Source organism: Corynebacterium sp. HMSC072D12, assembly GCF_001813925.1.
In the GTDB taxonomy this organism is placed as follows: domain Bacteria; phylum Actinomycetota; class Actinomycetes; order Mycobacteriales; family Mycobacteriaceae; genus Corynebacterium; species Corynebacterium aurimucosum.
In genome coordinates, this window is sequence record NZ_KV814384.1 from 1 (window position 1) to 115,343 (window position 115,343).

The 115,343-nt window shown below is 60.5% G+C and carries 104 protein-coding genes and 3 tRNA genes (1 of these 107 running past the window's edge); 73 read left to right on the forward strand and 34 right to left on the reverse strand.

Annotation, left to right across the window (positions count from 1 at the left end; translation table 11 throughout):
- Positions 1–366: 366 nt before the first annotated feature.
- Positions 367–690: a hypothetical protein gene (locus HMPREF2943_RS00940; protein WP_070447677.1), complete on the reverse strand. Its 324-nt coding sequence runs from the start codon at positions 688–690 to the stop codon at positions 367–369.
- Between the two features lie 48 nt (positions 691–738).
- Between HMPREF2943_RS00940 and HMPREF2943_RS00945 the strand changes: the two genes are divergently transcribed.
- The 6 genes from HMPREF2943_RS00945 (at position 739) to HMPREF2943_RS00970 (ending at position 9,074) form a co-directional block, all read left to right on the forward strand.
- The gene (locus HMPREF2943_RS00945) at positions 739–2,115 is read left to right on the forward strand and encodes an MFS transporter (RefSeq protein ID WP_070710562.1); all 1,377 of its coding nucleotides are present in this window, start codon (positions 739–741) and stop codon (positions 2,113–2,115) included.
- Positions 2,116–2,137: 22 nt separating this feature from the next.
- Entirely contained in the window at positions 2,138–3,169 is a 1,032-nt protein-coding gene (locus tag HMPREF2943_RS00950; RefSeq protein WP_070447671.1) for an ATP-dependent 6-phosphofructokinase, read from the forward strand.
- 36 nt (positions 3,170–3,205) lie between these two features.
- The gene (locus HMPREF2943_RS00955; RefSeq protein ID WP_070447667.1) at positions 3,206–4,804 is read left to right on the forward strand and encodes an aspartate:alanine exchanger family transporter; all 1,599 of its coding nucleotides are present in this window, start codon (positions 3,206–3,208) and stop codon (positions 4,802–4,804) included.
- Between the two features lie 43 nt (positions 4,805–4,847).
- Entirely contained in the window at positions 4,848–6,353 is a 1,506-nt protein-coding gene (gene gatB / locus HMPREF2943_RS00960; RefSeq protein ID WP_070447664.1) for an Asp-tRNA(Asn)/Glu-tRNA(Gln) amidotransferase subunit GatB, read from the forward strand.
- A 55-nt stretch (positions 6,354–6,408) separates the two neighbouring features.
- Positions 6,409–7,464: an NAD(P)-dependent alcohol dehydrogenase gene (locus tag HMPREF2943_RS00965; RefSeq protein ID WP_070710563.1), complete on the forward strand. Its 1,056-nt coding sequence runs from the start codon at positions 6,409–6,411 to the stop codon at positions 7,462–7,464.
- Between the two features lie 185 nt (positions 7,465–7,649).
- Positions 7,650–9,074: a YkvI family membrane protein gene (locus HMPREF2943_RS00970; protein ID WP_070710564.1), complete on the forward strand. Its 1,425-nt coding sequence runs from the start codon at positions 7,650–7,652 to the stop codon at positions 9,072–9,074.
- Here HMPREF2943_RS00970 and HMPREF2943_RS00975 read toward each other — a convergent pair.
- The gene (locus HMPREF2943_RS00975) at positions 9,071–9,760 is read right to left on the reverse strand and encodes a LysE/ArgO family amino acid transporter (RefSeq protein ID WP_070710565.1); all 690 of its coding nucleotides are present in this window, start codon (positions 9,758–9,760) and stop codon (positions 9,071–9,073) included. The genes HMPREF2943_RS00970 and HMPREF2943_RS00975 overlap by 4 nt on opposite strands.
- A gap of 70 nt (positions 9,761–9,830) precedes the next feature.
- Here HMPREF2943_RS00975 and HMPREF2943_RS00980 point away from each other — a divergent pair, with 70 nt between their 5' ends.
- The 6 genes from HMPREF2943_RS00980 (at position 9,831) to HMPREF2943_RS01005 (ending at position 16,133) form a co-directional block, all read left to right on the forward strand.
- The gene (locus tag HMPREF2943_RS00980; RefSeq protein WP_070710566.1) at positions 9,831–10,715 is read left to right on the forward strand and encodes a LysR family transcriptional regulator ArgP; all 885 of its coding nucleotides are present in this window, start codon (positions 9,831–9,833) and stop codon (positions 10,713–10,715) included.
- Between the two features lie 28 nt (positions 10,716–10,743).
- Positions 10,744–11,745: a DoxX family protein gene (locus tag HMPREF2943_RS00985; RefSeq protein ID WP_070710567.1), complete on the forward strand. Its 1,002-nt coding sequence runs from the start codon at positions 10,744–10,746 to the stop codon at positions 11,743–11,745.
- A 133-nt stretch (positions 11,746–11,878) separates the two neighbouring features.
- Complete coding sequence (locus HMPREF2943_RS00990; protein ID WP_070447645.1) at positions 11,879–12,316, forward strand: hypothetical protein; 438 nt, start codon at positions 11,879–11,881, stop codon at positions 12,314–12,316.
- Positions 12,313–12,627 carry a transcriptional regulator gene (locus HMPREF2943_RS00995; RefSeq protein ID WP_070447642.1) on the forward strand — a complete coding sequence of 105 codons (315 nt, stop codon included), beginning with the start codon at positions 12,313–12,315 and terminating at the stop codon, positions 12,625–12,627. The genes HMPREF2943_RS00990 and HMPREF2943_RS00995 overlap by 4 nt, the downstream gene beginning before the upstream one ends.
- An 88-nt stretch (positions 12,628–12,715) precedes the next feature.
- Positions 12,716–14,923 carry an acyltransferase family protein gene (locus tag HMPREF2943_RS01000; protein ID WP_070710568.1) on the forward strand — a complete coding sequence of 736 codons (2,208 nt, stop codon included), beginning with the start codon at positions 12,716–12,718 and terminating at the stop codon, positions 14,921–14,923.
- A complete protein-coding gene (locus HMPREF2943_RS01005) occupies positions 14,886–16,133 on the forward strand; it encodes a glycosyltransferase family 87 protein (RefSeq protein WP_070710569.1) in 1,248 nt (415 codons plus the stop codon). Before HMPREF2943_RS01000 ends, HMPREF2943_RS01005 begins: the two co-directional genes overlap by 38 nt.
- Here the strand turns inward: HMPREF2943_RS01005 and ilvD are convergent.
- Together ilvD and HMPREF2943_RS01015 are read right to left on the reverse strand one after the other, a co-directional pair.
- Positions 16,067–17,920, reverse strand: coding sequence for a dihydroxy-acid dehydratase (gene ilvD / locus HMPREF2943_RS01010; protein WP_070447634.1), 1,854 nt, complete (start codon positions 17,918–17,920; stop codon positions 16,067–16,069). The two genes, HMPREF2943_RS01005 and ilvD, sit on opposite strands and share 67 nt — an antisense overlap.
- A gap of 2 nt (positions 17,921–17,922) precedes the next feature.
- Entirely contained in the window at positions 17,923–18,456 is a 534-nt protein-coding gene (locus tag HMPREF2943_RS01015; protein WP_010186912.1) for a PH domain-containing protein, read from the reverse strand.
- Positions 18,457–18,771: 315 nt separating this feature from the next.
- Here HMPREF2943_RS01015 and HMPREF2943_RS01020 point away from each other — a divergent pair, with 315 nt between their 5' ends.
- The 10 genes from HMPREF2943_RS01020 (at position 18,772) to HMPREF2943_RS01065 (ending at position 31,281) form a co-directional block, all read left to right on the forward strand.
- Positions 18,772–20,592, forward strand: coding sequence for an acetolactate synthase large subunit (locus tag HMPREF2943_RS01020; protein WP_070710570.1), 1,821 nt, complete (start codon positions 18,772–18,774; stop codon positions 20,590–20,592).
- A 5-nt stretch (positions 20,593–20,597) separates the two neighbouring features.
- Entirely contained in the window at positions 20,598–21,113 is a 516-nt protein-coding gene (gene ilvN / locus HMPREF2943_RS01025) for an acetolactate synthase small subunit (RefSeq protein ID WP_010186907.1), read from the forward strand.
- A gap of 111 nt (positions 21,114–21,224) precedes the next feature.
- Positions 21,225–22,238 (forward strand): ketol-acid reductoisomerase, encoded by a 1,014-nt coding sequence (gene ilvC, locus HMPREF2943_RS01030; RefSeq protein ID WP_070643330.1) that lies wholly within the window; start codon positions 21,225–21,227, stop codon positions 22,236–22,238.
- A 118-nt stretch (positions 22,239–22,356) separates the two neighbouring features.
- Positions 22,357–24,150 (forward strand): GmrSD restriction endonuclease domain-containing protein, encoded by a 1,794-nt coding sequence (locus HMPREF2943_RS01035; protein WP_070710571.1) that lies wholly within the window; start codon positions 22,357–22,359, stop codon positions 24,148–24,150.
- Positions 24,151–24,256: 106 nt separating this feature from the next.
- Complete coding sequence (locus HMPREF2943_RS01040; RefSeq protein ID WP_246817243.1) at positions 24,257–25,063, forward strand: hypothetical protein; 807 nt, start codon at positions 24,257–24,259, stop codon at positions 25,061–25,063.
- 44 nt (positions 25,064–25,107) lie between these two features.
- Positions 25,108–26,694 (forward strand): phosphoglycerate dehydrogenase, encoded by a 1,587-nt coding sequence (serA, locus tag HMPREF2943_RS01045; RefSeq protein ID WP_070710572.1) that lies wholly within the window; start codon positions 25,108–25,110, stop codon positions 26,692–26,694.
- A gap of 135 nt (positions 26,695–26,829) precedes the next feature.
- Positions 26,830–27,849, forward strand: coding sequence for a 3-isopropylmalate dehydrogenase (locus HMPREF2943_RS01050; RefSeq protein ID WP_070710573.1), 1,020 nt, complete (start codon positions 26,830–26,832; stop codon positions 27,847–27,849).
- 17 nt (positions 27,850–27,866) lie between these two features.
- Positions 27,867–29,735, forward strand: a complete 1,869-nt coding sequence (locus HMPREF2943_RS01055; protein ID WP_070710574.1) for a DUF294 nucleotidyltransferase-like domain-containing protein — start codon at positions 27,867–27,869, stop codon at positions 29,733–29,735.
- Positions 29,736–30,353, forward strand: a complete 618-nt coding sequence (locus HMPREF2943_RS01060; RefSeq protein ID WP_070710575.1) for an exonuclease domain-containing protein — start codon at positions 29,736–29,738, stop codon at positions 30,351–30,353.
- Positions 30,354–30,471: 118 nt separating this feature from the next.
- Complete coding sequence (locus tag HMPREF2943_RS01065) at positions 30,472–31,281, forward strand: fumarylacetoacetate hydrolase family protein (RefSeq protein ID WP_201828322.1); 810 nt, start codon at positions 30,472–30,474, stop codon at positions 31,279–31,281.
- 8 nt (positions 31,282–31,289) lie between these two features.
- Here HMPREF2943_RS01065 and HMPREF2943_RS01070 read toward each other — a convergent pair whose 3' ends face one another.
- The 8 genes from HMPREF2943_RS01070 to HMPREF2943_RS01105 all read right to left on the reverse strand — a co-directional run bounded on the left by HMPREF2943_RS01070 (position 31,290) and on the right by HMPREF2943_RS01105 (position 41,325).
- Positions 31,290–32,393, reverse strand: coding sequence for an isochorismate synthase (locus HMPREF2943_RS01070; RefSeq protein ID WP_070447609.1), 1,104 nt, complete (start codon positions 32,391–32,393; stop codon positions 31,290–31,292).
- Positions 32,394–32,473: 80 nt separating this feature from the next.
- Positions 32,474–33,817, reverse strand: a complete 1,344-nt coding sequence (locus HMPREF2943_RS01075) for a choice-of-anchor M domain-containing protein (protein WP_070710577.1) — start codon at positions 33,815–33,817, stop codon at positions 32,474–32,476.
- Complete coding sequence (locus HMPREF2943_RS01080; RefSeq protein WP_070447604.1) at positions 33,814–34,710, reverse strand: anchored repeat-type ABC transporter permease subunit; 897 nt, start codon at positions 34,708–34,710, stop codon at positions 33,814–33,816. Before HMPREF2943_RS01080 ends, HMPREF2943_RS01075 begins: the two co-directional genes overlap by 4 nt.
- On the reverse strand, positions 34,707–35,435 hold the full coding sequence (locus tag HMPREF2943_RS01085; RefSeq protein WP_070447601.1) for an anchored repeat-type ABC transporter ATP-binding subunit: 729 nt from the start codon (positions 35,433–35,435) through the stop codon (positions 34,707–34,709). The genes HMPREF2943_RS01080 and HMPREF2943_RS01085 overlap by 4 nt, the downstream gene beginning before the upstream one ends.
- Complete coding sequence (locus HMPREF2943_RS01090; protein WP_010186880.1) at positions 35,428–36,327, reverse strand: choice-of-anchor M domain-containing protein; 900 nt, start codon at positions 36,325–36,327, stop codon at positions 35,428–35,430. The genes HMPREF2943_RS01085 and HMPREF2943_RS01090 overlap by 8 nt, the downstream gene beginning before the upstream one ends.
- Entirely contained in the window at positions 36,320–37,819 is a 1,500-nt protein-coding gene (locus HMPREF2943_RS01095; RefSeq protein WP_070710578.1) for an anchored repeat ABC transporter, substrate-binding protein, read from the reverse strand. The genes HMPREF2943_RS01090 and HMPREF2943_RS01095 overlap by 8 nt, the downstream gene beginning before the upstream one ends.
- Entirely contained in the window at positions 37,819–38,940 is a 1,122-nt protein-coding gene (locus HMPREF2943_RS01100) for a choice-of-anchor M domain-containing protein (protein ID WP_070710579.1), read from the reverse strand. Before HMPREF2943_RS01100 ends, HMPREF2943_RS01095 begins: the two co-directional genes overlap by 1 nt.
- A gap of 15 nt (positions 38,941–38,955) precedes the next feature.
- Positions 38,956–41,325 carry a choice-of-anchor M domain-containing protein gene (locus HMPREF2943_RS01105; RefSeq protein ID WP_070710580.1) on the reverse strand — a complete coding sequence of 790 codons (2,370 nt, stop codon included), beginning with the start codon at positions 41,323–41,325 and terminating at the stop codon, positions 38,956–38,958.
- Positions 41,326–41,487: 162 nt separating this feature from the next.
- Here HMPREF2943_RS01105 and gltX point away from each other — a divergent pair, with 162 nt between their 5' ends.
- The 4 genes from gltX to HMPREF2943_RS01125 all read left to right on the forward strand — a co-directional run bounded on the left by gltX (position 41,488) and on the right by HMPREF2943_RS01125 (position 43,984).
- Positions 41,488–42,987: a glutamate--tRNA ligase gene (gene gltX / locus HMPREF2943_RS01110; protein WP_083315631.1), complete on the forward strand. Its 1,500-nt coding sequence runs from the start codon at positions 41,488–41,490 to the stop codon at positions 42,985–42,987.
- Between the two features lie 173 nt (positions 42,988–43,160).
- Positions 43,161–43,232 (forward strand) — tRNA-Gln (locus tag HMPREF2943_RS01115).
- 56 nt (positions 43,233–43,288) lie between these two features.
- Positions 43,289–43,364 (forward strand) — tRNA-Glu (locus tag HMPREF2943_RS01120).
- A gap of 56 nt (positions 43,365–43,420) precedes the next feature.
- Entirely contained in the window at positions 43,421–43,984 is a 564-nt protein-coding gene (locus HMPREF2943_RS01125; protein WP_070710581.1) for an RBBP9/YdeN family alpha/beta hydrolase, read from the forward strand.
- Here HMPREF2943_RS01125 and HMPREF2943_RS01130 read toward each other — a convergent pair.
- Both HMPREF2943_RS01130 and HMPREF2943_RS01135 read right to left on the reverse strand, forming a co-directional pair.
- Positions 43,979–44,308, reverse strand: a complete 330-nt coding sequence (locus HMPREF2943_RS01130) for a transcriptional regulator (RefSeq protein WP_070710582.1) — start codon at positions 44,306–44,308, stop codon at positions 43,979–43,981. The genes HMPREF2943_RS01125 and HMPREF2943_RS01130 overlap by 6 nt on opposite strands.
- Positions 44,301–44,705 (reverse strand): hypothetical protein, encoded by a 405-nt coding sequence (locus HMPREF2943_RS01135; protein WP_070710583.1) that lies wholly within the window; start codon positions 44,703–44,705, stop codon positions 44,301–44,303. Before HMPREF2943_RS01135 ends, HMPREF2943_RS01130 begins: the two co-directional genes overlap by 8 nt.
- Positions 44,706–45,342: 637 nt before the next feature.
- On the opposite strand from HMPREF2943_RS01135, the gene HMPREF2943_RS01140 reads away from it, so the two are divergent.
- Positions 45,343–45,415 (forward strand) — tRNA-Glu (locus HMPREF2943_RS01140).
- A gap of 75 nt (positions 45,416–45,490) precedes the next feature.
- On the opposite strand, the gene HMPREF2943_RS01145 is transcribed toward HMPREF2943_RS01140, so the two are convergent.
- Positions 45,491–46,198, reverse strand: coding sequence for a hypothetical protein (locus tag HMPREF2943_RS01145; RefSeq protein WP_246817244.1), 708 nt, complete (start codon positions 46,196–46,198; stop codon positions 45,491–45,493).
- A gap of 116 nt (positions 46,199–46,314) precedes the next feature.
- Positions 46,315–46,458, reverse strand: coding sequence for a hypothetical protein (locus HMPREF2943_RS12450; protein ID WP_168166174.1), 144 nt, complete (start codon positions 46,456–46,458; stop codon positions 46,315–46,317).
- Positions 46,459–46,625: 167 nt separating this feature from the next.
- Between HMPREF2943_RS12450 and HMPREF2943_RS12080 the strand changes: the two genes are divergently transcribed.
- Positions 46,626–47,429, forward strand: coding sequence for a chymotrypsin family serine protease (locus tag HMPREF2943_RS12080; protein ID WP_083315632.1), 804 nt, complete (start codon positions 46,626–46,628; stop codon positions 47,427–47,429).
- Positions 47,430–47,472: 43 nt separating this feature from the next.
- Here HMPREF2943_RS12080 and HMPREF2943_RS01155 read toward each other — a convergent pair whose 3' ends face one another.
- The gene (locus HMPREF2943_RS01155; RefSeq protein ID WP_070445015.1) at positions 47,473–48,186 is read right to left on the reverse strand and encodes an IclR family transcriptional regulator; all 714 of its coding nucleotides are present in this window, start codon (positions 48,184–48,186) and stop codon (positions 47,473–47,475) included.
- 48 nt (positions 48,187–48,234) lie between these two features.
- Here HMPREF2943_RS01155 and leuC point away from each other — a divergent pair, with 48 nt between their 5' ends.
- From leuC to HMPREF2943_RS01170, 3 genes are all read left to right on the forward strand, one after another.
- Positions 48,235–49,677, forward strand: a complete 1,443-nt coding sequence (leuC, locus tag HMPREF2943_RS01160; protein WP_070710586.1) for a 3-isopropylmalate dehydratase large subunit — start codon at positions 48,235–48,237, stop codon at positions 49,675–49,677.
- Positions 49,678–49,693: 16 nt separating this feature from the next.
- A complete protein-coding gene (gene leuD, locus HMPREF2943_RS01165) occupies positions 49,694–50,284 on the forward strand; it encodes a 3-isopropylmalate dehydratase small subunit (RefSeq protein WP_070710587.1) in 591 nt (196 codons plus the stop codon).
- Positions 50,285–50,359: 75 nt separating this feature from the next.
- A complete protein-coding gene (locus tag HMPREF2943_RS01170; RefSeq protein WP_070710588.1) occupies positions 50,360–51,259 on the forward strand; it encodes an EI24 domain-containing protein in 900 nt (299 codons plus the stop codon).
- A 49-nt stretch (positions 51,260–51,308) separates the two neighbouring features.
- Here the strand turns inward: HMPREF2943_RS01170 and HMPREF2943_RS01175 are convergent, their stop codons facing one another.
- Positions 51,309–52,307 carry an NUDIX hydrolase gene (locus HMPREF2943_RS01175; protein ID WP_070710589.1) on the reverse strand — a complete coding sequence of 333 codons (999 nt, stop codon included), beginning with the start codon at positions 52,305–52,307 and terminating at the stop codon, positions 51,309–51,311.
- 148 nt (positions 52,308–52,455) lie between these two features.
- On the opposite strand from HMPREF2943_RS01175, the gene HMPREF2943_RS01180 reads away from it, so the two are divergent.
- Positions 52,456–53,454, forward strand: coding sequence for an NAD(P)H-dependent glycerol-3-phosphate dehydrogenase (locus tag HMPREF2943_RS01180; RefSeq protein WP_070643396.1), 999 nt, complete (start codon positions 52,456–52,458; stop codon positions 53,452–53,454).
- Positions 53,455–53,475: 21 nt separating this feature from the next.
- Positions 53,476–54,546, forward strand: coding sequence for a D-alanine--D-alanine ligase family protein (locus tag HMPREF2943_RS01185; protein ID WP_070710590.1), 1,071 nt, complete (start codon positions 53,476–53,478; stop codon positions 54,544–54,546).
- A 29-nt stretch (positions 54,547–54,575) separates the two neighbouring features.
- Here the strand turns inward: HMPREF2943_RS01185 and HMPREF2943_RS01190 are convergent, their stop codons facing one another.
- The gene (locus HMPREF2943_RS01190) at positions 54,576–55,490 is read right to left on the reverse strand and encodes a DUF3515 domain-containing protein (protein ID WP_070643399.1); all 915 of its coding nucleotides are present in this window, start codon (positions 55,488–55,490) and stop codon (positions 54,576–54,578) included.
- A gap of 90 nt (positions 55,491–55,580) precedes the next feature.
- On the opposite strand from HMPREF2943_RS01190, the gene HMPREF2943_RS01195 reads away from it, so the two are divergent.
- Genes HMPREF2943_RS01195 through HMPREF2943_RS01230 form a run of 8 tightly spaced genes read left to right on the forward strand, consistent with a single transcriptional unit; the run spans position 55,581 to position 63,485 of the window.
- A complete protein-coding gene (locus tag HMPREF2943_RS01195; RefSeq protein ID WP_141756071.1) occupies positions 55,581–56,546 on the forward strand; it encodes a thiamine-phosphate kinase in 966 nt (321 codons plus the stop codon).
- A gap of 35 nt (positions 56,547–56,581) precedes the next feature.
- Positions 56,582–57,190 (forward strand): uracil-DNA glycosylase, encoded by a 609-nt coding sequence (locus HMPREF2943_RS01200; RefSeq protein WP_201829587.1) that lies wholly within the window; start codon positions 56,582–56,584, stop codon positions 57,188–57,190.
- A 10-nt stretch (positions 57,191–57,200) separates the two neighbouring features.
- A complete protein-coding gene (locus tag HMPREF2943_RS01205) occupies positions 57,201–58,619 on the forward strand; it encodes a DAK2 domain-containing protein (RefSeq protein WP_070710592.1) in 1,419 nt (472 codons plus the stop codon).
- Positions 58,620–58,622: 3 nt separating this feature from the next.
- The gene (locus tag HMPREF2943_RS01210) at positions 58,623–60,719 is read left to right on the forward strand and encodes an ATP-dependent DNA helicase RecG (RefSeq protein ID WP_070710593.1); all 2,097 of its coding nucleotides are present in this window, start codon (positions 58,623–58,625) and stop codon (positions 60,717–60,719) included.
- A gap of 42 nt (positions 60,720–60,761) precedes the next feature.
- Positions 60,762–61,364, forward strand: coding sequence for a 16S rRNA (guanine(966)-N(2))-methyltransferase RsmD (rsmD, locus tag HMPREF2943_RS01215; protein ID WP_070710594.1), 603 nt, complete (start codon positions 60,762–60,764; stop codon positions 61,362–61,364).
- A gap of 2 nt (positions 61,365–61,366) precedes the next feature.
- Positions 61,367–61,843, forward strand: coding sequence for a pantetheine-phosphate adenylyltransferase (coaD, locus tag HMPREF2943_RS01220; protein WP_070444976.1), 477 nt, complete (start codon positions 61,367–61,369; stop codon positions 61,841–61,843).
- A gap of 6 nt (positions 61,844–61,849) precedes the next feature.
- Positions 61,850–62,605: a sulfite exporter TauE/SafE family protein gene (locus tag HMPREF2943_RS01225; RefSeq protein WP_070444973.1), complete on the forward strand. Its 756-nt coding sequence runs from the start codon at positions 61,850–61,852 to the stop codon at positions 62,603–62,605.
- A 25-nt stretch (positions 62,606–62,630) separates the two neighbouring features.
- Positions 62,631–63,485, forward strand: a complete 855-nt coding sequence (locus HMPREF2943_RS01230; protein WP_210399707.1) for a PPK2 family polyphosphate kinase — start codon at positions 62,631–62,633, stop codon at positions 63,483–63,485.
- A gap of 3 nt (positions 63,486–63,488) precedes the next feature.
- Here HMPREF2943_RS01230 and HMPREF2943_RS01235 read toward each other — a convergent pair whose 3' ends face one another.
- From HMPREF2943_RS01235 to HMPREF2943_RS01255, 5 genes are read right to left on the reverse strand one after another with little or no spacing between them, the layout of a single operon-like run.
- Positions 63,489–64,019: a hypothetical protein gene (locus HMPREF2943_RS01235; protein ID WP_070444967.1), complete on the reverse strand. Its 531-nt coding sequence runs from the start codon at positions 64,017–64,019 to the stop codon at positions 63,489–63,491.
- On the reverse strand, positions 64,016–64,540 hold the full coding sequence (locus tag HMPREF2943_RS01240; protein WP_070444964.1) for a hypothetical protein: 525 nt from the start codon (positions 64,538–64,540) through the stop codon (positions 64,016–64,018). The genes HMPREF2943_RS01235 and HMPREF2943_RS01240 overlap by 4 nt, the downstream gene beginning before the upstream one ends.
- Complete coding sequence (locus HMPREF2943_RS01245; protein WP_070710596.1) at positions 64,537–65,058, reverse strand: YbjN domain-containing protein; 522 nt, start codon at positions 65,056–65,058, stop codon at positions 64,537–64,539. The genes HMPREF2943_RS01240 and HMPREF2943_RS01245 overlap by 4 nt, the downstream gene beginning before the upstream one ends.
- Positions 65,051–65,566: a YbjN domain-containing protein gene (locus HMPREF2943_RS01250; RefSeq protein ID WP_070444958.1), complete on the reverse strand. Its 516-nt coding sequence runs from the start codon at positions 65,564–65,566 to the stop codon at positions 65,051–65,053. The genes HMPREF2943_RS01245 and HMPREF2943_RS01250 overlap by 8 nt, the downstream gene beginning before the upstream one ends.
- Positions 65,567–65,594: 28 nt before the next feature.
- Complete coding sequence (locus HMPREF2943_RS01255; protein ID WP_070444955.1) at positions 65,595–66,992, reverse strand: TIGR01777 family oxidoreductase; 1,398 nt, start codon at positions 66,990–66,992, stop codon at positions 65,595–65,597.
- Between the two features lie 160 nt (positions 66,993–67,152).
- Between HMPREF2943_RS01255 and pyrR the strand changes: the two genes are divergently transcribed.
- The 29 genes from pyrR (at position 67,153) to secG (ending at position 99,644) form a co-directional block, all read left to right on the forward strand.
- Positions 67,153–67,743 (forward strand): bifunctional pyr operon transcriptional regulator/uracil phosphoribosyltransferase PyrR, encoded by a 591-nt coding sequence (gene pyrR, locus HMPREF2943_RS01260; RefSeq protein ID WP_070444952.1) that lies wholly within the window; start codon positions 67,153–67,155, stop codon positions 67,741–67,743.
- Positions 67,744–68,715: an aspartate carbamoyltransferase catalytic subunit gene (locus HMPREF2943_RS01265; RefSeq protein ID WP_070710597.1), complete on the forward strand. Its 972-nt coding sequence runs from the start codon at positions 67,744–67,746 to the stop codon at positions 68,713–68,715. It begins immediately after the preceding gene.
- A 44-nt stretch (positions 68,716–68,759) separates the two neighbouring features.
- Positions 68,760–70,148 (forward strand): dihydroorotase, encoded by a 1,389-nt coding sequence (locus HMPREF2943_RS01270; RefSeq protein WP_070710598.1) that lies wholly within the window; start codon positions 68,760–68,762, stop codon positions 70,146–70,148.
- 106 nt (positions 70,149–70,254) lie between these two features.
- Entirely contained in the window at positions 70,255–71,418 is a 1,164-nt protein-coding gene (gene carA, locus HMPREF2943_RS01275; RefSeq protein WP_070710599.1) for a glutamine-hydrolyzing carbamoyl-phosphate synthase small subunit, read from the forward strand.
- Positions 71,419–71,448: 30 nt separating this feature from the next.
- Positions 71,449–74,790 carry a carbamoyl-phosphate synthase large subunit gene (gene carB, locus HMPREF2943_RS01280; protein ID WP_070710600.1) on the forward strand — a complete coding sequence of 1,114 codons (3,342 nt, stop codon included), beginning with the start codon at positions 71,449–71,451 and terminating at the stop codon, positions 74,788–74,790.
- Positions 74,774–75,622 (forward strand): orotidine-5'-phosphate decarboxylase, encoded by an 849-nt coding sequence (pyrF, locus tag HMPREF2943_RS01285; RefSeq protein ID WP_070643437.1) that lies wholly within the window; start codon positions 74,774–74,776, stop codon positions 75,620–75,622. The genes carB and pyrF overlap by 17 nt, the downstream gene beginning before the upstream one ends.
- A 270-nt stretch (positions 75,623–75,892) precedes the next feature.
- Positions 75,893–76,213 carry an integration host factor, actinobacterial type gene (mihF, locus tag HMPREF2943_RS01290; protein WP_010186801.1) on the forward strand — a complete coding sequence of 107 codons (321 nt, stop codon included), beginning with the start codon at positions 75,893–75,895 and terminating at the stop codon, positions 76,211–76,213.
- A gap of 8 nt (positions 76,214–76,221) precedes the next feature.
- Positions 76,222–76,791, forward strand: coding sequence for a guanylate kinase (gmk, locus tag HMPREF2943_RS01295; protein ID WP_070444933.1), 570 nt, complete (start codon positions 76,222–76,224; stop codon positions 76,789–76,791).
- 38 nt (positions 76,792–76,829) lie between these two features.
- Positions 76,830–77,132 (forward strand): DNA-directed RNA polymerase subunit omega, encoded by a 303-nt coding sequence (gene rpoZ, locus HMPREF2943_RS01300; protein ID WP_010186799.1) that lies wholly within the window; start codon positions 76,830–76,832, stop codon positions 77,130–77,132.
- 163 nt (positions 77,133–77,295) lie between these two features.
- The gene (gene coaBC / locus HMPREF2943_RS01305) at positions 77,296–78,555 is read left to right on the forward strand and encodes a bifunctional phosphopantothenoylcysteine decarboxylase/phosphopantothenate--cysteine ligase CoaBC (protein WP_070710601.1); all 1,260 of its coding nucleotides are present in this window, start codon (positions 77,296–77,298) and stop codon (positions 78,553–78,555) included.
- A 115-nt stretch (positions 78,556–78,670) separates the two neighbouring features.
- Complete coding sequence (gene metK, locus HMPREF2943_RS01310) at positions 78,671–79,894, forward strand: methionine adenosyltransferase (protein WP_070444927.1); 1,224 nt, start codon at positions 78,671–78,673, stop codon at positions 79,892–79,894.
- 11 nt (positions 79,895–79,905) lie between these two features.
- Entirely contained in the window at positions 79,906–81,948 is a 2,043-nt protein-coding gene (locus tag HMPREF2943_RS01315; protein WP_070710602.1) for a primosomal protein N', read from the forward strand.
- Between the two features lie 95 nt (positions 81,949–82,043).
- Positions 82,044–82,553: a peptide deformylase gene (gene def / locus HMPREF2943_RS01320; protein ID WP_070643449.1), complete on the forward strand. Its 510-nt coding sequence runs from the start codon at positions 82,044–82,046 to the stop codon at positions 82,551–82,553.
- Between the two features lie 89 nt (positions 82,554–82,642).
- A complete protein-coding gene (gene fmt, locus HMPREF2943_RS01325) occupies positions 82,643–83,641 on the forward strand; it encodes a methionyl-tRNA formyltransferase (RefSeq protein ID WP_070710603.1) in 999 nt (332 codons plus the stop codon).
- The gene (locus HMPREF2943_RS01330; protein ID WP_070444916.1) at positions 83,638–85,236 is read left to right on the forward strand and encodes an RsmB/NOP family class I SAM-dependent RNA methyltransferase; all 1,599 of its coding nucleotides are present in this window, start codon (positions 83,638–83,640) and stop codon (positions 85,234–85,236) included. The genes fmt and HMPREF2943_RS01330 overlap by 4 nt, the downstream gene beginning before the upstream one ends.
- Positions 85,237–85,264: 28 nt before the next feature.
- The gene (gene rpe, locus HMPREF2943_RS01335; protein WP_070444913.1) at positions 85,265–85,942 is read left to right on the forward strand and encodes a ribulose-phosphate 3-epimerase; all 678 of its coding nucleotides are present in this window, start codon (positions 85,265–85,267) and stop codon (positions 85,940–85,942) included.
- The gene (gene ribD, locus HMPREF2943_RS01340; RefSeq protein ID WP_083315633.1) at positions 85,939–86,967 is read left to right on the forward strand and encodes a bifunctional diaminohydroxyphosphoribosylaminopyrimidine deaminase/5-amino-6-(5-phosphoribosylamino)uracil reductase RibD; all 1,029 of its coding nucleotides are present in this window, start codon (positions 85,939–85,941) and stop codon (positions 86,965–86,967) included. Before rpe ends, ribD begins: the two co-directional genes overlap by 4 nt.
- A 96-nt stretch (positions 86,968–87,063) precedes the next feature.
- The gene (locus HMPREF2943_RS01345; protein ID WP_070710604.1) at positions 87,064–87,702 is read left to right on the forward strand and encodes a riboflavin synthase; all 639 of its coding nucleotides are present in this window, start codon (positions 87,064–87,066) and stop codon (positions 87,700–87,702) included.
- Positions 87,703–87,713: 11 nt separating this feature from the next.
- Positions 87,714–88,976 (forward strand): bifunctional 3,4-dihydroxy-2-butanone-4-phosphate synthase/GTP cyclohydrolase II, encoded by a 1,263-nt coding sequence (locus HMPREF2943_RS01350; RefSeq protein WP_070444907.1) that lies wholly within the window; start codon positions 87,714–87,716, stop codon positions 88,974–88,976.
- A gap of 49 nt (positions 88,977–89,025) precedes the next feature.
- Positions 89,026–89,508, forward strand: a complete 483-nt coding sequence (gene ribH, locus HMPREF2943_RS01355; protein WP_070444904.1) for a 6,7-dimethyl-8-ribityllumazine synthase — start codon at positions 89,026–89,028, stop codon at positions 89,506–89,508.
- Between the two features lie 202 nt (positions 89,509–89,710).
- The gene (locus HMPREF2943_RS01360; protein WP_236659274.1) at positions 89,711–90,217 is read left to right on the forward strand and encodes a PH domain-containing protein; all 507 of its coding nucleotides are present in this window, start codon (positions 89,711–89,713) and stop codon (positions 90,215–90,217) included.
- Entirely contained in the window at positions 90,217–92,271 is a 2,055-nt protein-coding gene (gene uvrC / locus HMPREF2943_RS01365; RefSeq protein WP_070710605.1) for an excinuclease ABC subunit UvrC, read from the forward strand. Before HMPREF2943_RS01360 ends, uvrC begins: the two co-directional genes overlap by 1 nt.
- A gap of 54 nt (positions 92,272–92,325) precedes the next feature.
- A complete protein-coding gene (gene rapZ / locus HMPREF2943_RS01370) occupies positions 92,326–93,207 on the forward strand; it encodes an RNase adapter RapZ (RefSeq protein ID WP_070643459.1) in 882 nt (293 codons plus the stop codon).
- 78 nt (positions 93,208–93,285) lie between these two features.
- Positions 93,286–94,284 carry a gluconeogenesis factor YvcK family protein gene (gene yvcK, locus HMPREF2943_RS01375; protein WP_070643462.1) on the forward strand — a complete coding sequence of 333 codons (999 nt, stop codon included), beginning with the start codon at positions 93,286–93,288 and terminating at the stop codon, positions 94,282–94,284.
- A gap of 168 nt (positions 94,285–94,452) precedes the next feature.
- A complete protein-coding gene (gene whiA / locus HMPREF2943_RS01380; protein WP_070444889.1) occupies positions 94,453–95,442 on the forward strand; it encodes a DNA-binding protein WhiA in 990 nt (329 codons plus the stop codon).
- A 491-nt stretch (positions 95,443–95,933) separates the two neighbouring features.
- Positions 95,934–96,941, forward strand: a complete 1,008-nt coding sequence (gene gap / locus HMPREF2943_RS01385) for a type I glyceraldehyde-3-phosphate dehydrogenase (protein WP_070444886.1) — start codon at positions 95,934–95,936, stop codon at positions 96,939–96,941.
- A 243-nt stretch (positions 96,942–97,184) separates the two neighbouring features.
- Positions 97,185–98,402 (forward strand): phosphoglycerate kinase, encoded by a 1,218-nt coding sequence (pgk, locus tag HMPREF2943_RS01390; RefSeq protein ID WP_070643464.1) that lies wholly within the window; start codon positions 97,185–97,187, stop codon positions 98,400–98,402.
- Between the two features lie 42 nt (positions 98,403–98,444).
- Positions 98,445–99,224: a triose-phosphate isomerase gene (gene tpiA, locus HMPREF2943_RS01395; protein WP_070444881.1), complete on the forward strand. Its 780-nt coding sequence runs from the start codon at positions 98,445–98,447 to the stop codon at positions 99,222–99,224.
- Between the two features lie 183 nt (positions 99,225–99,407).
- The gene (secG, locus tag HMPREF2943_RS01400) at positions 99,408–99,644 is read left to right on the forward strand and encodes a preprotein translocase subunit SecG (protein ID WP_070643470.1); all 237 of its coding nucleotides are present in this window, start codon (positions 99,408–99,410) and stop codon (positions 99,642–99,644) included.
- 115 nt (positions 99,645–99,759) lie between these two features.
- Here secG and pgl read toward each other — a convergent pair whose 3' ends face one another.
- The 5 genes from pgl to tkt form a co-directional block, all read right to left on the reverse strand.
- On the reverse strand, positions 99,760–100,521 hold the full coding sequence (gene pgl / locus HMPREF2943_RS01405; protein ID WP_070643473.1) for a 6-phosphogluconolactonase: 762 nt from the start codon (positions 100,519–100,521) through the stop codon (positions 99,760–99,762).
- Between the two features lie 56 nt (positions 100,522–100,577).
- On the reverse strand, positions 100,578–101,510 hold the full coding sequence (locus HMPREF2943_RS01410; protein ID WP_070643476.1) for a glucose-6-phosphate dehydrogenase assembly protein OpcA: 933 nt from the start codon (positions 101,508–101,510) through the stop codon (positions 100,578–100,580).
- 22 nt (positions 101,511–101,532) lie between these two features.
- Positions 101,533–103,065, reverse strand: a complete 1,533-nt coding sequence (gene zwf, locus HMPREF2943_RS01415; protein ID WP_070643478.1) for a glucose-6-phosphate dehydrogenase — start codon at positions 103,063–103,065, stop codon at positions 101,533–101,535.
- Positions 103,066–103,194: 129 nt separating this feature from the next.
- On the reverse strand, positions 103,195–104,283 hold the full coding sequence (tal, locus tag HMPREF2943_RS01420; RefSeq protein WP_070643481.1) for a transaldolase: 1,089 nt from the start codon (positions 104,281–104,283) through the stop codon (positions 103,195–103,197).
- A gap of 44 nt (positions 104,284–104,327) precedes the next feature.
- The gene (gene tkt / locus HMPREF2943_RS01425; protein ID WP_210399708.1) at positions 104,328–106,403 is read right to left on the reverse strand and encodes a transketolase; all 2,076 of its coding nucleotides are present in this window, start codon (positions 106,401–106,403) and stop codon (positions 104,328–104,330) included.
- A gap of 325 nt (positions 106,404–106,728) precedes the next feature.
- Here tkt and HMPREF2943_RS01430 point away from each other — a divergent pair, with 325 nt between their 5' ends.
- Positions 106,729–107,673, forward strand: a complete 945-nt coding sequence (locus HMPREF2943_RS01430) for a heme o synthase (RefSeq protein WP_010186753.1) — start codon at positions 106,729–106,731, stop codon at positions 107,671–107,673.
- A gap of 71 nt (positions 107,674–107,744) precedes the next feature.
- Here the strand turns inward: HMPREF2943_RS01430 and HMPREF2943_RS01435 are convergent, their stop codons facing one another.
- From HMPREF2943_RS01435 to mptB, 5 genes are all read right to left on the reverse strand, one after another.
- The gene (locus HMPREF2943_RS01435) at positions 107,745–108,713 is read right to left on the reverse strand and encodes a quinone oxidoreductase family protein (RefSeq protein WP_070444867.1); all 969 of its coding nucleotides are present in this window, start codon (positions 108,711–108,713) and stop codon (positions 107,745–107,747) included.
- Positions 108,714–108,830: 117 nt separating this feature from the next.
- Entirely contained in the window at positions 108,831–109,841 is a 1,011-nt protein-coding gene (locus HMPREF2943_RS01440) for a COX15/CtaA family protein (protein ID WP_070710607.1), read from the reverse strand.
- Between the two features lie 82 nt (positions 109,842–109,923).
- Positions 109,924–110,685, reverse strand: coding sequence for an ABC transporter permease (locus HMPREF2943_RS01445; protein ID WP_070710608.1), 762 nt, complete (start codon positions 110,683–110,685; stop codon positions 109,924–109,926).
- Positions 110,686–110,744: 59 nt separating this feature from the next.
- Positions 110,745–111,659: an ABC transporter ATP-binding protein gene (locus HMPREF2943_RS01450; protein WP_070710609.1), complete on the reverse strand. Its 915-nt coding sequence runs from the start codon at positions 111,657–111,659 to the stop codon at positions 110,745–110,747.
- Between the two features lie 6 nt (positions 111,660–111,665).
- Positions 111,666–113,432, reverse strand: a complete 1,767-nt coding sequence (gene mptB / locus HMPREF2943_RS01455; protein ID WP_070710610.1) for a polyprenol phosphomannose-dependent alpha 1,6 mannosyltransferase MptB — start codon at positions 113,430–113,432, stop codon at positions 111,666–111,668.
- A gap of 138 nt (positions 113,433–113,570) precedes the next feature.
- On the opposite strand from mptB, the gene HMPREF2943_RS01460 reads away from it, so the two are divergent.
- Both HMPREF2943_RS01460 and sufB read left to right on the forward strand, forming a co-directional pair.
- Positions 113,571–114,281, forward strand: a complete 711-nt coding sequence (locus HMPREF2943_RS01460) for a helix-turn-helix transcriptional regulator (RefSeq protein WP_070444851.1) — start codon at positions 113,571–113,573, stop codon at positions 114,279–114,281.
- 61 nt (positions 114,282–114,342) lie between these two features.
- A protein-coding gene (gene sufB / locus HMPREF2943_RS01465; RefSeq protein ID WP_201829579.1) for a Fe-S cluster assembly protein SufB crosses the window boundary here: on the forward strand, positions 114,343–115,343 show its 5' portion. It continues 406 nt past the right edge of the window; 1,001 of the gene's 1,407 nt are visible here — the first part of the coding sequence; its start codon is at positions 114,343–114,345; its stop codon lies off the right edge, out of view.

Below are 115,343 nucleotides of genomic sequence, written 5' to 3' on the forward strand. Positions count from 1 at the left end.
CATGGCCCCGACCCAGGTTTTATAGGTGGCTCTCCGGGCTTGAGCACGAGCCATCGCGTGTGGGTTATTAGGGTTGGTGGTGGAAAAGAAGAAGGTAGGCGGGCGTGTAGCAGTGGTGGTCATGGTATCTCCCCCGAGATCAACATGAGTTAGAAGAAGTGTTCTAAACATAATCCTAGCGGCCACCGCCACACATGGCTATAGCTAGTGGTGAATTCCCGTCAAGTCGTCACTATAAACGGGGGTAGCGGCTGAGCATTTCGCCTAGATATTCGATACTTAACGGATGTGGGTGGCGGCGCTTTTGTGAAACGTGAAACGCCCCTCCGGCCGTCAAGGGCAGCGCGAAGGGGCGTGGGTGGGGGTCTACTGGGCGTCGGAAAGCGCGTAGGCAGCGCCGGCACTTGCGGCGGTGACGGTCAGCACGGCCGGCCAGGAGCCCATCTTCTTAGCCAGCGGGTGGGAGAGGCCGAAAGCGCCGGTGTATAGAGCTGCCAAGCCAGCGGTAGTGGCTGGGTTCGTTTTCGCCCACCAGCTGCGGCCCGCCCAGACGCCAGCGGCGGCAAGCACCACGCCGCCAAGCGGGCGAATGCCTGTCTCCCGGGCGGTGAGCCACCCGCCGATAAGGCCTAGCGTGACGGTCGCCGCCGTTGATACATCCTGCGGTTTCTTGATATCAATCATTCCCATGTGCCTCAGTTTAGGCTGTGTGAGCGCGTTGTGGCTAGACTTCGCTCCATGAAACTCGCAGCAACCCCGACCTCGGAAAAGCAGGCTTGGCTCGCCATGGCCGCGCTGTCACTGGGCTTCTTCATGTCGTTGCTCGACCAATCGATGATTGCCGTTGCGCTTCCCGACGTCCGCCGCGAGTTCAACGCCGACGTCAACCAGGTGCTGTGGGTCTCCGCGATCTATCTGCTCGCCGTGGTCGTGCCGCTGTTGTTTACCGGCCGCCTCGGCGATATTTACGGTCAGAAGAACATGTTCCAGTTGGGCGTCGGGCTCTTTGGTATCGGCGCGCTGCTGTGCGCGCTAGCGCCCTCGGTGGAGTTTCTTATCGCAGCAAGAGCCCTGCAAGGTTTCGGCGCGTCGATTCAAATGCCGCAGACTATGGCCGTCATCAACCGTATCTTTGCCCGCGAGCGGCGCGGCCGTGCGCTCGGCGTTTGGGGAGTGGTTGGGTCTTTGGCCACGCTTGCCGGACCGCTCTTGGGTGGCTTCGTTGTCGCCGCCTTCGGGTGGCAGGCGGTGTTTTGGATCCATATACCTTTCGTCGTCGCTGCAATCGTCTTATCCGGTCTGTGGGTTCCTTCCTTGCCGACGGCGACGGGGAAGATTGACTTTGTGTCGGTGGGGGCGTCGTTTATCGCGTTAACGTGCTTTGTGTTCGCAGTGCAGCAGGGCCCAGAGACGGGCTGGCCGTGGTGGATTTGGGCCCTGCTCCTTGCTGGTGTGGTGGGCATCTACGTCTTCGTGCGCTTGCAATCATCGCGGGGGAAGGCGGCGCTCGTCCCGCTCGTGCTGTTTAATGACCGCAACTACTCCGCAGGTTCAGTGGCCATCGTGTCCATGGGCTTTATGGCGGCGTCGATGATGATTCCAATCATGATGTGGCTGCAGGTCGAGCAGGACATGTCGGCGCGGGATGCTGGGCTCATCGTTACACCTATGGCGCTGGTCTCTCTGTGCGTGTCGCCCTTGGCGGGCATTCTGGCGGATAAGCTGCACCCACGGCGTCTGGCGGTCGCGGGATTCGGCATCCTGATTGCAACCTTCCTCGCGCTGTGGTTCCTCATGCACGCCGAAGTGTCGGCCTGGTGGTTGTGCCTGCCCTGCGCGGCGCTGGGGGCGGGGCAGTCCTTCATCTGGGGTTCCAACGCCGCGACGACGATGCGCGATATTGACGCAGATCTCATGGGCGCGGCATCCGGCGTCTATAACACTTCTCGGCAGGTTGGTTCGGTCATCGGCGTGGCCGCTGTTTCCGCGGTTATGCAGGTAGCGGGGGCCGCGGATTCCCTCGTGGTCATCGTTGCGATGCTATCGGCGGGGTGTGTGGCTTCGCTCTTCTTCCGCGACACCCTGCATGCGGTAGCGGAAACTGCGAGCCTATAGGGAAGCGAGTAGATTGGATGTCATGCGTCTTGCTGTACTGACATCCGGTGGTGATTGCCCCGGTCTGAATGCTGTTATCCGCGCGGTCGTTCGCACCGCATCCAACGAGTTCGGCGATACGGTCGTCGGCTACGAGGACGGCTGGGTTGGTCTGATGGAAGACCGCCGCCGTGACCTTTATGACGACGCTGAGATTGACCGCATCCTTCTGCGCGGCGGAACCATCCTTGGCACCGGCCGCCTCCACCCAGATAAATTCAAGGCTGGGTTGGATACCATCAAAGCCAACATGGCTGATGCTGAGGTCGATGCGCTCATCGCCATTGGCGGTGAGGGAACGCTGAAGGGCGCCAAGTGGCTGTCTGATAATGGCATTCCAGTCGTCGGCGTGCCGAAGACAATTGACAATGACGTCAATGCAACGGACTACACCTTCGGTTTCGACACCGCAGTCTCCGTCGCAACCGATGCGATCGATCGCCTCCACACCACCGCCGAATCCCACGACCGCATCCTCATCGTGGAGGTCATGGGCCGCCACGTCGGTTGGATCGCACTGCATGCTGGCATGGCTGGTGGTGCGCACTACACGGTGATCCCTGAGGTTCCATTCGATATCGCAGATATCACCAAGGCAATGGAGCGCCGCTTCCAGATGGGTGAGAAGTACGGCATCGTCTGCGTTGCCGAGGGCGCTCTGCCCAAGGAAGGCACCATGGACTTCGAAGAAGGCGGCGTGGACCAGTTCGGCCACCAGACCTTCAACGGAATTGGCCAGGTCATCGGTGATGAGATCAAGAAGCGCACCGGCTACGACGTGCGCACTACCGTCCTCGGCCACATCCAGCGTGGTGGTACGCCAACTGCCTATGACCGCGTGCTGGCAACCCGTTATGGCACCCATGCTGCCCGCGCCGCGCACAATGGACAGTCCGGAATGTGCGTGGCCTTGCACGGCGAAAACATCGACCTCGTGCCGCTCGAGGAGGCCGTGGGCAAGCTGAAGGTGGTTCCTGCCAAGCGTTATGCCAACGCTCAAGCCCTCTTTGGTTAAACACCACTAGGACTCACCCTTAGTTAATAAAGGATTATGACAAGCGTATTAGCTTTCCTGGCTGATCAGCCGGTTCTCTTGGTGTTCCTGCTGATTGGCCTCGGCATGGCCCTCGGCGGTATTAAGACACGGGGCATCAGCTTGGGCGCGGCAGCCGTGCTCTTCTTGGGCATCGCTTTCTCGGCCGCTGCCTCCGCCGTCGGCGTCGAAGCTTCCGTTCCTCCCATTTTGGGTATGTTTGGCTTGGTGCTCTTTGCCTTTGGCATTGGCAACAACTCCGGCGTGTCCTTCTTCAAGTCGCTGAAAACTGCGACTGGCCCCGTGCTTTCCATGATCGCGGTCTTTATCGTCGCCGCCCTCGCTGCTTGGGGGCTGGGGACCTATGTCTTTGGGTTGTCGAGTGCCACTATCGCCGGTACCTTCGCTGGCGCGGTGACAAATACCCCTGCTTTGGCGGCGGCCTCGGAGGCTACGGGCGATCCGGGCTCAGCAACGGTGGGTTATGCGGTGTCTTATCTGTTTGGCGTCATCGGTATGCTCGCGGCGACTGTGCTGGTGCTTCGCGACGCCGGTAATGACGACGACACCCTGTCACCCGTCACGCGCCAGCACATGCAGATTCTGCGTGAGACCTCCGTTGCAGAGCTCGCGGACATTGGCAATGGGGAAGTGCAGGTCACCCGTTTACGCCGAGTAGGCAGCAACGTGATCGTCCTGCCGAAGTTTTTTGATGTGCTACACCCGGGGGATGTCGTCACGCTTGTCGGCGCCCCCGAGGACCTCGACAACATTATTGAGGACGCTGGGCGTGAGTCGCCACAGATTCTCAACGATGACCGCCACGAGCTAGATTTTCGCCGCATCACTGTGTCGGAGCACAACTTGGCCGGTCTGACCATCGCAGAGCTGAATAACCAATTGGCGGATCGTTGGGGCGCACGAATCTCGCGTGTTCGGCGGGCCGATAACGACCAGGTCGCAATCCCCGAACACATCGTAGAGCTGGGGGACCGCGTGCGCGTCGTCGGTTCAAAGAAGTCTCTGCGGGAGATTTCTGCTTTTCTCGGTGATTCCTCCCAAGGCCTGACGGATATCAACCCGGTCTCCCTCGGCTTAGGCATGGCTCTCGGCGTTTTCGTGGGCCACCTCGAGATCCCTCTACCGGGAGGTTCTTCCTTTAGCCTCGGCGCTGCCGCGGGCGTCCTCATCGTGGCGCTGATCATGGCGCGCATCGGGCGCATTGGCAACACGGTCACCGCATTGCCGCACTCGGCCAACACGATTCTTTCCGAGTTAGGCCTGCTGCTCTTCTTGGCGCAGGCCGGAACGAATGCGGGTGGGGAGATTGCCGGCGCCTTTACGGGTGGTTCGTGGTGGAAAATTCTCCTGCTCGGTGCAATCATCACCACGCTGGTAGCCACCGGGTTCGCCTTTGTGATGCGGCGCTTCCTGCATGTTGGTGCAACAAAGACCGCGGGGGCCATGGCTGGCGCACAAACGCAGCCGGCGGTGTTGGCTTTCGTTAACAATCGCACCAATACTGACCAGCGAGTTTCTTTGGGCTATGCCATGGTCTATCCGGCGGCGATGATTGCCAAAATTCTCATTACCCACGGCATCACCTTGTTGGGTTAGGCGGTTGCGCACGGTGTCGCGCTGACATACTAAGATGGCACGCATGACTGCTGCGATGTATGACCTGATGGACTATGATGAGGTCCTTGAAAAGTTCGATCCCGTTATGGGCATGGAAGTTCACGTGGAGCTCAATACGGAGACCAAGATGTTCTCCACCTCACCCACGAACTTCAACGCAGCCCCCAACTCCAACGTGGACCCGGTGTCGCTGGGCCTGCCAGGCGCTTTGCCCGTAGTGAACTCCAAGGGCGTGGAAGGCGCCATCAAGATTGGCCTGGCGCTGAACTGCAAGATTGCGGAGTCTTCGCGCTTTGCCCGCAAAAATTACTTCTACCCGGACCAGCCGAAGAACTACCAGATCTCTCAGTACGATGAGCCGATTGCCTACGACGGCTACCTCGACGTCGTCCTCGACGACGGCACCGAGTGGCGCGTAGAGATTGAACGTGCCCACATGGAGGAGGACACCGGCAAGCTCACCCACTTGGGTGGCGCCGATGGCCGTATCCACGGCGCAACCTCCTCGCTGGTGGATTGTAACCGCGCGGGCATTCCCCTCATTGAGATTGTGACCAAGCCAATTATGGGTGCCGGCGAGCGTGCTCCCGAGGTAGCGCGCGCCTACGTGACGGCGCTGCGTGAGCTCGTCGCCGCTCTCGGCGTTTCTGATGCCCGCATGGATCAGGGCTCGATGCGCGTTGACTCCAACGTCTCGCTGCGCCCGGTGGGCCAGGAGGAGTTCGGCACCCGTACCGAAACCAAGAACATCAACTCCTTGCGCTCGGTTGAGCAGGCGGTGCGCTTTGAGATGCAGCGCCAGGCGCAGGTGCTTGTCGACGGTGGCGAGATCATCCAGGAAACCCGCCACTACCAGGAAACGGATGGCTCCACCTCGAAGGGCCGCCCGAAGGAGACCGCGGAGGACTACCGCTACTTCAATGACCCGGATCTGCCTCCGGTGATTGTTTCCCGCGAGTGGGTCGAAGAAATCCGCCAGACCCTGCCGGAGATGCCGTGGATTCGCCGCGCCCGTATCCAAGAGGAGTGGGGCCTCAAGGATGAGGAGATGCGTGACTTGGTCAACGCTGGCGCGCTTGATCTCATCATCGAAACCGTGGAAGCCGGAACCACCCCGGATGAGGCGCGCTCCTGGTGGGTTTCTTACCTGACTGGTAAGGCCAATGAGGCCGGCGTTGAGCTGAGTGCTCTCGACATCACCCCGGCGCAGGTTGCTCGCGTTGTCGAGTTGGTTAAGGAAGGCAAACTGACCACCAAGCTGGCTCGCCAGGCGGTCGACGGCGTGCTGGCCGGTGAGGGGGACGTCGACGAGGTTGTCGCCAAGCGCGGGCTCGAGGTCGTGCGCGATGACGGCGCGATTGAGAAGGCCGTCGACGATGCCCTGGCCGCTAACCCGGACATCGTGGAGAAATACAAGGCCGGCAACAAGAAGGTCACCGGCGCTATCGTGGGCGCGGTCATGAAGGCCACCCAAGGTAAGGCTGACCCGGGACAGGTCAACAAGCTGATTGCGAAGAAGCTCTCCTAGCCGGTAGAGATTTCCATTAGGCGAGGTCAGGCGGCTGCGGGGTACCGTGGTCGCCATGACTATTTCTACTAAAGCCCTGCAGAAGACCGGCCCGAACGAGCCCTTCGAGGTCGTGACCATCCAGCGCCGCGAGCCGCGCGCCGATGACGTCGTCATCGACATTAAGGCCGCAGGAATCTGCCACTCGGATATCCACACCATCCGCAACGAGTGGGGCGAAGCGCATTTTCCGCTGACCGTCGGCCATGAGATCGCTGGTGTGGTCTCCGCCGTGGGGGAGGAGGTCACCAAATTTAAGGTGGGGGACCGCGTCGGCGTGGGCTGTCTGGTGAACTCCTGCGGCGAATGTGAACAGTGCCAAGCCGGAATGGAGCAAAACTGCCTCAATGGTGGCGTGGGGACCTATAATTCCACCGACGTTGATGACACCATCACCCAAGGCGGCTACGCCGAAAAAATCGTGGTGAACCAAGACTTCGTTTTGCGCATCCCCGATGCACTCGACTTCGACGTAGCGGCGCCCCTGCTCTGCGCCGGTATCACCACGTACTCTCCGTTGGCACGCTGGGATGTGAAGGAAGGTCAAAAGGTGGCCGTCGTAGGCCTGGGCGGCCTGGGGCACATGGGCGTGCAGATCGCTGCCGCGAAGGGCGCGGATGTCACGGTCATCTCGCGCACTTCTCGCAAGGCTGAAGAAGCTGCAGAGCTTGGAGCGAGCCGTACCTTGGCCACCACCGAAGAAGAGGACTTCTTCAGGAAGCATCGCGGGGAGTTCGATTTTATTCTCTCGACCATTTCCGCAGAGTACAGCCTCGAGGACTACCTGCGGATGCTCAAACCCCGCGGCATCATGTCGGTGGTGGGTCTGCCGCCAGAGGCCTTACCACTGCGCCTCAACCGCTTAGTCGGCGGCGGCAAGGTGCTCACGGGTAACAATATCGGCGGCATCGCGGAAACCCAGGAGATGCTGGACTTTTGTGCTGAGCACGGCTTGGGCGCGGTGATCGAGAAGGTGGGCGTCGACGAGGTGGACGCGGCCTACGACCGGGTCGTGGTGGGTGACGTTAAGTTCCGCTTCGTCATCGATACGACGACGTTTGCCGAGCACTAAGAGGTGAGCCGTCTCATGCTTTAGCGGTTGTTGGAGCAAGCTCTCTACAGCCGCACACATGTTTTCCTATCAGCGTGGCGTAAGGTAGAGACCATGTACCGCCATACTTATGTCAAAGTATGGCGCGTTTTTATGCACTAGTCATTAAGCATAAGAAGAAGAAAATAGAAAGCAGATAGGAAAACGTGTCTTATAAAAACGTTATGGGCCTCGCTTTGTCCTTTATTGGCTTGCTCGTTGGTGCGGGCTTTGCCACGGGGCAGGAAGTTGTCCAGTACTTTACGTCCTTCGGTATTCCTGGCATGTGGGGAATCTTGGTTGCCGGCTTGGTCATGACCCTTGCCGGCACGGTCTTCCTCCAGCTGGGAAGCTATTTCCACGCCAGCGAGCACAACCAAGTGTTTCGGAACATCACCCACCCGATCATTTCGCGCATTCTGGATGTCGCAGTGATCCTTACGCTCTTTGCGGTGGGCTTTGTCATGCTGGCCGGTGCCGGTTCCAACATGCAGCAACAGTTCGGCTGGCCTGCCTGGGTTGGTTCCTTGCTCATGCTCGTCCTGGTTCTGATCACGGGCATGTTCGATGTTGATAAGGTTTCCCAGGTCATTGGCCTTCTTACGCCGACCATCATCATCGCGGTGCTCTTCGCCGGCGCTTATACACTGCTGCATATGCCGGACAGTGTCGACGCTGCAATTACTGCATCCGAAGCGATTGAATCCCCAATCCCGCACTGGCTTATCTCCGCGCTGAACTACAACGGCCTAGCCCTCATCCTGGCTGTATCGATGTCCCTGGTGATCGGCGGCGATAATATCAGCCCGCGCGAGGCGGGCGTCGGCGGCATCGTGGGCGGCGCGGTTTACGCGGTACTCATGGCCATCGCCGGTTTCTCGCTGCTCATGAACGCAGAGAGCGTGGGCGATTCCGATATTCCGATGCTGACCCTGGTAGACAATATCCACCCAACACTCGGCGTCATTATGGCCATCATCATTTACCTGATGATTTTCAACACGGCCATCGGTATGTTTTACGCGCTGGGTAAGCGTTTGTCCTCTGGCAAGGAATCGAAGTACCGCATCATCTTCATCGTAGGCTGCCTCGCTGGCTTCGCCGTGTCCTTTGCCGGTTTCAAGGCACTGATGCAGTATGTCTACCCAGTACTGGGTTACATGGGCATCGTCCTCGTGGCCATCCTGGTTATTGGCTGGCTGCGCTCCCTGGGCAAGATCAAGGACGAGGGGCTGCGCCGTGAGCGCATCCGCGCCCTGTTGCACCTCAAGCTGCACCCCGATTCGGAGTACGACGCAGCTCGTTACGACGACGAGATCGGCCAGCAGATCGCTGATTCCAACATGGATGATGAAGCCCTCTACGAGGACCTCGTCTCCGATGTGGTTGACGAATTAGACTCGGATGAAGACCTAGACTTCGACAGGGAAGGCTGGGAGGAAAACCGCAACGATCACTCCTACTACACTGAGCGCGAGGGCGTGGAGCAGGACCGCAGCGACGAAGAAATTAAGGCCTGGGTCGAGGAGACCGGCGCGGTGGGAGACCCTGCCGAAGACGAAGAGCTCCCAGAAGAATCAAAGAAAGATTAGAAGAGCAGGAGCTTTGCCGTCAGCGCAAGCATGACACAGCCGATGACGATGTTGACTACGCGCCACGTCGTCGGCTTGGCCAGCACGTGGGAAAGTTTCCAGGCACCAAAGCCCAGGGAGGGGAACCAGACGGAGCTGGCCAAAATCGCACCGCCTGCGAAGACCCAGCGCTGGTCGCCATATTGGTTCGCAATGGAGCCCAGCATGACCAGCGCGTCGACGTAGGCCAAGGGATTAAGCCACGTGAGCGCCAACGCACCAAGGACGGGCTTGATCCAGGACTTAGAGCGCATGCGGGGGCGAATTTTGGTGAGTACGGAGGTTCCTGAAGCTCCCGAATTGCCCGAGTTGTCTTCAACGACCTGCGCCACTGGTGCGGTTTCCTCAATGACCAGTGAGTCCTGTTCCTTCTTAAACGCGTCGCGGAAGCACGTGAACCCAAAGTAGATGAGGTAGGCCGCGCCTAAATACTTGACCACGACGAGCGCGGTGGGGAAGCGCTCGACGAGGACGCCGACTCCGGCGGTGCCGCCGGTGATGAGGATGACGTCGGAAAGCAAGCAAGCCAACAGGATGGCGCCGACATGATCGCGTTTAATGCCCATCTTGATGATGTAGGCATTCTGCGGTCCGATGGCGATGATGAGGGATAGACCTAGCGCAAATCCTGCAAGCAATACTGACATGGCTTCTAGTCTGCGCATAGCGCCATATGAAGTCTAGTTAAATGTTCTACAGCTGGTTTAATATAGCTTCATGAATCCGCTCCATACCGAAACGTTGCTGGCCATCATCGATGAAGGATCCTTCGAGGGGGCTGCGGCTGTGTTGGGAATCACTCCTTCGGCCGTCAGTCAGCGCATCAAAGCGCTGGAAGTTTCGACCGGCCGCATCCTTCTGCGCCGCGGCACTCCGGTCACCGTGACTGAAGCAGGGGAGATCGTCGCCCAAGCAGCACGGCGCATGGCGCTGGTCCAAGCTGAGGCGGATGCGCGGCTGACCGAGCGCCTGTCCCGCGTTCCACTCACCGTTGCTATCAACTCGGATTCCCTGGCCACGTGGTTCCGCCCTGTAATCCAGAGCACCGCCGAGCGCGGTGAGGCGGCGCTGCGCATCCGCATCGAAGATGAAGCCCGTACACTCGCCATGTTGCGCCGGGGTGATGTGCTGGGCGCGGTTACGCGCGAGCAAACCCCGGTCTCAGGTTGTGAATCCACGTACCTCGGTACCATGCGCTACTTTGCCGTCGCCGCGCCCGCTCTGGCGGAGACTTTCGAGGACTGGGAGACCCTGCCCATCGTGGGCTTCGGTCCGAACGACGCCACCTTGGATGACGCCATGCGCGAGCGCTTCATTGATTCCCATGTTCTGCGTGCGCGGGTGTCCCAGATTCCTTCTTCGGAGAGTTATGTCGAAGCAGTGCGCTATGGCCTGGGATGGGGCTTAGTGCCGCGCCTGCAGGCACAGCCCTTGCTGGAGACCGGGGAGCTGGTGCTTCTCGACGACTTCCCGCTTGACATTGACCTCTACTGGCAGCGCTGGCGGTTGGAGTCGGAGTTGCTTGCGGACCTCACGGCGGATGTCTTAGACGCAGGCCGTGCAGTTTTAGCTTCGCGCCGCGCCGATAAAGATGCACCATAAGGGGGCTGTGCTGCCTTAAGTTGGAGGTATGAGCGATAAAACTCCTGATAAAGCCACCGACTTTGATGACGATATTCCGACCTACACGGGGAAAGACTCTGTGAAGGACAGCACGTCTAAAGAAGAAGCTACCGATAAGCCGAAGAAGAGCAGCCTCTTCCAGCGTCCCGGACGTGCCGAGCCGCAAGTGATTAAGCCCAAGAAGGCCGAGGAGTCTGCCGTTGAAGCAGAGCCTGAAGCCAAGACCGAAACCTTTGAGAGCGCCTCCCGTGGCTCCCTGTCTTTCGACAGTGCTGCAGCAGAAACCGAGACCACCGCCTTCCCGCGCGCTGAGGCGACGACAGAGTCCGAAGCGGAGACAACTGCTATGCCGGTATCGGCAACCGCTGCCGCTGATACCACAACTGAACCTGTGGCAACTGAGAGCTATGAAGAGGTACCAAGCACGGTTGCTGTTGCCGACCCCGCCGTGGACTCCGAGGCAGCAGCGGTGGAGGAGAAGCCGGAGCCGGCACGTCGCGGCACCATCGACTTCGGTCTGCTCTTCGTGCGCCTAGCGCTCAGCGTTTACCTGCTCGTGGCGGGTGCTTCGACCTTCTTTAAGCTCGGCGGTAACGAGGGACTGTCCGGCTTGGAGAAGGAGTTCGGCGAGTACACCATGGCTGCAGCCTTGGCCATCGGTGTGCCGACTGTTCAGCTCATTGCCGGAGCCTTCCTGCTTCTCGGCCTGGTGACACCGCTGGCCGCTATGTTCGGCCTTATCGTCACGGGCTTCTCCGCTATCCACGGCCTCAACGCCTCCGGTGCCGGGTTGGATGTCTTCGCGTGGAATGAGAGTGTCTGGCTGGGTCTCGTCCTCTTCGTTATCGCGGTGGCCCTGCAGTTCACCGGCCCGGGATTCATCTCCTTGGACTTCAATCGCTCCTGGACTCGCCGCCCGCTGGCAACGTCCTGGATTTTCGTCGTCATTGGCGTGGCCGCGCTGGTCGCTATCTGGTGGTTTGGCGCTGGCGTTAACCCGATAAACTAGGCGTTGTTAGCGCGTTTCTACGCTCCCAGCCTGCAGCTATATACAAGTTCTTGTTGTTTTCCATTGCGTAAAGTAAGTTGTTTTCTGTAATGGAAAACAATGACTTTGGTGCCGCAGGAGGGGAGCTTTAGTTTTGTCTGATCAGGATGTTCGGGACGCACTTGCATTTGAGGAGCAACAACGGCTGGCCGCAGCCAAGCGGCCGCCCATCTGGTTGAGCCTGCTCGCAGCGGTGGTGTACGGTGCGTGGTTTGCCTACATGTGGATCAAGGATGACGTCCATCCTCTCGTTCTTGTTGGTGGACTGCTTCTTGTACTCGCGCTCTTGGTGAGTCTCGCCTTCTTTTATCGCACGGGGGTGAGGGATTCGATGCGACAGAAGGTGGATCCGCATGCGTCACGGAGTGTCACCTGGCGGTATTTTGCGGGTTTGGGTTTCATGATTCTGCCGGCACTGTTCAATCCTTTTGTTGAAGGGCACGTTATTGCCTCGTGCATCGCAGGTGTGCTGTGCAGCTTGGCGGTCTTTTGGACGTTGCACACGGGTGCGCTGGATAGGATGCCGCGATGAATGGGCTCGATCCGGTAATTCACCCGCTCAATCGCTTTAAGATTTGCGCCACACTCAATGCTTTCGGTGCCACGCAGGGTGGGGAAGTAAACCGTGAGATGAAGTTCGCTATGTTGCGTGACCGCACGGAGCTTTCCGACGCCTCCCTGTCCAAGCAGCTTGGTGCATTAGAGAAAGCTGGCTACGTCACGCGCTTCCGCGAGTACGGCACCAGCCGCGCTAAAGATTCGGTATGGGTCGCTCTGACGGAGGAAGGTAAAACAGCTTTCGATGGTCATTTGGCGGCGCTTAAGGCTTTGGCCGGAGATTGATCGTGGGCACAGTTCACAAGGCATCAGCGTTCCGACGCATCATGCCGATGACGGTTTTAGAGCCCGAATGTCCTAGGATTTAGGGGCTATGGCGAAATCATCGACGTATCGTACAGACATTGACGGCCTGCGCGGCTTGGCCATCGCGCTGGTCGTGTTCTTCCACGTCTTCGTGGGCAAGGTCTCAGCGGGCGTGGATGTCTTCCTGCTCATCGGCGGTGTTTTCTTTTTCGGGCCCCAAATTCGCAACGCCCTCAACCCTCGGGGGCTAACCCCAGTCCAAGTGGTTATCAGGATGCTGCGTCGACTCTTTCCGGCGCTCGTGGTTACGGTCACTGTCACGCTGGCCCTAGCCCTAATAGTCTTTCCCCCGACGCGGTGGGGAAGAGAAGGCCGAGAAGCGCTGAGCTCGTTAGCCTATGTCCAAAACTTCGCTTTATCGGCTGCCGGACAGGACTACGCTGCCATTGGTCAAGATGTGAGTACGTATCAACACCTGTGGTCCATGTCAGCCCAGCTGCAAATCTATCTAGGATCCCTACTGGTCATCTTCCTGTGTGCAGGTGTGTACCGGCTCTGTGGACGCCGTGAAGGTAAGGCCCAGGTCAGTGGTATAAACATGGCCCCTTGGGGGCTCGGCATTGCTACGCTGGCCAGCTTCCTTTATGCGATGTATCTGCATGGTGTTGACCAAGGTACAAATTATTACTCACCGCTCAGCCGTTTCTGGGAGATTGGCCTCGGCGGGCTGCTGGGGCTGTGGCTGACACAACCGGGAACCCACCGCATGTCTGGAACTGCTGGGGCCGGTCATCGGAAGACTGACTGGAGTCTTGTTGGCCTAGCGCTCATCCTGGCCACCGGAGTAGTCATGGACGGCGCCCAGCAGTTCCCCGGCCCTGCGACGCTGATGCCGCTTGCGGGCGCGGCTCTCATTATCGTCGCGGGACCTTCCTCGCGTCTCGGTCGGCTTCTGACCACCGCACCATTCCAATTCTTAGGTCGAATTTCTTACAGTCTTTACTTGTGGCACTGGCCATTGTTGGTGTTGGTTACCTATCTACTCAGTGGGGGAGAGTCCAACCGCGATGGTATGGGCATTCTCGCTGCTGTTGGCACTACCCGTGGACTTGCGGCGGGTGCCGGCGTCATTGCCCTCTCGGTGGTGCTTGCCTGGCTCACGCTGAGCTACGTGGAGGTGCCGACTCGGCAGAAAACTAAACCCGGAGAGCGCTCTTGGGCGCCAGGGAGGTTAGTCGGTGTAGAAAAGGGTGTGACGGCAGGTATCGCGGCGCTAACCGTCTCAGCTATAGCACTGGCCGCGTGGGCGCAGCCTCCTGCGGTTTCGGATTCAACCGCGAGCATTAGCGAGAGCGACACTATTGACTATCCCGGCCCCGATGCTCTCCTAAACGGTGTTGAGGTGCCGCCGCGTGACCCGGTGCCGAATGCTCTCAACCCTATTGAGTCTTTCTACCCGGCCTCGCACGCCGATGGCTGCACGGCACTTTTTGAACATGAAGAGCCGATTCTGACGCATCAGCGAAACACTGAGGATATACCGTGCGCATACGGTGACCTGGAATCCGCTCGTACGATGTACCTGTTTGGAAATTCACATGCGGACCATATATTGACGACCTTGGATATCGTGGGTCGTGACCAGGGGATTCGAATTGTTCCGCTGCTGAAGATGGGCTGCTTCCCAGGCGGTGAGCCTAAGCGCTCCGACGGACACGACTACCCGGAGTGCGCCGCCTGGACCGAGGCTGCTTTGGAATACATGGAGGCCAATCCAGCTACGGAAGGCACCTTTCTCATTTCTACCCAGCCAGCGCCAGGAACCATGGGGCCCGAGCAGACTCCCGAGGGACTCCGCACGGTGGTCGAACGCCTCAACAGTGCGGGCATGCGAGTGTGGGGTTTGCGCGACACGCCCTGGCCGCACACCTCGGCAGGCCCCTTAGATGTGCGTGACTGCGTGGCTGCGGGTGGATACGTTGCAGGCGATCCCCTGCTTGATTGCGGCGTGGAGCGAGACGACTCACTGTTGGCTGAGAACCCTGCCGTGAGCGCACTGGCTGGGTTGGATGTCACTCACCTTGACCTGACAAACGCCATGTGTGGTCCAGAGCGTTGCCCTGGCGTGATCGGCAACGTGATGGTTTACCGCGATTCTTCGCATCTCACCAACACGTTCGCCGCCATGTTGAGTGACGGGCTAGAGCGACAGATGTACGGTGGTACGCTACCTAGCGATGAATTTGCTGAAGAACCTGCTGCCCCCAGCCTCTGATCCGGACTGGCGGACTCCGGCTATCCGCTTGCTTTACCTTGTCGCCGGCGTTATGGCGTTTGGTGCTGTCGTGTGGTCCCCAGCTGGGACCACAGGCTCGGACTTTGATCCCATTTGGAACGCCGTCGACAAATACGTACACGGTCGGCCGGTCTATGATGAGGACTATTCCACCCTCGATCCCCATTACCTGTATTCACCAGGGGCGACATTCCTGCTCGGGCCCATTGGCTGGTTGCCCGGCCGTGACATCGCCCGCACCATCATGATGTGGCTGGGCGCGGCCTCTATCTTCTCCGCTCTGTGGCTGCTTGCGGCCTCCGTTGCCGCGCGTTATAGGGGGCAGGTGTTCGCCGTGCTGGTTATCGTTGCGTGCACCTTCAATGAGCCGGTGCGCAGCACGCTGAGTCTAACCAATATCAATGGCTTTCTTTTCTTGCTGCAGGTTCTTTTTGCGCTGTTGACCATCAAGATGCTGCGTCGCGGTTGGCGTGCTTCATTGAAGTCCTGGGTGGCGGTTGCGGCTGGAATCATCCTGGGGGTGGCCATGACCATCAAGCCCCAGTTCCTCGCGCTGGCTGTGGTTTCATTGTTGTCTGGACACATAACGGTGTTGGTCGTGGCCGGCGTGTTCATGGCGGTAGTTTTTCTCGCTGGGTGGCTCACCATGGCTCGTCCACAGGACTACGTTGATCGCCTCCTGCCATATTTGGGACAGGCTCGCGACTACAACAATGGCTCCATTGAGGGGGTAGGCAGGCAGCTTGGCTGGTCTGAGGCTGCCATCACCGGATCGACCGTGGCGTTCCTCGTTGTGGTCGCTCTATCCTTAGTAGCGCTGTGGCGTTATAAGAGCGAGCAGCCAGTGGTGTGGGTGTACTGCTCACTCGGTGTTCTTTTTGCCGGAGTGCTAATGACTACTGGTCTCATGCAGGGCTACTACTGCATCTGGCTGCTACCAGTGATTGCGACGGTGGTGATCCCCGGCAGTCCCGCGCGAACCTTACTCATCGTAGTGGTCTGGTGGTGCCTAGTTTCCAGCGCTGCGCCGCCCGAGGGCCTGTGGGCACCAGCGGAAGCTATTATCCGCTGGCGCTCGTCCTTGGCCTGGGTGGCACTGCCGCTCATTATGGCCGGGATGGCCTACTGGACGTGGCCATCCACCACGCGCACCGCACCACGGTCAGCGGACGTGGCCATGTTGGCGTAGGCGCGCAGGGCCTTGGTGACCGGGCGGTTGCGGTGCTTCGGGGTCCAGGGCTTCTCGCGCTGCTCCTCAGTGGCGCGGCGGCGTTCGAGAACTTCCTCGTCGACGTCGAGGGAGAGCTGGCGCTCGCGGATGTTGATGGTGATGGGGTCACCGTTTTCCACTAGGCCGATGAGGCCGCCGTGGGCTGCCTCGGGAGAGATGTGGCCGATGGAAAGGCCGGAAGTGCCGCCGGAGAAACGGCCATCTGTAATCAAAGCGCAGGCCTTGCCCAAACCGGAACCCTTGAGGAAGGAAGTCGGGTGCAGCATCTCCTGCATGCCGGGACCACCTGCGGGCCCCTCGTAGCGAATGACGATGACATCGCCCGGCTGGACCTCTTTCTTGAGGATGATGGACACGGCCTCCTCCTGGGACTCCACCACGCGGGCCGGGCCAGTGAAGGTCCACAGCTCTTCCTCCACGCCGGCGGCCTTGACGATGGCCCCGTTGGGGGCGAGGTTGCCCCGCAGGACGACCAGGCCACCGTCCGAGGAAAAAGCGTGCTCGGCGTCGTGGATACAGCCATTGGCAGCGTCAGTATCCAGCTCATCCCAACGGTTGGACTGGCTAAATGGCTCGGTGGTGCGTACACCGCCGGGTGCGGCGTGGAAAAGCTCGAGAGCGGCTTCCGTGGCCTTGCCGCCGCGGATATCCCAATCATCGAGCCACTCCTCGGCGTTGTCGTAGAGGGCGGTGTGGACCTTGAGGTTCACGTGGCCGGCGCGGCGCAGCTCGCCCAAGATGGCGGGGATGCCGCCGGCGCGGTGCACGTCTTCGATGTGGTAAGTGCCGTTGGGGGCCACCTTGGACAGGCACGGTACGCGGTAGGAGATCTCGTTGATGTCCTCGAGGGTGAAGTCCACCTCGCCCTCCTGTGCGGCGGCCAGCGTGTGGAGGATGGTGTTGGTGGAACCACCCATAGCCATATCCAGAGCCATGGCATTGCTGAAGGCTTCCTTGGTGGCGATGGAGCGCGGGAGAACGGCGTCGTCTTCTTCGCCGTAGTAGCGTCGGCACATCTCCACGATGGTGCGGCCAGCTTGCTCGAAGAGATCTCGGCGGGCGCTGTGGGTAGCCAGCGTGGTGCCATTGCCCGGCAGGGCCAAGCCGAGCGCCTCGGTGAGGCAGTTCATGGAGTTGGCGGTGAACATGCCGGAGCAGGAACCACAGGTAGGGCAGGCGGATTCCTCCACGCGGGTCAAGCCCTCGTCGGAGACGGCATCGCTGGCCGAGGCCGTGATCGCCGTAATCAGATCCGTCGGTGCATGCGCCACGCCGTCAACGACGACGGCCTTGCCGGCTTCCATCGGGCCGCCGGAGACGAAGATGGTGGGAATGTTGAGGCGCAGTGCAGCATTCAACATACCCGGGGTGATCTTGTCGCAGTTCGAAATGCACACCAGGGCGTCGGCAGTGTGGGCATTGACCATGTACTCGATGGAATCGGAGATGATCTCCCGCGAAGGCAGGGAGTAGAGCATGCCGCTGTGGCCCATGGCGATGCCGTCGTCAACAGCAATGGTGTTGAACTCCTTCGGCACGCCGCCGGCTTCGCGGACGGCATCGGCCACGATGTCGCCGACGTTTTTGAGGTGGACGTGGCCGGGGACGAACTGGGTAAAGGAGTTGGCGATGGCGACGATCGGCTTGCCAAAGTCACTCTCCTTGGAGCCGGTAGCGCGCCACAGTGCGCGGGCACCGGATGCCTGGCGGCCAACGGTGGTGACTTTAGAGCGGAGAGGGTACATGGTTAATCCTTCAGTTCGGGGTGTTTCTCGAGGTACTCGGCGTATTCCTCCTTGGTGAGGAGGATCTGTTGGCCATCGCGGTGGACGATGACCACCTTGTCATCGGCGGCGTCACGGCCAGCGCTCAGGGCGTCGGGGATGCGCCCATTGGAAGCGGCAGCGAGGCGGGGGAGGGAGTTGAAAGTCACTCCCGGCAGGTTGAAGTTATCGCCCTTCGTGGTGCGGGCATAGGCTTTCGAGCGCTGGAAACCGATTCCTTGGAAGTCTTTCCACTCGATGTGCTTGGGGCCGCGGAAGCCATAGGTGATGTGGATGCCCGTGCTGTCCACGGTGGTGCGGGCCCGCAGGACCCACCAGATGGCCAGCACGGGGAAGATGAGAATCCAGAAGAGGTACTTCGGGGCCCAGCCAATGCTGAGGAAAGCGATGGCGGCGAGGATGCCGATGCCGAGGAGGTGTTCGCGAGTGGGCTTGAACGTTTCGGCCGTGGGGTGTTCGGCGCGAGAAGATGCGTTCTGCGGGTGTGAGGACGTCATAGTGGGTCATCGTAATTGACAATATGGCGCGGTGGCGAACCGCCCCACCTGTGGAATCTCGCTAAATGAGAAATAAATCCCAAAAATGGGGGTAAAGGCCTGCGGTGGCGTTTCTATCAGTGTACAGTTTATCCCATGATCATTATTCGACTTCACCTCGTAGTAGTACCCGGGCGGCGCGAGCCGTAGCGAGTCCGCTAGTGACGTCGACCAGCATGCGCCCCCGTTACCTTCACACCCAGGAAGGAAAGACGGGGGCGTTATTCGTTGGATGATCTCTCCGATATCCACCCCCACTAAAGGAGCACACCAACCGTGACAGCTTCCACACCGCCACAGCGGGCGCCCGAGCGCATCACGGGCGCACACGCCATTGTCCGTACCCTCGAAGATTTGGGCACCGAGCTGGTCTTCGGCATTCCGGGCGGCGCCGTGCTTCCGCTGTACGACGCCCTGTTTGAATCCACGAAGCTGCGCCACGTGCTCACCCGCCACGAGCAGGGAGCTGGCCATGCAGCAGAAGGCTATGCGCAGGCATCCGGAAAGGTCGGCGTCATGATTGCTACCTCCGGTCCAGGTGCCACCAACCTGGTGACCCCGCTGGCGGATGCAAACCTGGACTCCGTGCCCGTCGTGGCTATTACCGGACAGGTCGGCAGTTCGTTGTTGGGCACCGACGCCTTCCAAGAGGCTGATATCCGCGGTGTGACCATGCCGATTACGAAGCATAACTTCATCGTCACCAAGGCAGAGGACATCCCGGGGGCTATTGCTGCCGCCTTCCACCTGGCTTCCACCGGACGGCCGGGCCCAGTTCTCGTGGATATCCCGAAGGATGTCCAGAACGCCCTGATGGAGTACTCCGGCCCTGTGATGCCGGACCTGCCGGGTTATAAACCCACCACGACCCCGCACCCGCGCCAGATTACGCAGGCTGTTCAGCGCATTGCTCGCGCAGAGCGTCCGGTGCTCTATGTCGGTGGCGGCGTCATCAAGGCAGGTGCCTCCCGCGAGCTGCGCGAGTTTGCTGAGCTGACCGGCATCCCGGTGGTGACCACCCTCATGGCGCTCGGTGCTTTTCCGGATAACCACCCGCAACACATGGGTATGCCCGGCATGCACGGAACGGTACCGGCCGTCGCCGCGCTCCAGCGCGCTGACCTCATTATCGCCGTGGGCGCGCGCTTCGATGACCGCGTGACCGGTGATACCGACACCTTCGCTCCCCATGCCGAGGTTATTCACGCAGATATCGACCCGGCCGAGATTGGCAAGATCCGTGAGGTAGCTGTCCCCATCGTGGGCGATGCCCGCGAGGTGCTTCTGCGCCTGACAAAGGCTTATGCCAATGATGCGGAGCTGGATGCCCCGCGAATTGGCCCGTGGATGGAGTACCTGGGAGACCTGCAGAGCCGCTTCCCGCGCGGTTTCGAGCCGACAGCAGACGGCCTGCTCAATCCGCAAGAGGTTATTCAGCAACTCAGCGCAATCGTGGGCCCGGAGGCGATCTACTGCGCGGGTGTGGGCCAGCACCAGATGTGGTCGGCCCAGTTCCTTGATTTCGAGCACCCACGAAGCTGGATCAACTCCGGTGGCGCCGGCACGATGGGCTACGCAGTGCCCGCAGCGCTCGGCGCCAAGGCTGCCTGCCCGGAGCGTGAAGTCTGGGCAATTGACGGTGATGGCTGCTTCCAGATGACCAACCAGGAGCTCACCACCGCTGCGGTGGAAGGGTTCCCCATCAAGGTGGCTGTCATCAACAACGGCAACTTGGGCATGGTGCGCCAGTGGCAGACGCTCTTCTATGAGAACAAGTACTCCCATACCAAGTTGCGTGAGCACGATGAGTACGTCCCGGACTTCGTCAAACTCAGCGAGGCCTTGGGCTGCGAATCTATTCGCGTCACCACCGTGGAAGAGATTGGCCCGGCGATTGAACGAGCGCGCTCAATCAATGACCGCCCAGTGGTCATCGACTTCATTGTGGGCCAAGACGCCCAGGTGTGGCCGATGATTGGCGGCGGCGCCTCCAATGAGGAAATCCAATACGCCCTTGGTCTGCGCCCGCTGTTTGATGAAAATGAGTCCGCGGCCGAGGAACCGGCCGACATCCACGAATCCCTCGAGGAGGCCTAAGAGTAATGGCTAAAGACGATATCACTCGCCACATCCTGTCCGTGCGCGTCCAGGATATTGAGGGCATCATTTCCCGTGTGACCGGTATGTTCACCCGCCGTGGTTATAACCTCATCTCGCTGGTCTCCGCGCGAACTGAAACCGAGGGAATCAACCGCCTGACCATCGTTGTGGACGCCTCCGAGGTTGTCATCGAGCAGGTGACGAAGCAGCTCAACAAGATTGTTCCGGTGCTCAAGGTGGTGGAGCTGGAAGAGGAAAACACCATTGCCCGCGCCATCATGCTGGTCAAGGTGGCTGCGGATAACTCGAACCGCCCCCAGGTGGTCGACGCGGTGAACATCTTCCGTGCTCGCATCGTGGATGTATCGCCGGAGTCCGTGGTGGTGGAGGCCACCGGCACGCCCGGCAAGCTGCAGGCGCTTCTCGACGTCCTCGAGCCCTTCGGCATCCGCGAACTGGTGCAGTCCGGAAACGTCGCGCTGGGGCGTGGCCCGAAGGCGATGGCACCGAGCAAATAAAAAATCTCACAATGTGGGCGGACTGTCCCAAAGTGTGATACAAATTCAATAGGCAGAGTTACTACTGGATGAGTAGTGCTCACGAACCCAAAGAGAAAAGGAACATCAAACATGGCTATTGAGACTCTGTACGATTCCGATGCAGACCTGACCATCATCCAGGGCCGCAAGGTCGCCATCATTGGCTATGGCTCCCAGGGCCACGCCCACGCAATGAACCTGCGTGACTCCGGCGTTGAGGTCGCCATCGGCCTGCGCGAAGGCTCCAAGTCTCGCGAGAAGGCAGAGGAGGCTGGCTTCAAGGTTCTCACCAATGCTGAGGCTGCCAAGTGGGCTGATGTCATCATGCTGCTGGCGCCGGATACCTCTCAGGCTGCCATCTTCACCGAGGACATCGAGCCGAACCTGGAGGACGGCAACGCACTGTTCTTCGGCCACGGCCTCAACATCCACTTCGGTCTGATCAAGCCGGCGGAGAACATCACCATCGGTATGGTCGCTCCGAAGGGGCCGGGCCACCTGGTTCGCCGCCAGTTCGTTGACGGAAAGGGCGTTCCTTGCCTGATTGCCACCGAACAGGATCCGAAGGGCGAGGGACGCGAACTGACCCTGTCCTACGCCGCAGCCATCGGCGGTGCCCGCGCCGGCGTTATCCCGACCACCTTCAAGGATGAGACTGAGACCGACCTCTTTGGTGAGCAGGCCGTCCTGTGTGGCGGCGTGGAGTACCTGATCATGAACGGCTTCGAGGTCCTTACCGAGGCTGGCTACGAGCCGGAGATGGCCTACTTTGAGGTCTGCCACGAGCTGAAGCTCATTGTTGATCTCATCGTTGAGGGTGGCATCAAGAACATGAACTACTCCTGTTCTGACACCGCGGAGTTCGGCGGCTACCTTTCTGGACCGCGTGTCATCGACTCTTCCGTGAAGGAGCGTATGAAGGATGTCCTGACCGATATTCAGGACGGCACCTTTGTCAAGCGCCTCGTTGCCAACGTTGAGGGTGGCAACAAGGAGCTCGAGGATCTGCGCGCCAAGGTGAACTCCCACCCGATCGAGCAGACTGGCTCCCAGCTGCGCGATCTCATGAGCTGGGTAAAGAATCCGCTGGACGCAACTGCCTAAACCGCGTTTATCTGAAGATTCCCGTTGGCCTGTGTGCAGTGGTCAACGGGAATCTTTTGTTTTGTGATGTTCGCGCACAAACGGGCACATTCCCACATCCGAGAGTAGGGTTGAGGCCATGGGTTTCTCTACGCCAAGCTATGACCTTAATGACCTCTTCGCCCGCATCGATCGCGGTGATATTCAGCTTCCCGATTTCCAGCGCTCCTATTCCTGGGACGAGGACCGCATCCGATCGTTGATCGTCACTGTCCTGCGCGGCTACCCGCTCGGCGCATTTATGGCCTTGGATACCCGCAACGAGGCTATGCGCTTTCGGCCGCGGCCGCTCGCAGGCGCGCCCAATACCGGGGTAAACCCCGGTCTGCTTCTGCTCGATGGTCAGCAGAGGTTGACCACTCTGTACCACTGCTTCCGTGGCGAGGGTTTTGTCGATACCACTGATTTTCGTTCCAAGAAGGTTTCCCGCAAGTACTTTGTAGACTTGCATAAGGCGACCTCCGAGGACATCATGCCGGATGAGGCCGTCTTCGCTATCAACCAACACGGCGAGCTGCGCTCCCACTTCGCGCCAGAGCTCGAGTCTTCTTTGAACAGCCGTGAGGCCGCCGTGGAAGCATGCTGCATTCCCGTCTCCGCGCTCCTGAGCGAGGAGGGCACTAGCATGCTCTTCGAGCTCGCGGCAGCTAATGACGGCGCCAATCGCGATGTTGTTGCTGCCTTCAACAACCGGATTCTGCGCCCCCTGTCCGGCTACACTGTGCCGATGATCCGTCTTTCTCGTGAGACTGCGAGCGCTGGCATTGGCTCCATCTTCGCGCAGGTGAACTCGGCTGGTTTGCAGATGGATGTCTTCGATCTCCTCACCGCAGTCTTTGCCTCCGAGGACCCGGACTTTCACCTGGCGGAGGATTGGGCGGCCGTCGAGAAGCAGCTGCGTGCCTTCCGAGCGCTCGACGGAATTGGCCGTAATGAGTTCTTGTCGGCAGTGTCTTTGCTGGTGTCGGGGGAGAAGGGCAACGCTGGCGGCCAGCGCGAGGATATCCTGCAGCTCTCGTTGTCGGAGTACCGCAAGGCTTCGCAAACCCTAGTGATTACTTTCCGTGAGGTGGCTGAATTCTTAGCTGAGCGCTGCATCCTATCTTTGGAGCAGGTGCCCTATTCCGAGCAGATCATTCCGCTGGCGGTGATCTTGGCACGTCTGGCGGAGAAGAAGGGCGTGCTGTCGAGCCAGGAATCCTGGGACCGCCTCAACCAGTGGTTCTGGAGCGGCGTCTTTGGTGAGCTCTACGGCTCGTCGGCCGTGAAGCTACGTGCCGCACGCGATGTCGACGAGGTCACCGCATGGGTTGCAGGCGACACCGAGGATATTCCGAAGACCGTCCGTGATGCCTCCTTCCGCGAGTCCCGCCTGTTGTCGGTAGGAGAGCACGACGGAGTGTGGCACGGCCTGTACGCCCTGCTCATGGCTCGTGGCGCAAAGGACTGGCGTACGGGCCGTCCGTTTAGTCGCCATAGCTTTGAGGAACTGCAGCCGGGCTTCTTTCCCGTCTTCCCACTTCGCTGGTGCGAGCGCCACGGCGTCAGCGGCGTGCTGGCAAACTCCGTGCTGAACCGCACTCCGATGGGCAAACGCACCGAGGTTGTCATCGATGGGCATTCGCCCGAGCGCTACCTGCCGCGCGTGCAGTCGAAATCGATCATGGAGGATGCTGAGTTCGATAGCGTGCTGGCCTCCCACGAACTGGAACCAGAGCTGCTGACCGCAAAGACTGTGCACCAGTTCTTTGCTGACCGCCGCGAGCGCTTCGTTGGCATCGTTGAATACGCGCTGAACAAAAAGGTAGTGCGTGACGTGGACGAGGCGAATCTCTCTGGTGGCGAGGAGGGGCCGCAGGCCTTTGCTCGTTAAGGTTCCATTTCTACGTGGGCTAAAGGCCGTCTCCGCGGCGCTACTGCTGGGCATGACCGCTCTGGGAGCCGTAGGGTGCTCATCGCTGGGACGCGGTGAGCCCCTCTTGACTCAAGACATCACCGCTCTCCCTGAGTCTGAGATTGATCTGGCTCGCGCGAGCGAGGAAAACCGCCTGCGGCTCATTGATCCTCAATTCGCCGATGAAGTCACCGTTGTTGGGGACCGTTGGGGAATCGATTCGGCACGTTTATTTTTCAAGGAGAGCAATTCGCTGATCCTCGCCGAGGAGACGGATGCTGCGGCCTTGCGCGCAGCGACGTTGAGCGTGTCGCAGCGCGTTCCCATGGTGACCTACGACGATTCGATTCGCCCGCAGATTTCACAACTGCTCAATGACCTTGATGTTGACCGAATCCTGGTTATCGGCAACGTCCCGTGGGCTAGCCAGAGCGGGCAACTCGAGGTCATCCACGACCCAGGAAACACCAAGGCGTTGGGGGAGTACACCGCTTTTCGTTTTGATTCCAAAGTAGTGATGAACCGTGAGCGCATGGTTGATAACATCGCGCGCTTGGATTCCTCTACGAAAACGGAGCTCAAGGCCGCGTGGGAGCCGCTGCCGCAGCATCTTACCAAGGAGAAGATGCCGGCGATTCCCGCGCAAGCGCGCCGTGATGCGCAGATGGCACCGGTAATAGTGGCGACGAAAGATAGCCCCTTAGCCAATGTGGTGAATGCCACCGCATATGGCGGTACGGTGTTTGTGATGGAGGACCCGGATCCGACGGCGACGAAGGCCGGCGCGGCGATTACAGCTGGACTATCAGACGGGCCGATCGTGGCCCTTGGTCCGGAATTCGGTTCAGTGACAGAATTCACGCATAAAATCACTCAGGGCTGGAAAGAATAAACTACACTTCTCGGCATCTCCAATTCTGACTAGTAAAGGAAGTTATGTCGAAGCCGGTCGTTCTTATCGCCGATAAGCTTGCAGAATCCACCGTCGATGCTCTCGGGGACACCGTCGAGGTCCGCTGGGTAGATGGTCCAAATCGTGCGGAGCTGCTCGCCGCGGTGCCGGAGGCTGACGCCCTCCTCGTCCGCTCCGCCACGACTGTGGATGCGGAGGTGCTGGCCGCTGCGGAGAACCTCAAGATTGTGGGCCGCGCTGGTGTCGGTTTGGACAATGTTGATATCCCCGCTGCCACCGAGCGCGGCGTCATGGTTGTCAACGCGCCGACCTCCAACATTCACTCCGCGTGTGAGCAGGCCATCGCACTGCTTCTAGCCACCGCCCGCCAGGTGCCGGCAGCAGATCAGTCTCTGCGTCAGGGGGAGTGGAAGCGTTCCTCCTTCAAGGGTGTCGAGATCTATGGCAAGACCATCGGCATCGTCGGCTTCGGCCACATCGGCCAGCTCTTCGCACAGCGTTTGCTGGCTTTTGAAACCACCGTCATTGCCTATGACCCTTATGCCAACCCGGCTCGCGCAGCAGCGCTGGGTGTAGAGCTGGTGAGCCTTGAGGATCTCATGTCCCGCTCTGATTTCGTGACCATTCACCTGCCTAAGACGCCGGAGACCGCCGGCATGTTTGATGCTGAGCTCTTGGCTAAGGCCAAGAAGGGGCAGATCATCATCAACGCCGCCCGCGGCGGCCTGGTGGATGAGGCAGCGCTGGCTGAGTCCATCAAGTCGGGCCACCACCGCGGTGCCGGTTTCGATGTTTATGCTTCCGAGCCCTGCACCGATTCCCCGCTCTTCGAGCTGCCGCAGGTAACCGTGTCTCCGCACCTTGGTGCTTCCACGGTAGAGGCGCAGGACCGTGCGGGTACCGACGTCGCCGCATCCGTGTTGAAGGCTCTGGCCGGTGAGTTCGTGGCCGACGCCGTCAATGTTGAAGGCGGCAAGGTCGGCGAAGAGGTATCCGGCTGGCTTGACCTGACGCGCAAGCTTGGTCTCGTTGCCGGAAACCTGTTGGGTGCAGCGCCCGTCGCCATCGAGGTGGAGGCGTGTGGTGAGCTGGCCAATGAAGAAGTCTCAGCGCTTGGTTTGTCTGCCGTTCGCGGCGTGTTCTCCGGCGTGGTTTCGGAAACCGTTACTTTTGTCAACGCCATGAAGATCGCCGAAAGCCGCGGCGTGACCGTGGATGTTAAGACCAACGTGGAGTCGAAGGGCCACCGCTCTTCGGTGCGCGTGAAGGTCATCGGCCCGAACGGTCTGGTTTCCCAGCTCACCGGTGCCTTGACTGGTATCGATGGTGTGGAGAAGATTGTCCGCATCAACGGCCGCGGCGTCGACATGCGCGCTACCGGCCGCAACCTCTTCTTCTCCTACAAGGATGCCCCGGGCGCACTGGGAACCGTGGGCACCAAGCTGGGCGCTGCTGGAATCAACATCGTGGCTGCCGCCCTGACCCAGGGTAAGGAAGCCTCCGATGCTGTGCTCATCCTGCGCGTCGAACGTGAGGTGGCGGAGGAGCTGGTCGAGGACATCAACGCGGCGCTGGGTGCTACCTGCCGCCAGCTCGACTTGGACGCATAGCCCACAGCGCTAAGCTTTTCGCAACAGCCCCCGTGAAGGATCCACCGTGGTTCTTCACGGGGGTTTCTCCGTCGCCGAAGTGGGGAGAGTGGTACGCTCACATGTATCTAATATGTGAGAAAGGAATCCCACAAAATGAAACTAGCAGTGATTGGTGGCGACGGCATTGGTCCTGAGGTAACCGCGGAGGCATTGAAGGTCCTGCGCGCGGTTCGCCAGGATATCGAGGTCACTGACTATGACCTCGGTGCTAGGCGCTACCTGCGCAACGGGGAGCTGCTTACCGACGCCGACCTGGCATCCCTGCGCGAGCACGACGCCATCCTGCTCGGTGCGATTGGCGCACCCGGTGAGGTTCCGCCTGGTGTCTTGGAGCGCGGCCTGCTGCTGAAGATGCGTTTCGCCCTCGACCATCACGTTAACCTGCGCCCCTCCAAGCTGTACCCAACGTCCACCTCGCCGCTGGCGAACCCGGGTGATATTGATTTCGTCGTCGTGCGCGAAGGTACCGAAGGTCTGTACTGCGGTAACGGCGGCACGCTGCGCGAGGGAACCGAACACGAGGTGGCCTCAGAGGTTTCGCAGAACACGCGCTTCGGCGTTGAACGCGTGGTGCGTGATGCCTTCCAGCGCGCAATGGGCCGCCGCAAGCACGTGACTTTGGTGCACAAGACCAATGTCCTTGTTAATGCCGGCGGACTCTGGCAGCGTACGGTGGACGAGGTGGCGCAGGAATTCCCTGAGGTTAGCGTGGACTACAACCACATCGATGCCGCAACCATCTACATGGTCACCGACCCAGCGCGCTATGACGTCATCGTTACTGACAACCTCTTTGGTGACATCCTGACTGACTTGGCGGGCGCGGTCACCGGAGGTATCGGCTTGGCCGCCTCCGGCAATATTGATGCCTCCGGCGCTAATCCCTCCATGTTTGAGCCGGTCCACGGTTCTGCACCGGACATTGCGGGCAAGGGGATTGCGGATCCCACAGCGGCGATCTTGTCCGCGGCGATGCTGCTGCGCCACCTCGGAGACGAGGACAACGCCGTGCGCATCGAAGAGGCCGTGGCGGCCGATGTTTCCGCCCGCGGAGGAGCACAGGCGCATACCACTGAAATTGGTGATCGAATCGCCGCCGCGCTCAGTGCCTAGCGCTGTATGGTTGGCGCATGAGCGTCGAAATAGACGAGGTCACTAGCTTCCTCGCCCAGCATGAGCCTTTCTCCCGTCTGCCGGAGGAAGAGCTCACCGCCCTGTCCTCACAGCTGAGCATGATCTACCTGCGCCGCGGGGATATTCCCATAAAGATGGGGGAAGAGAATGCTCATCTCCACATCATCCGCACCGGTGCGATTGATGTGGTGGGAGAGGAAGGCGTGTTACTGGACCGCCGCGAATCTGGCCTTACCTTTGGCTACTCCACACTGCAGGGAGAGCCGGTCTCTGCCTATGAGATAGTCGCGGTGGAAGACAGCCTTGTCTTCACCCTCCCGCAGGAGGCCTTTAGCCAACTCGCGGAGCGCAACCCTGACATCGCGCGTTTCTTTTCAGCGCAGTCCCGCCAGATCCGAGCAGCAGCGCGGGAGCTCACCGAATCCGCACCAACAGACGTGCTCCGCACGCCGCTGAGGGAGCTCATTCGGACTGACGTGTTGACGGCGCCAGCCGCAACTACCATCCGCGAAGCTGCTCTGCTGATGACAGAGCATGGCGTTTCTTCGTTACTCGTCGTGAAAGCGGGCCCGGAGTCAGACAAGCGTCTCACCGGAATCCTTACCGACCGCGATTTGCGAACCCGGGTGCTCGCCGCCCAGCGCGACCCTGCCGAGCCGGTAGGGGAGATCATGACGCCGCAGCCCCTCACAGTATCGGCAGATGCCCCGGCCATGGAAGCCCTGCTGCACATGGCCGAGCGCCGAATCCACCATTTGCCGGTGGTCAAAGAAGGCACCCTGCAGGGGATAGTGACACAGTCGGACGTTACCCGGCTGCTGCACAATGATCCGGTCTACCTCGCTGCAGATCTTTCACGGCGCTCCAGTGTCGCAGAGCTGAATGGTGCCTTCAATGAGGCCACGCGCCTAGCCGGGCGCTTCGTGGATCGCGGCTCCACACCGGCGGAAGCCTCGAGCCTGGTCACGCTTGCCGCCGATGCTATGGCACGACGCTTGTGCACGCTGGCGGAGGAGGAGCTCGGTCCTCCGCCTGTGGAGTATGCCTTCGTGGCCGTGGGCTCGCAGGGAAGGCGAGAGATGGCGCTGGCCTCGGACCAGGATAATGCGCTTGTCCTCGCGGATGATTTCGATGCCGCTGCGCATGGGGAGTACTTTGCGCGGCTTAGTTCCTTTGTGTGCCAGGGCTTAGCCGACGCCGGGCAGATCCTGTGTCCTGGGGACATGATGGCCATGACCAATCAGTGGCGGATGACGCGCTCCCAATGGATCGATACCTTCCGTCGGTGGATTCGAGACCCTCAACCAGAGGCGCTGCTCAACGCGCAAATCTTCTTCGACTTCCGGGTTCTCTATGGAAGCGAGGCGTTGGGCCGGGAAGTTCACACTGCGGCCGTGGAAATGGGTCAAGGGGCAACGCGCTTGCACGCCCACCTAGCTAGCTTGGCCGCGCGCCGTGAGCCACCGCTGACCTTCTTCCGGGGGCTTGTGGTGGAGCGCGATGGCGACTACGCAAACACCCTCGATATCAAAAAGGGCGGAACAGCGGGCATCGTGCAGATGGCCCGTCTCTTCGCCCTGGCCTCCGGTTCCACCGTGGTGGACACGCGCCAACGGCTCAAGGAAGCAGCGGGTAGTACGGTGAGCCGACAGGGCGCACAGGAGCTTCTCGACGCCTTCGACTACCTGCGTTCCCTGTCCTTCCAGCATCAAGCTCGCCAGCTGCGGGAGGGCCAGCAGCCGGACTATCACATCGACCCCAAGAGCCTCGGCCGCATGGAGCGAGAGCACCTGCGCGATGCTTTCCGTGCCATCAAGTCGATGCAGAATGCGTTGGCCACGAAGTATCCGGTGAGGAATATCTAGATGTGGAGCCCCTGGAGTCGGCGCGCGGATTGGGGCGCGCCAGGACGAAGCACCCTGCTCGATGAGCTGGATGTGCTTGCCGTGGACATGGAGACCACGAGCCTAGACCCGCGAAAAGGAAAGATTGTCTCCATTGGCTGGGTGCCGGTCAACGGGGGAGTCATCGACTTATCTGGTGCCGGCTATACCGTGGTGCGCGGCGCGCAGGTGGCCGAGGATGCACATGTCCACCTGCTGACGCAGGAGGTCATTGATGCTGGCGAGGAGCTAAGTATCGCGGTGACGCAATTGCGCCAAGCTTTGCAAGGACGCGCGCTACTCGCGCATTTCGCGGCCTTGGAGGTGGGGTTCATTGAAGCTGCCTCCCGTGAGGTCTTTGGGGAGCGCCCGCGACTGAGCGTGGTTGATACCTTTGCGCTCGAGCGGCGCCACATGGAGCGCATGGGAACCTACCCGCGCGGCGAGGATCTACGCCTGCCCCGCGTGCGCGCGCGTTATGGCCTACCGCGTTATGGAAGCCACAATGCGCTCAGTGATGCCTTGGCCTGTGCTGAGCTATACCTTGCGCAGCGGGGACACACGCGGGCGGTGACCTTAGGGGACGTCGCCCAGCGCTAGGCCTGTGCGAAGGTGCTCGCCGCGGAACTTGATGCCAGTAGAAGCATTGCAATCTTTGCAACCTTTACTCAAGACCCCTGATCGCGAGTTAAAAATCCTTGCGAGTAGTATGGCCGTTATGCGTTTAGGACGAATTGCTCACACCGAAGGTATCTGTTTCGCCATCATTGATGGCCCCGCCGACGCCCCGCTTGACCAGCTGGTGGCGAAGGAAATTTCCGGCACACCGTTTACCCCACCGGAGCCGACTGGCCGTGAGTGGCCGCTGAGTGAAGTACGCCTGCTGGCGCCGACCCTGCCCACCAAGGTCGTAGCTCTGGGCCGCAACTACGCCGACCACGTGGCGGAAGTCTTCAAGGAATCCGCGGAGCACCTGCCGCCGACGATCTTTATCAAGCCCTCCACCTCGGTCATCGGCCCCGGTGCACCCATCAAGATTCCGGAGTTCGCTACCAACGTTGAGTTCGAGGGCGAGCTCGCCGTGGTGATCTCCAAGGTGTCAAAGAATATTGATCCAGCGAAGTGGCGCGATCACGTCGTCGGCTACACGATCTGTAACGATGTTTCTTCGCGTGACCTGCAGTTCCAGGATGGCCAGTGGGCACGTGCGAAGGGCATCGATACCTTCTGCCCGCTGGGCCCGTGGATTGAGACGGACTTGGACTGCATCAATCTCGATAATCAGAAGATTAACGCCTACCTCACCCACGAGGGCAAGCGAGAGCAGAAGCAGGATTCCAATACGGATCAGATGATTGTGAAGATGGGTGACATCATCGCTGAGATCTCGCAGTCCTACACGCTGCTGCCGGGTGATGTCATCACGACGGGTTCCCCGGCTGGCACGGCGCCGATGGTGCCGGGCGATACCATCGAAGTTGAGATCCCCGGCGTGGGTAGCCTGAAGAACCCGATCGAGCGAGCCTAAAAGCTGCTTTAGAGGTTGAGCGCGCGCAAAATGGTGCGCAGCTTAGCCGTGGTTTCCTGAAGCTCGGCCGTCGGGTCGGAATCCACGACGATTCCTCCGCCAGCCCACGCGCGGGCGGAGAGGCCATCGCCGGCCACCTCGGCGCAGCGGATGGCTACCATGTATTCGCCGTCGCCGGAATCATCGCACCAGCCGACCGCGCCGGCGTAGAAGCCGCGGTCGGTTTCAGCGGTTTCGATCAGCGCTTGTGCGGCCTCAGTGGGGGTGCCACAAATAGCAGGGGTGGGGTAGACCAGCTCGGCCAACTCGAGGGCAGTAATGCTCGAATCCTTAAGGGTTCCCGCGATCGGCGTTCCCAGATGCCACATCTCATTGGTGGAGGTCAGCTGCGGAGACGTGGGGGCATCGAGGGTCTCGCACAGAGGCTGCAGAATCCGGCGGATATGGTCCACCACGAAGGCGTGTTCGCGCAGGTCCTTTGCTGAGTTGTGGAGGTCTTGGCCCGCTTTGATATCGCGTGCCTTATCAGCCTGGCGGGGTGCGGAGCCGGCTAGGGGGAAAGCTGTAACCGTTGATCCCTGCTTCTTGACCAGCACTTCTGGGGAGGATCCGACGAACATTGCGCCAGGGCGTCCAGCCGGAGTGAGGTCGGCGATAAAGCCATCGCGGTGGGAAGATAAATCAATGAGTCGCGCGGCGACGAGGAGCGGATCCACAGGGGCATTGAACTCGATGTCGACGGCGCGTGCAAGCACCACCTTATCCAGTTTGGAGGCCTCGATCGTGGCAATGGCCGCCTCGATGCGGCGCAGGTGCTCCTCCGGCTCTGGGTCAAACCCAGTCACCCGCGCGTTGAGCGTACCGCTGCGGTAATAGGCGTGTGGTTCGAGTGGCCCGTCCTCGCGGATGATGCTGCGCGGCACGGTCAGTGCCGCTGGGTCACCCTTGTGGAAGGGCAGCGCGCCGACAACCATGGGTGCCGTGCCGGCACGCAGAGCAGCTACGGCAGCGTCAACATCGCTGAAGGTGGCCACTGATCCTTGGGTACGCACAGACCCCGTCGCGCGGGACAGGAGGAAGTCAGGGGCGGTAGAGGGTCTGTTTTCACACATAAGGAATAACTCTAGTTGTTTGCTGCGCTAGTGCCGAAACCAGATCCCCCTCCTTACAGGCTGTGCGCATGGCGGTAGTGTTAGCCGCGCTTGCGCGGGCGGAAGAATTGCACGGCGATGAAAAGCCCAATTCCTAGCAGCAGGGCCAGCGAACCCATGCCCGCCAGAAAGCCCGCCCAGAAGCCCACCATCGGGGCTCCATAGCTCGTAGCCTGGATGTTTCTGCCGTCAGCATACTGTTCTGGCGCATCAGATGCCGGGCGTTGTGCCGCTGCTTCTTTCCTGGCATTCCTTTCGCGATTGGACGCGGCGCTGCGCGTCTTGTCCTTGGCGTCGGCGGAAGACGTGCTGCGCGAGGACCCACGCTGTGCCGAATCTCTCTGTTCTTGTGCAGTGTGGGCTGTAGCGTTGGGGGCCGGGTTGCGGCCTTGCGCGGTCGCCGAGCTGGGAGCGCTTGGCTCTTTCGACCCTGTTTCTTTCTGTGGTTTCGTGTCCTTCCGCGCGCTGGCCCGTGTGGATCGCTCTGAGCTCTTTTCCTCCTTCGCATTCTTCGCATCGGAGGGTTTCCCGCCGTTGAAGAAGGTATCGGCCTCTTTGAAGGTCTTGTCCATCGTTTTATCTAATTGCGCAATGGACTTGGAAGTGTCATTAATATCCTTGGCCAGCTGCTGGGGGCGGTTTTTCGGGCTTCCCGATCCACCGCTGCCACCTTCGCCTGAGCCCCACTCCAGCTGGCAAAGCTCAGAGGCGTCCGCGCCACCTACCAAGAAAGGCACATCAATAGAGTGCTCGGAGCCATCGTTGAGGGTGAAGGTAAAAGTGGCAGCATAGGCGCCCGGCTCGCTAAAGATGATCCCGGTGTGACTGTGGAAATGATCAGGATAGTCCCACGTGATATCCGGGTTCTCGGAGTCAAAGAGCACGGTCGGGTCAGCACCCACGGAGTTCTGGAAGCCCACCATACGTCCGCCTTCCGGGCCGCTGTGTAGCGTTAAGGATAAAGTGGCATCGGCCGCAGTGGCCTCGTCGAGGTAGCTGGTGTTGAACCCCACCCAGGGGATATTCGGATCTTGGGTTTGGGGGATTTGCCAACCACTCGATGGAATATCGCTGCCCGCTGATTCATCGAAAGCGGCGTTGCTGCCCACTTCTACGTAGAACTCCCCAGAGGCATAGTCCTCACCAGATTCATCATCGCGGGCTATAAAGGACAGGTCCCCGGAGTCACCGACCAAAGCGAGGTCTTGGTGTCCGCGGCTGAAGGCGTGGAGGGAGTCAGCATCACAGGAAGTGTCGCTCGCTTGCTCGGCCGCGAGGGCGGGCGGTGCAGCGTGAACGAGCATCGGGGAGCTCAGCGCTAGAGCAGCGGTTGCGGTCAAGGCGAGGGGACGGTAGATCATGCGTGTCATTGGGAGAATGTTCATGCGGACAAGGTCTCCTTTGGGGTGTGTGATGTCGAGGTGGATGCGGAAGCGCGGCGGGAGTGCATGAGAGGGGAGAGCACCCAGGCCACGAGGAAACAGGCGGTAAGGAGTAGAACGATGGTGGCACCCGCGGGAAGGTCAATGGCCCATGCCAGGTAGATTCCGAAGAAGCTACCCAAGGAGCCGATCGCCGCGGCTGCGAACATCATCGAGCCCAGCGAGTCACAGAGCAGGCGGGCGGTCGCGGCCGGGGTGATAAGCAGCGCGAGGACGAGGACGTTGCCGATGGTGCCTACGGATATAACCACTGCGCCCGTAACACAGAGGTAGAGCACGATGTCCAGAGCAAAGACAGGAAGACCCATTGCGCGGGCGGTTTCCTTGTCCAAGCAGGTGGCGGTGAGCTGGGGGCCAAGGAGAAGAACCGTGGCCACGATGAGCACCGTGACGGTGAACGCGGTGTAGAGGTCCGCGCGGGAGACACCCGTGAGCGAGCCAAAGAGAAAGCTGGTGAGCGAGGCTGTATAGCCGTCTACTCGGGAGATGATCACCATGCCGAGGGCGAAGGCGGCGGCAAAGAAGATTCCGATGACGGAATCCTCGCGCACCGTGCGCCGCTGGGAGAAGCATGCGATGAGCACCGCGACGGTGCAGCCCGCCACGGCGCCGCCCAGCAAGACTGAGCCTTGGAGCACGAAGGCAATGGCCAGCCCCGGGAAGACCGCGTGGGAAACAGCATCACCGATGAAAGACATGCCGCGCAGCACGACATAGCATCCCACCACGCCGCACACGATGGCAGCGAGGATAGAAATTCCCACCGCACGCGCCAGGAAGTCCAAGTGTGGGTTGGTGAGATCCTGGAAGAACTCGATGAGTGAAATGTCGATCATGCTGCCACCCCAATCGCAGAAAGCAATGGAGAAGAAGCTGAGACCCCGAATGTGTCGCTCCAGGGCTGCGAGGTCATGCGCAGTGTTTCCGCTGGACCATCCGCGATGATTCCCCGGTTAAACAGCACGAGCCGCGAGCAGGAATGCGCGGCCTCCGAGAGGTTGTGCGTGGACATGACAACGCTGGTGCCATCGGCGGTGAGTTTGTCAAAGAGAAGTAGGAGCTCTTCAGTGTTGGGAGCGTCGAGGCCGGTAAATGGTTCGTCGAGAAGCAGCACCTCAGGCTCGCAGGCTAAGGCCCGGGCGATGAGTACACGCTGACGTTGGCCACCGGACAACTGCGCGATGGGGCGTCGTGCGAATTCCTCCAAGTTGGTGAGCTCGATGGCCCGGCGGGCGGCCTGTTTATCAGCACGTCCCGGACGACGGAACCAACCCACAAGTCCGGTGCGTCCGCTCAGCACAGCGTTGGACACGCTGATGGGGAAGTCCCATTCCACGTCGTGGCGCTGCGGGACATACCCCAGGGAAGTGGTGACATCGATGCTCCCGGTGAAGGGGATAAGCCCCAAGATCGCACGCATCAGCGTGGTTTTGCCCGCCCCGTTCGGTCCTAGCAGCCCGATGAACTCGCCGGGGCGAACAGTCAGGTTAGCAGCGTCGATGACGCGACGGCCGGAGAGGGAAACGGAGAGGTCTGTGACTGAAATGAAAGGACTAGTCACGCTGGCCACCTTTCGCACGCACGACGGCGATGATGGCACCGATAAGGACTAGGACGCCCACGCCGGCCAGCGCCCAGATCCATACCGGCACGGATGCCGATGCAGAAGCTGAATCGGCAGAGGAATCAGCGTTCGGATCCCATTCTGTTGCCTGAGCTTGTGCGACATCCGTGTCATCGCCTACAGCAAAGGTCAACGTAGCCTCAGCGGCGACCTCGGTTCCGGCGCTGTCACCCGCACCTTCACCGCTCATGCGGACCCGCACCTGGTGGATGCCGGGCTCGGTGAACACCCAATTGGCGTGGGTATGCGTGCCCAAGTCGACCCAGAAGCCTTCTGAGTCCCCGGTGGCGGTGGACCATAGCAACTGTGGTTCCTCGAAGCCGCCGTTCTGCAGGAAGAGGGAGAATTCACCCGGGCCTTGGTGTCCCAGGAACTCCATAGTTACTCCTCTCTCAACGTTCTCCTCGAGGGAAGGAGCCTGGGTATTCCAACCTAGCCACGGCACATCAGCCTGTTCCGTTTGTGGAACGACCCATACTTGCGAACCGGGCTCGGCACCGACGAAGGAGAAGGCCTTGTCCTCAGGCAGGGTTAACAGGGCGTTGTCGCCCACCTGGAATACCACATCGTCGGGTTGACGCCACACGGGGGTTTCAGCTGAATCATCACGAGCGAGGAATTCTGCTTGCCCTTCATTAAGCAGCAGGCCCAGGTCGACGTGACCGTGATCGATAGCAGCAGCAGTGCCTGGTGCCGCCACTTCTTCGTCGGAGCTGACAACCTGTGCCAGATCCCCGGCCCAGGCGGCAGAGGGTGCAAAGGCCAGCGCCGCGGCGCTCAGTGCTGCCGCAAGCGGCATAGTGAAAATTCGGAGGGTGCGATTAGACATGAGATTCCTTTGTTGTGCTGCCAAGGCAGCGGTTGAGTGAGTGTGCGTTGAAACGCATGAGATCGAGATACGTCGGTACGGCGTCATCGAGGGTGTCGCCGTAAATGGGACAGACCGCCACCCCGAGGGAATCGGCGGCTTCCCTAATGACGTCTGCGCTGGCTTGTTGGGTCGGTTCCACGAACACCGCGGGAAGCTGGAGGTTTTCCAAGGTGCGGCGCAGCGCGATGACATCGCGCGGCGAGGGCTCGATGGCCGGGTTGGGGCTAACGAAACCCGCGATATCAATGCCGTAGCCTTGCTCCAGGTAGGCGTATCCGTGGTGGGGTGTGACGAGGTGGCGGTTGTGCTCAGTAATGGCAGAGATGAGCTGACGAACCTCTGCATCGACGTCTCGCAGTTGTGCGATGTAGTCCTGTGCGCGGGCACGGTAGTCCGCGCCGTGCGAGGGATCCGTTTGCGCAAGTTGCTCAGCGATAACCTCGGTAAAGCTGATGACATTGGCGGCGTTATGCCACAGATGTGGGTCTACTTCGCCGTGAATGTGCTTGCCCAAGACAGCTTGGGGCAGGAGATAGGTCTCATCGCCGGGCCGGCCCAAGAAACGGTAGGAGGGATCCGGCGGTATCTGTTGGAGAGCGGAATTCGGGATGCTGAGCACCGTGGTGTTCGGATCAAAACGCTCGCCTTGATCCTCCAAGTCGAGTTTTCCTGTAGCCATGTCCGCGGTGATATCCACGTGACCTGCATCGAGCGCGCGCATTCCCGCAGGTGCGCTAACGCCCACCGCCACCGTGAACTCCTGCGGGGTGCTGTTGGTAGCACCAAAGCTCAGCCGGTAAATTCCGGGCTTGTTGAAAGCCCACGAGACGTGCGTGTGAGCATTAGCCGGCAGCGTCGTGGAATCGTTGTGCTGGTCAATCCCGTCGGCGCTGTTAAAGAGCGGCTCAGGTGTACCGAACGTAGAGACCACGTAGGCCGCGACATCACCGGGGCCTTCCACATCGAGCAGACGCATGTCGACGCTCGTGGTACCTGGGGCTGCGTTGCGCACACGCAGTCCCAGCCACACCGCATCGAGGGCAACGTTTTCTACCAAGGGGACGAGCTTCGCGCCGCGGGTGGATGCTTGGTCCGCCACTTCAGTGACGGGCACATCCGATGACTCCTGCAAGGACTTCAGCAGGTTTTGCGGCTCGAGGAGAAAACCATTGGACAGCAATACGTCGGCGTTAGCGATATCGCGCACCGAGCGCAGGCTCGGCTCAAAGGTATGTGGATCCTTTCCCGCAGGAATCAGCGTGGTCACTGTGGCATCCTCACCTGCTACGTGCTTGGCGACGTCCCCCAGAATCGGCGTCGTCGCCACCACCTTCACCTTCCCATCGTCTCCGCTGGCGGAGCTCGCGCAGCCACTCACCATGGACGCGCCGAGAAAGATGGCGGAAAGAAGCGCGGTGTACTGCGTCCGAGTGCGAACCTTCCGTGGCATTAGTCGCGGCCCTTCATGAGCGCGAGGCGCGCCAGCGCCAACCCCAGCACAAGCATGCCCAGGCCGAGGATTCCGATGCCCCACGGCAGCAGGTTTTGCCCGCTGTCGTAGTAGCCGGCCGCAGCGACGGTGTCCACATTCTCCCCGTCCGCGGCTTCGGCGGATCGGTGAGAAGGCTTGCGCTCCTTCCTATCTCCGCGCTCTTTACGCTCCTTGCTGCTTGCCTGTTGCTTCGCGTTCCTGGTTCCGCCTGCGGATGCCGCACGGCGGGTACCGCCTCCAGCGTTTCCACCTCCCGGGCGTGTTCCGGAGGAAGAGGATGCCGGTTGCTCAGGGGAGGCGTCGCTCAGCTCTGCCTCGTGGTTGTCTTCGGTACCGTCATCCCCATGATCGGTGCTGGTTTCCCCGTCCCCGGACTCCTGGGGTGCTGAGTCACCATCACCGACATCCCAGGTATAGGTGACCTGATTACTCGTATCGCCGTTGGATTCCGCTTGGACAGTCATGGTGTAGATACCAGGTTCACTAAAAGCCCAGTTAACGTGGCGATGCGCCGGGTACGCCTGGTTGATGACGTCACCAGAAACGAGATCGAGCTCACCGGCATCGGTGACCGGTTGGATATCGCCGAAGCCAGCCGTTTCGAAGATAAAGACGTCACCAGGCCCAGTGACCTCGACGAATTCGAAGTTAACGTCTTTGTAGCCAGCAGATTGTGCCGCTTGGGTATCCCAACCCGGCCAGAGCAGCGAGCTGTCTTGGGTTTGGGGGAGGTAATACGTGGGTATACCAATGCCGTCGATGCGCTCGGTCGCCTCGCTCCATGCTTCTTCTGCGACTTTGAGGATGACATCGTTGCCGGGCCGGAGAACACCACTGCCGGTGACATCCTCCTTCATCGACAAGGTCAGTTCACCGCCCGGCGCGGAGACATAAAAGGCATCGACATGTCCGGAATCGATGAGCTCGCTGTCGGCGCGGGCTGGCGCAGGATAGCCAAGGACGGCCACAAGCATCGCCACGGCAACGGTGAACGTGAACACGGCGGCGCTGGTTTTCTGCAGTGCACTGCTCTGGCGCACGTTCAGGCCCTGAGCAGCGCGTGGTGGTGTGGAGTGCAATCCAGTGTGTCCTTTCTAGCGGGGAAGCAGGCCAGTGAACCGCGCCGCAATCTGGTCACGGTGATCGTTGTAGAAGTTGAGGAAGCCTTGGAAGATGATGGCCAAGACAACTGGGAGTACCAGGCCCCACAGGCTCTCGAGTTTGGGCAGAGAGGATGTCTTGTCTTTCTGGCCACCAGGCTGGTTATCGTCTGGCTTCTTATCGCCTGGTTTATCTCCGGGTTTCTTGCCACCAGGCTTCGGGGTGTCTTCGCCTTCGTTTCCGTCCTTCGAGTTCGCACAGTCTTTGATTGCGGCATCGCCCGCTGCGACGGTGAGCGTTTGGGGAGCAGAGGAGATGTCCTTGCCCTCTGTGGTGGTGGCCGAATAGGTGACCTCAAGCTTGTACATGCCTGGCTTGGTAAACGCCCAATTGGTGTGGGTGTGCGAAGCAAAAGTGGTCTCGATGGAGTAGTCACCCTCGGCGGAATTGATCAGCGGGGTGAAAACCTTGCCCAAGCCTTCGGCAGTGAAAAGGCCTACCTGCGCACCCTCTGGCATCTCCACGGGCTTGATGTTGAGCGTGACTTTGCCGTCTTTATAGTCCTTGTAGTTGAGGGCCTGGGTGTTATAGCCCGGCCAGATGATGCTCTGCTCCTGGGTCTGTGGGAGGAGGAAGAACTTTTCCTTGCCTAGGTAATCGAAGTCCTTGCCCTTAAGTGCGGCGGGGCGGGAGCGCAGGGCGTTGTCGTGCACCGCGAGGACCACGTCATCGAGCGGACGCTCGACGGCCTTCTTGTCCACGAGGGCCGTTTCATCCTTCAAGCGGGTGAGGAACTCATCACCCTCACGGGTGACCGCAATGTCGACGTGGCCGCGGTCAAGTACCACCTTGTCAGCACAGGTACCAGTGTGTTCTCCTGCGTCCGGTTTCGGGCTGTTATCCGGGGCTGGCGCAGGAGCCTGAGCCCCAGCGCCGAGTTTGCCCGCTCCCTCGTACTTTTGCCCGAAGGCGAAATTGTCGGTCAGTGTGATGCTGCCGGACTCTTGCGTGATGCTCGGGTGCGGAAGAATATCGAGGCGTACGGTATTGCCGTTGAAGTTTGCATCGGCGGCGACGACAAATTCCGCGCGGCCGCGGGTGATCGTGCCGTCGAAATCGATGTCGGGAAGCGAACTTCCCTTGCTAAAGAAGCCGCCGTGCACGTAGCCTTCCAGGTTCTTATCGGCTGCCTCCAGGATGATGCGGGTGGCGTCTTCGCCCTCCGGAACAGCGCGTGCGGACAGCCCCGTGTCAGATAGCGAAACCTCTTCTTCGGAGAAGAGCTGGCGGGGGTTAGTGGTTTCGGTCCAGGAGTCCGCAGACGTCTTCGAGGTGGTGGAAAGCTCTGCGTTTGCAGAGTAGGCGAGCTCCTCGCTCACCCAGCGCGGGCTGCCGTCCTCCGGGGTGTACACAGCTTGGATTGTTGAAGCCTCGGGTCCTAAGAATTCATCGAAGTGTGCTTTGCCATCTTTCACGGCTAGATCGGTGAGGAAGTAGCCGTCGATCAGCAGCGTGAGCGTACCGTCGCTGCCGCCGGAGAAATCGATGGAGGAAAGGTGCTCATCTCCGTCCTTGTCCCCAGATTTCTTGGGCGTGATGCTCAGGCGGTAATCCTTCTGGCTGGCATCACCAGAGGAAGCCTGGTCAAAGCGCTCTTTGAGGGAAGCCGTTTTCTCATCAGCGGGACGCTGCCCGCCGACTTGGATCGAGGTGGTCGTGGGCTTGGAGGTAATCAACGAGCCATCCTTGCCCCGCGCGCTCGTTTGATAGGTGAGCTCATAGCGTCCAGGCTTGGAAAAGACGGTGTAGTTGTGGGTATGCGTGCCGCTGGTCAGCCATGCGGAATGCGGAGCGCCCTCGGTGGTTCCGAAGAAACGCTGCAGGCCGCCGGGTCCGGGGTAGTAGCCAAACATCTCGACATCGCCGGGGCCGTCAACGCTTAAGAGGTCCAGGGAAGCGATGTTGTCACGGAAGTCGTCGACAGGCAGCTCTGTGTCCGCGCCGAAGCCCATCCACACCGGGTCCAAGCTGCCTTGGACACTGGCAGGCGCCATGTAATACGTCTCGCCCGGTTTTCCCACAAAAGCGAGCGCGGGGTCCTCAGGCACTGTGAACTGGTATTGGTTGGTGCCGTTCTGGTTCCAGCCTTTACCTACCCAGGTGACTGTATCGGCTAGGTCGTGGTCGGAGCTTGCAGAATGGCTCTTGAGGTTGAGAGCATTGCCCTCCCAGAAAGCCTTGGGAGAATCAATATGTGTCTGAGTGGCTACGTGTTTGCCGTCGTCGGGACCAGCGACGGCGGTAGCGGGGGAGAAGAGAAGCGTGGCGCAGGTTAAAAGCGCCACATAGCGAGTTCGAGCCACAGTCTGGGACCTTTCTTCAGTTCTTTGGCGAGAGTTTCACTATAGGTAATGGAATTCAGTCCCGTTAAGCTTGCGCAGAAAGCCCAGTTCACGCTTAGTGGAAACGGGGTTCAATTACCCCCAAGTGGGGCGGCCAGTGCAGTGGGGAGGCGCTGAACTACGATGGGGGACATGACTAAACCGACATCCGACGTCCGCGTCCGTTTCTGCCCTTCGCCTACCGGCACGCCCCACGTGGGCATGGTCCGCACGGCTCTGTTCAACTGGGCCTATGCCCGTCACACTGGCGGTACGCTCATCTTCCGCATCGAGGACACCGATGCTGCCCGTGACTCTGAGGAGTCCTACCAGGCCATCATCGACTCCCTGAACTGGCTCGGGTTGGGCTGGGATGAAGGTGTTAACGTCGGTGGCCCGGATGAGCCTTACCGTCAGTCGCAGCGCATGGACATCTACGCAGATGTCCTGCAGAAGCTCAAGGATGGCGGCTATGTCTATCCGGCCTACTCCACCAACGAAGAGGTTCAGGAGCGCCATAAGGCGGCCGGCCGCGACCCGCAGCTGGGCTACGACAATTTCGACCGCGACCTCACTCAAGAGCAGATCGACGCCTTCGAGGCAGAAGGCCGTAAGCCGGTTTGGCGCCTGCGCATGCCGGACAAGGATTGGTCCTGGAATGACCTGGTGCGCGGCGAGATGACTTTCAAGTCGGAGACCCAGCCGGACTATGTCGTGGCGCGCTCGAACGGTGCGCCGCTCTACACGCTGGTTAACCCGGTCGACGATGCCCTCATGGGAGTTACTCACGTCCTGCGCGGAGAGGACCTCCTGTCTTCCACGCCGCGCCAGCTCGCTCTCTATGAGGCGCTCGTGGAGCTTGGTATTGCCAAGCAGACTCCCGAGTTTGGGCACCTGCCCTTCGTGATGGGTGAAGGCAATAAGAAACTGTCCAAGCGTGACCCACAGTCCAACCTGTTCAACCACCGCGACAACGGCATTATCCCGGAGGGCATGCTCAACTACCTGTCGCTTTTGGGTTGGTCCCTGTCTGCCGACCAGGACATCTTCTCCGTTGACGAGCTCATCGCCAACTTCGACGTTCACGACGTGTTGGGTAACCCAGCTCGCTTCGACCAGAAGAAGCTCGAGGCCATTAATGCCGACCACATCCGTCTGCTGGAGCCAGCAGACTTTGCGCAGCGCCTGCGCGACTACCTGACTGAGTACACCGACTTCCCGGCCGACTATCCGGAAGAGAAGTTCGCTTTCGCTGCGGATCTGGTGCAGACCCGCATCAAGACGCTGTCTGACGCCTATGGGCTCATGTCCTTCCTCACCACGCCGGATGCCGATCTGGAACTGGATGAGAAGGCAGCACGCAAGAACCTCAAGGAAGAAGCAGTGCAGCCGCTGGAGGTTTCCATCGCCAAGCTGGAGGAGCTCGGGGAGTGGAAGACGGAGGAGATTGAGAAGGTTCTCTCCGCCGCGCTTATCGACGACCTCGGCCTCAAGCCACGCAAGGCCTACGGCGCCCTGCGTGTAGCAATCTCTGGCCAGCAGGTCTCCCCGCCGCTGTTTGAGTCCATGGAGTTGCTGGGCAAGGAGTCCACGCTGACCCGACTCAAGGCTGCGCAGGCGCTCACGCCGTGGAGCGCTGAGTAGATCCATTAAGTAGTCTCACATGGCTGTCATTTCGGGGCGTTAGGTTTCATTCCTAACGCCCCGAAAATGCTTTCTGAACTGGCGATTTGTGTGTATCGTTAGTGCTGGATATAGTTATAAACCGTTGCAGCGAGCGGCGAGGGGTTAAAGCCTCGGCCAGTTCAAAGCAATAATGGCCTATGGTGTAATTGGCAACACAACGGTTTCTGGTACCGTCATTCTAGGTTCGAGTCCTGGTAGGCCAGCAGTGATAGCGATGTAACGTGGCACTGCACGTTACAGTACGTCGTCACAGTTCTAAGCCCCGTTCGTCTAGCGGCCTAGGACGCCGGCCTCTCACGCCGGTAACACGGGTTCAAATCCCGTACGGGGTACCACTTAAAGAGTGGCAAGCACGATGAGCTTGCCACTCTTTTTCTTATAATTGGCGACCATGCACTTCTACATTGTTCATGGATACCAAGCCAGCCCTGACAGTCACTGGTTCCCGTGGCTAGAGAGCCTGCTGACCGCCGATGGCCACACCGTTCACACCATCGCGCTGCCGGAACCGAACGCTCCGAAGCTCGATGAGTGGGTAGAGGCGATTCGCAACGATATTGAGCGTCCAAACGCTAATACTTGCATCATCACGCATAGCCTGGGCGGCACCGCGGTGCTGCACTATCTCACGGCATTGGAGGGCGAGTGGGAGCTTCCTGGGCTCTTCATTGTCTCTGGGTTTATGGAGAAGCTTCGTGTCATCCCAGAGCTTGACGAATTTATTGGCCAGGCCCACGTCGACGTGCCTGCTGTCAAAGCCCACATCGCTCACATAGAGGTCTTCGTGTCTACGGACGATTTCCTGGTGGACCCTTCCCTCACGCAGCAGCTTGCCGACGCCCTCTCGGCCGCACCCATCACCATCCACGACGCTGGACACTTCCTTGAGAGCGACGGCTATACCGAGTTTCCACAGCTGGGGAATCGCATAGCGCAATGGCTGCGCAACCTATAAGCCCCCAGTCATGGCTTTGAGCGCCTCCACGTGCTGCACGTAAGCTTGTGTGCCTGCCTCAGTAAGCGTGACCCACACAGTGTCCTTAGCGCGGGTAGAACCGTACTCTCGGGCGCGGCTAATATAGCCGCGGTCTTCGAGGTGCTTTAACTGCTTGGAAAGTGTATCGGCGGGTAGCTCGGTCAACTCGGCGAGCGTGCTGTACTTCATTTGCCGACCGTCGGTGGCACCGGCGGAGTAGAGCGTGGCACAGATTCTGAGGCGGTTAATCGGGTGGATAACTGGATCCAGCTCAGGGGATTGGTTGGGCGCTTCCCTAGACACTGGCGCCCTTTATTGCCGCGTTGCGGTTCTCGTACAGCATCCAAGCCGTCGCTGCTGAAACGACGACCCCGCTGGTGATCATCCATGGCCATGTATCAGGTGTCGGCGTGGTGGAGAAAATCATTGCGGCGGGAAGCAGTACGCGTGACCACGTGGCGCGATCGTTCCTTGGCCCCTTGTTGGGATTGGGGCGAACAAAAGGGTTCGCGATTTTGTCCTTGAGGAGGTAGCCGAGAATGAAGGTCGGTATGAGGATTGCGAGGGTGTACCACCACGACAGCTTAGAGAATGCGAGGCTACTGCCGATGCCGAGCGCTACAAGTGCTACCGCCCACCAGCTCTGCTTCCAAGCTGTGCGTTGGTGAACCTCTCCAATGACTTTGAGTTCGTCGCTCATAACTTGCCTTCCTTGTTTGCAATTAGTGCAAGTGTAACGCTTGCACTAGTGGCAAGTAAAGGGGCGTGGCTTCTCGTGTCATCTGAGTGGTCTGGTTTTACCCCATACCGGTGTGCATCTTCGGCGAGGTGGACGGGAGGGGCGGTGGAGTACCAGGGGGTGGACCAGTGGCCAATTGGTCTAAGTCCTACCGGTATGCCTTTTCTGGCCATACACTGCAGGTACAACGCATTCCCGACAGAAAGGAGAGCGGATGGCGGAAGTTGAAAATCATCACTATCGCCGACGCGACTCTAGCAGATAATACAAGGCGGCATCGCCATAATCCACAACTTCTTAAAGCCAACACTCGAGCGAAGTAGGAGCCTTGCATCGCATGCTGTTAGCGCACGTGTCCTCCCGAACCTCCAGCGATGACTAACTAGTGCTCCGGCCCCAGCAGCCAACGGCACGCCAGCGGAATAACCACTGATTCGATCCGCACCTAGGCCTTGAGAGTCGAAGTTTACATCGCAGCCATAAGTGGCAACGAGGTTCGGGATTTTATCTGTGTAAAAAGGGTCCGTTACCTGCCGATTTGTGCAATCTTTCGGGGATCCTATAGTGTTTAGCAAGTCCGAAACGGACAGCTAAGCGAGCCCCGTTCGTCTAGCGGCCTAGGACGCCGGCCTCTCACGCCGGTAACACGGGTTCAAATCCCGTACGGGGTACAAATAAAGAGGGCGACAAGCGATATAGCTTGTCGCCCTCTTTCCTGATCGGGTTATGGGTTAGCGGTCTGGAGTCTAGACAATGAGGACTTCAGCGTTATTACCGCCCGTGCAGCGAATCACCTCGTGCTCATCAATGTTGCACGTCAATGAGTAGTTCTGCTGTGTGACCGAGCTGTTGACGGTTACCTGTGCGGGGATATAGGCGCGGAGGTCATCCTGGGAGCTTGGGGCTAAGGTCATCAAGCGGCCGGCTGTGGAGCGCGCAAAATCGCAACTAGTGTTTGCGCCGGCCATGACGAAGGCGATGTTATAGCCATCGCCCATCTGGCACACCGTGGCGGGTGTGCCGTGAACGTTGACTGCTGCACCGTTGGCTTCGCCTTGGGGAAGCTGTTCGGAGAGGCTATTGTAGGTGGACATCTTTGCAGCCTGAGCGGTCTGGTGCTGGCCTGCGCCTGGTTGGGCTCCTTGCACACTCTGCGCTTGAGTATCCGGCTGTTGAGGCTGGCCCCCAGGCTGATCGGCTGCGGTGCCGGGCAATGTCGGTTCGGGGCCGGATGGGGCTCCTTCGTCGGCAGAGTCGGGAACGTGAAGTTCAGCGTCATCATTGAGCGGCTGAAAGGCTGGGTATGTGTTCTCGAAAGTTGGCTCACCCGATACTTCGCCCGGGCCTGACGATGCTGCCATGTCGGATGACGTGGAGCATCCAACCGTTAAAACACCAGCGGTGGCTATGGCTGCAAAAGCTGCGACGGGTCGGAGGGTGCGCGTGGAAGTCATAAGTTCCACCCTAACGGGATGTGCCGAGATGCGCTGGAGAAAACGGGGAGAGCTGCCCAAGCCCGGCATCGTGGGCGCGGGCTAGGCAGCTCGGAAAAACGGAATCCGGAGTGCTCTTAGTGGCAATCCCAGTGGCCATCATGCGCTGTGTGGCGGTGGCCATCGTGCAGGTAGTCCACGTGATCGCCGTGCGGGACGGTTACGTGGCCACAGCCTTCGCCGTGGGTGTGCGTGTGCTCGTCGTGAATGGTGTGGGTCATGACTCCTCCTTGAAAGGCTGGGGATTTTCAATCAGTTTTCAGTAGCTGCCACTGTCAGTAAAGCGTGTTTTCAACTCAGTTTCAATAGTGGGGGTGCTAGGGGGTGTTAGTAGAGTGACGTGCGGGGCGTGAGGTGTATGTGGGGTGAAACAGGCTAGAGTGAAAGTATGATGAATAAGTCTCCTCAGCGTCGCCTTTCGCTTTTTGCTTCCGGCCTTGGTTCTGTGGTTGGTGCATGCTCGCTAGCCATTGCTCTTGCTACTCCCGCAACGGCTGCCGAGGGTGTGCCGGTGAGGCAGGGGCAAAAGGTTGCTGCTGCTGATGGCACCTTGTGCAGTGTCGGTTATGTTGAGGCTAGCCGGGCGTGGACTTCGGCCCACTGCGGTCTCAACGGGGAGCAGATGTATAACGAAGCGGGCCAGCACGTAGGAACCTTGCGTTGGTTCAAGCCTTCTGGGGCGGCAGGGCATGACTTGGCCTATATTCAGTTCGCCGGCGGAACGTACTCGGCCGGAAACCCCCTGACAGGGGATGGCATGGCGCCGGTCCCAGGCGAAGGAGCAGCTGTGTGCTTCGACGGGCAGGCCACGTCGCGTCAATGCGGTACTGCGGTGCGGGGGCCAGGCCTCTTTCCTGGAATGAACTATGCGGTCGACGTGTCGCTGGCACCAGGGGATAGCGGTGGAGCAGTCTCCGTTCCAGGGCGGCCAGGTGTGGTGGGTATTTACCAGGGGATTACCCAGACCAATCGAGAAGGCCGGACGGTAATTTTCTCAAACTATGCACGGATGCCACACGCGGATGAACTGGCGCGCTTGCCGCACCAAGGTTGGGTACCGCGACGTCCCAACCGGGAACCAGGAAATCCAATCCGGGTGGCGCAGGAAAAGGGTGAGGCGTTGTCCTCGACAAGCAGCGCGGGCCCAGAAGGACTGCGTGGCCTCGCAATGTATTTTGGTTTGAGTATTTAGAGGTATCTGGGGGCGGAGTTTGCAGGCCTAGCCGTCGGCGGTCTTAGCGGTTGCCATTGTTCGGTGCGCTGTTGGAAAGGGCGGCGCTCAGCCGGTTGGAAGCGCTGACCAGTACATCCGCAAATTTCTCCGCTGGGGAGGGACGGAAGCGCTCGGCCGAACCAGAAATGGAGAGCGCGGCGATGAAGTTTCCGGCGCCGTCGAAAACTGGTGCGGAGATGGAGGCGAGGTTGGACTCGCGTTCCTCGATGGATTCGGAATAACCGTTGGTGCGTGCGAGTTCGACATCGTGCTCGCTGAAAATGGCATCCTCAACGTGTACATCGGCAAAAGCTGCGAAGATTCTAGCGGCGGAGCCAGAGGTGAGCGGGAGCTGGCGGCCTACAGGGACCACGTTGTGTAGTCCAATTTCTGGCTCGCGCGTGGCAATGCAGGTGCGGGTGGTTCCCGAGAGCTCGTATAGCTGGACGGATTCGCCAGTGGCGTCGAGAAGCTCCTCCATGATGGGGCCGGCGGTCTCGATGATTCGATCCCGGTTGCCGGGAAGGGCGGGACCCGCACCCCACTTACCGTCGGGCGTGCGGGTAAGGATCCGGTGTGCCTCGAGCGCTGTGGCGAGACGGTGTGCGGTTGCCCGGGGTAGGCCGGTGGTCTCACACAGCTCATTGAGCGTGGAGGGGCGGTTGGTCGCGGCCATCATGATGGCTACTGCGCGATCCAATACCTTAATTCCTGATACTGCGCTATACTCTCCCATATAATGAAATCTACGTCCCATTAATTGAGATTTCAAGTGGAGAGATACATGACTGAGAAACTGACACTCGCAGAGAAGGTATGGCGCGACCACGTTGTGCGCAAGGGCGAGGGCGGCGAGCCCGATCTTATCTATATTGACTTTCAGCTCCTGCACGAAGTTACCAGCCCCCAGGCTTTCGACGGTCTTCGCTTGGCCGGTCGCACTATGCGTCACCCTGAGCTGCACCTGGCCACTGAAGACCATAACGTGCCCACCGTCGGAATTAAGACCGGCAACCTTTTAGAAATTAAAGATGAGGTCTCCCGCACGCAGGTATCTACCCTGCGCAAGAACTGTGAAGAGTTCGGTGTGCGCTTGCATTCGATGGGTGATGCTCAGCAAGGCATCGTTCACACCGTAGGCCCCCAGCTGGGAATTACCCAGCCCGGCATGACCATTGTGTGTGGTGACTCGCACACCTCGACGCATGGCGCCTTCGGCTCCATTGCCATGGGCATCGGTACCTCCGAGGTTGAGCACGTCATGGCCACCCAGACGCTTTCGCTCAAGCCTTTCAAGACGATGGCTATCGAGGTTAGCGGAGAGCTGGCGGAAGGCGTTTCGGCCAAGGACTTGATTCTGGCTATCATCGCCAAGATTGGCACCGGCGGCGGCCAGGGCCACATTATCGAGTACCGCGGCGAGGCCATTCGCAAAATGTCGATGGAAGCGCGCATGACGATCTGCAACATGTCCATCGAGGCTGGTGCCCGCGCTGGCATGGTGGCTCCGGATGAAACCACCTTTGAGTACGTCAAGGGCCGCGAGTTCGCCCCGCAGGGCGAAGACTGGGACGCAGCGGTTGACTACTGGAAGACGCTGCCGACCGATGAGGGCGCCGAGTTCGATACCGTCGTGGAGATCGACGGCTCTGCCCTCACCCCGTTTGTCACTTGGGGAACGAACCCGGGACAGGGCCTGCCGCTGAGCGCTGTGGTGCCCGACCCAGAGGAGTGCGGTGACGACGGTGAGAAGGCTGCAGTCGAGAAGGCCTTGGCGTACATGGACCTGGAGCCTGGCACGCCGCTTCGCGATATCCAGATCGACACTGTCTTCCTGGGATCCTGCACGAACGCTCGCATCGAAGACCTGCGCGCAGCCGCTGAGGTAGTCAAAGGGCGCAGTATCGCGGCTGATACCCGCATGATGGTGGTTCCCTCTTCCGCCGTGGTGAAGGCGCAGGCCGAAGAAGAAGGCCTGGATAAGATTTTCACTGATTTTGGCGCTGAATGGCGCACCGCTGGTTGCTCGATGTGCCTGGGTATGAACCCAGACCAGCTGAAGCCGGGGGAGCGCTCGGCGTCGACAAGCAACCGCAACTTTGAGGGCCGCCAGGGCCCCGGTGGCCGTACCCACCTAGTGTCCCCGGCCGTTGCCGCGGCGACAGCAGTCTTGGGTCACCTGGCCGCACCAGCAGATATCGACGATGCCGCCGTGGCCGGCGCTTAAGGAAAGGGAGAAGACAATGGAGAAATTCGTTACTCATACTGGCATCGGCGTTCCGCTGCGAGTATCCAATGTGGACACTGACCAGATTATTCCGGCGCGCTACCTGAAGTCCGTTAAACGCACCGGCTTTGCCGACGGTCTGTTTTCTAACTGGCGCAGCGACGAGCACTTCATTCTCAACGAGGAACCGTTCAGGGAAGGCTCTGTGCTTTTCGCGGGGCCGGACTTTGGTACCGGGTCCTCCCGTGAGCACGCAGTATGGGCGCTTGCCGAGTATGGATTCAAGGCGGTGTTTTCTTCACGCTTCGCCGATATTTTCCGCGGCAATTCCGGAAAGGCTGGCCTGCTGACGGGGCTCATGGAACAAGAAGACATCGAGCTCATCTGGAAACAGTTGGAGGCCGGCGAGACCGAGACCACCGTGGATCTGGAAGCGCGCACGGTTAGCGTCGGCGGCAACAGCTACACCTTTGAGATCGATGATTACACTCGCTGGCGCCTTATGGAGGGGCTCGATGATATTGGCCTGACCCTGCGCAATGAGGCCGATATCGAGGCTTTCGAATCCGCGCGCCCCGCGTTCAAGCCCCGCGTCGTAGCATCTTAACGTGAGCAATGGAGGCGTGGGAGCATTCCCCGCCTCCTGTGGCGCCGGACACATATCGGCGTTAACATCCTCGGCATGAGCAATCCTTATCAAAGCTCTAGCGGGGACAGCGGCAATCAGTTCGGCGGCGCCGGCGGGTATGGCAGCTATGACAATCACGACACCGCGGGGTATGGCTATCAGGGGTATGGCTATCAACAGCCAGGGAACTACGGTTACCAGCAGTCCGGCAGCTACGGGGCGCGCCAGCCTGGTGCCTGGGCTGGAAATCCACCAGGCGGGGCGCCCGCCCAACCCATCGACGCCATGGATATTGTGGGCCAATCATTCAAGGGCTACCTGAAGCAGCCTGTGCCAGGGATGTTGGCCATGCTGGTGCATTTCATCATCACTTTTGCTCTTCTTCTTGTTCCGAGTACCGCTGTAGGCGGCATCTTCGCAGTAATGGAAGAAAACGGCACGGACATTGAGCCTTTGGTGCCTACCGTCGGGATCCCTCTCATGGTTGTCATGGGGCTAGTCGCCTTCGCTTATCTTTTCTGGCTAATGGCGAACCTCTTTAATGGTTCCCGGAAGATCGCTGATGGGGAGCAGGTCACCTTCCGCGACTACTTTAGGTTTGCCCAGCTGAGTGGTTGCGCCGGCGTCTATGCCTGCTTCTTTACTTTGGTAATGCTCGGATCTATTGCGGGCGGCTTCCCTGGTCTGATTCTCTTTGCGCTCCTGTGGCCAGCGCCCGTGATTAAGGCGGATAACCCTGATAAGCCTCTCATGGACTGCTTCCGAGAGGCCCTCAACCTGGTCATGGAGAATCTAGGGCAGTCGCTGCTCTTTATCTTGGTCTGCTCCCTCATCGCGAGCTTGCTTGTCTTTATTCCCATAGTCGGCTTCCTTGCCGCCTATCCGATCTGGGCGCTCGGGATGGTCCTTTTCACTCGCGCTATGCAGCGCCGCCCTGCAGCGCGGTGGGAATAAGACAGAAGGGCAGCACTGAAGTTCCTGAGAGACGGCGGCGATGCCGTACTTAGCGCACAGGAAGCGGGCTAGCCAAGTAGTCCGCCCCGGTAAGCTCACCGTCGTTGAAGGAAAGAACCCATACCGAAGCCTTCTTGAACTTGAGCTCATCGATCGACTTTTTAAGGAACTTCGGCGCGTAGGACTCGATGATGCCGGGGATGGTCAGCCCTTGGCTGACGATAACCGGAACACCGCCGCCGTCGACCACGCGCTGGAAGGCGGCGCGTGCGTCGTCGGGCGATTCAGCAAAGACATCATCGCCGAATGCTTTATTCACGGCGATGTCCATGCCGAGTTCATCGGCCAGCGGGGCAGCGGTGTACTGGCAACGCTGCGGCGGAGCGCTATAAATGGCGGTCGGATGAAATGGCGTGAGCATCGGCACGAGCATCTCCGCCTGGCGGCGCCCCTTTTTATCCAGCGGGCGCAGGTCATCATCGCCTTCCCACGAGCGGCGCTGGTGTGCGCGTGCATGGCGCACATAAAGAACGCGGGTCGTAGGCGCAAGGCGCAGACGCTTGTGTGCCTTGCCTAGCACCTGGGCATCAACGTCGTAGGAGAGTAATGAGCTGGCCTCGTCGATCTTCATCCAACGCAGCTCATCGGTCTCTTCATTCGGGGTGTACTCACCGTCGAGTACACGGGCCAGCCAGTAGTAGACCACCTTCGTGCGGCCTTGCACCGGGTAGGCCACCTTGCCGATGAGCTTGCCTAGGCGCACGGAGTAACCGGTTTCCTCGAAGATCTCGCGCGCGGCGGTCGCGGGGAGCGATTCGCCCGGATCGACCTTGCCCTTGGGCAGCGACCAATCGTCATAGTGGGGGCGGTGGATAAGTGCAACCTCCGGATCGTGCGGGTCGCCACGCCAGAGAACCGCGCCGGCGGCAAGCGTCGTGCGCTTGAATTCTTCTGCCGGATCGACGGGGATCTCCTGGTGGCGTCCGGAAATGAAGACTTCCGAGCGAATGTCTTTGTCCGTCTCGTGCATGTTCTTTGCCTTGGGCATGCTGCTCCTTTTGCGCCGGTAGCTTTCAACCTTCTCTATCTTCCTCCACTCGCCGTCGCGATGCAGCCTTACGCGCCGAGCGTGCAGGAATGCCAGGCGTGCTTTAATGGGAAAAGCCAATGCAGAGGAATCTAGAGTGAGGTGGCACATGGCAAACGTGGCAGTAATGGGGGCAGGCTCGTGGGGAACCACGCTGGCAAAAGTCTTTGCTGACGCCGGCAACGACGTCCGCTTGTGGGCGCGCCGCGAGGAATTGGCGAATGCCATCAACACGCGCCACGAGAATCCGGATTACCTCCCAGAACTCCCGCTTCCTGAGTCGATTAAGGCCTCCACAGAGCCGGCAACAACGCTGCAGGCCGCGGATATTGTGATCTTCGGCGTTCCCTCCCAGACGCTGCGCGGAAACCTGGAAAAGTGGGCGCCGCTCTTGCCTGAGGACGCGACCTTGGTGTCGATCTCTAAAGGCGTGGAGAAGGCCACACTCAACCTAATGAGCGAAGTTATCGCAGACGCCGCTGGTGTCTCCTCCGACCGTATCGCGGTCCTCTCTGGGCCCAACCTAGCCAAGGAGGTGGCCCAGGAGCAACCAGCAGCCACGGTGATTGCCTGCAGCGATGCTGCCCGTGCCGAGGCCGTGCAACATGCCGCCGCAGCACCGTATTTTCGGCCCTATACCAACACCGATGTCATCGGCGCGGAGATCGGCGGCGCCTGCAAAAACGTGATTGCACTTGCCTGCGGCATGGCGGCGGGTAAGGGGTTAGGCAACAACACCATGGCCACCATCATCACGCGCGGGCTCGCGGAGATTACTCGCCTAGGAGTGAAGCTGGGAGCGGACCCGTTCACCTTCTCTGGTCTAGCAGGCATGGGAGACCTCGTGGCGACGTGCAGTTCGACGTTGTCGCGTAACCGCACCTTTGGGTATCGCCTCGGCCAGGGTGGCACGCTGGAGGAAGCAACTGCCGCCACCAACGGGCAGGTTGCGGAAGGTGTTATCTCATCTGATTCCATCTTTCGGTTGGCGCAGCGCGCAGACGTAGAGATGCCGATTACCCAAGCGGTCTACGGTGTGTGCCACCGCGGGGTGACTGTCGACGACATGATTGTTGCTCTGATGGGTCGCACCAAGAAAGCTGAGTAAAGCCGAGTAAAGTTGCTCGGTATGACTGAAGCGAAACCTGTGCGCGTTGCCGTTGTGTACGGCGGTCGCAGCTCCGAGCATTCGGTGTCGTGCATTTCCGCCGGCGCAATCATGGAGCACCTTGATCCGGAAAAGTATGAAGTCGTGCCCATTGGCATCACGCGGGAAGGCACCTGGACGCAGGGCAACCGCGCGGGACTCGACATTGTTGACGGGCGGCTGCCCGAAGTAGAACTGCACGATGAGCTGGCGTTATCCCTCAACCCTGCCACGCGTGGGCGCATCCACAATGTCACCCGCCACGAGCACTACACAGAGGTCGATGTCATCGTCCCAGTTCTGCACGGCCCCTATGGGGAAGACGGCACAGTGCAGGGCCTCTTTGAACTTTCCGGGATTCCCTACGTCGGCGCAGGCGTATTGGCTTCGGCTGTGGGAATGGACAAGGAGTTCACCAAGAAGCTTCTGGTCGCGGAAAGCCTTCCGGTAGCGCCGCAAGAAGTACTCACAGGGGAAGCCACGCTTAATGACGCCCAAAAGGAACGCCTTGGCCTGCCCGTCTTTGTGAAGCCGGCGCGGGGTGGATCCTCCATCGGTGTGTCCAAGGTCTCCGCGTGGGAAGACCTTGAAGCAGCACTAACCCTGGCCTATGAATCCGATGACAAGGTTCTCATCGAGCCAGAAATCAGCGGCGCCGAGGTGGAGGTGGGAGTTCTTGAACGCCCCGACGGCAGCCTCCAGGCCTCTGTCCCCGCCAAGCTCTTGGGCACCACGGAGTCTGAGGAAGGCTTTTATGATTTCGATGCCAAGTACATCGACGAGGGCGTCTCGGCAGCAATTCCTGCTCCGTTGAGTGAGGAGCTGACCGCCGAACTTCGTCAGCGCGCTATTGAGGCTTTCCGGGCGCTGGGTGCCTCGGGCCTATCGCGCGTGGATTTCTTCGTCAGTGATGATTCCTACTGCATCAACGAAGTGAATACCTTCCCCGGCTTCACCCCGATTTCTATGTACCCGCAGGTCTTTGCTGCGGAAGGGGTAGGTTATGCCGAGCTGCTCGACACCCTTATTCAGACGGCCCTCGCGCGTTTCTAGGGTGACGATGTAGGCCGCGCCTCTCACACCTACTGGGAGGGAGTGGCTGCCACGAGGGCGTCGCTAAGCCGCACCAGCGCGGAATTCGCAGCATCCTGTGGGGCAGACAACGCGAGGTCCTCCGCCCGGCCGAGCGCGAACCATGTGCCGGCCGTGGTGCCCTCCGCCAGCGTGGTGTCTTCGAACCACGGGACGTCGTTGACCTGCTGGAGCTGAACACCTGCTCGGTAGTTCTCCGGAGAGGCCACGCCGCAGCGCACGACAATCTCTTCCTGACCCGGTGCGCTATAAACCCAGGTGTTCTTATCTCCCACATCCGCGCGGCGCGTATAGCCCTCTGCAAGTGTTTCCGGCAGGGCCTCTTCTAGAGCGGGACACATGGAATCCGGTCCAGCCTTGAGCTGCGATAGCGGCGCTGGGTTGGCCTTCTGTGCCTTTTTTTCTAGTTGCTTGAAGGCTGCTTCTAGCCCCTCTGGAGCGTCATCGTGGGCCTCCTCCGAGGAGGTTGTCACCGCGATGGCGGGGGTGTGCTTGGTGCTGTACCACGTCGTGAGGGTGGAGCCGGGGGTGGCGTCGAGGACCTGTAGCCACGATTCGCCGTCGGACTCGACGGTGTGGGAGTAGTCGGTAAACTGCTGCGGCAGGTCAACACCACAGCGCAGCGTTACTTTGTCCTCCGAGTTCTTTGCCCACGCGGCGGCGCCCGCCGGGGCAGGATCGACCAAGTCGACGCGCGGGTAACCCATGAGCTTGTCCGGCAGCGCATCGACGACAGCGGCACACTCGGGGGAGTCCGCTGCCTCAGAGGGAGTGGGAGGCAGCGCCACTGGCTGTTGCGCGGCGCTGGTGAATACGTATTTGGCACCAAAAATCACCGCGAAGACCATCGCGATGGAGATCCCGAGTGAGATGTAAATAGCGGTGCGGTTAAATTGGGTATCCATAGGGGCTTATCCTATCGCTGATAGCCCGAGAAGAACGAACGTGGACGGCGCGCACGAGTGGCGTGTAGCCCGCGCAAGGAAAAGGAGTCCGTGACGGTGGGTTTGTCCCATACCCTCGATCAAGCCGGTGAACGGCACGTTATCCATGAGATTGTCACTGCAGCCCCGAGCGCGCTCAACGGCGACGATGCGGCAGTGCTGTACCCGGCAGCACCCAATTCGCGCACGGTGGCCGCGACAGACATGATGGTGGAAGGTCGGCACTTCCGGCGGGACTGGTCCACCGCCGCGGAGATCGGACAGAAAGCTATTGTGCGCAACTTCGCGGATATTGAGGCGATGGGGGCGCGCCCCACAGCGGCATTGCTGGCGATTGCCGCCCCGGGAGATACCTCGGTGGACTTCGTGCGGGGGATTGCGCAGGGTATCGCTGAGCGCTGCGCGGTATATAACGCGGAGCTCGTAGGCGGAGATCTGACCCGCAGTGAGAGCTTGGTCATCAACGTCACGGCGTTAGGCTCCCTGGGTGGAAGTGGTGCAGCGCTGACTCTGGATGGTGCCCGGGCGGGCCAGAAGTTGGTAGCACACGGCAAGATTGGGTATTCCGGGGCGGGCCTGGCGCTGTTGCAACGCTATGGCCGCGCATTGCCGCCGGAGTTAGAAGAATTCTGGCCTTTGGTCGACGCCCACTGCGCTCCCTCCCTCACCTCGGGGCGTGGTGTCATCGCGCGGGCAACCGGTTCGACCTCGATGACGGATAACTCGGATGGCCTCGTGCGCGATATAGGACACTTAGCTGGGCGTTCCGGGGTGCACATCGACCTTGACCGTGGAGCGATTGCCCCTGACCCGCTGCTGGCTGCCGCCGGCGCGGTGCTCGATATCGATCCTTGGGAATGGGTCTTAACCGGCGGCGAGGACCACACGCTGTTGGCTACCACGTACAAGGCCCCTCCCTCCGGTTTCCGGGAAATTGGTCGGGTGATGCGCGGTAGCGGCGTGACCATTGACGGAGAGGAGCCGCGCTATAGCGAGGGCTGGGAGGGATTCGCGTGAGCCACATTGATACCTCTCACATTCACTACTCGTGGATGCCTTACATCCGGCAGGCACTGGAGGAAAACCTTCCACGCATTGAGCGCGAGATTGGCGCAGAGTTCCTGCCGCCCGCCGAGAATGTATTCGCCGCCCTGTCTATGCCGCTCGAGGACGTGCGGGTGCTCATCGTGGGCCAGGACCCCTATCCCACGCCGGGGCATGCCATGGGTTTGTCCTTCTCCACGCGATCGGGCGTGCCGGCCCCGCGTTCGTTGAAGAATATCTACGCCGAGCTTGGCGACGACCTCGGCATCCCCGGCCGCGCTGATGGTGATCTACGGGCCTGGTTTGAGCAAGGAGTGCTGCTGCTCAACCGAGTGCTTACCGTGGCCCCGGGCCAGGCCGGTTCACACCGCAGGCTCGGGTGGGAAGCGATTACCGAGGCCGCCATCAGAGCACTGGCGGGGCGCGATATCGTGGCCATTCTATGGGGCCGCGATGCCCAAGCCTGCCAAGCTTTCCTGCCCGGTACAGAGTGCATTACCTCCCCGCATCCTTCGCCGCTGTCAGCGCGGCGTGGATTCTTCGGGTCGCGTCCCTTTTCCCGGGCCAATGCGGCTTTAGAGGCCCGTGGCGTCCCCGCGGTGGACTGGCGCTTGTAGACTAGCCAGCATGTCATATCCCGCTGAGTTGGATGCTCGTGGCCTCCACGAGTGGGCCGCCCGAACCGTGGAGGAGCTGCAGCGCCGCCGCGCCGAGATCAATGCCCTCAACGTTTTCCCAGTGCCCGATTCCGACACGGGATCCAACATGGCGCACACCATGGAGTCCGCATTGGCGGAGGCCAATAAGGGCGAGGTGGACGTGGCCGAAGCCCTGGCCATCGGCTCAGTGCGCGGTGCCCGCGGCAATTCGGGGATGGTGCTCTCCCAAGTGCTGCGGGGGGTTGCCGATGCCACGACGGATTCGCGCGTGGACGGTGCGGTACTCGCCGATGCTTTGACCTTGGCTGTCACTTTGGTGGACCGCGCGCTTGCCGCACCGGTGGAAGGAACGATTATTACCGTGTTGCGAGCCGCGGCCATCGCCGCCAATCAGGCTGCCGAGCAGCCTGGGGCCGAGCTTCACGGCATCTTGCTCGCAGCGGTCGAGGCCGCACGGAAGGCCCTTGCTGAGACCCCCTCGCAGCTATCGGCCCTGCGCGAAGCCGGCGTTGTGGATGCCGGTGGAACCGGCTTCGTAATTTTGCTCGAGTGCTTGCTCACTCAGGTCACAGGGCACGATCCCGCCAGCCAACCCCTGACGGAGTCGGTGCTACTTCACTCCGAGGAGCCTGCCGTGCGGGAGCCACAGGCAGGAGAAGAGCTCGCAGAGATCGAAACCATCTTCTTCTTTGAGGGCAACCTGGGCGACATCGAAGAGACCTTGGCTCCGCTGGGCAATAGTCTCGTCATTGCACGGGCGACGGAAACCTCCGCCAGCGTGCACATCCATAGCGCTGAGGCGGGGACCGTGATCGAAAAGGCCTATTCCCTGGGAAAGGTCAGCAACCTGCGGCTCGAAGCGCTACCGCAGACGGGTCAGGCAGCCAGCTGCCAAGATTCTGGTGGTGGCGGGGGAGCACAGCGGCGTATCTTTGCCGCGGTGCCTGAAGAGGCAGCGCGGGAGCTTTTTGAGAAGGCGGGGGCGGACGTCGTCAAGCCCGGCGAAGAACTGCAAAGCGCCGGGGAGGGAGATCTTTTCTTGCCCAATGGCTGCGGTGGTGACCCGGGCAAGGCTACTGTCATTCCGACCGATTCCCTGGTAGCCGGGCTGGCGGCGCTCTCGGTTTATGCGCCGAGTTCCGCGCACACCGACGACGTGCTCGCCGCGATGAAGGACGCTGCCCGTTCCATGCGGGTAGCCTACCCAGATAGAGAAAACGTGGCTGGGATTCTAGCGGCATGTCGTACTCAGCTGGGCTATGGCGGCGAGCAGATCACGGTGCTGACTGGCCTTGAGCTAGAGGAAGACGAGTTAGCCCGAGAGTTGGGGGTTGATGTCGTGGTTCTGCACGTGCCTGGACTGCGCACTGAGATTGGGGTGGAGTAGACCATGCTGGGCTGGCAGGATGACCGCGCACTGACGGATATCTTGGCAAAGAAGGATGCCGCGGCTTTCAAGCGCGCCTTCGGATACACCACGTGCGGGGAGCTGCTCAGCCACTATCCGCGCGACTACATCCGCCACAATAAGGACGTGGGCCTCGGCGGTGCTGAGGATGGTGATCACGTCACCATCACTGGCGTTATCGAAGAACTCCGCGTTAAACACACATCTAAAGCCGTGGTGTTTATCCTCTACATGGATAGCGGAGTCCAGGCCTCCTTTTTCAATGCGCACTACGTGCAGCGCGTGCTGGGGCGCGGCATGCGCGTCATGCTCTCCGGCAAGCTGAAATACTTCCGGGGATACCCCAGCTTGCAGCACCCCGATTTTCTCATCCTCGACCCCGGCCGCTATCAGGAGTCCCTGCTGGATAGCACTACTGGGCAGGGGACAGGTTCGCTGAAGAAGCTCTCCCAGTTCGGCTCGCTGGAGACCTTCCTGCAGCGCGAATGGATTCCCGTGTACCCGGCTAGCGGAAAGGTGACGTCGTGGTACATCATGGGCGCTATCCATAAAGTGCTCGAGCACACCCCACCGATCCCGGAGCCGCTGGACTATCGGATGATGGTGACGCTGGATCACGCCGTGCGCGAGATCCACGAACCGGGTGATAATGGCCCGGAGCGCGCTATCCAGCGCCTCAAGTACAACGAGGCCCTATCGGTGGGCCTAGTTATGGCCTTGCGTCAGCGCGATGTCAAGGCGCGCACGGCAACCCCGATGCCGGCAATTCTGGAAGGTTACCGCGATGAGCTGCTCAGCGAGCTACCCTTCGCGCTGACTGACGGTCAACGACGTGTCATCGGCGAGATCGACGCAGATCTGTGTGGCACCGCGCCCATGATGCGGCTGTTGCAAGGTGAGGTCGGTTCAGGCAAAACGCTCGTTGCCACCTGTGCCATGCTGCAGGCGGTTGATGCTGGAAAACAAGCTGCACTGCTTGCCCCGACGGAGGTACTGGCGGCGCAGCATGGGGCGTCGATTAGCGCCAGCGTTCCCGAAGGTGTCACCGTCACGGTCCTAACGGGTTCGATGAAGACGGCGGAGAAACGCAAAGCTTTGTTGGAGATTGTCTCTGGCGAGGCCGATATCGTGATTGGCACCCACGCCATCATCCAGGACAGCGTTGAATTCTTCGATTTGGGCCTCGTCATCGTGGATGAGCAGCACCGCTTTGGCGTCGAACAGCGCGATAGCCTGCGCACCAAAACTCGGGAGGGGAGCAGCCCGCACCTGTTGGTGATGACTGCGACACCTATCCCGCGCACGATTGCCATGACGGTGTTCGGTGATCTAGCGGTATCGACGCTCAAGGAGCTACCCGGTGGACGCAAACCTATCTTGTCCGCGGTGGTTCCCGAATGGAAGCCGGAGTGGGTACGCCGCGCCATCGAGCGCATCCGTGAAGAGGTAGGCAAGGGTCACCAGGCCTATATCGTTTGCCCACGGATTGAAGGAGAGGGCGGTGTGGAAACCATGTCGGTCCAACTGCGCAACCTTCCCTTGCGCGGACTGCGGGTGGAGATGCTCCACGGCAAAATGCCCGATAAGGACCAAGTAATGGAGAGCTTCGCGCGCGGGGAGATTGATGTCCTCGTGGCGACCACGGTCATTGAAGTCGGCGTCGATGTTCCCAATGCCACCGTCATGCTGATCCGGGAATCGGAGAACTTTGGAGTCTCGCAGCTGCACCAGTTGCGCGGGCGCGTGGGACGCGGCGGCAATGAATCGGTGTGCCTGCTGCACACGACGGCTGAGCCTAATAGCAAGTCTTTCCGGCGTATCAAAGCTATCGCGGATACGCCATCTGGTTTTGACCTAGCTGAGCTCGACCTACAGCAACGCCACGAAGGCGATATCTTGGGAACACTGCAATCCGGTACGAAGCGCACGCTGAAGTTGCTGAACCTCATCAATGACCGGGACATCGTTGAGCGCACGCATGCTGATGCCGCCGCGTTGGTCGAGCGTAACCCTGAATTAGCGGAGGAACTGACGCACAACCTAAGCGCAGATGAACAGGGATTTTTGGAGAAAAACTAGGCTTGTCACCGCGGGAAACTGAGGGGAGATAGGGTAGAAGCCATGACCAGAATCATCGCCGGAGAAGCCCGCGGGCGCACCATCAAGGTGCCCGAAGCTGGGACGAGGCCCACGTCCGACCGTGCCCGCGAGGGCCTTTTCTCATCGTTGAATGTGCGCTGGGGGTTCATTGATTCCCGCGTGTTGGATCTCTTTGCTGGTTCCGGCGCCTTAGGCCTTGAGGCAGCTAGCCGTGGCGCTGAGGAAGTCGTCCTCGTGGAGAATAATGCTGCGGCCGTGAAGGTCATTCGCCACAATATTGGGGTGGTGAAGCACCCGCTCGTGGAGGTACGAGAAATGAAAGCCTCGTCATACCTGGCCACCGCACCGCGCGGCTACTTCGACATGGTGCTCGCGGATCCGCCCTATGACTTCGATGATGTTGATGGTCTTCTCGCCGCCATCGAGCCGGTGCTGGATGATGCCGCGATAGTTGTCATCGAGCGCCACGTGGACTCGCCGCACACACAGTGGCCAGATGGCTTTGAGCCCACCGGTCAGAAGCTTAAGAAGCGGACCTTTGGCATCGCGCGTTTTGATATGGCGATCTATCACCGCAGTGCGGATAGCTCGAAGATCGATACCACCGGAACCCAGGAGGACTAGCCATGCCGACTCACGCCGTATGCCCCGGTTCTTTCGATCCCATCACGCTGGGGCACGTCGACGTTTTTAATCGTGCCAGCGAGCTTTTTGACAAGGTCACGGTGCTGGTGACGGGAAACCCCGACAAGCCTTCTGGGCTGTTTAGCGTGGAGGAGCGCGTGGACCTTATTCGCCGTACCGTTTCCCCGGAGATCGAGGTGGACTGGTGGGGCGGATTGTTGGTGGATTACACCAGCGCCCATGGCATAGACACGATTGTGAAGGGCTTGCGCTCCTCCTTGGATTATGAGTATGAGCTGCCGATGGCGCAGATGAACCGGCGCCTTTCCGGAATCGATACCGTCTTTTTGCTCACGGATGAGAAATACGGATATATCTCTTCTTCGCTGTGCAAGCAGGTGGCGCAGTACGGCGGTGATGTTACGGGTATGTTCCCGGATCATGTGGCTGCCGCAGTGATGGAACGCTACCGAGGCTAAAGGGATATGTCTGTACTGGCAATACCCCTCGTTGTCCTCCTTACCGTCATCGCTGGCTCGTGCTTGCAGCGAGTCTCCGGCATGGGCCTGGGCCTCATTGGTGGGCCCATCCTGACGCTTTTCCTCGGCCCCGTCGAAGGCATCATGGTCATCAACGTCTTGGCCTGCCTCAATGCCATCCTCACGACCTATTCGATGCGTGAGAATGTGGACTGGGGAAAGTGGCTGCGCATCGGTCCTTTCATGGTCCTCGGCTCAATTCCGGCGGCGCTGCTCATCGCCCGTATTGATACTGCGGCGTTGTTGGTTCTGGTTGGTGCCGCCTTATTGATTGCGCTGGCCGTGGTGGTCTTTGGGCGCAAGTTCGTCCCGGAGATGAGTGGCACGGGCCCGGCCATCTCCGCGGGTATTTTGGGCGGGTTCACCAATACCCTGGCCGGCGTGGCTGGCCCGGTCATCACGGTCTATGCCCAGGCCGCGCGGTGGCCCAAGGAGGTTCTCGCGCCGACCCTGCAACCCTGCTTTGTCATCGGCGGATTGTCCTCTGTTCTGACGAAGTACTTCTTGGGCTCCGGCGGCTTTGACGGTTTGCACTGGCTGGTGTGGCCCTGCGGGGTGATTGGAATGTGCGTTGGCATTCTCTTAGGAAAGAAGATTGCTGGGCGCGTCTCTCGGGACAAGGCCCATAAGCTATCACTGTGGCTGGCCAGCCTAGGAGCGCTCAGCGCATTGCTGCGAGGCCTTTTTACTCTGGGTGCTTAAACAGCGTCTCGGTATGGTGGAGTCCATGGCGAAATTCAAGATTGAGGACGCGCTCGCCCTGCGAGCTGGCAAAAATTTTCAGATTGACTCGGTTGATGCCTCGGCAACGCCTGGCTTCGACGGCGATAAAGCGGCGCTCGACGCCCGCTTCTCCAAGTATGACGATGAGCTCTATGAGCTGCAGGAGCGGCTTTTTGCCAACGGCCGCAGCTACGGTGAGGACGCCCCGGCGGTGCTCATCGTCCTGCAGGGCATGGATACCTCGGGCAAGGGCGGTGCTATCCGCCACGTGTTGAGCACCTTCGACCCGCAAGGAACCACGACCGTCGGCTTCGGTAAACCCACCGAAGAGGAGCTAGAGCATGACTTCCTGTGGCGCATCCGCAAACATGACCCGCAGCCGGGACAAATCGTGGCCTTTGACCGCTCCCACTACGAGGATGTCCTCATTCAGCGCGTGCACGAGTGGGTGGATGAAGAAGAGGTGGATCGGCGCATCGAGGCCATCCGTGACTATGAGCTGGAATTAACGGCCAGGGGAGTCAAGGTCATTAAAATCTTCCTTCACTTGTCCAAGGAAGCCCAGAAGGAAAATCTGCTGGACCGCACGGAGCGGGAAGATAAGTTCTGGAAATACGACCCGGCTGATGTGGAGGAGCGCGCCTATTGGGATGAGTACATGTCGGCCTACGAGGATGCTATTCAGCGCACGGATGAAAACTACGCGCCCTGGTACGTCATTCCTACCGATAACAAGAAGTATGCCCGGATGGCGCTGAAGTTTCTCATCGTGGATCTCCTGCGCCACCTAGATCTGGAATGGCCGGCGCCCGACTTTGATCCGGAAGTCGAGCGCCAGCGTATTAAGGACGCTGACTAAGAGCTAGTCGCTCTCTGTGCCATCGACGTCGCTGGCCAGCTCGCGGGCGGCGGCGTTAAACGCATCCAGAACAGACAGCAGCGCTTCTTGCGCGTTGATGATGCCGAGGTTGAGCGCGTGAAAGAGCTGGTCCTCGTTCAGACCAGCGGTGGTGACGAAGCACGCATCACCGCGCAGCTCAACCTCATCCTCAGCTAAACCAACGAGCGCGCGCCCATCGAAAGCACCGGAATTGAACTCGTTGCAGAGCACATGGAAGATGGGGAGCATCTCCGCATTGAGCTGTGTGGACAGCACGCTCTCGATGCGCACGAGGCCCTCTTCCACGGTGATGACCCAGTCAAGGTCGTTGAGGCGGGCAACTGCGGTTGTCGCATCTTCTGGGTGCGCGGTGGCTGCCATATCCAGCTCGGCGCCGTTGAGCACGCTCAACACGCGGTCCCGGCCGACGGCGGCCAGCGGTGACCCGGAGAGAATGTCGAAAGGATCGGAACTGCCGGATGCATTCTGGTTCTGATGTGGGTCCTGGCTCATGCTTGCTCCTCCTTATCCCAGGTGACAGCCTGCGGGAAGCGCTGTGCCACGACGTCGAAGATCTCAGCGAAGCTGGCCAGTGAACTCAGCAGGAAATGGCCGAGCTGAGCCAAGGAGAGGCCTTCGCCCACGCCCATGGCGCGGTTGGCGCCTAGGTGGATCTCCGCGTTACCCTTCGCATCCTCTTCTACGAGGAAGTTCAGGGTGGGCGCAACGCTGGCCCAGTTCAGCTCCGCCACCACGGCGGCTACCTCCGGTTCGAGGTGTGCTGGAAGAGTGCCCTCCCACGAGGCGAAGGCACTGAGTACCTCGCCTTCAGCGTCGAGCTCACAGTGCACTGCGATATGGGGGACACCGGTCTGCAGCACGCGGCGCGCGGAATCGGCACTGTCGGCGCCAGTGTCAGCGTCGTCTTCTGGCTCTGGGGTTGCCTCGATGAGTGCATAGTCGGCGGCGATAAGCTCGCACAACTGCGCCAACCGGTCGATGGTGACCGGCTCAACCACGTGGAGATCGGTCACTGCTGCTCACCCTGAGCGCCCTCGGCCCCCTCGCCCGCCTGCGCGGCTGACTCGGAACCGAGCTTGGCCATTTCTTCGGCAGCGGCGACCATGGCGTTCTGGGCGTTGATGACGCCGTCCACAGAGGCGCGCAGTGCGGCCGCGAGTTGTTCATCGGTCATTCCGGCCGCGCAAGGAATGTCAGCCTCGGTGCGTACGAGCAGCATGCCATCGAAGTCACCAATGACGGCGCGTGCCCCCATAGCCACGGAGTTGATCTGGTTAGCGGCCAAGAAAAGACCTGCGTCTGCCTTGGCATAGTTGACGTCCGTCGGAACATCGCAGCGCACGATAGCAACGCTCTCCAGGACGGCGAACATGCACGGCAGACCGTTGAGATTAGCGGTCGCGGCGTCGTCGCGACCGGTGACCGGCTCGAGTACGATGTCGAAGGTCTTCATTGCCTCGATAATGCGGTCAAGGGTGACATCCGGCAGTGCGTGCGGATCCTCGGCGGTAGGCGTTGTCGGATTAGTCATGGTTGTGCTCCTTCCAGGTGACAAGCTGCGGGTACTGCTGTTCCATCCACTCGAAGGATTGCAACACAGCATCCAGGGTGGACATGACGAACGCGCCGAGCTGGTTGCGGGATGCACCATGGGTCACGTCCAGATCGCGTGCACCAGAGACCGCCAAAGCGTTGTCTGGCGCTTCGAAGAAGCGGAACGTCGGCGTGAAGTGGTCCTGGTTCCATGCGTTGATGTGCATGAGCAACGCAGGGCCTTCGGAGGCGGGGACAGAGCCGCGCCATACGGAATCGACGATGAGAGAGGAGCCAACGAGCTGGAAGGCGATGGCGGCGTTGGAGAAGCCGGTGCGCAAGAGGTTGACCGTTTGGCCGTCTTGAGTCTTCTGCTCTTCGATGCGGTATTCCAAGCCTTCTGACTCAAAGATTTCCGCTATGCGCTCGAGGCTGACTTCTTCGATGGGTGTGTCAGGCTGCAGCTGGCGCTGCTGTGCGTGGTCATGGTTAGTGGTGTCCGTCAATTCTTCTACTCACTTCGCTACATTTTTCTTAATCTTTTCCGGCCCCGACACTACCGGAGCCGTCTTCCCCGGGTGCGCAGGTGGGGGCCTCGACGAGTTTTTCGCCACCGAGCTCGTGGGCGAGCGCTGGAGCGATGTCGGGGTAGCGGAAGGTGTGGCCCAGCGCTTCCGCGCGCGTGGGAAGGACCTTTTGGTTGGCCAGTGCCAGCTCACGCGCACCTTCCTTACCCAGCAGTAGCGCTGGACCAACGCTGGGAATGGGGATGACGGTCGGCCGGTGAAGGAGTGAGCCGAGGGCATCCACATAATCGCGATTGAGCACCGGGGTGGGAGAGACCGCGTTGATGGCACCGCTCCAGGCAGGGTCGAGGGCGGCGCGGACGAACATATCTGAGAGATCATCCTGCGCAACCCAGCTATTCCACATGCTGCCCTTGCCAAATGCACCGCCTAGGCCAGTAGAAAACAGCGCCCGCAGCAGCGGCAGGATTCCCGCGTTGGCAGATTGCACGATGCCGGTGCGCAGGTTCACTACTCGTTTCCCGGCCTCACGTGCCGGCGCGCAAGCATCCTCCCACGCCGTCACGACATCGGCCAAAAAGCCCTCACCGCGCTCCGAGCCTTCGGTCAGTTCTTCATCGCCCCGGTCCGGGCCGTAGATACCGATAGCGGAAGAACAGACCATCGCAGTCACGGAGGGAGTCTCGGCCGCCAGCTGCGCCAGCAGGTGAGTAGGGCCTACACGTGAATCCCGAATAGCTTCCTTGTGCGCGGTATTAAAGCGCCCGAAAATCGGCTCGCCGGCCAGGTGGATGAGGATATCAACGCCGTCCAGCAAATCTTTGGCGGGCACAGTAGGCCGCCACAGGCGCTCGCCGGCACCTGGTTTAGAGCGCACGAGCGGAATGACGGTGTGGCCCAAGGTGCCGAGCTGTGCGGCCACAGCAGTGCCTACCGTGCCGTGCGTACCAGTTATTGCTATTGTGCGGGGCTCGGCGTTGAGAGCACCCAGCCGCTGAGCAAAGCGAAAATCCTCAATGAGCTGCTGCTGCCGGTAGGCAAAAATCGATTCCACTGCCCCCGTGGGGATGCGGGTGTCCACCTTGTCGGTGATGAGCGTGCCTTCTGGGTGGTCTTCAAAGACGTGTTCGTGGCGCCAATTGGCCAGCGAACGGAAGGGGGCATTGATGCAGACATCAGCGAAAGAACGCCGCGGCTGGTACCTACTCAAATCATGCCGGGCGACCCATTTCAAACCACCAGGAAACCCCAAGATAGAAGTCCCATCAGCTAATGACTCAGCCTGCTGCAGGGGAGTCATGAAACCGAAAGGCGCGGTGAGGCGCGCGAGCGCTCCCGGGCGGGTGTGCCATTGCCAAACCTCTTCGCGCGGGGCTGGAACAACGTGCTGGGTAGTAAAACTCACTGTCTAGGGACCTGCCTCAAAAGATTCGGGGTGCGAGGGCGTACACAGCACGCCTGAAGAGTGCTATGGTTAGTGCTGGCTTTCAAGCATAGACAAGTCCTTTTAACCATTGTCCGACATCCTTTAAAGACCGCACCGTGAGGCGGGGAAGGAGGTCACGATGAGTGAAACCGGCACCCACGCGGAGTCCAACGAGCTGTTGAGCTCGAAAGACGTCGCGCGCACTGTCGCACGCATCGCGCACCAGATCATTGAAAAGACAGCGCTAGATTCGAGTGATTCCGCTCGAGTCCTGCTCTTAGGCATTCCCTCTGGTGGCGTGCCGTTGGCGCAGCGCCTTGCCGAAAAAATTGAGGAATTCTCCGGGGTGGAGGTTCCTTGGGGCTCCCTAGACATCACGCTGTACCGCGATGATCTCTATGCCCGCCCGCACCGTGCATTGCAGCCTACGACGGTGCCCGACGGCGGCATCAACGGCGCCACCGTGATTCTTGTCGACGACGTCTTATACTCCGGCCGCACTATCCGTGCCGCACTCGATGCCCTCGCGGACATCGGCCGTCCCGACATCATCCAACTCGCAGTCCTCGTGGACCGTGGACACCGCCAGGTCCCCATCCGTGCTGATTACGTGGGCAAGAACATTCCCACCGCGCGCGACGAGGACGTCACCGTGTACAACGCTGATATCGATGGCCGCGATGCCGTCGTTCTCACCCGCTTCACTGCACAGCCCGGCAAGGAGGCATAAATGAAGCACCTCATTAATATCGCCGACCACAGCGCCGAGGAGATCCTTGGGCTGATGGATGAGGCCGACCGTTTCCGGGAAGCCCTCGAAGGCCGCGAAGTCAAGAAGCTGCCCACGCTGCGCGGGCGCACCGTTTTCACCTTGTTCTATGAAAACTCCACCCGCACCCGTTCTTCTTTCGAAACGGCGGGTAAGTGGATGTCGGCTGATGTCATCAACCTCTCCGCGTCGACGTCTTCGGTCAAGAAGGGCGAGTCCCTCAAGGACACCGGGTTGACTTTGACGTCGATCGGCGCAGATGCCATCATCATGCGCCACCCTTCCTCGGGTGCGGCGCAGCAGCTCGCCGGCTGGGTGGCACCTGAAGGGCAGGGGCCGAGCGTCATCAACGCCGGCGATGGCTCTCACCAGCACCCCACGCAGTCGCTTCTCGACGCCGTCACGATGCGCCAGCGCCTGCACCTAGGAGCGGATCGCTCCGCTGCAGGCACCGGCTTCGAGGGACTGAAAGTCACCATCGTTGGTGATTGCCTGCACTCCCGCGTCGTGCGCTCCAACGTGGACCTGTTGTCCACCCTGGGAGCCGAGGTCACGCTCGTCGCTCCGCCGACACTGTTGCCCTTCGGCGTGGACACTTGGCCGGTGCGGGTCTCCCATGACTTCGACGCCGAGGTGCCGGAGGCGGACGTCGTCATGATGCTGCGCGTTCAGGCAGAGCGCATGAACGGCGGCTTTTTCCCCTCGCACCGCGAATACGCCGCCCTCTACGGGCTGTCCAAGGACCGCGCCGCGGCCATGAAGAAGGATGCCATCATCATGCACCCAGGCCCCATGGTTCGTGGCATGGAGATCAACTATGCCGTGGCTGACTTTGACAACACCGCAGTGCTCCAGCAGGTCAACAACGGTGTCCATGTGCGCATGGCCACCCTCTTTACGCTGCTGACGAACGGCGAGAACGCCGGTATCTAAATCGAGTTATCTCACATACCAACGAGGAGAGCTTTTCAGAAACCATGACTAATTATCCAGACACCGGCGTGCTCTCTGCTCCCGCGGCCGGCACTCTACTCATCACCAACGTTCGCCCCTATGGCGAGGGCGAACCCACCAGCATCCTGATCAAGGATGGCGTTATCGAGGCCATCGGCACTGCCGCCGATGCCGGGGACGCCAGGGACGCCGGGGCCGTGACCCCGGCAGTTGAGGTGGACCGCACTATCGACGGTGGCGGCAACGTGCTGCTGCCGGGGTTGGTGGACATGCACGTTCACCTGCGTGAGCCGGGCCGCGAGGACACCGAGACCATCGAAACCGGCTCGCGCGCTGCCGCCAAGGGCGGCTTTACCGCCGTGTTCACCATGGCCAACACCTCACCGGTGACGGACCAGCCCATCATCGCCGAGTCCGTCTGGGCCAAGGGCCAGGCACGTGGTCTGTGCGACGTCCATCCGGTCGGCTCCATCACGAAGGGCCTCGAGGGCAAGACCCTGACCGAGTTTGGCATGATGGCCCGCTCGGACGCCAAGGTGCGTATGTTCTCCGACGACGGCAAGTGCGTCCAGGACCCACAGCTCATGCGCCGTGCCCTGGAATATGCGAAGGGACTTGACGTCCTGCTGGCGCAGCACGCAGAAGACCACCGCATGACCGAAGGCGCTAGCGCCCACGAGGGCGAGGTCGCCGCCCGCCTGGGCTTGCGCGGCTGGCCGCGCGTCGCTGAGGAATCCATCGTCGCCCGCGACGCCCTACTCGCGCGTGATTACGGCAACCGCATGCACATCTGCCACGCTTCGACGAAGGGCACCGTGGAGCTGCTCAAGTGGGCCAAGGAACAGGGCATTCCGCTGACCGCCGAGGTGACCCCGCACCACCTGCTGCTGACCGATGACAAGCTGGTGACCTACGACGGCGTCTACCGCGTCAACCCACCGTTGCGCGAGGAATCCGACGCCCTGGCCCTGCGCCAGGCCTTGCTTGACGGGCTTATCGACGTCGTGGCCACAGACCACGCTCCGCACGGCAGCGAAGACAAGTGTGTCGAGTTCGAGCACGCTAAGCCAGGCATGCTGGGACTGGAATCCTCCCTGGCAGTCATCGCCAAGCTCTTCGTCGCCACCGGCCTGGCCGACTGGCGCTTCGTCGCCCGCGTCATGTCGGAGCGTCCGGCAGAGATTACTCGCCTGCCTGGTCATGGCCGCCCGATTGCGGTGGGCGAGCCAGCCAACCTCACCATCGTCGATCCCAAGCACAAGTGGGTATCGGATTCCACGCGTCTGGCTTCGAAGTCGGAGAACAACCCCTATGAGGGGGAGGAATTCGGTGCACGCGTGGCCTACACCATCCTGCGTGGCGCGGTGACCTACGACCTAGCGGCTGAAAGCGCCAGCGAGGCGGCCAAGTAATCGGGATAATCGACAATCAGAGTTGCTCGACACTTAAGTAACCAACGCACGTCCCCAACACAACCAACCCTTCACCGAGAAAATTCACTGAAAGGTTCAACACACAGTGACTTCCACTACCACCACCCCCGCCATCCTGGTCCTCGCTGATGGCCGCACCTTCCGAGGCTTCGGCTTCGGCGCCACCGGTACGACTCTGGGCGAGGCCGTCTTCACCACCGCCATGACGGGCTACCAGGAGACCATGACGGACCCGTCTTACCACCGCCAGATCGTCGTCGCCTCTGCGCCGCAGATTGGCAATACGGGCTGGAACGATGAGGACAACGAGTCCCATGACGACAAGATCTGGGTTGCCGGCCTAGTTATCCGTGATCTGGCCCGCCGCGTTTCCAACTGGCGTGCCGCCCGCTCCCTGCCGGAGGAGATGGAGAAGCAGGGAATCATTGGTATTGGGGGAATCGATACCCGCACTTTGGTGCGCCACCTGCGCAATCACGGCTCCATCAAGGCCGGTATTTTTTCGGGCGAGGCGACTGAGCGGGACGTCGAGGAACTCATCTCTGAGGTCAAGAACCAACCTTCCATGGCCGGCCTTGACCTGTCCGAAGAAGTCTCGACCGATGAGGTCTATACCTTCCCAGCCGTAGGGGAGAAGCGCTTTACCGTCGTGGCCTATGACATGGGAGTCAAGACCGCCACCCCGAAGCACTTTGCCGAGCGCGGCATCGAGACCATCGTGGTTCCCGCCAACACCCCGTTCGAGACGATCAAGCAGTACAACCCAGACGGCGTGTTTGTCTCCAACGGTCCGGGCGACCCGGCTACCGCTGACACCATGGTCGGCATCGTGCGCGACATCCTTGCTGCCAAGTACCCCTTCTTCGGCATCTGCTTTGGCAACCAGATCCTCGGCCGTGCGCTGGGTATGGACACCTACAAGCTGAAGTTCGGCCACCGCGGCATCAACGTTCCGGTGCGCAACCAGCTGACCGGAAAGATCGATATCACCTCCCAGAACCACGGGTTTGCTTTGGCCAGCCCCTCGGGCAAGGAAGACCCGGCCGGCGAGGAATTCGATACCGACTTCGGCCCGGCAGTGGTCTCCCACACCTGCCTCAACGACAACACCATCGAAGGTGTTGCGCTCAAGGATGGCATGGCGTACTCCGTGCAGTACCACCCTGAGTCCGCCGCCGGCCCACACGATGCCAACCCGCTCTTTGACCAGTTCATCGAGCTCATGACTGAAAAGTCCCCGAACAAGTAGAACGCAACCAGGAAAAGGAAGAAGAAACACATGCCAAAGCGCAACGACATCAATCACGTCCTGGTTATCGGCTCCGGTCCGATTGTTATTGGTCAGGCCTGCGAGTTCGACTACTCCGGCACCCAAGCCTGCCGCGTGCTCAAGGAGGAAGGCCTGCGCGTCACGCTGGTTAACTCCAACCCGGCAACGATCATGACGGACCCGGAGTTCGCCGACCACACCTATGTGGAGCCCATCGAGCCCGAGTTCATCGAGAAGATCTTCCAGAAGGAAAAGGAAGAGGGCAACCCCATCGACGCCGTGCTGGCAACCCTGGGCGGCCAGACCGCTCTGAACGCCGCGGTACAGTTGGACCGGCTGGGCATCCTCAAGAAGTACGATATCGAGCTCATCGGTGCTGATATCGACGCCATTGAGCGCGGCGAGGATCGTCAGAAATTCAAGGACATCGTGGCCTCCATCGGTGGCGAATCCGCGCGCTCCCGTGTTTGCCACACGATGGAGGAGGTCCACGAGACCGTTTCCGAGCTTGGCCTCCCGGTCGTTGTACGCCCATCGTTTACCATGGGCGGCTTGGGCTCCGGCCTGGCCTTTAACGAAGAGGACCTTGAGCGCATTGCCGGCGGTGGCTTGGCTGCCTCACCGGAGGCGAACGTCCTCATCGAGGAGTCCATCCTGGGCTGGAAGGAGTTCGAGCTCGAGCTCATGCGTGACGGCGACGATAACGTTGTGGTCATCGCTTCCATCGAGAACGTCGACGCCCTCGGCGTCCACACCGGTGACTCCGTGACCGTGGCCCCGGCATTGACCCTCACTGACCGCGAGTACCAGAAGATGCGCGACCAGGGTATCGCCATCATCCGCGAGGTCGGCGTCGACACCGGCGGCTGCAATATCCAGTTCGCTGTAAACCCGGATGACGGCCGCATCATCACCATTGAGATGAACCCGCGCGTGTCCCGCTCCTCCGCGCTGGCCTCTAAGGCCACCGGTTTCCCGATTGCCAAGCTGGCAGCCAAGCTGGCGATTGGCTACACCCTGGATGAGGTACGCAACGACATCACTGGCGTGACCCCGGCGGCCTTCGAGCCGACTCTGGACTACGTCATCGTCAAGGCCCCGCGCTTTGCTTTTGAGAAGTTCCCGGGCGCCGATGACACTCTGACCACCACGATGAAGTCTGTGGGCGAGGCCATGGGTATCGGCCGCAACTATATTTCCGGCCTGAACAAGGTCATGCGCTCGCTGGAGGGCAAGCCTTCTGGTTTCTGGACCAAGCCGGATGAGTACTTCGCTGGGGAGCGCGCAACGGACGTGGAGGCCGTTCTCAAGGACCTGGAGCGTCCGACCGAGGGCCGCATCTACGATGTCGAGCTGGCTCTGCGTCTCGGTGCCACGGTGGAGCAGTTGCACGAGCACTCGCACATCGACCCGTGGTTCCTCGCCGAGCTTGAGGCGCTTGTTGAGTTCCGCGAGGAGCTCGTGAGCGCGCCAGTCCTGGACGCTGAATTACTGCGCCGCGCTAAGGTCTTTGGCCTGTCCGACGCCCAGATCGCGGCTCTTCGCCCAGAGTTCGCCGGTGAGGATGGCGTGCGCTCCCTGCGCTGGTCTTTGGGCATTCGCCCGGTGTACAAGACCGTTGATACTTGTGCGGGCGAGTTTGAAGCCCAGACCCCGTACCACTACAGCGCTTATGAAATGGACCCGAACGCTGAGTCCGAGGTGCGCGAGAGCAGCGAGAAGACCAAGGGCAAGGTCATCATCTTAGGCTCCGGCCCGAACCGTATTGGCCAGGGCATCGAGTTTGATTACTCCTGCGTGCACGCCGCCCTCGAGCTTTCCCGTGAGGGCTACGAGACGGTCATGGTTAACTGCAACCCGGAGACGGTGTCGACTGACTATGACACCGCCGACCGTCTCTACTTCGAGCCGCTGACCTTCGAGGATGTCATGGAGGTTTACTACGCGGAGGCCGCTTGTGGTGAAGTTGCCGGCGTCATCGTTCAGCTGGGTGGCCAAACCCCGCTGGGCCTGGCTGAGCGCCTAACGGCTGCCGGCGTTCCGGTCGTGGGAACCTCGGCCGCTGCCATCGACTTGGCCGAGGACCGCGGTGAATTCGGCAAGGTGCTTGCCGAAGCCGAGCTGCCTGCACCGGCCTTCGGCACCGCTACCTCCTTTGAGGAGGCCCGCCAGGTCGCTTCGAATATCGGCTATCCGGTGCTGGTCCGCCCGTCCTACGTGCTGGGTGGCCGCGGCATGGAGATCGTCTACGACGAGGATTCGCTGCGCGATTACATCGAGCGCGCTACCGAGATCACCTCGGATCACCCAGTCTTGGTCGACCGTTTCCTAGATAACGCCATTGAGATCGACGTCGACGCGCTGTGTGACGGCGAGGAGGTCTACCTCGGCGGAGTCATGGAGCACATCGAGGAAGCAGGTATCCACTCCGGTGACTCCTCCTGTGCGCTGCCACCGATGACGCTGGGGCCGGAGGATATTGAGAAGGTGCGGGAGTCGACGCGTCGCCTAGCGCACGGCATCGGCGTCAAGGGCCTGATGAACGTTCAGTACGCCCTGAAGGATGACACTCTCTATGTCATCGAGGCCAACCCGCGTGCCTCCCGTACCGTGCCCTTCGTCTCCAAGGCCACCGGCGTGCCGCTGGCTAAGGCTGCCGCACGCGTCATGCTGGGTGCGTCCATTGCGGAGCTGCGCGAGGAAGGCATCATTCCGTCCACTTACGACGGTGGTTCCCTGCCGCTGGAGCACCCGATTGCGGTCAAGGAAGCCGTGCTGCCGTTTAACCGCTTCCGTCGCCCCGACGGCCAGCTGCTGGATACCTTGCTTTCTCCAGAGATGAAGTCCACCGGCGAGGTGATGGGCTTGGCTGATAACTTCGGTGCCGCCTATGCCAAGGGTGAGATGGCCGCCTTCGGTGAGCTGCCCACCGAGGGCACCGTGTTCGTCTCCGTGGCCAACCGCGATAAGCGCACCCTTATCTTCCCGATTCAGCGCCTGGCCTACATGGGCTACACCATCGTGGCCACTGCCGGTACCGCGCAGATGTTGCGCCGCAACGGCGTCGAGTGCGAGGTGGCCCGGAAGGTCTCGGAAGCTGGGGAGGGTGAGGAGTCCATCGTGGACCAGATCCTCGGCGGCAAGGTCGACCTCATCCTCAACACCCCGGCAGGCTCCGCCGGCGCCCGTCACGATGGCTATGACATCCGCGCCGCTGCGGTATCCGTGGGTGTTCCACTGGTGACCACCGTCCAAGGCGTGACCGCAGCCGTGCAGGGCATCGAAGCCCTGCGCCGCGGAGACCTCAAGGTACGCGCGCTGCAGGAGCTTAAGCATGACCCAGCCAACTAGGAAGACGCCGTCTTTCGGCGAGCGCCTCGTGGCAGCCGGTGCGGAGCGCGGGCGCCTGTGCGTGGGCATCGACCCCCACCCGCACTTGCTGGAGGCCTGGGGCCTGTCGGTTGATGTGGATGGTCTGCGCACGTTTACGCTGCGCTGTGTAGAGGCTTTCGCGGAGACCGCGGCGGTGGTGAAGCCGCAGGTGGCCTTCTTTGAGCGTTTCGGCTCTCGCGGTTTCGCTGTACTCGAGGAGGCCCTGGCGGGCCTTCGAGAGCAGGGCTGTTTGAGCCTAGCGGACGCGAAGCGCGGTGACATCGGTTCCACCATGGCGGGCTACGCACAGGCCTGGCTGGGGGAGGACTCGCCGCTGCGGTCCGATGCTGTGACGGTCTCGCCCTACCTCGGTGTGGGCGCTTTGAGCCCAGTCTTCGACCTAGCGGAGGACACTGGACGCGGGGTCTTCGTCCTTGCGGCGACCTCCAACCCGGAGGCCGTGGCGTTGCAGTCGTTGAGTGTCGACGGCCGCAGCGTGGCGCAACGAGTCGTCGATGAGCTTGCGCAGCGCAATGCGTCTGCGGCTGGGTCAGACAACACCGTGGGTGCTCTCGGCGTGGTCGTGGGCGCGACGGTGGAAGCTCCGCCTGCATTAGACCAATTAAACGGTCCAGTGCTGCTGCCGGGAGTCGGCGCCCAGGGCGCAACACCCGCGGATGTAAGGCAACTCACCGCAGCGGCACCCAAACTGGGCTTTGCTAACGTCTCCAGGGCTATTCTTTCGCAGGGGCCTAATGCCTCTGAACTGCGGAAAGCCGTGGTGGATACGGCGGCGGAGTTCCGGGACTAATACTCAGACCAGGTAGCGGCGTGCTGGATTAACAGGAGCGCTGTTTACCTGGTATTTTGTTTAAGGCATGTGCGTTGACGTGCAGGAACCTTTAAATGAAAGGGGCCGCGTTGCGTCACCGCGTACAGACCAGTGCTAGGATTGCCAGAAGTCGGTTCGTGGAGGTAGCAAAAGCTATCCCGCGCTGGGGAAATCTTCCCACCGTGAGCCGAGATTCTGGTGCTAGCCATCAGATGACAATGTTCGTACTAATGAAATCGGAGGAAACCCGTGGCCCTTCCCAAGTTGACAGATGAGCAGCGCAAAGAAGCTCTCGCAAAGGCCGCTGAGGCCCGCAAGGCTCGCGCTGAGCTCAAGGCTGCGTTGAAGCGCGGCGAGACCAACCTGCAGGAAGTTCTGGAGAAGGCCGAGACCGACGAGATCATCGGCAAGACCAAGGTCTCCGCTCTCCTCGAGGCTCTGCCGAAGGTTGGCAAGGTCAAGGCCAAGGAAATCATGGAGGACCTGGAGATTGCTCAGACCCGTCGCCTGCGTGGCCTGGGTGACCGTCAGCGCCGCGCCCTGCTCGAGCGTTTCGGCTACGGCGAGTAATTAGCACAATGGCTGACGAAACTGCACGCGGGCGCCTGGTCGTTCTGGCCGGGCCGTCCGCTGTGGGTAAGTCCACTGTGGTTTCGCGCCTGCGTGATGATGTTGACAACCTCTACTTCAGCGTCTCAATGACGACGCGCCAACCCCGCCCCGGCGAGACTGATGGGGTGGATTACTTCTTTGTCTCCCCGGAGGCTTTCCAAGAACATATTGATGCCGGTGACATGCTCGAATGGGCTGAGATCCACGGTGGTTTGCAGCGCTCCGGGACGCCGGCTCAGCCGGTGCAGGAAGCGATGGTGGCCGGCCGTCCGGTGTTGGTGGAGGTTGATCTTGCAGGCGCCCGCAACGTGAAGGCGGCGATGCCGGAGGCGGAAACCGTGTTTCTCGCCCCACCATCCTGGGAAGTTCTGGTTGAGCGCCTAACTGGGCGCGGGACCGAACCGCAGGATGTCATTGACCGCAGACTGCATACTGCAGAGACGGAACTTGCCGCGCAAAAGGAATTCGACCACATCGTTGTGAATGAAGATCTCGATGAGGCCGTTGCTGCAATTAGTGCTATCCTGCGTGGATAGACCACGATTTTGACCATCTACCAACAGTAAAGGTGCATGTGACCAACGTGACCACACCTGCCAATTCTGAGGCCGTGAAGCCGGAGCCAGTATTCGATCCGCCGACGGGTATTACCGATCCGCCGATTGATGAACTGCTGGGCAAGGTCTCGTCCAAGTACGCTCTGGTGATTTTCGCTGCGAAGCGCGCACGCCAGATCAACAGCTACTACCAGGAACAGGATGAAGGCGTCTTCGAGTTCGTCGGACCACTGGTAACCCCGGAACCGGGTGAGAAGCCGCTGTCCATCGCCCTCCGCGAGATTGACGCTGGCCTGCTGGACCACGAGGAAGGCAACTAGCCTGCTCATCGTGAAGGCAAAAAGGCAGCTTCTTAAAGTGCCTTAGCGCCATTCTGAATCTAAACCCACCCAAGTGTCTCTCTAGGCGCTTCGGTGGGTTTGCTGTGTCTTGGGTACTATCGGCCGAGTGAAGGACGTACAGAAAACCCCAGATAGTTCAGAGTTGAGACCTGCGTCGACCAAGCCCGCAGGGGGCCGCCGAATCCTTATCGGCGTGGCAGGCGGCATTGCTGCCTATAAGGCGTGTCACCTTATTCGGGATTTTAAAGAACAGGGCGATGATGTCCGCGTCGTTCCCACGGAGGCCGCATTGAACTTCGTTGGGGCGGCCACCTTCGAAGCTTTGTCAGGACACCCGGTCTCCACAACCGTCTTTGATGCCGTGGATGAGGTCCAACACGTTTCCTTGGGGCAGCAGGCTGATGCAGTCGTCATCGCTCCTGCCACCGCGGATCTTATCGCCCGGTTGGCCTGTGGCCGCGCCGATGATCTTTTGAGCGCTTCCGTGCTGGTTGCTACGTGCCCCGTCATCATTGCCCCCGCCATGCACACGGAGATGTGGCTGAACCCGGCAACCCAGGACAATGTGGCAACGCTCCGCCGGCGCGGTATCACCGTGATGGAGCCGGCGCATGGCCGACTCACCGGCACCGATACGGGTGCCGGCCGCCTGCCGGATCCAGAGCAGATAGCGGAGTTTGCTCGTACGATTATCGCGGGGCATCGCGTGAAGCATGATTGGCAGGGCCGGAAGGTTGTGATCTCTGCCGGAGGTACCCAAGAGAACCTCGATCCAGTGCGGTACCTTGGCAACCGTTCTTCTGGACGCCAGGGTTTTGCCTTGGCGGAGATCGCTGCGCAACGCGGGGCGGATGTCACTATTGTTGCTGGAAACACTGAAGCGCTTCCCATCCCTGCAGGCGCTTCCGTGGTGCGCGTGACATCGACGCGGGATATGCAGGAGGCGATGAATAGCGAAGCTGCCGATGCCGACATCATTATCATGGCCGCGGCTGTTGCCGACTACCGTCCCGCGTCCGTGGCGGATTCGAAGATGAAGAAGGGCGCAGCAGACGAGGACTTGGCCAGCCTTGAGCTCGTGGAGAACCCGGACATACTCAAGGGTCTGGTGCAGCGGCGTGAGAATGGTGAAGTTAAGCGCGAGGCAATCATCGTTGGCTTTGCTGCGGAGACTGGTGATGAGACTACTAGCGTGCTCGAGTATGCCCAGCAGAAGTTTGTGAAGAAGGGCTGCGATGTGCTCATGGCTAATGAGGTCGGAGAGGGCAAGGTCTTTGGCCAAGCCACGAGTGCCGGGTGGATCCTTCGTCGCTCTTCCGACCCAGTGGTGGTTGCCCCGGGCTCAAAGCAAGTTGTGGCCGCACAGATTCTTGATGCGGTGAATGAATTGTTGGAAAAGTAGCGCTCGTTCTTGCAGTTATAGACCGCTTGGTCTACGATGGGGCGGTGTTAACAGCCGAGGCGTGGGTGAGGCGAAGTCCTGCCCACGGCGCGCGGAATTAGTTTAAGGAAGATTTGTGACTGATAAAGCTGCTCAGGCGGTGCGCCTTTTTACTAGCGAATCCGTGACAGAAGGTCATCCGGATAAGATTTGTGACGCGATCTCAGACGCCATTCTTGACGCCCTCCTGGAGGAAGATCCTGACGCCCACGTCGCTGTGGAGACTCTCGTGACGACGGGCCAAGTCCACGTCGTGGGCGAGGTGCGCACCTCCGGTTATGTTGAAATCCCACAGATCGTCCGCAAGACCCTTGTAGAGATCGGTTTTACCTCTTCCGATGTGGGCTTTGATGGCCACACCTGTGGCGTCAACGTGGCCATTGGTGAACAGTCCCAGGAGATCGGGGCCGGCGTCGACGCCTCCACAGAGGTACGTTCGGGGACGTTTGAGGATGATGACCAGTATGGCGCTGGTGATCAGGGCCTCATGTTTGGCTACGCAACGAATGAAACTCCAGAGTTTATGCCGCTGCCGATTTCGACGGCCCACCACCTTTCGCGCCGTCTTACCCACGTCCGCAAGGAAGGTATCGTGCCTTCGCTCCGTCCCGACGGAAAGACTCAGGTCACCTTCGCTTACGACGAAAATGATGTGCCGACGCGCTTGGAGACGATCGTGATCTCCACGCAGCATGATCCGGATGTGACCCAGGAGTGGTTGGCCGAGCAACTTCGCACCCATGTCGTCGAGTGGGTCGTGAACGATGCTGAATTGGGCCAGTACTACACCGAAGATACTGAGCTTCTCATCAACCCATCCGGCTCCTTCATTCTGGGCGGGCCCATGGGTGATGCGGGCTTGACCGGCCGCAAGATCATCGTGGATACCTACGGTGGCATGGCCCGCCACGGTGGCGGTGCGTTCTCCGGTAAAGACCCAAGCAAGGTGGACCGTTCCGCGGCTTATGCTATGCGCTGGGTGGCTAAGAATATCGTGGCCGCTGGCCTGGCTGACCGTGCCGAGGTGCAGGTTGCCTACGCCATTGGACGTGCAAAGCCGGTCGGCCTGTATGTGGAGACCTTCGGCACTGCCCACGAGGGCTTGAGCGACGCTGACATTCAGGCAGCGGTGAATAAGGTCTTCGACCTGCGCCCGGCCGCGATTATTCGCGAGCTCGACCTGCAGCGTCCAATCTATCGTCAGACTGCAGCCTATGGACACTTCGGGCGTACCGATGTCGATCTGCCGTGGGAGGACACCTCGCGAGCCGACAGCCTGCGTCGCGCCGCCGGCCTGTAGAATCGGGCCCTATGCCCAAGAAGACACCCGCCGCCCAACAACCGGTCGCGCGGGTGTTGCCTTTGTTAGGGGTGGCCCACTTGGACCGAGAATTCGACTACCTCATTGATGAATCGGATTCACAGGCTGCTCAGCCCGGAGTGCGGGTGCGCATCCGCTTCAATGGTCGTCTGGTTGACGCCATCTTGTTGTCGCGGGCTAGCGATTCCGACTATGCGGGTTCGCTTCGTTATATTGATCGCGTCATTTCTCCTTATGCGGTGTACACCCCGACAATGTCAGCGCTCATCGAATCCCTCGCGGCTCGTTATGGCGGCGTGCGCTCCGACATCATTCGCACCGCGATCCCGGCGCGCCACGCCAAGGCCGAAGAAGCAGACGTGGATACGCCGTGGGAGGAACTTGGCACTGCCGAGTATCCGGATCTTTCCGCGTGGTCGGGCTACCAGCACGGGGAGTCCTTCGTAGATTCGATCTTGTCCGGGCACATTGCCCGGGCAGCCTGGCAGATAGCACCCGGGGAAGACTGGGCCGGTGCTTTGGCAGCCCTTGGAACCAGCGTGGCCCTGCAGGGCGGGGGCGTGCTCATGGTCGTCCCCGATCAGCGTGACTTGGATTGCCTAGAGGCGGCGTTTCGCCGTCACGTTTCTGCCAAACAAATCACTGTCCTCGCGCACAGTACTGGGCCCCAGGCCCGTTATCGTCGCTATCTTTCCGCCTTAACTGGTCAAGCACGGATCGTCATCGGTACTCGCTCCGCAGCCTTTGCCCCAGTCAAGGGCCTCAAGCTGGCCGTTGTCCTCAATGACGGCGACGATAATTTGGTGGATAACCTCAAGCCTTATGCCCATTCGAGGGAGGTGCTTAGCACCCGCTCGGCACAGGAAGGCTGCAGCCTTGTCCTCGCCGGCCATGCGCGCACCGCAGAAGCCCAGTTGCTTGTTGAATCGGGGTGGGCCCACGATCTTTTACCTAGCGACACAGCGCTGGAGAAGAGACGCCCCAACATCCTTGCGGTGGGTGCGTACGGGATTAATCTGGCCCGCCACATGCAGGGCGGGACGACGGCTGTCAGCGGCCCGGCATTTCAGGCCACACGTGCGGCGCTCGACCGCGGTGAGCCCGTTCTCGTACAGGTCCCGCGTAAGGGTTATGCGCCGATTTTGGCTTGTGGGCACTGCGCGTCCCCGGCGCGTTGCCGTCATTGCAATGGCCCCTTGGGTCTGCCTTCCGCTGGTGCTTCGAGGGATGAATCAACAGATTCGGCTGCGCTGCCGACGTGCCGGTGGTGTGGGCGCGTTGACGCTCATTATCGGTGCTCCGACTGCGGCTCGCCGCGGCTGCGCGCCATCGTGCTGGGTTCGGAACGCACGGCGGAGGAGATGGGCCGCGCATTTCCCAACACCCGAGTGATTCAGTCGGGCGGATCCACCATCCTCGATGAGATCCCTACCGGTCCCGCGCTGGTTATCGCTACACCGGGCGCGGAACCGCGCATCGCGGAGGGTGGGCACTACGGCGCCGCCCTCTTGGTGGAAACCGGGGCGCTGCTGGGCCGCCAGGATCTGCGAGCCACGGAGGACACTTTGGCCAAGTGGGCGGCTGCTGCGACTCTCGTCGCGCCGGCACGCGACGGCGGTGCGGTGATCGTTGCTGCCGATGAGCAACTGCCACTCGTGGGCTTCTTGAGCCGCTGGGACATGGTGGGAGCTGCAGCAGCGGAATTGCAGGCACGCCGCGAGGTACGCTTTCCACCTGCTGTGCATATGGCGGCCGTCGACGGCGCCGATGCCTCCCTCGATGCATTTTTGGAGTTGGCGGAACTGCCGGAACATGCGGAGCTACTCGGGCCCGTCCCGTTGCCGCCGGGAGTGAGCCTGCCAGGTGACTATGACCATGAACGCGGCGGTGAGCCGCAGCGGCTATTGATTCGTACCCCACTAGGTCCGCGTTCAGAGCTCGGTCAGGCTTTGAGAAGGGCTAATTCCGTGCGCAGTGCACGCAAGGATGTGTTGCCGCTGCGCATCACCGTGGACCCAATCAACATCGGTTAAGGGCTGCGTTCTTTTCACCCCTAGCGGGCGCGCGCTGCTGGAGGTGAACTATTCTCGGTAGCCGACACACTGTTTAGCCCTCGAGGAGTACCACTATGACTGTGCGCGAGGTTCGCCTTTATGGCGATCCGGTCCTGACCACCCGTGCCGAGGAAATCACCGAGTTCGGGCCGTCACTGGAACGCTTGGCCCAGGACATGCTGGAAACCATGGAAGATGCTGGGGGAGTCGGATTAGCCGCCAACCAGATTGGTGTGACCAAGCGCATCTTCGTCTTCGATTGCTCACACTTTCAAAGCGGCCTGCGCGGTGCGGTAATCAACCCAGAGTGGGAAGCGGTAGGGGAGGACATGCAGTTAGGAACTGAGGGCTGCCTGTCCATCCCAGGTATTTCGCAGCCCACCGAAAGATTCTCCACGGTGCGTCTGCGCGGCTACGACCCGCAGGGCCGACCTGTATCGATGCTGGCTTCGGGGCTTATGGCGCGTTGCATACAGCACGAAACAGATCACCTGGATGGTGTCTTGTTCCTCCAGCGCCTGAGCGACGAACTGCGCAAGGAATCTATGAAGACCATCCGCCAAGCGGAGTGGTTTAACTCATAGCCGCGCGCACGCTCTGACGCCAGCGCGGCCCCACATCGATTAAAAATTAGAACCCCAACAACGTGAACTAAGAAAGGCCTGCCTTCACAGTGCGCATTATTTTCGCCGGAACCCCCGAGCCCGCTGTTGTGGCTTTGCAGAAGCTTATCGAGTCCCATCATGAGGTAGCTGCAGTCATCACTCGGCCCGACGCCCGCCGTGGTCGCGGACGCAGCGTGCATCCGAGCCCCGTGAAAGTCCTAGCTGAGGAACACGGCATCGAGGTGCTCACGCCGACCACCCTCAAGCAGGGCACCGAGGACGGCGATGCATTGCGTGCACGGCTAGCAGAGATCGCCCCCGAGGCCATTCCAGTGGTCGCCTACGGAAACCTGATCACCGAGGACCTCTTGAGCCTTCCCAAGCACGGCTGGGTCAACCTGCACTTTTCCCTTCTCCCAGCGTGGCGTGGCGCTGCCCCAGTGCAGGCTGCTATTGCTGCGGGAGATGAGCGAACGGGTGCTACAACTTTCCGTATTGATCGAGGCCTGGACACCGGGGATATCTTGGCCACCATGGAAGAGACAATCCGGCCCACTGATACCGTGGATGACCTGCTGACGCGCTTGGCGTATGCCGGCGGTGATCTGCTCGTCGAGACGATGAATGGTTTGGAAGATGGCAGCATCACCCCGCAGCCGCAGGCGGGTGAGGCCACCTACGCGCACAAGATTTCCACGGAAGACGCCCGAATCGATTGGACCGCGCAGGCCGATGTTGTCGATCGCCATATCCGTGCGCATACTCCAGGGCCGGGCGCGTGGACCCTATTGGGGGAGTCGCGCTTAAAGGTAGGCCCGGTCAGCATCGTGGAGCCAGCAGAACTAGAGGAGTTGCCAGACACCACCGCGTTGACTTCGCTGCAACCGGGCGAAGTACACGTGGCGAAGAAGGAGGTAGTGGTCGGTACCGGAAGCACCCCGGTGCGCCTAGGCCAGATCCAACCGCCCGGCAAAAAGATGATGAATGCCGCCGACTGGGGCCGCGGGCTTTCTAGCCAGGCTTCCCAAGCAGCAGAGGGCAGCCAGGATGAGGTGAAGTTTTCATGAGTGGAGGTTTCCGATCCCGCAGCAAGTCCGGTGATCCGGCAGCTCGCACCGAGCGCGCCGAACAGCAACGCAGCGGTGGACGCAGAACCGCACGTGGCGGTACTAACCGCCAGACTAAAGGAAAGCGAGAGAATCGAGGCGGACAGCGCCAGCACAGCCGCCGGGACCGACAGCCAGCGTCCTTCATGTCCGCAGCGCGGCGCTGCGGAGTCGATGTCCCACGCGCGGTGGCTTTCGAGGTGTTGCAGCGTGTAGAGGCCGATGATGCTTTTGCCAACCTCACGCTGCCAAAGGTAGTAAGTGCGAACAACCTTAGCGGCCGTGATGCAGCCTTCTCGACGGAACTCACCTACGGCACGCTGCGCAGCGAAGGCGTGCTTGATGCGGTTATCGCCGAGTGCGCTTCGCGCGGCCTAGAGGCCATTGCACCTGACGTTCTCATCGCCTTGCGAATGGGCACCTACCAAGTGCTGTACACCCGCGTTGAAGCGCATGCTGCGGTCGATACCACCGTCCGCCTCGTGGAGGCAGCTGGCCACGAAAAGGCCAAGGGCTTTGCCAACGGCATTATGCGCACCATCACCCGCACACCTGCGCAAGGGTGGCTAGACAAGCTTGCTCCAAAGGAAGAGGTCGCGGCTGTGGCCTTCCGCCATGCCCACCCGGAGTGGATTGCCCGCTCTTTCGGACGCGCCTTGGGCCTGCTGGACGCCGCTGGTGAGAGCAAGCTCAACGCCGAACAGACAGCGGAGTTGGAACGCGCACTCGAAGCGGATTCTGAGCGGCCTCTGGTGCATTTGGTAGCGCGGCCCGGCGAAATCTCTGCGGAAGAGCTTGCGCTCATTACCGGTTGTGAGGAAGGGCGTTATTCGCCTTATGCGGTGTATCTTGAGCAGGGTGACCCGGGCTCGCTAGAGCCCGTCCGTCAGAAGTTGGCAGCGGTCCAGGACGAAGGATCACAGCTGATCGCACGCGCAGTAACGGAAGCTGAACTCATCGGCGACGACACCGGACGCTGGTTGGACCTGTGTGCGGGCCCCGGTGGCAAGGCTGCCTTGATGGGGGCCATCGCCCGCATTGAGGGGGCGGAAGTCGATGCCGTAGAAGTCTCTCCGCACCGCGCTACCTTGGTGGAAAAGACCGTGGGAGACCTACCTGTCCGCGTGCATCGGGCGGATGGTCGTGCGCCGGGTCTCGGTGCAGGCTTCGACCGCGTGCTTGTCGACGCCCCCTGTTCCGGCCTGGGTGCGCTCCGTCGCCGCCCAGAGGCTCGCTGGCGCAAGGCCGAGTCCGATATTGCGGAGCTCAACAAACTCCAGAGCGAGCTCCTCGAATCCGCATTAGAGCTCGTTCGTCCCGGTGGTGTTGTGGTGTACTCCACCTGCTCGCCCGATCTGCGAGAGACCCGAGGCATTGTGGATGCGGCCTTGGAGCGCCATGGAGCTGGGACAGAGGCGCGTATCGAGGAGCTGGATGCGCGGGAGGTGCTGCCGGAAATGGGAGACCTCGGCAGCGAGCTCTCCGCCCAAATGTGGCCGCACCGCCACGGAACAGATGCAATGTTTTTCGCCGTCCTCCGCCGAGTAGCGGACTAGCGCCCCGTGAGGGACTAGGCTGAGTGTCATGTCTGCACACTCGTCTGGTCCCATCATTTCCCCATCCATTCTGGCCGCTGATTTCACCCGCTTGGGTGAGGAGGTTCAGGCCGTGGCCAACGCGGATTGGATCCACGTTGACATCATGGATGGTCACTTCGTGCCCAACTTGTCCTTCGGCCCGGATATTACGGCGACGGTGGACGGGATTACCTCGCAGACCCTCGACGTTCACCTCATGATCGAGGAGCCGGAGAAGTGGGTGGAAACCTACGCCAAGGCCGGGGCTGATTGCATCATCTTCCACGTCGAGGCCGTGGCCGATAAGGAAGCGGCCATCGCCTTGGCCCGCAAGATTCGTGACCTAGGGGTGCGCGCGGGCTTCTCCATCAAGCCAGGCACCCCGATTGAGCCCTGGCTGGATGCCTTGGAGCACTTCGACGAGGTTCTCGTCATGTCTGTTGAGCCTGGCTTTGGTGGTCAGAGCTTCATGCCGGATCAGTTGGACAAGGTTCGCACCTTGCGTGCGGCCATTGACGAGCGCGGCCTCGACGTCCTCATCGAAATCGATGGCGGCATTTCTGCCGAGACGATCCGCTCCGCCGCCGAGGCGGGCTGCGATGCCTTCGTGGCGGGATCAGCCATTTACAAGCAGGCGGATAAGGCGGCGGCCATCGAGGAGCTGCGCCGACTGGCTACGCTGTGAACCCACGTCACGATTCTGCTGTCCTTGCGCAAGCGTTGCGCCTAGCCATGGAGGCCGGCGAGCAGGTGCGCGGTACAACGAGCCCAAACCCACCGGTGGGAGCAGTCATCCTTGATTCCGCTGGGCAGGTGGTTGGCGTCGGCGCAACCCAGCCCCCGGGCGGACCGCATGCTGAAGTCATGGCGCTGCGCGATGCGGGGGACAAGGCACGCGGTGGAACCGCGGTGGTCACCTTGGAGCCCTGCAATCACACGGGCCGTACTGGTCCCTGCGCGCAGGCGCTTATCGATGCCTCCGTATCCGCTGTCTACTACCTCCACCCGGACCCCACCCCGCAAGCTGGGGGAGGGTCAACCACTCTGCGCCGCGCCGGCATCACCGTGGGACAGCTCTCGGAACCGGCAGAAGGAGCAGATGCGCTGGAGCCGTGGCTGTGCGCCGTTGCACTCGGTCGCCCGCACGTCACGTTGAAGTTCGCACAGAGCCTGGATGGTTTCACCGCCGCAGTGGATGGCAGCAGCCAGTGGATCACGGGGGAGCAGGCCCGCGAGCATGTGCACCGTGACCGAGCTCAGCGCGATGCCATCCTTATCGGAACTGGCACAGCCTTAGCGGATAACCCGTCTTTGACGGCGCGCTGTGCGGATGGGTCCTTGCGCCCGCAGCAACCGCGGCGTGTTGTCATCGGCTCCCGGGATGTGTCTCAAGGAGGACAAACCAACCTTGAGAGACTAGGTTTTGAGCACTATGCCTCTCCACAGGAGGCCCTAGATGAGCTATATGCCACGGGTGCCCGAGATATTCTCGTCGAAGGCGGCGCGGGGCTCGCAACAAGCTTCATGGAGCTAGGTTGTGTCGACCGGATCCAGGCTTATATAGGAAATGTCATCCTCGGTGAAGGCAGGGGTGTTCTCACCAGTGCTGTGTCGTCGAACTTGGCCTGCGCCCAAAGATGGCGGCGTTGCGCGGTTACCGAGCTCGGCGAGGACCTGCTTGTGGAATATCGCAAGGATGAAAAGCTTTGAAAGCTGGGAAACATTGAAAGCTGGCAAGCTTTCAATGGGTAGAAGATTCAAGGGCTAGAAGATTTAGAGTGTTAAAAAGAAAGGGAAGTGCGGTCTATGTTTACCGGACTCGTTGAGGAGATCGGTCACGTCGATAGCGTCGAACCGCAGGGTGATGCGGTGCGCTTGGGTATTGCGGCATCTACAGTATTGAGTGACGCGCAGCTAGGTGATTCCATCGCGGTCAACGGCGTGTGCCTGACCGTGGCTGAGTTAGGAGAAGGGACCTTCATCGCCGATGTCATGAAGGAATCCTTAAACCGTAGCTCTCTCGGCGAGCTCGCGGAGGGCTCGCCGGTTAACCTCGAGCGTGCGGTGCTCCCGACGACGCGTTTGGGCGGCCATATTGTGCAGGGCCACGTCGATGGCACCGGGACCTTGCTGTCCCGCACGCCTTCAGAGCACTGGGAGGTATTGCGCTTTAGTCTGCCGGCTGAGCTGGCGCGCTACGTGGTGGAAAAGGGCTCCATCGCGGTGCAGGGGACCTCCCTGACGGTATCGGCTTTGTCAGTTGGACAGGAAGAGCCCGGTGCGGAAGCCTTCTTTGAAGTCTCACTCATTCCCACCACCCTGCGCGATACCGTCTTTGGTTCCATGAAGCCAGGCGCCCGAGTAAATCTCGAGGTAGACGTGGTTGCCAAGTATGTGGAGAAAATGGTTCACCCTAACGCCCACGGCGCGGGAACAGAGGGATAGAGTTAGTCCTTATGAGCGCTGCAGATTCAGCTTTTAGTTTAGATAGCGTCGACCAAGCCATCGCCGACATCGCGGCCGGCAAGGCAGTCGTCGTCATAGATAATGAGGACCGCGAGAACGAAGGCGACCTCATCTTCGCCGCTGAGCTCGCCACCCCGGAGCTTGTGGCCTTTATGGTGCGCTATAGCTCCGGCTACATTTGCGCGCCGCTGCTCCCGGAAGACTGTGAGCGGTTGAACCTACCTCCAATGCTGGCGGTGAACCAGGACGTGCGCCAGACCGCCTACACCGTGACGGTGGACTTGGCTAACGGCTCGACGGGTATCTCCGCCACCTCGCGCTGCGACACCATTCGGCGCTTGGCTGATCCTTCCTCTGAACCGTCGGAGTTCACACGCCCTGGCCACGTGGTCCCGCTCGCTGCCCGCCCGAATGGTGTGCTCGAACGCGATGGGCATACGGAAGCTGCCATCGACCTGGCCCGGCTGGCCGGTCTGCGCCCTGCCGGCGTGCTGTGTGAAATCGTCTCCGAAGAGGACCCCACGGACATGGCCCGCTCGCCGGAGCTGCGTCGCTTTGCCGACGCTCACGGGCTGACGATGATTTCCATCGAGCAGCTCATCGAGTGGCGTCGTCACAACGAACAACAGGTCCGCCGCGAGGTAGAAACCCGCCTGCCCACCGAGTACGGCGAGTTCCGCGCGGTGGGCTATTCGAGTGACGTCGATAAGCGCGAGCACATCGCCCTCTTCGTTGGTGACGTGGAGAGTTATAGCGGTGCGGAGGATGTGCCCGTTCGTGTCCACTCTGAGTGCCTTACAGGGGACGTCTTTGCCTCTCAGCGCTGTGACTGTGGGCCGCAGCTGCAGGAATCCCTTCGTGCGGTGCAGGAAGCAGGACGCGGGATCGTCATCTACCTGCGCGGACAGGAAGGCCGCGGCATCGGTTTAGTGAATAAACTCAAAGCCTATCGCCTGCAGGACAAGGGAATGGACACCGTTGATGCCAACGTGGAGCAGGGCCTGCCCGAAGATGCCCGCGAGTATTCCGTGGCAGGCCAAATCCTGCGGGATGTAGGCGTGAAGTCCGTGAACCTCTTGACCAATAACCCGCACAAGGGCGAGGGTCTACAGGGCTTTGGCATTGATGCCACCGCACGCACCGCGTTGGCTACCCCCGCGACGGCGGAGAACATCAGCTATCTGCGCACGAAGCGCGACCGGATGGGGCATGATCTGCCACAGGTCGCTGAATGGGACCAGAAGCACTCGTAAGGCATTAAGCCGGAAAATCGAGCTGAAAACTAAAACAAAGGAGCACCCAATGAGCAAGGAAGGCTTGCCAACCCCGAAGAATGTCTCGGGTGAAGGACTCCGCGTCGCGGTTGTCACCGCCACGTGGAACGCCGAGATTTGTGATCAGCTGCATCGTCGCGCACTGGAGACCGCTGAAGCAGCCGGTGCCGTTGTGACCCCGCTGCGCGTTGTGGGCGCTTTGGAGCTCCCCGTAGTGGTCCAGGCCGCGGCGCGCACGCATGACGCCGTGGTGGCACTGGGCTGTGTTGTCCGTGGCGGTACTCCGCACTTTGATTATGTGTGTGATTCCGTCACCCAGGGGCTGACCCGCATCGCGCTCGATGAATCCACTCCGGTGGCTAATGGTGTGCTCACCGTCAACGACTATGATCAAGCAGTTGATCGCGCTGGCTTTGCAGACTCCGCGGAAGATAAAGGTGCAGAGGCCATGCAGGCAGCTTTAGAAACCGTGCACACCTTGCGTACACTGGACGAGTCAAACCTAAAGTAGGCTGCCACGCGCAACCACGGCGCCCTGCATATCAGCACAGAGCCGTGGCCTGCCTCAGCGGAGTGATGAGGAGATGGAAAACTCGATGACGGACCCACAGGTGCCCTTGGGCCATGAAGAGCGGGAACAGTCAGCTCACGCCAATTCGTCCTCGCAATCCTTGCGGCCAGCCGCATCGAGCTCTGCGGGGGGCGCACCGCGCATGAGCGAGGAGCAGTTGTTGGCCTATACCAGCGCTGATCCTTTTGCCCAGACCTCATCCAAGCCTTGGGAATATGAAGCGACGTCGCCTTACCTGCGCAAGGTGGCGATCATCTGGATCATCCTCGTCATGGCAGCGCACTTATTTATGGGCTTCACTGTGGGCTTGTCTTTTACCGGCGCAACGGTGACGACTATTGATAAGTTCGCTTTCCCCGGGGTGGGCGTGGTGATTTCGATCCTGTCGTGGTTGGCATTGACTCGGCCGCGACTCCGCGCGAACTCTGATGGGGTAGAGATCCGCAACATTCTAGGAACCCGCTTCTACCCGTGGCAGGTCATCTACGGCCTATCTTTCCCTGAGGGATCACGCATGGCGCGCATCGAGCTGCCTGACTTCGAATACGTGCCGGTTTGGGCCCTGCAGTCAGGTGATAAGCAGAACGTTATCACCAAGGTCCGCTCTTTCCGTGACCTGGAAGCCCGCTACATGCCGCAGGATGACTAGTGGCTGATCCCTCTGAGTACCGCCCCGCGCCCGGAAGCATCCCCACGGATCCGGGCGTTTATAAGTTCCGCGATGAGAACCGCCGCGTCATCTATGTGGGCAAGGCGAAGAACCTGCGCGCGCGGCTATCAAATTACTTCCAGGACATCACCCAACTGCACCCGCGAACCCGCCAGATGGTTCTGACTGCGGCCTCAGTCGAATGGACTGTGGTGGCCAGCGAGGTGGAAGCACTGCAGTTGGAGTACACGTGGATCAAGCGCTTCGATCCACGTTTCAACGTCATGTACCGCGACGATAAAACCTACCCTATGCTCGCGGTATCTGTGGGGGAGACCGTCCCGCGTGCGTTCTTCTATCGCGGCCCACGCCGTAAAGGAGTGCGTTATTTCGGCCCTTATTCCCATGCCTGGGCGGTGCGCGAATCCCTCGATCTTCTGACTCGAATCTTTCCCATGCGCACGTGCGCCAAGGGTGTGTATAACCGTCACGAGCGCTTAGGACGGCCGTGTCTTTTGGGCTACATCGGCAAGTGCGATGCTCCCTGCATTGGCCGCGTCAGCCCCGAGGAACACCGCGAGACGGTCAACCAGCTCATCAGCTTCATGAATGGCAATACCGCCCCGGTGCGCAAGAGGATAACTCAGCGCATGGAGGAGGCGGCGGAGAACCTAGAGTTCGAGTTGGCAGCACGCCTGCGCGATGACCTCGGCGCGATAGACAAATTGATGGAGCAGCAAGCCGTGGTTCTGTCCGATGGGACGGATGCAGACCTCATCGCGTTTAGCTCCGATGAACTTGAAGCGGCGGTGCAGATTTTCCACGTACGTTCGGGCCGCATCCGCGGTCAGCGTGGTTGGGTGGTCGAGCGCTCTGGTGATCAGGCAACGACAGACGTGGTGGAGGAGGGCCAAGCAGATCCGGGTCTGCCGGCACTGATCCAGAACTTCCTCATCCAGTTCTATTCGGATGCCGTCGAGCGTCAGCGCCAAGAGGCTGCCGAGGACGCCAAGTTGGAGCGCAGGGGAGTGGACCAAGAATCCCATGCCGACACACGGCAGGGTAACGCCATTCCTCGCGAGATTCTGGTCCAGGCCCTTCCAGATGAAGCTGACGAAGTCAAGATTGTTCTCGAGGAGTTGCGAGGCGCCCAGATTGACTTGCGCGTCCCGCAGCGCGGCGACAAGCGCGCACTGATGGAGACCGTCGAGAGGAATGCCAAGGAGCAGCTGAAACAGCACAAGCTCAAGCGCGTGGGCGATCTGACTGCCCGGTCCGCAGCACTCCAGGAGCTGCAGGAGGCGCTAGGCATGGATTCCGCGCCGCTGCGCATTGAGTGTACGGATATCTCGCACATTCAAGGTACCGATGTCGTGGCTTCCTTGGTGGTCTTCGAAGATGGCCTGCCACGCAAGTCTGATTACCGCCGCTACCGCATCAAGGAGGCTGCGGGTGATGGACGCTCCAACGATGTCGGTTCCATCGCTGAGGTGACTCGCCGCCGCTTCAAGCATCACCACGATGACAAGCGAGCGGTTCCGGACGAGGAGCTGGAGAACACTACCTTCGCCGAGGAGATGGTGCGCGAAGAGGCTGCGAGCCAGACCAAACGCAGCTCCTACCCACCGCAGCTTTTCATTGTGGATGGAGGCGCACCGCAGGTGGCTGCGGCGCAGGCAGTTTTCGACGAACTCGGCATCGTGGACGTAACCCTCATCGGTCTGGCGAAGCGCCTAGAAGAAGTGTGGGTTCCGGGTGATGATGAACCGGTGATTTTGCCGCGCAATTCGCAAGCGCTCTTTTTGCTCCAGCACCTCCGTGATGAAGCCCACCGTGTCGCCATTTCCTATCACCGCCAGCAGCGCTCGAAGCGTATGCGCTCATCGGTTCTTGATGCCGTTCCGGGCTTGGGGCCCCAGCGTCGTACTGACCTGGTCAAGCACTTCGGCTCGGTGAAGAAGCTCAAAGAAGCCAGCGTGGAAGAGATTGCTGAGGTCAAGGGTTTCGGGCCGAAGTTAGCGCAAACAGTATTTGATCATCTTCACGCTTCCTAAGAAGGCTTGGCTGTCGAGATAATTCCCACCGAGGACTCTGAATAGGTGGTAAGAATGGAAGCCATGACGCTGTTTGATTCCCCACCCATTTTGATCACCGGCATGTCAGGCGGTGGCCTGACGTCGGCGGCTAAAGTGCTGGAGGATAAAGGCTATTACGTAGCCCACAACATTCCCCCCAAGGCAATCGTTGACCTACTCAAGTTGTGCGCGAGCCCGGAATCCCCGGTTTCTAAAATTGCCGCGGTGACCGATGTGCGCTCCCGCTTGTTCCCGGGTTCCTTGGCAGAAACTCTTGATGAACTCGAGCAGTTAGACATGAAACCGACACTGCTTTTCCTCGACGCGCGGGATGATGTGCTCATTCGCCGCTTCGATTCAGTTCGTCGTACGCACCCGCTGCAGGACGGGGAAACCCTCAAGGCGGGCATTCAGCGCGAGCGCGCAGCAGTACAGTCCATCCGTGACCGCGCGGATATCATCATTGATACGACCAATCTGTCTGTCCACGACCTGCGCCGCGCGATCGAGGCCTCTTTCGGCGAGATGGGTCATGAGCTACAGCACGTCACGTTAGAGTCCTTCGGCTTCAAGCATGGCTCCCCGCGTGACGCAGATCTTGTCGTCGATGTCCGCTTCCTTCCCAATCCTTATTGGGTGCCTGAATTGCGGGGATACCGCGGTACTGATGAACCGGTCGCAGACTACGTCCTCTCCCAGGACGCCGCTGAACCCTTCATTGATCACTTCATCACCATGCTTGACTCGATGCTTTCCGGCTACCGGCACGAGGGCAAGAACTTCATTACCGTAGGCATCGGGTGCACCGGTGGGCATCACCGATCTGTGGCCGTTACGGAGGAGATTGCTCGCCGTCTCAGGGAGCGCGGGGATCTGGATGTGAGCACACTGCACCGTGACATCGCCCGGGATTAGGTGCGATAAGATAAAAATTCATTCCTTACCCTTGGATGACCGAAAGCTAATATTTCCGTGACGTCTCTCCCTACCCACATGGCTAGCCTGGGCGGTGGCCATGGTCTTTATCAAACCCTTTTGGCTGCGCGCCGCACCGGCGCGGAGGCGATCTCTGCCATCGTCACTGTGGCTGATGACGGCGGTTCTTCCGGACGGCTGCGCCGCGAGATGGACATTATTCCGCCGGGTGATTTGCGCATGGCGCTCGCCGCGTTGTCGAGTGACTCAGAGGAGGGCCAGATGTGGGCCTCAACGCTGCAGCACCGCTTCCAAAGCACCGGCGCCATGGCCGGCCACGCGGTGGGTAATCTCCTCATTGCCGGACTCACTGAGGTCTTGGGGGACTTCCAAGCGGCGCTTGACGCGGTGGGACGGCTAACGCAGTCTGCGGGCCGCGTGCTGCCGGCTGTGAATCTGCCGCTCGATATCGAAGCCGACGTGGCCGGGCTTGACGACGATCCCCGCATCATGCGCTCTGTCCGCGGCCAAGTCGCCGTGGCGTCCACCGTGGGGCAGGTTCGCCGCGTCCGGATCATCCCGGAGAAGCCACAGGCCAATCCGGAAACCATCGCGGCCCTGCGCGATGCGGACCTCATCACCTTGGGCCCGGGATCGTGGTTTAGCTCGGTGCTTCCACACGTCCTCGTACCGGAGATTGTCAACGCAATTACGTCCTCGGATGCGCTTCGCGTTGTGGTACTTAACCTTTCCGCGGAACCAGGGGAGACCCAGGGCTTTTCAGCTGAGCGCCACCTGCACGTCTTAGCGCAGCATGCGCCAAACCTGCGGGTAGACAAAGTAATCGTCGATGGTTCTGGTCTTCCGAATGAGTCGGAGCGAGTTTTCGTGCAGCGTGCGGCCAGCGTGCTCGGTGCTACGGCGGTCTTCCGCGATGTGTGCCAGAGCGATGAGAACGGACATTCTCTCAACAAGCATTGCCCAGACAAGCTCGCGCAGGTACTGACTGAGCTTTATACCGACTATGCCGCTCAGCGCGATTCTTCAGCGGGTGCCCCGGGCACTCACCGCGGCTAAGTGCACGATAGACTAAGTGGCATTCATCGCTCACCGCAGCGTCGCTGCGCTTCACAGGCGCGGTGGTGCGTGCTGTGTATGCACGAGCTCAAGGCCCTTCTAGGGCCAGTTGCACCACTGCTGCTTTCTGCGGTGAGTTACATCAAGAGTTGAAAGGGGAGGCACGAGGTGTCTGCGTCATTGACCGATCAGGTCAAGGAGGAACTTACGGCGGTGTCCGTACCGCGCCAGTCCGCTCGTGCGGCGGAGGTTGCCGCGATCCTCAGGTTCGCCGGCGAGCTCCACATCACCGGAGATAGGGTGATGTACGAGGTCGAATTGGAATCGAAGAGCGTAGCCACTCGCTTGGTCACCGCACTCGACGAGTTGTATTCGATTTCTGCGAGCACCCACGTAGCCGGCCCCGCCGCATCCTCTAAAAAGAGCAGAGTGCAGGTGCGAATCACTACCGGGGCCAAGGAGTTGACTAGGCGCCTGGGGTTGGTGACCCGCTCGGGTCACCCAGTCGTGGGCCTGCCACCGCAAGTAATCTCCGGCTCTGTTGCGGATAATGAAGCAGCTTGGCGCGGCGCCTTTTTGGCGCAAGGTTCGCTAACCGAGCCGGGCCGGTCTTCAGCGCTGGAGGTGACCTGTCCTTGCCAGGAGGCAGCACTCGCTCTCGTAGGCTGCGCGCGTCGTTTGGGTGTAGCGGCGAAAACTAAGGAGACCCGCGGGGCCGATCGCGTCGTGGTGCGTGATGGCGATGCCATTGGTGCGTTGCTGACCAGAATGGGGGCCCAAGAGACTCGACTGACGTGGGAGAAGAAACGTATCCAACGCGAAGCCCATGACACCTCCCGCCGCCTAGACAACTTCGATGACGCCAACTTACGCCGTTCTGCCCGTGCGGCAGTTACAGCTGCGGCTCGCGTCGAACGCGCCATGGTTATCTTGGGCGATGACGTCCCGGAACATCTCGCGGACGCCGGCCGCCTACGCGTGCAGCACCGCGAAGCTTCCTTGGAAGAGCTCGGACGCTTGGCTGATCCGCCGATGACCAAGGACGCGGTGGCTGGGCGTATTCGCCGCCTGCTTTCTATGGCAGATAAGCGCGCGAAGGAACTTGGTGTGCCGGATACGACGAAGGCAGTGACAGAGGAACTTTTTGAGGAATCCTAGTCTCTCGTCTTAGCCCCAGACGCAGTCGAATGTTGTGCCCGTTCGGGCACCATCGCGACCGTCTGGGGCAATTTTTTGACTATCGATGGTGAATTTATGACCGGCGATAACCGGTTTATTTTTGGATTCACCCGCTCTTTTTTGCTTTAGTGAGATATCCCACCTTGCCCTCTTTAGGGCCAACATAATCCCACATAAACGGGCATATCTGCAGGTGTGTGCGTTTGGGGGATTGTCTTAAGTAACTAGCGGTCCATCTAGTGTACGCCCCTTTTCCCTTTCGTGCGAGCATCTTGGTTGGGAACCTGAACGCGCACTGCAGGATGCAAAATCCGTGGGTACTATCGGCCGTGTTGGGAAAACCACCGAGCACGTCACGGAAGTGGCAGGGCAACGGTGCCGCAAGAACGGTCCACCGCACTGCCTATAAAGACAAAGTCTCGGAAGCCCCCACAATTGAACTTCACTCGATTATTTGAGGAGACATTACAGTGACCATTCGCGTAGGTATCAACGGATTTGGCCGCATCGGCCGCAACTTCTTCCGTGCAGTCGCACAGGGCAACAATGACCTCGAGGTCGTCGCAGTTAACGACCTGACGGACAACGCAACCCTGGCCAACCTGCTCAAGTACGACTCGGTTCTGGGCCGCTTCGACGGTGAGATCGAGCATGACGACGAGTCCATCACCGTCAACGGTCACAAGATTGCAGTCTCCGCAGAGCGCGATCCGAAGAACCTGAACTGGGGCGAGTACAACGTCGACATCGTCATCGAGTCCACCGGTTTCTTCACCGATGGTGAGGCTGCCAAGGCTCACATCGAGGCCGGCGCCAAGAAGGTCATCATCTCTGCACCGGGCAAGAACGTTGACGCAACCTTCGTCTACGGCGTTAACTCCGATGAGTACGACGCTGAGAAGCACAATGTTATCTCCGCCGCATCCTGCACCACCAACTGCCTGGCACCGATGGCCAAGGTCCTGCACGAGAAGTTCGGCATCGAGAAGGGCCTGATGACCACCATCCACGCCTACACCGGTGACCAGCGCATCCAGGATGCTCCGCACCGCGACCTGCGCCGCGCCCGCGCCGCAGCCGTCAACATGGTTCCGACTTCCACTGGTGCAGCAAAGGCTGTCTCCCTGGTTCTGCCGGAGCTGGAGGGCAAGCTGGACGGTTACGCAATGCGCGTTCCTACCATCACCGGTTCCGCTACCGACCTGACCTTCCAGGCATCCCGCGACGTCACCGCTGAGGAAATCAACGCTGCTATCAAGGAAGCCGCCACCGGCGAGTTCGGCGAGACCCTGGGCTACACCGAGGACCCGATCGTCTCCACCGACATCATCACCGATTCCCACGGCTGCATCTTCGATGCTGGCATGACCAAGGTTTCCAACGGAAACTTCGTCAAGGTCCTCGGCTGGTACGACAACGAGTGGGGCTACACCAGCCAGCTTGTGCGCACCACCTCCCTGGTTGCCTCTAAGCTCTAAAGCTTCGCCCTCTGAAATGAGCACAGTGAAGCAAGCTGTGATTGCCTGCGGAAGCACCGCGGGCTAGATACCGGCCCACGCGCCGCGCCTACTATCTCTGAATATGTGGCGTGCGCTGGGCCGGTAGTCGTCTTTAAGGAACGAGTACGCGCTTTCACGCACATCGCGAATCAGGTTCCGGCACACTTTCTAATTGAATAGCATTAACCTTTAGCTTGAGTACCCACCTTTAAGGAGAACACAATGGCTTTCAAGACTTTGGACGATCTGCTCGCAGAAGGCGTTTCCGGCCGCCACGTCCTTGTTCGTTCTGACTTCAATGTCCCGCTTGATGATGAAGGAAACATCACCGACTCTGGCCGCATCACCGCCTCGCTGCCGACTATCAAGGCGCTCATTGAGGGGGGAGCGAAGGTCATTCTGTCGGCACACTTGGGGCGTCCGAAGGGCGAAGTAAACCCGAAGTACTCCCTCGCGCCAGTCGCAGAGGCTCTCTCCGAGGCGCTGGATCAGTACGTTGCCCTTGCCGGCGACGTCAGCGGTGAAGACGCTCACGAGCGCGCCAACGGCCTCAACGATGGCGATGTTCTCCTCCTGGAGAATGTTCGCTTTGATCCGCGCGAGACCTCCAAGGATGAGGCTGAGCGCGGCGCCTTCGCCGATGAACTCGTCGCCCTGGCTGCGGACAACGGTGCCTTCGTCTCCGATGGTTTCGGTGTTGTTCACCGCGCACAGGCCTCTGTGTACGACGTCGCCAAGCGCCTGCCAGCATACGCCGGCAAGCTGGTGCAGAAGGAAGTGGAAACCCTGGCTGCGGTAGCAGAGAAGCCAGAGCACCCGTACGTGGTCGTTCTGGGCGGCGCCAAGGTTTCCGACAAGCTCGGTGTGATCGAAGCGCTTGCCGGCAAGGCCGACAAGGTGATCATTGGCGGCGGCATGTGCTACACCCTTTTGGCTGCGCAGGGCTACAACGTCCAGAACTCTTTGCTGCAAGAAGACCAGATTGACAACTGCAAGGAGCTGCTCGAGCGCTTCGGTGAAAAGATTGTCCTGCCGGTCGACCTCGTTGCTGCAACCGAGTTCGATGCTCAGGCAGAGAACAAGGTCGTCGCCCTGGACGGTATTCCGGAGGGTTGGCAGTCTCTCGACATCGGCCCGGAGTCGGTGAAGGAGTTCGACGAGGTCATCGCTTCTTCCAAGACCGTCTTCTGGAACGGCCCAATGGGTGTCTTTGAGATGGAGGCCTTCTCCAAGGGCACCGCCGGTGTGGCACAGTCGATCATCGACGCCACCGCTAAGAACGGTTCCTTCACCGTCGTTGGCGGCGGTGACTCCGCAGCTTCCGTCCGCCTGCTCGGCCTCGATGAAGATGGCTTCTCTCACATCTCTACCGGTGGTGGCGCTTCCCTCGAGTTCCTTGAAGGCAAGGAGCTGCCGGGCGTCAAGGTCCTGGAAGCCTAAGCACTTAAACCGTCAACTCAGTCTGATTTAGAAAGGCTAATCATGGCACGTACCCCGCTTATCGCAGGTAACTGGAAGATGAACCTCGACCACAAGGAAGCTATTGGTTCCTTGCAGAAGTTCGCATTCTCTCTGCCGAAGGAATACTACGAGAAGGTTGACGTGGCTTTCATGGTCCCGTTCACCGACATCCGCACTGTGCAAACGCTGGTCGACGGCGACGACTTGCAGTTCACCTACGGCGCACAGGACATCTCCAAGCATGAGTCCGGCGCATACACCGGTGAGGTGTCCGGCAAAATGCTCTCCGCCCTGGGATGCTCCTGGGCAGTCGTTGGCCACTCCGAGCGCCGTCAGTACCACGGTGAGACCGACCAGCTGGTTGCTGAGAAGGCCGCTGCAGCTCTGACTAACGGCATCAGCCCTATTGTCTGCGTGGGCGAGCCGCTCAACGTGCGCGAGGCAGGCACTCACGTGGATTACGTGGTCACCCAAACCCGCAACTCCCTGCAAGGCCTTTCTGCCGAGGACCTCTCCAAGACCGTCATCGCGTATGAACCGGTCTGGGCAATCGGTACTGGTAAGGTTGCTTCCGCTGAGGACGCGCAGGAAGTGTGCGCAGCCATTCGCGAGCTCGTCCGTGAACTGGGCGGCGATGAGGTGGCCGAGGGGATCCGCATTCTCTACGGTGGCTCCGTCAAGGTGGATTCCATCGCGGAGATCGTAGGCAAGCCGGACGTCGACGGCGGCCTGGTTGGCGGTGCTTCTCTCAAGGGCGAGGAGTTTGCCAAGCTGGCGGCTAACGCTGCCCAGGGTGCATAGCCCTCATACCAGCTAGCATCACGCTCATGAGCCGTGGCGGGTCGGAATGGTTGCTGGCCCGCCACGTGGTGTATTATCGGGGATTATTGCGCCCGCTTTTGGCGCCCTCTTCTCCGTGGGCTGACGGCATAGGCTGTCACCACCACATAAAATGAACGAACGCGTAAAACAAGGAACTATTTCATGATCTTGGCACTGGAAATCATCCTCGTGATTGCCGCAATCCTGATGTCTGTCTTCGTGCTGCTGCACAAAGGTAAGGGCGGCGGTCTTTCCAGTCTCTTTGGTGGCGGTGTGCAGTCCAACTTGTCTGGTTCCACCGTGGTTGAAAAGAACCTCGACCGTTATACCGTGGTCATGGTGGTCATCTGGCTCGCTTGCATCGTAGCCCTAAACCTGCTGCAGGCATATAGCAGCTAAAACCGCCAGCTGGTCTACGGCCACAACAACGCAGAACGCCGCGTGCTTCCTCTCATGGAGGAGGGAACGCGGCGTTCTTTTTTCCTAGGCTTCAAGCGACCGGGGAACCGTGGCGCTAAAGCTGCTGTGCGGCGTCTTCACTTACGAAAAGTAGAGTCTCTTCGGTGCCCCGCGCACCTGCGGCAGGCCAATCCTCAGCCGCGGCCCCGGCTACGAGATGGGACGCAGCTTCGGCCTTCTCCTCACCGGAGACAAGGAACCAAATACGTTGAGAGCGATTGATAGCGGGGTAGGTCAGCGTGACACGCTCCGACGGGGGCTTAGGGGAATCATGGACAGCAAATGCATAGTCCGTATCCTCATAGACTGCCTCCGAGCGCGGGAAAAGAGAGTTGATGTGGCCCTCATGTCCCATGCCCAAGAGGTGAATGTCGAAGCCCTCCGGCGCAAAATCACGAATCTCGCCTTCATAGGCTTGGGCGGCGTGCTCCATGGATACCGCACCCAAGTCATAACCATGAATGTGCGGTTCTGGAATACCGACCTTGCTGAGAAGAGCCTCGCGAGCTTGTCCCTCGTTGGAATCCGAATCGCTGACCGGAACATTGCGCTCATCCCCGAAGAAGACATGGACCCGCGTCCAGTCCACGGCCAATGCGGGATAGTCGCCGCCTTGCTGCTCGGCAGCTTCGTGGAGGCGCGCCAATTCGCGGAGGACACCGATTCCAGCACCACCACCGGTGAGGACTACGCGTGCTACTCCGTCCTTGTGCAGGCCACCGCCCGGGGCTTGAATCGCTGCAATCGTTTCAATAAAGGCGAGTGCGGCGGAGGATATGAGCTCGTCGATGTCGCTAACGCGGCGAAGCGTGACCATGGTGAAGAAAGATCCTTCTGAATGATGGGACTGGGGAAACGATGGAATAGTTACGCCTACACACTGTAGTGCACGCGCGCTAAGGCGCGGAGAGCATGGGCGTATGTCCTATCCGAATCAAGGTGGCGCAGCTCTTCCGAGAGCACCTCCGCTTCGGAACGCACAGCGAGGCTCACGAGCGATTCTGGGGAACCGGGGACGCTGACCTTAACCGTCGTGGCGTCGACGGCCATGACAGTGATATCCGCGGTGGGGCGCCGGAAGACTAAGGAGGTAATCGGGAAGGCGCCTGCCTCGCATTCCGAGATTCTACGGGTGACGGGGACGGAAAGGGCGTCGAGCAGCCAGCCGGCCGCAAAATCGACGGCGGCATGGTGCTCGGCTCCGGAAATCTCCACCGAATTGACAGGCTCGTGTGGATGGCGGTCAAGAGCAGAGGCGATGATGCCACGCCACAGGGTAATGGCGCCCCAGGACATATCGGAATCACCCGGCTTATAGCCGGAGGACAGCACGTGAAGGTCGTATTGATCAACACCGCTGCCGAAAGCCACGTTAGTGATGCGGCGTTGGGCTAGAGCACCGATGGGTACGGCTGCGGGCGCAGGCGGGCAGGCAGTAGGCCACCAAGCAACGATCGGTGTATCCGGAAGAAGAAGGGGAGTAACCACTGCTTCTGCTTGGTCGGCGAGGGCGCCATGGAGGTGCATAACGACGATTTCCGAGGCACCAGCCTCGCCGCCGACGCGCAGCTCAGCATCGAGGCGGGTTTCCTCTTCGAGGGAGCCCGTGGCGATGACGATGACGCGGGAGGGGTGCTCGTGGGAGGCATCGCGTACTGAAGTGAGCAGGTTGTCAAGGTCATCGCCTTCTTCCGTCATAACGATGAGCGTAAGCACGCGGCCGGTCGTGAGCGTGTAATGCTCCTGCATCTCCACGAGCTTTTTAGAGATTTTGCGCGTGGTCGTATCTGGCAAGGGGATAATCATAAAGCCATTCCTCCTAGGGGCCCTACGGACGGCGCCAGGAATGACCCCGGCGGCGCAGCATTCTATCGGCAGACTCCGGCCCCCATGTGCCAGCGCGGTACTGCTCTGGCTGACCGATGTTGGACCAGTATTCAATGATGGGGTCGAGGATGGACCAGGACAGCTCCACTTCCTCGTTGGTGGGGAAGAGGGAGGACTCGTCTAAGAGGGCGTCGAGAATCAGGCGCTCGTAGGCTTCCGGTGATTCCTCGGTGAAGGCCTCGGCGTAGGCGAAGTCCATGTTGACGTCGCGCACCTCCATGGTGGAGCCGGGAACCTTGGATCCGAAGCGCATGGTGACGCCTTCATCTGGCTGGACGCGGATCACCACGGCATTCTGGCCCAGTGAATCAGCTTGACCTTGGTCAAAAGGCTGGTGTGGGGCGGTCTTAAAGACGAGTGCAATCTCCGTCACGCGGCGGCCGAGGCGCTTGCCGGTGCGCAGGTAGAAAGGAACGCCCGCCCAGCGACGGGAATTGACCTCAAGGGTGCAGGCTGCATAGGTTTCCGTCGTGGATTCGGGATCGAAGCCTTCTTCTTCCCGGAGGCCATTAACATACTCTGAGCCCTGCCAGCCAGCGGAGTACTGGCCGCGGGCTGTGGTCTTGTTAAGCGGGTGCACCGCGTTGGTGGCACGCAGCACCTTGATCTTTTCGGCTTGGAGCGCCTCAGGGGCAAAGGAGGAAGGCTCCTCCATGGCGACGAGGGCTAGCAGCTGCAGGAGATGGTTTTGGATGACATCGCGGGCAGCGCCGATGCCGTCATAGTAGCCAGCACGGCCTCCGAGCCCGATGTCTTCGGCCATGGTGATTTGCACATGGTCGATATAGTGCGCATTCCACATGGGTTCGAAGATCTGGTTGGCAAAGCGCAAAGCCATGATGTTCTGCACCGTTTCTTTACCCAGGTAGTGGTCGATGCGGAAGACCGAGGACTCTGGGAAAACGGCGTTGACAATCTCGTTGAGCTGGCGTGCGGAATTCTGATCGTGGCCGAAAGGTTTCTCAATGATGACGCGGCGCCAGGAATTATCCGTGCTATCTGCCATGCCGACGCGCTCCAACTGATGGCAAATATCGGAGAAGAACTCCGGGGGCACGGAAAGGTAGTAGGCCCAGTTACCGCCCGTGCCGCGGGAAGCGTTGAGCTCAGCGAGTCGGGCAGACAGCTTGTCAAAGCCTTCGTCATCGAAGCTGCCGTGTACAAACTCGATTCCCTTGGCGAGGTGCTCCCACACATGCTCACTGAAAGTGGTTCGTGCTCCTGCCTCGGCGGCTTCGCGTACGTAGTCGCAGAAGGCCTGTTTATCCCAGTCGCGGCGGCCGTAGCCGACCAAAGTGAAGCCTGCCGGAAGCAATCCGCGATTGGCCAGGTCATAGATTGCAGGCAGGAGCTTCTTGCGCGCCAAGTCACCCGTGACGCCAAAAATCACCATGCCAGAGGGGCCGGCGATGCGTGGCAGGCGCTTGTCCTTCGCGTTGCGCAACGGGTTGACCCACGCGCTGGTAGTGCTCACTAAGTGTCCTTTCGGTCTGTGTGAGTTAAGTCCAACTGCTCAGCATAGCGACCCGCGCCGCGTAGGCCATAGTTGCGTGGCCATAGACGGTGCGTGAGTCGCTGTTGAGCAATCACTGTTCGCCGTTGTCTAAGCGAGGCGGTCCGTCATTGAAGCAAGCAAAGCTTCCCATGCATCGACGAACTTGTCGACGCCCTCCTTCTCCAGCACTGCGAAGACATCCGCGAAGTCAATGCCAACTGCCTCCAGCTGTGACCACACCCGCTCTGCCTGCTCCGCAGAGCCACTGAGAGTATCGCCGTGCAGGTTGCCCTGCTCGAGTACGGCATCGATGGTCTTCTCCGGCATCGTGTTAACGGTATCCGGTCCAGCTAGCTCAGAAACATAGAGTGTGGCAGGGTAGTCGGGGTTCTTAACTCCCGTCGACGCCCACAGGGGGCGTTGCGGGTTAGCGCCAGTTGGAAGGTCTTCGCCGCCCGCCGTGAACTCCTTGCGGAACAGGGCGTAGGCCCGCTGAGCGTTAGCCACGCCAGCTTTTCCGCGCAAGGCAAGAGCCTCGTCAGCGCCGTTCAATTCCAAGCGCTTGTCTACTTCGGTATCCAAACGGGAGACAAAGAAGGATGCTACGGAGTGAATCCTGGAAACGTCCTTGCCCGCCGCAGCCGCGCGCTTGATTCCCTCCTTATAAGCAGCAATGACCTGGGCGTAGCGTTCGACGGAGAAGATAAGGGTGACATTGACGGAGATGCCCTCGGCGAGGGCGTCGGAGATAGCAGGAAGGGAGCCATCGGTAGCTGGGATCTTGATCATGAGGTTGGGGCGCTCAACCTTCGCCCACAGCTCACGTGCCTGCTCCAGGGTTGCTTCCGCATCTGCGGAGATGCGGGGATCTACCTCGATGGAGACGCGGCCATCCCGGCCACCCGACTTCTCGTAGATCTCGGTAAAGACGTCGCACGCGTTACGGACATCGTCGATAGCCAGTGCGTACACAGCTTCGTCCGCGTTAGCGGACTTTTCCTTCAGTGCTGCGATATCGGAATCATAGGAGGTGCCGGATGACATTGCGGCAGCAAAGATCGCGGGGTTCGTGGTGACACCCACGATGGACTTAGTGTCCAAGAGCTCACGGAGGTTGCCGGAGTCTAGGCGTTCGCGGGAAAGATCATCGAGCCAGGTTGACGTCCCGAGGTGAGCCAGATTATCAATATGCGTCATGGTGTGGTGTAGGTCCTTTCGTGAGGGGAACTCGGAACGGGAGACTAGTCTGCCTGCGCCGCGCTCAGTGCTTCGCGCGCGGCATCAGCAACGGCCTCGGCGGTGAAACCGAAGTTCTCAAAGAGCTCTGCGGCAGGTGCAGAGGCACCAAAGTGCTCCAGAGACACGGTGCGGCCGAAGGAACCGGTGTACTTGTGCCACGGCATAGAGATACCAGCTTCGACGGAGACGCGCGCGCGGACCGAGGAGGGAAGGACGGATTCGCGGTAGGAAGCATCCTGCTCATCGAACCACTCCAGGCACGGTGCGGAAACGACCCGGGTGGCAGTACCTTCAGCCTCGAGCTGCTTGGCGGCTTCCACAGCGAGCTGCACCTCGGAGCCGGTGGCAAGGAGGATGACATCTGGAGTTTCCTTCGATGCCTCAACAAGGATGTAGGCGCCGCGGCGGACGCCTTCGGCCGCCTTTTCCTTGGTGCCCTCAAGCACTGGAAGATTCTGGCGGGACAGCGCTAGGCCCTTCGGCGCGGCCTTGTACTCGAGTGCTGCCGCCCACGCCTGGGCCGTCTCGTTAGCATCGGCCGGGCGGATGACGGAAAGGTTGGGGATGGCGCGCAGGGCAGCGAGCGTTTCCACCGGCTGGTGGGTGGGGCCGTCTTCGCCCAAGCCAATGGAATCGTGAGTCCACACGTAGTAGGTATCGGTGGACATGAGCGCACCGAGGCGCACGGCGGGGTACTGGTACTCAGAGAAGATAAGGAAGGTACCGCCATAGACGCGGGTATTGCCGTGCAACGCAATGCCGTTCATGATGGCGGACATGGCGTGTTCACGAATACCGAAGTGGAGGTTGCGGCCATAAGGTGTGGCAGTCCAGGCATCCGTAGTGATGGACTCGGGGCCAAAGGACTCCGCGCCCTTGATCACCGTGTTATTGGAGCCTGCCAGGTCGGCGGAACCGCCCCACATCTCCGGCAGGGAGGCCGCAAGTGTTTGAATGGCGGCTTCAGAAGCCTTTCTGGTAGCCAGAGACTCGCCCGCTTCCCACGTGGGAAGCTCGGCGGCGAAGTCAGCAGGAAGTTCGCGTGCCTGGAGGCGGTCGAAGAGCTTCTTCTCTTCCGGGTTGGCTGCGGCCCACGCGTCGAATTTCTCCTGCCACTCAGCATGTTTCTGTGCACCGCGGGCAGCCAGCTCGCGGGTATGAGCGAGAACTTTCTCGTCGATGTGGAAGGACTGCGCAGGATCGAAGCCGAGGACTTCCTTGGTCGCGGCCACCTCGTCTTCACCGAGGGCGGCGCCGTGGACGCCACCGGTGTTCATCTTGTTCGGTGCTGGGTAACCGATGACCGTCTTTACACGGATGAAGGAAGGGCGGGAGGTTTCGGCGCGGGCAGCAGCAGCGGCCGCTTCGATGGCTTCGACGTCCTCACCGGACTCCACGGTCTGCACGTGCCAGCCATAAGCCTCGTAGCGCTTGGCGACGTCCTCGTTGAAGGCAATGTTGGTGTCATCCTCGATGGAGATGCGGTTGTCATCCCAGAAGACGATAAGGTTGCCCAGCGTCTGAGTACCTGCCAAGGAGGAGGCCTCAGCAGTCACGCCCTCCTGCAGGTCACCGTCAGAGGCGATGACATAGACATAGTGATCGAAAGGAGATTCGCCAGCCGGGGCGGAAGCGTCGAACAATCCACGCTCCTTGCGCGCGGCCATGGCCATACCAACCGCGGAAGCCAGGCCCTGGCCCAGCGGGCCGGTGGTGATTTCTACGCCGTCGGTGTGGTGAACCTCCGGGTGGCCGGGAGTCTTAGACCCCCACGTGCGCAAAGACTTGAGATCCTCCATCTCGAGGCCGAAGCCGCCGAGGAAGAGCTGGATATACTGCGTCAGAGAAGAGTGCCCCACTGAGAGGACAAAGCGGTCGCGCCCTGCCCAGTGAACATCGGCTGGGTCATGGTTGAGCACGCGCTGGTAGAGCGTGTAGGCCAGAGGCGCCAAGGACATGGCGGTACCGGGGTGGCCGGAGCCGCAGTTCTGAACGGCATCGGCAGCGAGCACGCGGACGGTATCCACGGCGCGGGTGTCGAGGTCACTCCAGTCCGAAGGATAACGGCGTTGAACCATAGCCTGCAGTTCCGGGGACAACTTTTCGTGCGACACGGCGAAAACCTCACTTCGCTTCTGGAAACAGATATACCGTTAATCAGTGTAAAGGTTTTTCGATCTTCGGCGGGGGATTATATAAACCAGGTTTCGGGCGGTAGTCTGGCATGGTTGACGCCGTTGCTCCCCGCTTTCGGATCTGGCTGGCGAGTGCTTCGAAGAGGAAACCTCGACCGTGCCACACAGCTCTCGGGATATCTCGGGAACTTTTTAGCGCGAGCAGACGACCACTACTTCAGACCTATAAGCCATACACCCACGTGCCGGATATACGGAGGACTATTCCTTGGAGACCATCAAGGCCTATTTTGCGCTAACGAAACCGAGGATCATTGAACTCCTCCTCGTGGCAGCAATCCCGGCTATGCTCCAGGCCCAGCGTGGATTCGAGGCGGTGTCCTCAAACTTCTGGCTCATCGTATCCACCATCTTTGGCGGATGGATGGGTGCCGCTGCGGCCCACACGTTCAACAACGTCGTGGACTATGAGATTGACCAGAAGATGCAGCGCACTCGTGCTCGGCCGCTGGTGCGCAAGACTATTTCGCGTCGCAATGCCGCCATTTTTGCTTGGGTCATGCTCGCACTATCCGTCTTCTGGCTGGGCGTGCTGGCGCATTCCTGGCTGGCGGCGTTTTTCGTGCTGCTGACTAACTTCTTCTATGTCATCGTCTACACGAAGTTCCTTAAGATGCGAAACTCCCAGAACATTGTCTGGGGTGGCCTAGCAGGCTGTATGCCCGCCATGGTGGGCTGGGCGGTGATCCGGGATAACGCACCGGCGGGGGAGCCTGACCGTTGGTGGCAAGCCGTAGTCTTGTTCCTCATCATCTTCTTCTGGACCCCGCCTCATACGTGGGCGCTGGCGATGAAATACAAGGAGGACTACCGCAAGGCCGGGGTGCCGATGCTGCCCGTCGTTGCCGGGGAGGTGGAAGTTACCCGCCAGATTGTGTGGTACACCATCGGCACGGTTATCGTGACCTTCCTTATTATCCCGGCAGCCTCCTGGATCTACTTGGTGGCCGCGGTGGCCTCCGGTGCGGTCTTCTTATGGATGGCAATCCGCCTCCACCAAGGTGTGAAGAAGGGCGCAAAGGTCAAGCCCATGCGCCTATTCATCTACTCCAATAACTATCTCTCAGTCCTCTTCATTGGGCTGTCTATCGACGCCGTCGTGGGCTGGGAACCCATCGGTCGCATGCTGGGCTGGTCGGCCGCCCTCTTCTAACGAGGCGGCCTGCCAACCAGATCAGCGAACCTCCAATTATCTCGAACTAGTCCAGGGAGCTACTCCTTGGACTAGTCTTCTCTTACGCGCAGAACGATGGAGCCGGTGGTTTTGCGCTCTTGGAGGTCGCGGTGGGCCTGAGCGGCTTCGGCGAGCGGATATTCCGCCGAGATGCGGAAGTCGAGGTCGCCATCGATGACCGCCTGCACCACTGCCTGGGCGCGCATCTGGAACTCGCCTTCCTGGGAGGTCCAAGCACCGAGCGAGGGGCGGGTGAGGAAGATGGAGCCGTGCTTGTTCAGCAGCTGCGGGTCCATCGGCGGGACGGGGCCCGACGCGGCGCCGAAGAGCGCTACCGTGCCGCGCGGCCGCACAACCTCAAGGGATTCACCGAAGGTGGCTTTGCCGACGCCATCGTAGACCACGTCGACGCCGCGCCCGCCATTGTGACGACGTACCTGCTCTGCCAAGCCACTGCTGTAGCGGAACACGTGGTCTGCACCCGCGCCGTAGGCCAGCTCTTCCTTCTCATCGGTGGAAACCACGGAATAGACGGTGGCGCCCAGGGCCTTGGCCATCTGGGTGAGGATTAAGCCCACGCCGCCCGCACCGGCGGTAATGAGGCAGGACGCACCTTCCCCCAGCTGATAGACACCGTGGGTGAGGTAGTGCGCCGTCATGCCCTGGAGGAGCATGGAACCTGCGACGGCGGAAGGAATCTCGTCGGGGACGGCCACCACGCGGTCGCGCGGCACGCAGACTTGCTCCGCATAGGAGCCGAAAGCGTGATCCCAGGCCACCATCGTGCCCGGGGCGATTTCCCCCTGGGGGTCGTGCACAACGCGTCCGGTTCCCTCGAGTCCGATGATGAACGGCACGGAGGCGTTGTAGATGCCTTCGCGGTAGTAGGTGTCGATGTAGTTGACACCGGCCACGGAGACGTCGACAAGCAGCTGCTCCTTCGTCGGCGTGGGGGATTCTACCTCGGCGTAGGTGAGGACCTCGGGCCCTCCGGTCGTGGTCACCTGAATAGCATGCATGGTGTCTAGGCTAAACGAAGCCGAGGGCTCCGCGCAGCAAAAAGCGCCGCCATCCTCACTTCCTGATGAGAACGGCGGCGCTTCGAGTACCTGTTTTACCGGCTCCGTTGGCTCTGCTTAGCTGTGGGCGGCGGGGACGTTCTCGCCACCGCGCTGGGAGGTGCTGGCAGTTGTGCCATCCTCGTTGCCGACGCGGCGCAAGCCATGCGCCCACAGCAAGGCGGTGAAGGCCGTGACCACTGAGGACATGCCCACGTGGAAGGGGACGGTCCAGCGGGGGATGTGGAGGTAGAACTGAGTGACACCGATAGCCCACTGTATGACGATGCAGGCAATGAGCACCCAGCCGGCCTTCTTCGCCACCTTGGGAGCGCCGGTGCGGTGCAAGAGGAAGACCACGATGAGCGTCAGCGCTAAGTAGACGTACATGCAGACCGCGTGAATGATGGCCATGCCATAGGTGTCCACGCCGAGGCGGCCCTCCATGCCCACACCGGCATCACCGGAGTGGGTACCCGAGCCAGTGACAAAGGTGCCCGTCAGCAGAACGATGGACAGGGCCACAGTGGCCACCACCGCGAGGGTGCGCACCGCGGCGGGGAAGAGGCGAGTGGGAGTGCCGTCATCGGGTTCATTAATGCGGGAGAACAGCATGGCCGCGATCCACACCAAGACCATCGACGGGAGGAAATGCACAGCCACACTCCACCAAGAAAGCTTCAGCACGACTGACAGAGCGCCAATGAGTGCCTGCACCACGATGCCGGCGAGCCCCGCCCAGGCATAGACCTTGAGCTCCTTGCGGCGCTGCGCCTTGTGAACGACCACGATGCTGGCGATGGCAGCCGCCGCGACAACGAAGGTCAGCAGGCGGTTTCCAAACTCAATGGCTTGGTGGAGCATGGGGGCCGCACCCTCAATGGGCACCAAGGAACCGGGGTGGCAGTTGGGCCAGGTAACGCAACCAAGGCCGGAGCCGGTGACGCGCACAATGGAGCCCGATACCGTAATGCCGCCCTGACAGAACAGAAGGATGAGGGCGATAGTGCGCTGCATCTTCAGCGACGGGCCAGAGGCCACGCCGGCAGGCGCGAGGGGACGTAGAGAAGAAACATTTGCGGTACTCACGGCTATTCAGCCTACCGCTCGGCCCTGCCCCGGAACCAATATCGACGGGTGGGTCACACCACGCAAGGGAGAAGAATCACTTTTAGCCCTCGAAGCGGAACCAACGCACCGCGGCAAACGACGCCACTGCTGCCCACACCACGAGGACCACGAGCTCAATGCCCGGGAAAGAACCGTTGAGGGCGGTATCCAGACCAGCAGCCATGGCCACCGTGGGCACCAGCGTGAGCACCCCGTTGTCGCCGAGACCCTGGGAAAACATCGCCCACCCGACGGCCCCGAGAAGGAGAAACCAAATCAGGTTGGCCACTGCCAGGACTACCTCAGAGCTAAAGGTTCCGCCCAGCAGCAGTCCCAAGGCTGTAAACGTGGCCACTCCTAACGCCAAGGTCAGCACGCCGATGGCAGCGCCCCCAGCAGAAACTCGCAAGCCGAGGATAGCTGCGACGGTGCCGAGCACAAGGACCTGGAGCACCACCATGGAGAGCACGCCGAGAATCTTTCCCACCACGATGGCCCAGGCAGGAACGCCCGATGCGCCGGTGCGCTTCAGTGCACCATAGCGACGGTCGAAGGCCAAGGAGATGGCCTGACCTGTGAAACCGGAGGAGGTCGCTGCAACGGCCAGCACCATGGGGAAAACCTCATCCACACCATGCCCGGTAGTGTCCTTCAGCTTCGCGGCGCCGATCAGGATAGCGAGCGGGATAATGATGCTCAGCAACTGTTGCTCGCCGTGCCGCAGCATCAGTTTGGATTCGATAGCCCCTTGGGCACGCGCCATGGCCGCTACGCCGACGCGCTGCGGGTGCGGGCTAAAAGTGCCGGGTGCGAAGGTGCTCATGGAGCGTCTCCTTGATCAAAGAAAGTGGTGAAAAACAGTAGAGGAAATCAGCAGCGGTTCTAGCTGCGCATCTCGCGACCGGTGAGGTCCAAGAAGACCTCTTCGAGGTTGCGGTGCGAGGTATGCAGGTTGCGGAGGACAACGTTTTGCGCGGCCAAACCCGTGGCGAGATCCGCGATAACGGCTGGGCTGACCGTAGAGGTGAGTCGGTAGTGCAAGGGGCGAAGGGCCTCGGCGGAGATCCCGACCTCACGCAAGGCCTCCAGATCCACCGGGGTTGCGGTATCAAAGTTCAGCTGCGGGATGTCGGTTGTCTCCGTGAGGGAAGCTGCGGTGCCGCTGGCTACGAGCCGGCCGTGGTCGATGATGACGACATGGTCGCTGAGCGCTTCCGCCTCGTCCATGAGATGAGTAGTCAAGATGACGGTGACGCCGTCGGCCCGCAAAGAGCGGATAAGGTCCCAGACGGCAAGACGCGATTGGGCATCCATGCCTGCGGTGGGCTCATCGAGGAAGACCAATTCGGGGCGACCAATGATGGCCAGAGCGAGAGAGAGACGTTGTTGTTGCCCACCGGACAAACGGCGGTAGCTATTCTTTTCCACCCCGCGCAGCCCGAGGGTATCCAGAAGCCACTCCGGGTCCAAAGGATTTTCGTTATAGGAGGCGCTGAGTTTCAGCATCTCCTTGACCTTGATGCCGGAGTAGGAGCCCCCGCCTTGGAGCATGATGCCGATGCGGGAGCGCACTGCATCAGGGTTGCGAGCGGGGTCAAGGCCTAAGACTTCAATGTGGCCAGAAGTGGGCTTTTTGAAGCCTTCACACATCTCGATGGTGGTTGTCTTTCCGGCACCGTTAGGGCCCAGCAAACACAGGATCTCGCCATGTTTGGCGCGGAAACTCAGCCCGTTAACTGCGTTGACGTCGCCATAGGTCTTAATGACGTTATCCAATACAAGAGCTGATGTAGTCACGGAGCCTTAGTCTAGGACACGGACGCCTGAGCGTCGCAATACAACCCACCCCGCAGCGGCGAGCGCGAGGAAGGTCACCAGGGCGGCGAGGTAGATGATGAATACCGTCCCGGGAGGAAGCCCGAGTCCGCGGGGCAGGACGATGAAGCTCATCAACCCGGAATAGATCATGACGGCCAAGCGGAAAAAGCGGCGGTTAGCCCACGCGGCGAGCGGCAACACGGCCCACAGGATGTACCAGGGTTGGACAACGGGGAAAAACACCACGAGCACAAAGGTGGACACTCCCAGACCACCCACTGGGTGGATTGCGCCGCGGTAGGTGGCAAACAGCATGCGGATCATGAAACCGGCGGCGATAATGACGCCCACGGTACGGGTGACGCTGAGGATGGCTTCGGTGTGATCGCCTAAACCTAGCAGCATCCCCAGGGAGCCGGCGCCGACACCCACGGAGGTTGTCGCAGACAGCCAGGAACGGATAGTTGCTGCGCCGCCCTGACCGAAAATCCAACCTATGTCGATCCCCGTAATGACAGTGACAGCGGCGATGGACGCTGCGAGCACCAGCAATTGGGTCACGCCAGCGCCAAGCACCGCCCGCACTGGGGGGATGCCGAGCTTGTCGACGAGCCCGCGAGCCGCCGCCATGCCAACAAAGCCTAGGCCAATGAAGCCGGTGACCTTGACCATGCCCGCGCAAGAAATAAGGACACCCGAGGCTAGAAACAACCCCGACACTCGCCATCGGGCGTTGTGCTCGTCATTGACCGCCCGCAGGCCCAGCTCTACACCGACGAGAGCCAACCCCAACATGAAGGATTCATTGTGGATTCCGCCGACGAGGTGAAGGATGGTCAAGGGGTTAAGGATGCCCAGCCACAGCGCCGCCTCGGGGGATACACGGCATCGGGTAGCAAGCCGTGCACTGGCCCAGCCGGCAGCGATGATGCCGAAAAGAGAAAACACGCGGTGCAGCACCACACCCCAAATGATGGAATCGTTGGTCAGCCAGCTCACGACAGCTGCCAAGCCCAAGGCTACGGGGCCGTAGGGGGAAGGGGAGTTTGCCCAAATGAAGGGGACGGACCGGGCAAGATCATTATCTGCGCCCAAAAGTTCCACGGGGCCCGCGGAATAGGGATCGAGCCCTTGAAGCACGATGGAGCCGTTGGCGAGATAAGAGTAGATGTCTTGGGTAAACAGCGGCGCGGTGACGAGCAAGGGGAGAACCCATCCCAACCATGTTCGCCACATCTGACTTTGCGTGACTACTCGCGGGGAGTGGCTAAACCGCGGATCTGCGCTAGGTGTTGAGCCTGTACTTGCGCTCGCCGAGTTCTTGCCCAAGCGCAGCGGTGCACCCACCAACGGGGCCATGCATACCCAGGCCGTCACCATGAATCCGACACCAATGAAGACAAGGGCGGATGCTGATTGCAGCATTCGCGTCATGAGCGAGCCAAAGGGCAATGACTCATAAGGGTTACCCACGACGGGCAGGGCACCGGCACCTAGGCCGCCAAGCGCAATGAGTAAGGCTCCAATGGTTCCGAGCCATCTCAGGCTAAAAAGTGTGCGCAGCTGGGCTATGGTGCGGCGGTGAACGTCGCCAAGCGCGGCGTGATCTGCATCTTCGGGGGAGTCGGGAAAATCCTGGTGAAGGAGCGCAGAGCGGGATCCCGGGACTCCCATGCGGGGGAGTTCATCGCGCACACCCCAGATGACTCGGTGCAATCGCCCCGATTGGGTGTAGCCGCGCTCCATATTCATGCCTGTTTACCTTAGTCGCTCGGTGGGGAGAAGCGACTAGGTGCCCGCGACACGAATGAAAGAGTGGAAATCGGGAATGAATTAAGGAACACTAGTGTTGTCTAAAGGGAGAGTGTTTCATTCAAGGAGGTGTACACCGTGACGAAGGAGTTGCCAAGGGAAACTCGCTCTACAGAGGGCGATACCCGCCGACACGTCATGCTGTTGCTTCTCAAGGACGGTCCGGTAACGGCGTCGTATTTGGGTGAACGTCTCGGTCTCTCTGCGGCCGGCATCCGTCGGCACTTAGACATTCTGGTGGAGGAAGGACTCACCGAGGTGGTGCACCGCCGCCCGCCAGCCCGTCCCGGGCAAACAGTAGGCCGCGGTCGCCCCGCCAAGCATTTCCGCCTTACGGATCAAGGGCGCGCCCAATTTGGTCACGCCTATGACCAGTTGGCGGCGGAAGCACTCACAGCGCTGCGAGAAGCGGGTGGTCCGGAAGCAGTCCGCCGCTTTGCCAAGGCGCGATTCGAACGCCTCGTAGAGGACGTGACACCTTTGGTACAGGATGAGGAATCTGTTCCGGAGGTGGCTCGTCAGCTAGCTGAGGTGCTCGATGCGCATGGCTACGCGGCCACGGTGACGTCGGTGGGCAACGGAGTACAGATTTGCCAGCACCACTGCCCGGTTGCCCACGTGGCCACCGAGCACCCGGAGTTGTGTGAAGCTGAACAGGAAGTCTTCTCCGCGCTATTAGGCAAACATGTGCAGCCCTTAGCCTCCATCGCGGATGGCCATGGAATCTGCACCACGAATATCCCCTTAACTCCCGTTCCACCAGCTTCGGCGGAGCGGGAAGAAAACTAATCGAACTAGAAAGGAGCGGGCTTTGACACAGGCACAACCAGCACCAGGGCTTGAGACCAAGATGAGCGATGACGAGATCATCTCTTCCATCGGTGGCTATGAGTACGGCTGGCGTGATTCCGACGAAGCCGGCCAGGCTGCACACCGCGGTTTGAGCGAGGATGTCGTCCGCGATATCTCGAAGAAGAAGAACGAGCCGGAATGGATGCTCGAGTCCCGCCTTAAGGCGCTGCGTGTATTCAACAAGAAGCCGGTTCCGACGTGGGGCCCGGATCTTTCCGGAATCGACTTCGACAACATTAAGTACTTTGTCCGCTCCACCGAGAAGCAGGCCCAGACCTGGGATGACCTGCCGGATGACATTAAGGAAACCTACGACAAGCTAGGTATTCCGGACGCCGAAAAGAAGCGACTTGTCTCTGGTGTTGCCGCGCAATATGAGTCCGAGGTGGTTTACCACAAGATCCGTGAGGACCTTGAGGCCCAAGGCGTTATCTTCGTTGATACCGACACCGCAGTGCGCGAATACCCGGAGATCCTCCAGGAATACTTCGGCACTGTTATTCCGGCCGGCGACAACAAGTTCTCCGCGCTGAATAACGCGTGCTGGTCCGGTGGTTCCTTCGTGTACGTCCCGAAGGGCGTCCACGTGGATATCCCGCTGCAGGCCTACTTCCGCATTAACACCGAGAACATGGGCCAGTTCGAGCGCACCCTCATCATCGTGGAAGAGGGCGCCTACGTTCACTACATCGAGGGCTGTACCGCGCCGATCTACAACTCGGATTCGCTGCACACCGGTGTTATCGAGATCGTCGTGAAGAAGGGCGGCCGCTGCCGCTACACCACCATTCAGAACTGGTCCACCAACGTCTACAACCTGGTGACTCAGCGCGCCAAGGTCGAGGAGGGCGGCACCATGGAATGGGTCGATGGCAACATCGGCTCCAAGGTGACCATGAAGTACCCGTCCTGCTGGCTGACCGGCGAGCACGCCAAGGGTGAGGTCCTCTCCCTGGCCTTTGCTGGCGATAACCAGGTCCAGGACACCGGCTCCAAGAT

Coding starts and splice junctions, on each gene's coding strand:
- tpiA (WP_070444881.1), top strand. CDS start 98,445: ATGGCACGTACCCCGCTTATCGCAGGTAACTGGAAGATGAACCTCGAC.
- ribH (WP_070444904.1), top strand. CDS start 89,026: ATGAGCAAGGAAGGCTTGCCAACCCCGAAGAATGTCTCGGGTGAAGGA.
- HMPREF2943_RS01315 (WP_070710602.1), top strand. CDS start 79,906: ATGCCCAAGAAGACACCCGCCGCCCAACAACCGGTCGCGCGGGTGTTG.
- HMPREF2943_RS01225 (WP_070444973.1), top strand. CDS start 61,850: ATGTCTGTACTGGCAATACCCCTCGTTGTCCTCCTTACCGTCATCGCT.
- coaD (WP_070444976.1), top strand. CDS start 61,367: ATGCCGACTCACGCCGTATGCCCCGGTTCTTTCGATCCCATCACGCTG.
- HMPREF2943_RS00965 (WP_070710563.1), top strand. CDS start 6,409: ATGACTATTTCTACTAAAGCCCTGCAGAAGACCGGCCCGAACGAGCCC.
- HMPREF2943_RS01205 (WP_070710592.1), top strand. CDS start 57,201: ATGTCATATCCCGCTGAGTTGGATGCTCGTGGCCTCCACGAGTGGGCC.
- HMPREF2943_RS12450 (WP_168166174.1), bottom strand. CDS start 46,458: ATGACCCACACCATTCACGACGAGCACACGCACACCCACGGCGAAGGC.
- HMPREF2943_RS01080 (WP_070447604.1), bottom strand. CDS start 34,710: ATGATCGACATTTCACTCATCGAGTTCTTCCAGGATCTCACCAACCCA.
- gltX (WP_083315631.1), top strand. CDS start 41,488: ATGGGGGACATGACTAAACCGACATCCGACGTCCGCGTCCGTTTCTGC.
- HMPREF2943_RS01095 (WP_070710578.1), bottom strand. CDS start 37,819: ATGCCACGGAAGGTTCGCACTCGGACGCAGTACACCGCGCTTCTTTCC.
- HMPREF2943_RS01175 (WP_070710589.1), bottom strand. CDS start 52,307: ATGCCCAAGGCAAAGAACATGCACGAGACGGACAAAGACATTCGCTCG.
- HMPREF2943_RS01185 (WP_070710590.1), top strand. CDS start 53,476: ATGACTGAAGCGAAACCTGTGCGCGTTGCCGTTGTGTACGGCGGTCGC.
- HMPREF2943_RS01270 (WP_070710598.1), top strand. CDS start 68,760: ATGACTAATTATCCAGACACCGGCGTGCTCTCTGCTCCCGCGGCCGGC.
- HMPREF2943_RS00975 (WP_070710565.1), bottom strand. CDS start 9,760: ATGTCAGTATTGCTTGCAGGATTTGCGCTAGGTCTATCCCTCATCATC.
- HMPREF2943_RS00980 (WP_070710566.1), top strand. CDS start 9,831: ATGAATCCGCTCCATACCGAAACGTTGCTGGCCATCATCGATGAAGGA.
- pgk (WP_070643464.1), top strand. CDS start 97,185: ATGGCTTTCAAGACTTTGGACGATCTGCTCGCAGAAGGCGTTTCCGGC.
- HMPREF2943_RS00940 (WP_070447677.1), bottom strand. CDS start 690: ATGGGAATGATTGATATCAAGAAACCGCAGGATGTATCAACGGCGGCG.
- HMPREF2943_RS01075 (WP_070710577.1), bottom strand. CDS start 33,817: ATGAACATTCTCCCAATGACACGCATGATCTACCGTCCCCTCGCCTTG.
- HMPREF2943_RS00945 (WP_070710562.1), top strand. CDS start 739: ATGAAACTCGCAGCAACCCCGACCTCGGAAAAGCAGGCTTGGCTCGCC.
- HMPREF2943_RS12080 (WP_083315632.1), top strand. CDS start 46,626: ATGATGAATAAGTCTCCTCAGCGTCGCCTTTCGCTTTTTGCTTCCGGC.
- HMPREF2943_RS00985 (WP_070710567.1), top strand. CDS start 10,744: ATGAGCGATAAAACTCCTGATAAAGCCACCGACTTTGATGACGATATT.
- HMPREF2943_RS01435 (WP_070444867.1), bottom strand. CDS start 108,713: ATGCATGCTATTCAGGTGACCACGACCGGAGGGCCCGAGGTCCTCACC.
- def (WP_070643449.1), top strand. CDS start 82,044: ATGACTGTGCGCGAGGTTCGCCTTTATGGCGATCCGGTCCTGACCACC.
- HMPREF2943_RS01200 (WP_201829587.1), top strand. CDS start 56,582: ATGCCTTACATCCGGCAGGCACTGGAGGAAAACCTTCCACGCATTGAG.
- HMPREF2943_RS01015 (WP_010186912.1), bottom strand. CDS start 18,456: ATGACGTCCTCACACCCGCAGAACGCATCTTCTCGCGCCGAACACCCC.
- rsmD (WP_070710594.1), top strand. CDS start 60,762: ATGACCAGAATCATCGCCGGAGAAGCCCGCGGGCGCACCATCAAGGTG.
- HMPREF2943_RS01350 (WP_070444907.1), top strand. CDS start 87,714: ATGAGCGCTGCAGATTCAGCTTTTAGTTTAGATAGCGTCGACCAAGCC.
- ilvC (WP_070643330.1), top strand. CDS start 21,225: ATGGCTATTGAGACTCTGTACGATTCCGATGCAGACCTGACCATCATC.
- leuC (WP_070710586.1), top strand. CDS start 48,235: ATGACTGAGAAACTGACACTCGCAGAGAAGGTATGGCGCGACCACGTT.
- yvcK (WP_070643462.1), top strand. CDS start 93,286: ATGGCTAGCCTGGGCGGTGGCCATGGTCTTTATCAAACCCTTTTGGCT.
- HMPREF2943_RS01190 (WP_070643399.1), bottom strand. CDS start 55,490: ATGGATACCCAATTTAACCGCACCGCTATTTACATCTCACTCGGGATC.
- carB (WP_070710600.1), top strand. CDS start 71,449: ATGCCAAAGCGCAACGACATCAATCACGTCCTGGTTATCGGCTCCGGT.
- HMPREF2943_RS01155 (WP_070445015.1), bottom strand. CDS start 48,186: ATGGGAGAGTATAGCGCAGTATCAGGAATTAAGGTATTGGATCGCGCA.
- HMPREF2943_RS01360 (WP_236659274.1), top strand. CDS start 89,711: ATGAGCGAGGAGCAGTTGTTGGCCTATACCAGCGCTGATCCTTTTGCC.
- HMPREF2943_RS00950 (WP_070447671.1), top strand. CDS start 2,138: ATGCGTCTTGCTGTACTGACATCCGGTGGTGATTGCCCCGGTCTGAAT.
- HMPREF2943_RS01065 (WP_201828322.1), top strand. CDS start 30,472: ATGCGTTTAGGACGAATTGCTCACACCGAAGGTATCTGTTTCGCCATC.
- HMPREF2943_RS01180 (WP_070643396.1), top strand. CDS start 52,456: ATGGCAAACGTGGCAGTAATGGGGGCAGGCTCGTGGGGAACCACGCTG.
- HMPREF2943_RS01210 (WP_070710593.1), top strand. CDS start 58,623: ATGCTGGGCTGGCAGGATGACCGCGCACTGACGGATATCTTGGCAAAG.
- tkt (WP_210399708.1), bottom strand. CDS start 106,403: ATGGTTCAACGCCGTTATCCTTCGGACTGGAGTGACCTCGACACCCGC.
- HMPREF2943_RS01330 (WP_070444916.1), top strand. CDS start 83,638: ATGAGTGGAGGTTTCCGATCCCGCAGCAAGTCCGGTGATCCGGCAGCT.
- HMPREF2943_RS01050 (WP_070710573.1), top strand. CDS start 26,830: ATGAAACTAGCAGTGATTGGTGGCGACGGCATTGGTCCTGAGGTAACC.
- HMPREF2943_RS01145 (WP_246817244.1), bottom strand. CDS start 46,198: ATGACTTCCACGCGCACCCTCCGACCCGTCGCAGCTTTTGCAGCCATA.
- HMPREF2943_RS01070 (WP_070447609.1), bottom strand. CDS start 32,393: ATGTGTGAAAACAGACCCTCTACCGCCCCTGACTTCCTCCTGTCCCGC.
- leuD (WP_070710587.1), top strand. CDS start 49,694: ATGGAGAAATTCGTTACTCATACTGGCATCGGCGTTCCGCTGCGAGTA.
- HMPREF2943_RS01125 (WP_070710581.1), top strand. CDS start 43,421: ATGCACTTCTACATTGTTCATGGATACCAAGCCAGCCCTGACAGTCAC.
- tal (WP_070643481.1), bottom strand. CDS start 104,283: ATGACGCATATTGATAATCTGGCTCACCTCGGGACGTCAACCTGGCTC.
- HMPREF2943_RS01445 (WP_070710608.1), bottom strand. CDS start 110,685: ATGAGCACCTTCGCACCCGGCACTTTTAGCCCGCACCCGCAGCGCGTC.
- pyrR (WP_070444952.1), top strand. CDS start 67,153: ATGAGTGAAACCGGCACCCACGCGGAGTCCAACGAGCTGTTGAGCTCG.
- HMPREF2943_RS01000 (WP_070710568.1), top strand. CDS start 12,716: ATGGCGAAATCATCGACGTATCGTACAGACATTGACGGCCTGCGCGGC.
- gmk (WP_070444933.1), top strand. CDS start 76,222: ATGGCTGACGAAACTGCACGCGGGCGCCTGGTCGTTCTGGCCGGGCCG.
- HMPREF2943_RS01235 (WP_070444967.1), bottom strand. CDS start 64,019: ATGAGCCAGGACCCACATCAGAACCAGAATGCATCCGGCAGTTCCGAT.
- HMPREF2943_RS01060 (WP_070710575.1), top strand. CDS start 29,736: ATGTGGAGCCCCTGGAGTCGGCGCGCGGATTGGGGCGCGCCAGGACGA.
- ilvN (WP_010186907.1), top strand. CDS start 20,598: ATGGCTAAAGACGATATCACTCGCCACATCCTGTCCGTGCGCGTCCAG.
- rpe (WP_070444913.1), top strand. CDS start 85,265: ATGTCTGCACACTCGTCTGGTCCCATCATTTCCCCATCCATTCTGGCC.
- mptB (WP_070710610.1), bottom strand. CDS start 113,432: ATGAATATGGAGCGCGGCTACACCCAATCGGGGCGATTGCACCGAGTC.
- pgl (WP_070643473.1), bottom strand. CDS start 100,521: ATGGTCACGCTTCGCCGCGTTAGCGACATCGACGAGCTCATATCCTCC.
- HMPREF2943_RS01410 (WP_070643476.1), bottom strand. CDS start 101,510: ATGATTATCCCCTTGCCAGATACGACCACGCGCAAAATCTCTAAAAAG.
- HMPREF2943_RS01005 (WP_070710569.1), top strand. CDS start 14,886: ATGAATTTGCTGAAGAACCTGCTGCCCCCAGCCTCTGATCCGGACTGG.
- pyrF (WP_070643437.1), top strand. CDS start 74,774: ATGACCCAGCCAACTAGGAAGACGCCGTCTTTCGGCGAGCGCCTCGTG.
- HMPREF2943_RS01135 (WP_070710583.1), bottom strand. CDS start 44,705: ATGAGCGACGAACTCAAAGTCATTGGAGAGGTTCACCAACGCACAGCT.
- ilvD (WP_070447634.1), bottom strand. CDS start 17,920: ATGTACCCTCTCCGCTCTAAAGTCACCACCGTTGGCCGCCAGGCATCC.
- HMPREF2943_RS01035 (WP_070710571.1), top strand. CDS start 22,357: ATGGGTTTCTCTACGCCAAGCTATGACCTTAATGACCTCTTCGCCCGC.
- HMPREF2943_RS01090 (WP_010186880.1), bottom strand. CDS start 36,327: ATGTCTAATCGCACCCTCCGAATTTTCACTATGCCGCTTGCGGCAGCA.
- rapZ (WP_070643459.1), top strand. CDS start 92,326: ATGGAAGCCATGACGCTGTTTGATTCCCCACCCATTTTGATCACCGGC.
- HMPREF2943_RS01265 (WP_070710597.1), top strand. CDS start 67,744: ATGAAGCACCTCATTAATATCGCCGACCACAGCGCCGAGGAGATCCTT.
- HMPREF2943_RS01055 (WP_070710574.1), top strand. CDS start 27,867: ATGAGCGTCGAAATAGACGAGGTCACTAGCTTCCTCGCCCAGCATGAG.
- HMPREF2943_RS01170 (WP_070710588.1), top strand. CDS start 50,360: ATGAGCAATCCTTATCAAAGCTCTAGCGGGGACAGCGGCAATCAGTTC.
- secG (WP_070643470.1), top strand. CDS start 99,408: ATGATCTTGGCACTGGAAATCATCCTCGTGATTGCCGCAATCCTGATG.
- HMPREF2943_RS01245 (WP_070710596.1), bottom strand. CDS start 65,058: ATGACTAATCCGACAACGCCTACCGCCGAGGATCCGCACGCACTGCCG.
- serA (WP_070710572.1), top strand. CDS start 25,108: ATGTCGAAGCCGGTCGTTCTTATCGCCGATAAGCTTGCAGAATCCACC.
- HMPREF2943_RS00955 (WP_070447667.1), top strand. CDS start 3,206: ATGACAAGCGTATTAGCTTTCCTGGCTGATCAGCCGGTTCTCTTGGTG.
- gatB (WP_070447664.1), top strand. CDS start 4,848: ATGACTGCTGCGATGTATGACCTGATGGACTATGATGAGGTCCTTGAA.
- HMPREF2943_RS01230 (WP_210399707.1), top strand. CDS start 62,631: ATGGCGAAATTCAAGATTGAGGACGCGCTCGCCCTGCGAGCTGGCAAA.
- HMPREF2943_RS00995 (WP_070447642.1), top strand. CDS start 12,313: ATGAATGGGCTCGATCCGGTAATTCACCCGCTCAATCGCTTTAAGATT.
- HMPREF2943_RS01345 (WP_070710604.1), top strand. CDS start 87,064: ATGTTTACCGGACTCGTTGAGGAGATCGGTCACGTCGATAGCGTCGAA.